The following is a 112,271-nucleotide window of genomic DNA, read 5'->3' as shown; positions in this document are numbered from 1 at the left end:
TGCTGCCGGACCTGGGCGTGGACGTGCCGGAGGCGAAGTCGCTGCGGCGCGACGGCCTGCTGGACGTGCGCGAGACCGGCGAGCTCGCCGCCGAGACCGCCGCGGCCGTCGCCGACGCCCTGAAGTACGAGGGCTCGGTCGGCGTCATCGCCACCCGCGACGTGCTGGACGCCGTCGGCGAGGTCCTGCCCGCGGACGAGCGCGTCACGCTCATGCCCGCCGACCTGGCCAAGGGCCTGGAGTACGACCACGTGATCGTGGCCGAGCCCGCCACGATCGTGGCCGCCGAGGCACGGGGGATGAACCGGCTCTACGTGGTCCTCACCCGCGCGGTGTCGCGGCTGACGATCGTGCACGCCGAGCCGCTCCCGCCGGCTCTCGTCACCGCGTCCCGGTAGTGTGGCCGAGCGTGGATGAGCCCGGACTGTTCGACCTGACCCCCACCGCCGCCGAGCCGGAGGCGGTCGACCCGCACGCGCCACTGGCCGTGCGGATGCGGCCGCGGACGGTGGACGAGCTGGTCGGGCAGGAGCATCTGCTGGTCGCGGGCGGGCCGCTGCGGCAGCTCGTCACCGGAGACGCCCCTCTGTCGTTGATCCTGTGGGGCCCGCCGGGTTCGGGGAAGACCACCATCGCGCATCTCGTCGCGCACTCCTCCTCCCGGCGCTTCGTGCCCCTGTCGGCGCTCTCGGCGGGTGTGAAGGAGGTCCGGGCGGTCATCAACGAGGCGAAGATGCGGCGCCGCTCGGGCGTCCAGACCGTGCTGTTCATCGACGAGGTGCACCGCTTCACCAAGACCCAGCAGGACTCGCTGCTTGCGGCGGTGGAGGACCGGACGGTGACGCTGCTGGCCGCCACCACCGAGAACCCCTACTTCTCGGTCGTGTCGCCGCTGCTGTCGCGCTGCGTCCTGCTGACCCTGGCGGCGCACGGCGAGGAGCACATCCGCGCGCTGGTGCGCCGGGCCGTCACCGACGAGCGCGGCCTGGGCGGCGAGGTCGAGCTGAGCGCCGAGGCCGAGGACCACCTGGTGCGCCTGGCCGCCGGTGACGCGCGCAAGGCCCTCACCGCCCTGGAGGCGGCGGCCGGCTCGGTGAAGGCGCTCGGCGAGCGCCTCATCAGCGTCGAGGCCGCCGAGAAGGCCGTCGACACCGCCGCGGTGCGCTACGACCGCGACGGCGACTCCCACTACGACGTGTCCTCGGCGCTCATCAAGAGCCTGCGCGGCTCCGACGTCGACGCCGCCCTGCACTACCTGGCGCGCATGATCGTGGCGGGGGAGGACCCGAGGTTCATCGCCCGCCGCCTGGTCATCTTCGCCAGCGAGGACATCGGCATGGCCGACCCGACGGCGCTGCTGTCGGCCTCGGCCGCCGCGCAGGCGGTGGCGTTCATCGGCATGCCCGAGGGCCGCCTGAACCTCGCCCAGGCGGTGGTGCACCTGGCCACCGCGCCCAAATCGAACGCGGTCATCAAGGCCATCGACGCCGCCATCACCGACGTCCGCGAGGGCAAGGTGGGCAACGTCCCGTCCCACCTGCGCGACGCCCACTACGGCGGCGCGAAGGACCTCGGGCACGGCAAGGGCTACCGCTACCCCCACGACGACCCGCGCGGCGTGGTCACCGCCGACTACGCGCCCGAACCGGTGCGGGGACGCACCTACTACGAGCCGTCCCGGCACGGTGCCGAGCGCGAGGTCGGCGAGCGGCTGGAGAAGATCCGGCGGATCGTGCGGGGCGGGACGTGAGCCCGGCCTCCCGGGAACTGCGCCGCGAGCACCGGCTGCGGCTGGCGACCTACGCGACGGCGGCCGTCCTAGCCATCGGGTTCGTGCCGATGCTGCTGCTGGCCCGCGAGGCCGGGGAGGACCCCGTCTTCGCCGACCTGGACGACCTCGCGCTGCCCGGCTGGGCGGCCACGTCCACCGCCGACGCGGCCACCGGCAACCGCTGGTGCGTGGGGGAGTGCCGCACCCGGGAACGCACCTGGACCTCGGCGCGGACCCTGCCCGAGACCCGCGACGCCTTCGCGGAGGCGCTGCGCGAGGAGGGCTGGGAGCCGCTGCTGCTGGAGGGCTGCCCGCCCGGCGTGGACGTCGTGGGCTCCTACGCGTGCTGGTCGCGCGACGAGTACGTCCTCGACCTGTGGATCCGGCCCGTTCCCTGTGACGTCACCGATCTGGCCGCCCGCGACAAGTGCTCCGGGGCGCTCGCCACGGCCGTCGTCCGCGACCGCGTGGCCGACCCGCGCCCCGTGGGCGGGTCCGGGCGTGAGGAGCGCGCGATGGGCGTACGCCGGTCGGGGCCGCCCACGTGACGGCGGGTAAGGTCAGGGCCGTTGTCCGTTTCGGACGGGCCACCATCCCAGACCTCACAACTCCACGCAAGGGGGACCTGTGGACGCCGGAGAGATCGCCGGTCTGATCGCCGCGGGCGCGCTCGTCGTGTTCGTGCTCGTGATGATCTTCGTCCTCATCAAGGCCGGCCGCCTGCTCGACGCGGCCACGCAGACCATCAAGGGCGTCGACTCCAAGATCGTCCCGATCCTGTCCAACGTGAACACCACGGTGGACAACGTGAACACCGCCCTCGTGCAGGTGCACTCCTCCCTCGACGGGGTGAACATCCAGCTGGAGCGCGTCGACACCATCACCGCGCACGCCCAGCAGGTCACGGCCAACGTGGCCAACCTCTCCACGATCGTCACCGCCGCCGCGTCCAACCCTCTCGTCAAGGTCGCCGCGTTCGGGTACGGCCTGCGCAAGACCATCGCCTCGCGCCGCGCCGCCGACGAGGACCGCGACGTGCGCGACGCCCTGCGTCAGCGCCGCGCGACCGAGAAGGCCGAGAAGAAGGCCGCGCGCGGCAAGCACGCGAAGGGATAGTCCATGGTCAAGCGGATCTTCTGGCTCGGGCTCGGCCTCGCCGCCGGAGCCATCGTCGTGCACCAGGTGGCGCGCCGGGCGCGCAAGCTCACCCCCGGGGGCATCGCCGACACCGCGCGTAAAAGCGCTGTCGGTGCCGCCGACGGCGCACGTAGCTTTATGGCCGAGGTCTTCGACACGATGCACGAGCGCGAGGCGGAGATCTACCAGGCCATGGCCGACGGCCAGCTCATCCCGTCCGATGACGACGAGGATGATTTCGACACACGAGAGGGTGGCACACGCCGATGAGAACCGCGGAGGTCAAGCGCCGGTTCCTGGCTCACTTCGAGAAGAACGGACACACGGTGGTGCCCAGCGCACCGCTTCCGGCGATCGAGGACCCCAACCTGCTGTTCATCAACGCGGGCATGGTCCAGTTCGTCCCGTACTTCCTCGGACAGTCCACCCCGCCCTGGAAGCGCGCAACGTCGGTGCAGAAGTGCATCCGCACCCCCGACATCGACGAGGTCGGCAAGACCAGCCGCCACGGCACGTTCTTCCAGATGAACGGGAACTTCTCCTTCGGCGACTACTTCAAGGAAGAGGCCATCCGCCTCGCCTGGGAGCTGGCCACCGGCAAGGTGGAGGACGGCGGCTTCGGCCTCGACGGGGATCGCATCTGGGCGACCGTCTACCACGACGACGACGAGGCCCAGGACATCTGGCACCGCGTCATCGGCATGCCCGTGGAGCGCATCGTGCGCCGCGGCAACGCCGACAACTTCTGGTCCATGGGCATCCCCGGACCCGCCGGCCCGTGCTCGGAGCTCTACTACGACCGCGGCCCCTCCTACGGCCCCTCGGGCGGCCCGGAGGTCGACGAGGACCGGTACCTGGAGTTCTGGAACAACGTCTTCATGCAGTACGAGCTGTCGGCGTTCCGGACCAAGGACGACTTCGACATCTCCGGTGAGCTGCCGGCCAAGAACATCGACACCGGCATGGGCCTGGAGCGGATGGCCTCCATCCTCCAGAACGTCGACAACCTCTACGAGATCGACGAGGTCAAGCCGATCCTGGACAAGGCCGTCGAGCTGACCGGCGTCCGCTACGGCGTGTCCACCTCGCAGGTGGCCTCCGAGTCGCACCCGAACGACGTGCGCCTGCGCGTCATCGCCGACCACGTCCGCACCGGCCTGATGCTCATCGGCGACGGCGTGACCCCCTCCAACGAGGGCCGCGGCTACGTCCTGCGCCGCATCCTGCGCCGCGCGGTGCGCTCCATCCGCCTCCTGGGCTTCGAGGAGCCGGCGTTCCCGCACCTGTTCCCGATCGCGCGCGACTGCATGTCGCCGTCGTACCCGGAGCTGGAGGCCGACTTCGAGCGGATCAGCCAGTACGCGTACGGCGAGGAGGAGGCCTTCCTCTCCACCATCAAGACGGGCACCTCGATCCTCGACCTCGCGGTCAAGGAGACCAAGGACGAGGGCGGGTCCGTCCTGCCCGGCAAGCGCGCCTTCGAGCTGCACGACACCTACGGCTTCCCCATCGACCTCACCCTGGAGATGGCCGCCGAGCAGGGCCTCGCCGTCGACGAGCCCGGCTTCCGCGCGCTCATGGCCGAGCAGCGCGCCCGCGCGAAGGCCGACGCCGCCGCGCGCAAGACCGCCCACGCCGACCTGACGGTGTACCGGACCCTCCTCGACGGCAACGGGCCCACCGACTGGGTCGCCTACGAGACCCTGGACGCCGAGGCCACCGTCATCGGCATCCTCTCCGGCGGCGCGCGGGTCACCTCCGCCGCCGAGGGCGAGATCGTCGAGCTGTTCCTGGACCGCACGCCGTTCTACGCCGAGTCCGGCGGCCAGCACGCCGACGCCGGGACCATCACCGGCCCCAACGCGGCCATCGAGGTCATCGACGTCCAGCGGCCGGTCAAGAAGCTCATCGCGCACAAGGTCCGGGTCACCTCCGGCGAGATCGCCGTCGGGCAGAAGGTCCACGCGGCCGTCGACCCCGAATGGCGCGTCGGCGCCCGCCAGGCGCACTCCGGGACGCACGTCCTGCACGCCGCGCTGCGCGAGGTCCTCGGCCCCTCGGCCCTCCAGTCGGGTTCCTTCAACCGGCCCGGCTACCTGCGCCTGGACTTCTCCTGGCGCAAGGGCCTCACCGGCCAGACCCGCGCCGACGTCGAGCAGGCCGCCAACACCGCCATCCGCCGCGACTTCCCCGTCGCCGTGCGGTACATGCCCCTCGCGGAGGCCCGCGAGTTCGGCGCCCTGGCGCTGTTCGGCGAGACCTACGACGAGACCGTCCGCGTCGTCGAGATCGGCGGCGAGTGGTCCCGTGAGCTCTGCGGTGGCACGCACGTCGCGCACGCCGCGCAGATCGGCTCCCTGGCCGTGACCGCCGAGTCCTCGGTCGGTTCCGGGCAGCGCCGCATCGAGGCCGTCACCGGCATCGAGGCCTTCCAGTACCTCGCCCGCGAACGCGACCTCGTGACGCGCCTCAGCGAGGAGCTGGGCGCGCCCCGCGGCGAGCTCGCCGACCGCGTCGGCGCCCTCGTGCGCCGCCTCAAGGACGCCGAGCGGGTCAACGCGCAGCTGTCCGAGAAGCTCATGGGCGCCGAGGCCGCCGAGCTCGTGGCCAGCGCGGCCGACCTGGCCGGTGTCGGGTACGTCTCGCTGCTCGACCCCGAGCAGGACCCGCGCAAGCTCGCGATCTCCATCCGCGACCGCTTCGGCGCGCGTCCCGGCGTGGTCGCCGTGGCCGCCACCAAGGGCGGCAAGGCGTCCCTCGTGGTCGCGGTCAACGACGCGGCCCGCGCCAAGGGCGTCACCGCCAAGGACCTGGTGAAGTTCGCCTTCGGCGGGCGCGGCGGCGGTGGCGACGACGTCGCCCAGGGCGGCGGCGTCCCGGCGGCCGAGGCGAAGAACCTGCTCGGCGCGGTCGGCGAGGAGACCGGCCGCGTCGCCACCGGCGGCTGAGCGGCGCTCAGGCTTAGGCGCGCATTAAAGATCGATCCGACCGGCGGTCCCCTTGGGGGCCGCCGGTTACCATCTGCACGTGACCGAGATCGAGCCCCCGACCCCCGCCCCGGAGTTCCGGCGCGGGCGCAGGCTGTCGGTGGACGTGGGCAAGGTCCGGGTCGGGGTCGCCATGAGCGACCCCGATTGCGTGCTCGCCTCACCCGTGGAGACCGTTCCGCGTGATCTGAGCACGAAGAAGGGCGTTCCCGCCGATATCGCCACGATCGCCGCTCTGGTGGACGAACATGACGTGGTGGAGATCATCGTGGGACTGCCCGTGACGCTCGCCGGCGAGGAGAGCCACGCGGCGCGGGACGCCCGTCACTTCGCGCGACTCCTTGGCCGATCGGTGGAGTCCGTTCCCGTCCGTATGGTCGATGAGCGGCTCACCACCGCGGTGGCAAGCCGTAGGCTTGCGGAGCGGGGTGTCAAAGGGCACCGCCGCAAGGCCGTCGTGGACCAGGCGGCGGCCGTGGAGATCCTCCAGCTGTACCTGGAGCGGATGCGCCGGACCTGACGGCCCACACCGCACTGTTTCCTGGCAACGACGAAATCTGGGGAGAGCGACGTGTCCGTGCTTGACGACTTCGCGCGCACGGGAGAGGGCGGCCCCGGCCGTCCCAAGAGCCATCGCCGCAAGCGCAAGAGCAAGACGGGGATCACGCTCGTCCTCGTCCTGGTGCTGTTCGCGGGGCTTGCCGGGGGCGGCTACTGGGCGTACAACAAGATCCAGGACTCGCTGGCCGCGCCCGACTTCCAGGGCACCGGGACCACCGAGGTGGAGGTGACGGTGCCCGACGGGGCGACCATCGCCGAGATCGCCAACATCCTGTTCAACCAGGGCGTCGTCAAGAGCGCCGCCGCCTTCGTGCAGGCCGCCCAGGACAACCCCGAGTCGCGCGGCCTCCAGGCCGGCACCTACAAGCTCCGCAAGGAGATGTCGGGGAAGGCCGCGCTCGACCTGATGCTCTCCCCGGCCGGCAAGGACAACGACGGCACGCTCGTGCCGCCCGGCCGCGCCATGTGGGACGTCTACGACATCCTGGCCAAGAAGACCGGGATCGCCGCCGAGGACTTCAAGAAGCTCGGCGAGGACCCCGTCGCCCTCGGCGTGCCCGAGGAGTGGTTCAAGCGCACCGACGGCAAGGAGATCGTCAAGAGCGTCGAGGGCTTCCTGTACCCCGACACCTACCAGTTCCCCAAGGACGCCACCGCCGAGGTGATCCTCAAGCAGATGGTCAAGCAGTTCCTCACCGTCACCGACAAGATGGACTTCGTCGGCAACGTCAAGGAGCACATGGGCGGCCTGTCGCCCTACGAGGTGCTGATCATCGCGTCCCTGTCGCAGGCCGAGGCCGGTGTCGCCGAGGACATGCCGAAGATCGCCCGCGTCGCCTACAACCGGGTCAAGGAGATCTCCGACAAGGAGTTCGTGACCGGCTACCTCGAATACGACGTCACCTGGAACTACGGCGAGCAGATGGCCGGGCGCGAGGCGAAGAAGTCGGGCGACATGAGCCTCGACGAGCTGAAGAACCCGCGCAACAAGTGGTCCACGCACGCCTTCAAGGGCCTGCCGCCGACCCCCATCAACAGCCCCGGCGAGACCGCCCTCAAGGGCGCGATGAACCCGCCCCCGGGCGCGTGGCTGTACTTCGTGGCCATCGACAAGGAAGGCCACTCGGCCTTCGCCGACACCAAGGCCGAGCACGACCGCAACGTCGAGAAGGCAAAGCAAAACGGAGTCCTGTGACATGACCGACGAGCACCGCGCCGCCGTCCTCGGCTCGCCCGTGACGCACTCGCTGTCCCCGGTGATCCACAACGCGGGGTACGCCGCCGCCGGGCTCACCGGGTGGAGCTACGGACGCCACGACGTCACCGAGGAGGCCCTGCCGGGCTTCCTCGGCGGCCTCGGCGAGTCCTGGGCCGGGCTGTCGCTGACCATGCCGCTCAAGGAGGCCGGCCTGGACGTCGCCGACGAGGCGTCCCCGGCGGCCCTCGCGATCGGCGCGGCCAACACCCTCGTCCTGCGCGACGGGCGCCGCTTCGCCGAGAACACCGACGCGCCCGGCATCGTCGACGCGCTGCTCGACTCCGGCATGGAGAAGGCGAACACGGTGGCGATCCTCGGCGCCGGCGGCACCGCCCGCGCCGCGCTGGCCGCCGCCGTCGACCTCGGCGCCGCCGAGATCATCGCCTACGCGCGGCGGCCGGAGGCGCTCGCCGAGCTGGAGGGCGTCGCCGAACGGCTCGGCGCGAACCGCTTCACCGGGGCGTCGTGGACGCAGGCGCCCGCCTGCTCGGCCGCCGACCTGGTCATCTCCACCGTGCCCAAGGGCGTCGCCGACGACCTGACGGTCTCCTGGGGCGCGGGCACGACCCTGTTCGACGTGCTCTACGACCCGTGGCCGACGCCGCTGGCGCGCGGCGCGCAGGAGGCCGGGTGCCTCGTGGTGGACGGGCTGGCGCTGCTGCTGGCGCAGGCCGTCCGGCAGTTCGAGCTGTTCACCGGCGTCGGCGCGCCGGTGGAGGCGATGCGGACGGCACTGCGCGCGGCGGCGTACGGGCGCTAGGAGATGGAGTGCGCGGCGGCGTACGGGCGCTAGCGGTGTACCGGAGTCAGCCTCGCCGCAGCTCGCGGCGGGTGGCGTAGGGCCGGTAGCCCAGGCGCGTGTTGACCGCGATCATCGGCGCGTTGTCGGCGTCGTTGTACGTGGCGACCAGCGTGACGCCCTTGGCGGCGGCCGCGCGCAGGCTCGCCGCCTTCACCAGCCCGGCGAGCCCGCGTCCGCGGTGGTCGGCGCGGGTGGCGGCGAGGCTGTTGAAGCCGCGCGTCCCGGAGATGTTGATCATCGTCAGCGCGATCGGCTCGCCGTCCTCGAAGACCACCAGCGAGCAGTCGAGGTCCAGGACCCCGGCGTTGGTCGCGCGGGCGCGCCAGTCGGCGAACGACAGGTCCCGGTACTCCACCACCGAGGGCAGGTCGGTCAGCCGGTGCAGCGCGTAGGCGCCGCGCATGGCCGCCGGGTCGGCGAGGGGGACGAGCGCCAGGCTGGCGGGGACGGCCGGCTCGGCGACCTCGCGCGGGTCGACGGCCGACACGCGCGTCTCGGCGGCGACGGCGAACCCCCGGCGCCCGGCGAAGGCCACGCCCGCGTCGTGGTCGGTGGCCGCGTGCACGACGGCCGCCCCGGCGCCGTCCAGGTGCGCCGCCAGCCGCGCCCACAGCGCCGCGCCGTACCCGCGCCCCCGGTGCCCGGGGGCGACGATGACGTTGGCGGTGGACGCGCCGGGCGCCAGGAACCGGTCGGTGGCCGCCGTCCCGACCCCGATGACCTCCCCGCCGGCCTCGGCCAGCAGCGTCAGCCGCCGGTCCCCGGGCGCGCTCCGCGCGTCGATCCGGTCGATGAGGTCCGCCGAGGCCATCGTGTACGGCGTGGCGGCGCGGGCGAGGGCCAGGCGCGCGGGGGTGTCGCCGGGCACCGGCGTGCGGATGAGCATCAGGACTCCCGGACCATGATCGTGATCTCGGTGTGCAGGCGGTACCCGAGCGACTCGTTGGCCGCGATGATGGCGGTGTTCTTCGCGCCGTTCCAGGTGAGGGCGCGGGTCATGCCCTTCTTCGCCCCGGCGGTCAGCGCGGCGACCTTCACCGCGCGCGCCAGGCTGCGGCGGCGGTGGCCGGGACGGGTGCCCGTGCGGGTGGTGAGCATCCGGTCTTCGGTGACCGCGGTGAGCGTCATCGCCACCGGCAGGTCGCCGTCGTAGGCGACGAAGCACAGCTCGGGATCCAGCGGGATGACACCGTCGCGCCGGGCCAGCCACTCCTCGAAGGGCTTCGCCGCGTACGGCAGCGTGAGCGGGAGATCGGGGCCGAAGGCCAGGTCGAGCTCGTGGAAGGCGCGCAGGTCGGGCAGCTCGCTGCCGGCGCGCAGCGTGATCCCGTCCGGCGCCGGTTCGCCGGACGCCTCGCGCGGATCGAAGGTCGCGACGCGCGTGACGCCGTGGGCGGCGAATCCGCGCCGCTCGGCGAAGGACCGCGAGGTCTCCTCGAAGACCGAGGCCGTCACGTGCCGGGCGCCGATCGCGGCCAGGTGCGCCTCGGCCCGCGCGTACAGCCCGGCGCCGATGCCCGCGCCGCGATGCTCCGGCAGGACCATGACGTTGACGCTCCCGGCACCGCGGGCGGGGTCGTCGAGGTCGGCGCCGCAGGTGGCGACGAGACGGCCGTCCACCTCGGCGGCCAGGCGCAGCCGGTGCGGGTCCGGCTCGGCCGGATCCGTGCCCATGATGGCGGGGGTGGCGACGGAGAAGGGCACGCACGCGCGGTGGAGGGCGACGCGGGCGTCGATGTCTTCGGGCACTACGGGGCGGATGAGCATGGGGCCAGTGTGCCCCGGTGACGCACGTGTTCTGGAATGTCGTACCTGTCCGCTATTCATGCGACATGGACATTTTCGCCGCCGCGCCGCCCGCGCTCGCCGTCGGGTTCGCCCCGCTCCTCGCCCGCGTCGTCGTCTCCCGCACCGGGCTGCCGTGCCCGGCCGTCCCGCTCGCGCTCTGCTCGGCCGGGTTCGCCGCGATCGCGGCCTGGACGGCGGCGGCGCCCGTCGTGCTCCTCGCCGCGCTGGCCGCGCCGCTGGTGCTCACCGACGTCCTGGCGCGGCGGCTGCCCGATCCGCTCACGCTGCCCGCCTACCCGGCGGTGCTCGCCGGGCTGGCCGCGACCGGGCCGCCGGACGCGGTGTGGCGCGCGGTGGCCGCCGCCGTCGTGGCCCTGGCCGGGCTGGGGTCCGTCCACCTGCTCGCGCCCGCCGCGCTCGGGCCCGGGGACGTCAAGCTCGCCGGGCTGCTCGCGCTGCCCCTGGGCGCGGTGTCGTGGGCCGCCGTGTGGGCCGCCACCGTGCTCGTTCTCACCGCCGGGGGCCTCGCGGCCGGATGGGCGCTGGCGCGCGGCCGCCGCGAGGTCCCCTACGGCCCGGTTCTGCTGGTGGGGGCGCTGATGACGTTGCTGCGCTGAGGCGTCCCGACGGCTGGGACGGGCCGCTCACCTGCCGAACGGGCGGGGCCGCGCCCGTGCGAGACTTGCGGACGTGTTGCGTTGGATGACCGCCGGAGAATCGCACGGACCGGCCCTCGTGGCCATCATCGACGGCCTGCCGGCCGGCGTGGAGGTGACCACCGCCGACGTCACGGCCGAACTGGCCAGACGACGGCTCGGCTACGGTCGCGGTGCGCGCATGAAGTTCGAGCGCGATGAGGTCGAGTTCATCGGCGGCCTCCGCCACGGCCGCACCCTCGGGTCCCCGGTCGCCATCCGGGTGGGCAACTCCGAGTGGCCCAAGTGGGAGACCGTCATGTCCCCCGACCCGGTGGACGCCGAACTCCTCGACGCGCAGGCCCGCAACAAGCCGCTCACCCGGCCCCGGCCCGGGCACGCCGACCTCGCGGGCATGCAGAAGTACGCCCACGACGACGCCCGGCCGATCCTGGAGCGCGCCAGCGCCCGCGAGACCGCCGCGCGCGTCGCCATCGGCGCCGTCGCCAAGGCCTTCTGCAAGCAGGCCCTCGGCATCGACGTCCTCTCCCACGTGGTCGCCCTCGGCGACGTGGCCGCCAAGCCCGGCGTCCTCCCCGTCCCCGGCGACGAGGCCCAGATCGACGCCGACCCGCTGCGCTGCCTCGACCCCGAGGCCTCCGCGCGGATGGTCGCCGCCGTCGACGCCGCCAAGCAGGACGCCGACACCCTCGGCGGTGTCGTGGAGGTCCTCGCCTACGGCGCGCCCCCCGGGCTCGGCTCGCACGTCCAGTGGGACCGCAAGCTCGACGCGCGCCTGGCCGCCGCCCTGATGTCCATCCAGGCCATCAAGGGCGTCGAGATCGGCGACGCCTTCACCCAGGCCCGCTCGCGCGGCTCGGTCGCCCACGACGAGATCGTGGCCACCGACGACGGCGTCCGCCGCCTCACCGACCGCGCCGGCGGACTCGAAGGCGGCATCACCACCGGCGAGCCCCTGCGGGTGCGCGCCGCGATGAAGCCGATCTCCTCGCTCACCCGGCCGCTGTCCACCGTGGACGTCGCCACCGGCGAGGCCGCCGCCGCCATCGCCCAGCGCTCCGACGTCGTCGCCGTCTCGGCCGCCGCCGTGGTCGCCGAGGCCATGGTCGCGTTCGTGCTCGCCGAGGCCGCGCTGGAGAAGTTCGGCGGCGACTCCGTCGGCGAGACCTCCCGCAACCTCGCCGCCTACCTCGACAACCTGCTGATCCGGTGAAGCCCGTCGCCGTCTTCGTCGGGCCCCCCGGGTCCGGCAAGAGCACCGTCGGCGCCGCCCTCGCCGAGCGCCTCGGGCTGCCCTTCCGCGACACCGACGCCGACATCGCCGCGCTGGCCGGGAAACCGATCCCGGAGATCTTCATCGACCACGGCGAGGAGCACTTCCGCGCCCTGGAGCGCGAGGCCGTCGCCGCCGCCCTCGGCGGGCACCACGGCGTCGTCTCCCTCGGCGGGGGCGCGGTCCTGGCCGCCGAGACGCGCGAGCTCCTGCGCGGCCACCGGGTGGTGTTCCTCAACGTCGGCCTGTCCGAGGCCGTCAAGCGCGTCGGCCTCGGCGGAGGCCGCCCGCTGCTGGAGATGAACCCCCGCGCGACCCTGAAGCTCCTCATGGACCAGCGGCTGCCCCTCTACGAGGAGGTCGCCGCCTTCGCCGTCGACACCGACGAGCGGGAACCCGCGCTGATCGTCGACGAGCTGATGGCCCGGCTCGGGGGCGTCCCCGTGTTCGTGCCCGTCGGCGGCGCCGCCGAGTACGACGCGGTCGTCGGCCACGGGCTCGCCCGGGGCGTCACGCCCTACCTGAAGGGCGCCGCGAAGGCCGCGATCCTGCACGCCGCCCCGATGTCGGAGGCGGCCGCCGAGCTCGCCGCGATCGTCGCCGAGGCGGGCGCGCGTCCCTACCTCATCGAGGTCCCCGACGCCGAGGCCGGCAAGACCGTCGCGGTCGCCGAGGCCTGCTGGGAGCGCCTGGGCGCGGCTGGGTTCACCCGCACCGACGTCGTCCTGGGCATCGGCGGCGGGGCCGTCACCGACCTCGCCGGGTACGTCGCGGCCTGCTGGCTGCGGGGAGTGCGGGTCGTGCAGATCCCGACCTCGCTGCTGGGCATGGTCGACGCCGCCGTCGGCGGCAAGACCGGCGTCAACACCTCCGCCGGGAAGAACCTCGTCGGCGCCTTCCACCCCCCGGCCGCCGTCCTGTGCGACCTGGGCTTCCTGGCGACCCTGCCCGCCGCCGACCTGGCCGCCGGGCTCGCCGAGGTCGTCAAGTGCGGCTTCATCGCCGACGCCGAGATCCTGCGCCGGGTGGAGAGCGACCCGAAGGCCGCCCTCGACCCGGAGTCGGTGCTGCTGGCCGACATCGCCACCCGCGCCATCCGCGTCAAGGCCGAGGTCGTCACCGAGGACCTGCGGGAGACCGGCCGCCGGGCCTTCCTCAACTACGGCCACACCTTCGCCCACGCGATCGAGAAGATCGAGGACTACCGCTGGCGCCACGGCGACGCGGTGGCCGTGGGCATGATGTACGCCGCGCACCTGGGCCGCCTCACGGGCCGGGTGGACGTCGTCGACCGCACCCGCGCGGTCCTCACCTCGCTCGGCCTGCCGGTGTCCTACCCGGGCGGGCGCTGGGACGAGCTGCTGGGCGCGATGCGGGTGGACAAGAAGTCCGTCGGCGCGACCATGCGCTTCGTGCTGCTGGAGGACATCGGCCGCCCCGCCCTGGTCTCCGACGTGACCGAAGAGCAGATGCGCGCCGCGTACGCCGCCGTCGAAGGGTGAGCACGTGACCGTCCGCGTCATCAACGGGCCCAACCTGAACCGCCTGGGCACCCGTGAGCCGCACATCTACGGCTCCACCACCTACGCCGACCTGGTGAAGCTCTGCGAGCGCGCCGGCGAGGAGCTCGGCCTGGAGGTCGAGGTCTGGCAGAGCAACGCCGAGCACGAGATCCTCGACCGGCTGCACCAGGCCGCCGAGGCGGGGGACCCCGTCGTTTTGAACGCCGGGGCCTACACCCATACCTCGATCGCCATCGGCGACGCTTGCGCGATGCTGACCGCGCCGCTGATCGAGGTGCACATCTCCAACGTGCACAAGCGCGAGCCCTTCCGGCACCACTCTTACATCTCCGCCCACGCCTCGGCGGTCATCGTGGGCGCGGGGGTGGACGGGTACCGCCTCGCGCTGTCCCACATCGCCGTCGCCCACCCGGACGCGCGCTAGCCGTCACGCCGCCGCCTCCTCACGCGTGCGGGAGGCGAGGGCGACGGTCAGCACCGTCCCCAGCGCCAGTACCGCGCATCCGGCGGCGATGAGCCCGACCGTGGGCCACGGCACGGCGATCGCGGCGTCCCCGGTGAGGCCGCGCAGGGCCAGCCACTGCCCGCCCAGCGACACCGCGCCCGCCACGGCGGCCAGCACGCAGCCGGTGAGGACCACCAGGCCCGTCTCGGCGGCCAGGTACGCCAGCACGTGCGCGCGCCCGGCCCCGGCCAGGCGCAGCAGCCGCAGCTCGGCGTGGCGCTCGCGGGTGGCCATGGCGAGGGTGCCGACCAGGAACAGTCCCGTGTAGAGCAGCGCCAGGCCCACGACGAGGCCGATGGCGACCAGCCGGACCTCGGAGGTGGCGCCGGTGAGGGCGCGCTCGCGCCACTCGGCCCGGGTCAGCAGTCGCGCGCCGGTGTTCGCCACCGCGGCGCGGACGGCGTCGGCGGAGGGGGCGTCCACGAGGACCTCGGCGATGGGCGCGCCGGGGGCGTGGACGGCGGTGACGTAGGCGCCGTTGCCGCCCGCGCCCTCGCGGATGACGGCCACGACCCGCAGGTCCACGGGGGAGCCGTCGGCGCGGTGGACGCGCACGGTCTCCCCGACCCGGCGTCCCCACTCGGTGTCGACGACGATGCCGGTGTCGTCGAGCGCGGCCGGGTCGCCGTCGACCAGCGGCAGCGACAGCAGGCCGGTGGGGTCCCCGTCGATGGCCCGCGCCTGCCGCCGCAGCAGGACGGTGTCCTCCTCCAGGTCGTAGACGCTGGTCTCGCGCACCGTCAGGGTCCGCGCGCCGGGCACCGCGGCGAGCGCGGCGGCCACGTCCGGGGCCACGGCGGGCGCGTCGCCGGGCAGGGCGGCGAAGTCCGCGGCGACCCGGTCGGCGCGTTCGGCGGCGCGGGCCTCGTCCACGGTCCCGGTCGCGCCCATCAGGCACACCGCGAGGCCGACGGTGAGGACGACGGGCGCGGCGGTGGCGGCGGTGCGGGCGGGCGCGCCGAGGGCCGAGGCGCGGGCCAGCATCCCCGTCGCGCCGCGCAGGCGCGTCAGCGGCCAGGTGACCAGCCGCGCGATCGGCGGCACGATGAGCGGCGCCAGCGCGGCCAGGGCGATGAGCAGCAGCATCGCCAGGGGCGTGTACTGCTTGCGTTTGAGGAGTTCGGCGGGCGCGGTGGCGAGCGGCTCGGCGGTCATCCACACCGCGCCCGCCAGGGCGGCCAGCCCGGCCAGCAGCCGGACGGGGGTGATGCCGCGCTTCTCGGTCTCGGCTTCGCGCAGCGCCTCGGCGGGACGCACCCGGCCCGCGCGGCGCGCCGCCGTCCACGCCCCGGTGAGGGCGACGAGGACGCCGGTGGCGAAGGCGATGAGGGCGGGGGCGGTGGAGCCGCCGACGGTGAACCAGTCCGGCGCGAGCCCGGCCCCGCGCAGCCGCGCGGCGAGCTCCGGCGCCCCGGCGTCGCCGAGGACGCATCCGGCCGCCGAGCCCAGCACGCCCAGCAGCAGCGCCTCGGTGAGGACCACGCGGCGCACCTGCCGCGGCGTGGCCCCGGCGGCGCGCAGCAGCGCGAACTCGCCGCGCCTGCGCGCCACCGCGAAGGCGAAGGTGGAGGCGACCACGAAGACCGAGACGAACGCGGCGACGCCACCGGCGGTGCCGGTGAGCGCGTTGACGCTGATGAGCGCCTCCTCGTCGCGCGCGGTGGCGGGGTCCAGGACGCGGCGCGCGTCACCGGTCAGCACGCGCGTGCCGGGCACGGTGACGGGCGCGGCGGCGAGGGCGACGTCCACGCGCGGGGACAGCCGGGCGGCCTCGGCGGGGGTGAAGAAGACCGTCGGCTCGCCGCCGACGGGCGCGGCGGTACCGGCCACCAGGTACTCCCCGGCGGTCCCGTCGGGGCCGTAGAGGGTGATCCGGGCGCCCGCCGCGGTGCCGGGCGCGGCCAGCAGGACCTCGCCGTCGGCGGCGGGCGCGCGCCCGGTGAGGGGAGCGGCGCCCGACGCCCCGGCGGTGGCCAGGGACCGGCCGGTGAGCGGCCCGCCGAGGCCACCGGCGGGGAAGACGTGGTCGAGGGTGAGCGGACCGGCCTGCGCCAGGGCGTCCAGCTGCGCCGGGGACAGCCCGGGGGAGTCGGCCAGGTCCCGCGCGGCCGATCCGCCGGGGACGGGGACGCTCAGCTCGCCGGTCGCGACGACCACGACGGGCGCCTCGGCGTAGCGGGACGGCGCGCGGCCCGGGGCGGAGAGCGTCCCGGCGAGGACCTGGCCCATGGCGGTGATCAGCGCGACGCCGAGGGCCAGGGCGAGGAACGTCGTGGTGACGGTGATCCAGCGGGCGCGAAGACCCCGCCACGCCATCGGGAACAGGGCCCTCATGCCAGGACCTTCGGGCGCAGCGAGGCCAGGGCGGCGGCGACGCGTTCGGGGGTGGGCGCGTGGTCCTCTCCGGCGGCGCGGCCGTCGGCGATGAACACGACCCGGTCGGCGTAGGAGGCGGCGACGGGGTCGTGGGTGACCATGATGATGGTCTGCCCGCCGTCGGCGAGGCCGCGCATCAGCCGCAGGACCATGGCCCCGCTCTCGGTGTCGAGGGCGCCGGTGGGCTCGTCGGCGAACAGCACGTCGGGCCGGGTGACCAGGGCGCGCGCGATCGCCACGCGCTGTCGCTGCCCGCCCGACAGCTCGCCGGGGCGGTGCCCGCCGCGTCCCTCCAGGCCGACCTCGGCCAGGGCCTCGCGCAGCTCGGCGCGCGTCACACGGCGACCGGCGAGCCGCAGGGGCAGGGCCACGTTCTGCTCGGCGGTCAGCGCCGGCAGCAGGTTCACCGACTGGAACACGAAACCGATCCGCTCGCGGCGCAGCGCCGTCAGCCGCCGCTCGGGCAGGCCGGTCAGCTCGACCGGGTTCCCGCCGTCCAGGACCACCGAGCCCGCGTCGGGCCGGTCCAGGCCCGCCGCGCACTGAAGCAAAGTGGACTTGCCCGAGCCGGAGGGGCCCATCACGGCGGTGAAGGTGCCCGCGCGGAAGGCGAGCGAGACCCCGTCCAGGGCGGTCACGGCGTTCTGGCCCGACCCGTAGGCCCGGCGCAGGCCGGACAACACGACTGCGTTCGACATGCCCACCAGCACACCCCGGATCGCCGCGCGGCGCACTGGCCCTGCATGGAGGCCGGGGGTAGAGGAACCTCTACCCCCGGCCTCCATCCCGCTCCCGTGCCGCGCGCCCGCCGCCCGCGTACCGTCGTGGGATGCACGCCGAGACCGCCTGGCGGGCACTGACCTCCCACCGGTTCCTGTGGAGCCGCTGGCCGTGGACGTGCGCCGCCTACCTCGTCACGGGCGCCGCCGCCGGGCTGGCCGTCCTCCTGCTGGCCACCGCGCTCCTCGCGGTCGGGGCGGCCCTGACGATCGTGCTCATCGGCGTCCCGTTCCTCATCGCGCTGGCCCTGCTCGGCCTGCCCGTGGGCGTGCTGGAACGCGCCCGGATGCGCCTGGCCGACACCCGCCGCGCCCCGGTCCCGCACCGGCAGCCGCCGCACCCGGGCCTGGCGTCGTGGGCGCGCACGCGCCTGGCCGAGCGCGGCACTTGGCGCGCCCTGGGCTACGTCGCGCTGTTCGCCACCGTCCTGTGGCCGGCCGACCTGTTCGTGCTGGTCTGCGCCCTCGTCGTGCCCGGCTCGCTGATCCTGGCGCCGCTGCTGCTGGCCGCCTCCGAGGACGGCGAGGTGCGCCTGGTGAAGCTCGTGCTCATCGGCAGCCCCGGCGCCGCCTGGGCCGTCGTCCCCATCGGCGTGGCGATGCTGGTCCTGGGCCTGCACCTCGTCGCCCTCTACGCCACCCCGCGCGCCACCGTCGCCCGCGTCCTGCTCGCCGGGCCCGGCGGCGACGCCCTCACCGCCGTCACCCGCTCCCGCGCCCGCCTCGTCGACGCCTTCGACGCCGAGCGCCGCCGCATCGAACGCGACCTCCACGACGGGGCCCAGCAGCGCCTGGTCGCCCTCGGCGTCACCATCGGCCTCGCCCGCATCAGCGACGGGGAGGAACGCGACACCCTCATGGCGAAGGCGCAGGGCGAGGCCGCGGCGGCCCTCGCCGAGATCCGCGAGCTCATCCACGGCATCCACCCCCGCGTCCTCACCGAGCGGGGACTGGCCGCCGCGCTCGCCGAGGCCGTGGACCACCTGGCGATCCCCGTGTCCGTCACCGCCGACCTGCCACGCCTGCCACCGGCGGTGGAGACCGCCGCCTACTTCGCCGCCTGCGAGGCCCTCGCCAACGTCGCCCGGCACAGCGGCGCCGACGACGCCACGCTGGAGGCGGCGGTGAGCCGTGGGAGGCTGCGGGTGGAGATCACCGACAACGGGCGCGGCGGGGCCGATCCCTCGCGCGGCACCGGCCTCACCGGCCTCGCCGACCGCGTCGCCGTCGTCGACGGTTCCCTGAGCCTGTCCAGCCCGCCCGGCGGGCCCACCCGAGTAGTCGTGGAGATCCCATGCCCGCCGACCGGCCCGCCCGCGTAGTCCTCGCCGAGGACGGCGTCCTCATCCGCGAGGGCGTCGTGGGGCTCCTCACCCGCTTCGGGCACGAGGTCGTCGCCGCCGTCGGCGACGTCCGGGGCCTGCGCGACGCGGTCTCGGCCTACGCGCCCGACCTCGTCGTCACCGACGTGCGGATGCCGCCCACGTTCGGCGACGAGGGCCTGGTGGCGGCCATCGGGCTGCGCGCGGCCGACCCGGGGCTGGCGGTGCTGGTCCTCAGCCAGTACATCGAGGTCACCTACGCCGGTGAGCTCATCGACTCCGAGGGCGCCGGTTTCGGCTACCTGCTCAAGGACCGCGTCGCCGCGATCGGCGAGTTCCGCGACGCCGTCGAGCGCGTCCTGGCCGGGGGGACCGTCATCGACCCGCTCGTCGTGCAGCGGCTCGTCCGCCGCAACCGGGACCCGCTGGGCGCGCTGAGCGCGCGCGAGCGGGAGGTGCTGGGGCTGATGGCGGAGGGCCGCTCCAACGCCGCCGCCGCGCGCGAGCTGTCGGTCTCCGAGGCGGCCGTGGCCAAGCACGTCACCGGGATCTTCACCAAGCTCGGCCTCACCGCCACCGAGGACGACAACCGGCGGGTCCTGGCGGTCCTGCGGTACCTGCGCGGCAACCGCTGACACGCTCCCACCATTGACAGACCCGGCGGCTACCGTGTCGCGGTGGATCTCATCGCCGCCCGCCTCACCGCGCAGGCCCTCTCCGCGCCCCTGCCCACCGCGCTCGGCGCCGTCCGGCGCATGCTCGCCGTCCAGGCGCAGGGCGCGTGGATTCCCCGGCACATCCTCCGCCCGCGCCTGACGCCCGGCACCCCCGGCGACACCACCGGGACGCTGCGGACGTGGCTGATGCGCGGCACGATCCACCTCACCGCCACCGAGGACATCGGCTGGCTCACCCGCCTGTTCGGCCCCTACTTCCTCGACCGGCAGGCGGGCCGCCGCCTGGAGCTGGGGCTGACCCCTGAGCTGCTGGCGCGGGTCCGCCCGCTGCTGGCCGCCGCGCTGCCCGCCACCCGCGAGGAGCTCCAGGCCATCGCCGCGGCCAACGGCGTCCCCGAGGGCCAGGCCCGCGCCTACGTGCTGACCGCGCTGTGCCAGAGCGGCGACGCCTGCCTGGACCCCGACGGGGAGACCTACCGGGAGATCCCCGCCGGTCACGAGCCTGCGGACCCCCTGCGCGAGCTCGGCGAGCGCTATCTCGCCGGGCACGGGCCCGCCACCGCCGCCGACCTCGCCGCCTGGTCGGGACTGCCGCTCGGCACCGCCCGCAAGGCCCTGGCGCACGCCGCCGAGCCGGACATCGAGCCCGCGCCCGTCCCGGAGCTGCTGCTCCTGGGGCACTTCGACTCCTGGCTGCTGGCCTACAAGGACCGCTCCTTCACCCTCGACGCCGCCCACGCCAAGGACGTGCGGCGCGGCGGCGGGATCGTGCGCCCGCTGATCCTGGTGCGCGGCCGGGTCGCCGGGACCTGGAGCCACGTCACCCGCCGGGGCTCGCTGCTCGTGGAGACCGAGGCCTGGGACCGGCTGCCGTACCCCGCGCTGGAGGCCGAGGCCGCCGCGCTGGGCGCGTTCCACGGGCTCCAGGGCGAAGTGGTCACGTGAGGGTGAGCTCGCCCGGCCCGATCCCGAGGTGCTCGCGCAGCGCGGCCTCGCCCTCGGGCGTCACCCGCAACGCGCGCGTGCCGGTGACCGGGACGACCCAGCCGCGCTCGGCGGCCACGGTCCGCAGGTAGGCCGCCGCGGTGCCCGCCAGGTGCGGCAGCCGCTCGGTCCAGTCCAGGCACTCCCGCAGCAGCGGGCGGCGGGCGGTGGCCATGGCGTCCAGGTCGGCGCCCAGCGCGGCGAACCACTCCTCGCCCGCGCCGGTCAGCACCGGGGGACGCCCGGCGGTGTGATCGACGCGGCCGGTGCGGACCAGCGCCGAGGTCACCGCCACCCCCAGCCGCCCGGCCAGGTGGTCGTAGCAGGTGCGGGCCACGGCCAGGGCCCGGCGGCGGTTGGCGGTGCGCAGCGAGGTCACCGGTGGCAGCGGCCGGTCCAGCCGCGAGCTGAGGGTCTCCACCAGCTCGGCGACCTCCGAGCCCGCCACCCGCACGTACCGGTGGCGGCCCTGCGCGGTGTGCGCCACCAGGCCCGCCTCGGTGAGCCTGGCCAGGTGCCCGCTCATCGTGGACGGCGCCACGCCCGTCAGTCGGGCCAGCTCGCCCGGCGTCCACGCGCGCCCGTCCAGCAGCGCCAGCAGGACCGCCGCGCGCGTCCGGTCGGCCAGCGCCTGGGCCAGTTCGGCGAGCCCGCCCGCCTGTGGATCGATCATGGGGCCATCCTCCGGCACTGACGCTTCGGTCACCACCGAAGGGAATCGCGTTGCCCGGCCCACCCGCGTCCGTGCAGGATGGGGGCATGGCCCAAGATCCGTTCACCGACGCGCGGGACGCCGTCACCGCCCACTTCCCCCAGGCCCGCTGGGCGCTGCTCACCGGCAGCGTCACCACGGACGCGCGCACGCCCGGATCCGACCTCGACATCGTCGTCCGCCTCCCCGACGGCGATCCCGCCGCCGGGCGCTCGTCGCTGCGCTGGCGCGGCTGGCCGGTGGAGTTCTTCGCCAACGACGAGGCCGGCCACCGCCACTACCTCGGCCTCGAACCGGCCGCGCGGCGCCCGGTCATGCACCGCATGATCGCCCGCGGCGTGCCCGTCCACGGCGACGGCGACCCCGAGCTGGCCGCCTGGCGCGCGGAGTGCGCCGCCTTCCTCGCCGCCGGTCCCGGCGCGCCGGAGCCGGCCGCCCTGGACCGGGAGCGCTACATGCTCACCGACCTCATCGACGACCTGGAGCACGCCCGCGACGAAGGCGAGCGCGTCACCATCGCCGCCCAGCTGTGGCTGGCCGCGGCGAACCTGGCGCTGCTGGCCGCCGGGCACTGGACCGGCACCGGCAAATGGCTCCTGCGCGAGCTGCGCGACCTGGACCCGGCCCTCGCCGCGCGGTGGACCGAGGCCCGCCACGCGCCCGCCGGCTTCGCCCGGGAGGTCCTGGACGGCGCCGGGGGCGCGCTCTTCGACGGCTACTCGGCCGCCTCGGCCAGCTCGTCCTCAAGGTAGCGGTCCCGGGCGATGTAGGCGCCGGTGACCAGCGCGACCAGGGCGGCGGCGATCAGCAGCGCGAACGGCGCCGCCCACCCGTCGGTGACCTGGTAGAGCACGCCCACCAGCAGCGGGCCGGTGCCCGCGATCAGGTACCCGCCCGACTGCGCGAAGGCCGACAGCGCGGCGGTGCCCTGCGGCGAGCGGGTCCGCAGCCCGAACAGGGTCAGCACCAGCGGGAACGTGCCCATCGCGACGCCCGTCACGACCAGCGCCGCCCACTGCAGCGCGCCCCGGCCGAGCACCAGGCCCGGCAGGCCGACCAGGTACAGCCCCACCAGCGTGAACAGCACCGGGCGCTGGTCGCGCAGCTTCGCCGCCACCGACGGCACGATCATCGACACCGGGATGCTGATCGCGGTGAACACCGCCAGCATCAGCCCGGCCTGCGAGGCGGTGCGCCCGGTGTCGCGGAACAGCTGCGCCAGCCACCCGAACATCACGTAGGCGATCATCGACTGCATCCCGAAGAAGATCACCATCATCACCGCCAGGCGGCTGCGCCACACCCGCTTGACCGGCGCGGCGGCCTCGGCGCGGTCCTCGGCGTCCCGCGCCGGGTCGCGCCACAGCGCCCACGGGACGACCGCCAGCAGCGCCGGGACCACCCACACGCCCATCGCCAGCCGCCAGTTGCCGTCGAAAGCGTGCTCCAGCGGAACGGTGAACGCGGCGGTGATCATGGTGCCGACCGCCAGGGCCGTCGAGTATGCCGTCGTCATCGGGCCCACCCGGTCGGGGAAGTGCCGCTTCACCACCGCCGGGATGGCCACGTTGCCCACCGCGCCGCCCGCCAGGGCCAGCGCGGAGAAGACCAGGAACAGCGGCACCGAGTGCGAGAAGGCGCGCGCGACCAGGCCCAGCGACATCGTCAGCAGCGCGATGATCAGCAGGCGGCGCTCGCCCAGGCGGCGGCCGAGGGCGGGGGTGAGCCCGCCGAGCCCGGCGAAGGCCAGCACGGGGAGCGTGGTGAGGACCCCGGCGAGCACGTTGTTCATGCCCAGGCCGGAGCGGATCTCGTCGAGCAGCGGGCCGACGCTGGTGACCGCCGTGCGGAGGTTCATCGCGGTCAGCAGGACACCGGCCACGAGCAGCCAGGAGAAGCCCACGGCGCGGGCGGCGCGGGTGGCGGACGGGCTCGGCTGGGTCACCGTCGTGGTCATCCGGCACTCCTCACAGGGCGGCTACCATAATCAGCAGGTCATCGAATCATGGGATGAATTCGGGGCCTGTCAAGATTAAACCCCGAAGCCACTCACGGGCATCCCCCCGCCCATGTGAGCTAGGACAAACAGAAGGGGACGCCATGGCCCTGCAAGCCGCGCGACGCTCCGCCCTCGTCGACCAGGTCATCGGCCAGCTGCGCGCCCAGATCGCCGCCGGCGAGTGGGCCGTCGGCGAGCGCATCCCCACCGAACCCGAACTCGTCGCCCTCCTCGGCGTCGGCCGCAACACCGTCCGCGAAGGCGTCCGCGCCCTCGCCCACGCCGGGCTGCTGGAGATCCGCCAGGGCGCCGGGACCTTCGTGCGCGGCTCCAGCGAACTGTCCGGCGCGGTGCGCCGCCGCGTCGCCGACTGCGACGTCCGCGAGGCCCTGGAGGTCCGGCGCGGACTGGAGGTCGAGGCCGTGCGGCAGGCCGCCGTACGCCGCACCGAGGAGGACCTGGCCGCCATCCGCGACGCCCTGGCCCGCCGCGAGGACGCCTGGGCCGCCGGCAACGCCCCCGGCTTCGTCGACGCCGACGTGCGCCTCCACCAGCACATCGTGGCCGCCGCCCACAACAAGCTGCTCCACGAGCTCTACCTCGACCTCGGCGACGCCCTCCGGCAGGCCCTGACCAGCGACATGGGCGACGTGCTGTGCGAGGAGAACTACATCGACCACCGGCCCCTGGTCGAGGCCGTCATCGCCCGCGATCCCGCCGCCGCCGTCCGCGAGGCCCTGAACTACCTCGACGAGCCGTTCACCGACTGACCCGGCAGATAGGCGGGCAGATCCGCCTGGACCAGGAACCCGCCGCCCTTGACCGGGCCCGCCCGCAGCGTCCCGCCGACCAGCTCGGCGCGCTGCCGCAGCCCCAGCAGGCCGCTGCCCGAACCGCTGGCGCCCAGGACGCCCGCCGCGCGCGAACCGGCGGTGTTGCGCACCGACAGCAGCACCCGCTCGCCCTCGTAGACCACCCGCACGGTGGTCTCGGCGCCGTCGGCGTGCTTGCGGACGTTGGTCAGCGCCTCCCGCACGATCCGGTACACCGTGCGACCGATCACCGGCGAGGCCTCCGGGCGCTCGCCCTCCTCGACCACCTCGACGGGGAAGCCGATCCCGGCCGACTCCCCGGCCAGCAGCGACAGCTCGTCCAGGCCGGGCGGCTCGTCGCCGGAGGCGGGCTCTCCCCGCAGCAGCCCCACCAGCTCGCGCATCTCGCCGAGCGCCTCGCGCCCGGCGGTGGTCAGCGCGGCGGCGGCCTCGCGGGTCCGCTCGTCGGTGGTGGAGCGGCGCAGCGCCTCGGCGTGCAGCACCATCAGCACCACCCGGTGGCTGACGACGTCGTGGACCTCCCCGGCCAGCCGCGTGCGCTCCTCGGCGAGGGCGGCCTCGGCCAGCAGGTGCCGCTCGCGCTCGGCGGCCTCGGCGCGTTCGGCGAGGGAGGCGATGAGCCGCCGCTGCGCGCGGCGGCGGGCGGCGATCGAGGCGGGCAGCGCGACGAACAGCAGCGCGCCCATGATCGTGGCCGCGTGGCCCTCCCACGGGCGGGTGAGCAGGACCAGCAGGAACAGGTCGATCGTCCACGCCTGCCACGGCTTCGCCGCGTAGAGGACCACCGAGTAGGCGGCGATGGGGGTGGCGAGGCTGATCCACACGTCGTCGGGTCGGCCGGAGACGTCGAGCAGCCAGCCGGGCGCGAGGTACACCGACACGGTGATCGCGGCGGTGGCCGCGCTGACGATGACGGCGACCGTGACCGGGCGGCCGCGGCGCCACAGCAGCGTCCAGATGACCGCCAGGTGGAACAGGGCCGCCGTCCACGTCGCCGCCGACAGCCAGTCGACGTCGGGGGACAGGGCGGTGAACGCGACCGCGGCGAGGGTGAGCAGCCCGAGGGAGACCAGATCGAAGATCCGGTCCTTCCTGCTCACCCACGTCGGACGCACGTCTGGACGGTACCCGGGCCGCGCACCGGTGGTCAGGGCAGCACCTTTCGCATCGCCACGCGCGGGGCGACGCGAATGGGCGCCTCGGCGGCCCACTGGGCGCGCATGCCGGGCCCCCACTCCCGCTCCGGCCACACCCGCCAGCCGCGGGCGGCGTAGTAGGGCGCGTTGAACGGGACGTCGCGGAACGTGGTGAGCGTTACCGCCGGGGAGCCCGCCTCGCGCGCGTGGGCGCACACCGCGTCCAGCAGCGCGGTGCCGACACCGCGTCGCCCGTGCCCGGCGTGGACGGAGATCTCCTCCAGGTGGGCGCACCCGTCCAGCACGGTCAGCGCGGCGAAGCCCACCGGCGGGCGGCCCGCGGCCAGGACCACCGCCGCGTGGGCGAGGGTGCCGGTGGCGTCGTCGTCGGGCAGCTCTATCCCGGCCCCGGCGAACAGCGTCTGGGCGGAGGCCGCCACGGCGGCCAGCTCACCGAACAGCTCCGGCCCGGCCCGGTGGATCTCGATGCTCGTCACAGCGTGATCCTCGCCCTTACCGCGCGTCCGGCGCATCCCGGTATCGGGAGCGTCGGTACTATTGCCAACCGGCCTGTAGCTTCACAACTGAAACCGTCCCCCCGCGCGGCCGCGCGAGGACGCCAAGAGCAGAAAGAGACAGACGCGAGCATGGCAACCACGAACGACCTCAAGAACGGCCTCGTGCTCAACCTCGACGGCGACCTGTGGACCGTCGTCAAGTTCCAGCACGTCAAGCCCGGCAAGGGCGGGGCGTTCGTGCGGACCACCCTCAAGAACGTGCTGTCCGGCAAGGTCGTCGACAAGACGTTCAACGCGGGCGTGAAGGTCGAGACCGCGACCGTCGACAAGCGGACCTACCAGTTCCTCTACGTCGACGGCGACGACTACATCTTCATGGACACCGACACCTACGACCAGATCCCGGTCGGCAAGGGCACCGTCGGCGAGGGCTCGAAGTACCTGCTCCCCGAGATGGAGGCCGTCGTCGGCGTCCACGAGGGCTCCCCGCTCTACGTCGAGCTGCCCACCTCGGTCATCCTTGAGGTCACCTACACCGAGCCGGGCCTCCAGGGCGACCGCTCCTCGGCCGGCACCAAGCCCGCCACCGTCGAGACCGGCGCCGAGGTGCAGGTCCCGCTGTTCATCACCACCGGCGAGAAGATCAAGGTCGACACCCGTGACGGCTCCTACCTCGGTCGCTCCTAAGTTGACCGGCGACAACGCCAAGTCCCTCGGCGCCTTCCCGGCCCGCCGCAAGGCGCGCAAGCGCGCGGTGGACGTCCTCTACGAGGCCGAGCAGCGCGGACTGCCCTTCGTCGAGGTCCTGGCCACCCGCCAGTCGCTGGCCGACCAGTACGGCGACATGCCCTCGATCCCGGAGTACACCGTGACCCTGGTGGAGGGCATCGCGACCTTCCTCAAGGAGATCGACTTCGAGATCGCCGGGGCCGCCCACGGCTGGACGCTGCAGCGCATGCCGGCCGTCGACCGCAACATCCTGCGCGTGGCCGTCTACGAGCTGCGCCACCAGGTCGACGTGGACGTGCCGGTGATCATCTCCGAGGCCGTCAAGCTCGCCGAGACCCTCTGCTCCGACGATTCGCCCGCCTTCGTCAACGGCGTGCTGAACAACATCGCGAGCGGCGGCGCCTGACCGACCGTAGTCATGAAAGAAGGGGCCCGCACTCGCGGGCCCCTTCTTTTTCATGTCGCCCGTTCGGGGGATATGGCGAAGGCGAGGACCGAAGGTCCCCGCCCCATGTACGTCATTCGCCGTGGCGCTTACGCGTCCCGGTTGAGGAACTCGTGCGGGTCGCTGATGAGGACGCCCAGCTCCGTGAGCCGCTCGACGAGGCCCGAGGGGGTCGTGTCGTAGACGATCGCGAGGGCGGAGAGGTCGTCGGCGCGGATGGAGAGCATCCGGCCGTTGTAGTCGCCGCGCTGCTGCTGGATGGCGCGGGCGTAGCGGGCGATCGGGGCGACCTCGTCGGCCGGGTGCTCGTAGAGCGCCTCAAGGTCGAGGATGATCTTCCCGGCGGGCTCGAACTTCATCGGAGTGCCCTCGGGGAGGAGCTCCGAGACCGGCACCCGGTAGAACGCGGCGAGCTCGGCGAGACGGGCGACGGTGACCGCGCGGTCGCCGCGCTCGTACGAGCCGATCACGACCGCCTTCCACTTGCCGGCCGACTTCTCCTCGACGCCCTGGAGCGAAAGGCCCTGCTGCTGCCGGATCTGACGGAGGCGGTTGCCGAGACTCTTGGCGTACTCAGACGGCATTGACTAGGACTCCAGTCTTTTGTTGTCAGGTTGGGGGAAACCAGTTTTCACTACGGAGAGTGAGGTTAGGCGGGTGGGGTGAGCTGCGTCAAGTGGCCCAGGTCTCGTAATCCGGCCACAACCCGTTGTCACCGCGCTGATAGGGTCGTCGGCGATCACCTTTAACGGACCGTCCAGTGAGGCGGGGAAGGAGGTCGGCATGGTCGAGCGTGCCCATAACACGCCGGGACCATCCCGAGAGCTGCTCTCAGACGCCGATATCGGTCGCGTGGTCGACCGCATCGCGCATCAGATACTCGAAAAGACCCGCGGCGCCCGCGACGTGACGCTGCTGGGCATTCCCACCAGGGGTGTTCCCCTCGCCGTCCGGCTCGCCGAGCGCATCCGCTCCTTCGAGGGCGTCGAAGTTCCGCACGGCGCTCTGGACGTCACCCTCTACCGCGACGACCTGCGGCTGCGCGGCGCGCGCCCGCTGGGCCCGACGTCGGTCCCCGCCGGGGGCATCGACGGCCGCCGGGTCATCCTCGTCGATGACGTTCTGTATTCGGGACGCACCGTGCGGGCCGCGCTGAACGCGCTCTACGACATCGGCCGCCCGCTGCAGGTGCAGCTGGCCGTCCTCGTCGACCGCGGCCACCGCGAGCTGCCCATCCGCGCCGACTACGTCGGCAAGAACATCCCCACCGCGCACAGCGAGAAGGTCTCGGTGCTGCTGCGGGAGACCGACGAGCGCGACGCGGTCGTCCTGCACGGAGGTGACCTGTGATCCGCCACCTGCTCTCCGCGGCCGACCTGGACCGCGACACCGCGACGCTGCTGCTCGACACCGCCCGCCAGTTGGGGCAGGCCCTCACCGGCCGCGAGGTGAAGAAGCTGCCGACCCTGCGCGGCCGGACCGTGGTGAACCTCTTCTACGAGGACTCCACCCGCACCCGCGTCTCCTTCGAGACCGCCGCCAAGCGCCTGTCGGCCGACGTGGTCAACTTCTCCGCGAAGGGCTCCAGCGTGTCCAAGGGCGAGAGCCTGAAGGACACCGCCTGGACCCTCCAGGCGATGGGCGCCGACGCCGTCGTCATCCGCCACCCCGCCTCCGGCGCCTCGCACCGGCTCGCCGGGTGGGTCGACGGGAGCGTCCTGAACGCCGGCGACGGCACCCACGAGCACCCCACGCAGGCGCTGCTGGACGCCTACACGATGCGCGAGCGGATGGGCCGCCTCGACGGCCTGCGCGTCACCATCGTCGGCGACGTCCTGCACAGCCGCGTGGCCCGCTCCAACGTCCTGCTGCTGCGCACGCTGGGCGCCGACGTCACCCTCGTGGCGCCGCCGACGCTGCTGCCTGTCGGCGTGGAGACCTGGCCCGCCCGGATCTCCTACGATTTCGACGCGATTCTGCCCAAAACCGACGTCGTCATGATGCTGCGGGTGCAGCGTGAACGCATGACCGACTCCTTCTTCCCGTCGGTGCGCGAGTACTCGCGGCGTTACGGCCTGGACCTGCGCCGTGCGGCGCTGCTGCCCGACGACGCGCTGGTCATGCACCCGGGCCCGATGGTCCGGGGCATGGAGATCGCGCCCGAGGTCGCCGACTCGGCGCGCTCGGCGATCGTCGAGCAGGTCGCCAATGGAGTACTGGTTCGGATGGCGGCGCTGTACCTGCTGCTGTCGGGTGAGAAGGGCGCGGAGTGAACGTGAATTCCTGGCTGATCCAGAACGCCTCGATCGTCGGCCGCGAGACCGCCGACATCGCCATCGAGAACGGCGTCGTCACCGAGGTCGGCACCGGCCTCACCGCCCCCGAGGGCGCGCGGGTCCTGGACGCCACGGGCCTCATCGCCCTGCCCGGCCTGGTCGACCTGCACACCCACCTGCGCGAACCGGGCCGCGAGGACGCCGAGACGGTGGAGTCCGGCAGCCGCGCCGCCGCCCTCGGCGGCTACACCGCCGTGTGCGCCATGGCCAACACCTCGCCGGTCGCCGACACCGCCGGTGTCGTGGAGCAGGTGTGGCGGCTGGGCCGCGACGCCGGGCTCGTCGACGTGCAGCCCATCGGCGCCGTCACCGTCGGCCTCAAGGGCGAGCACATGGCCGAGCTGGGCGCGATGGCGGATTCGGCGGCGAACGTGCGGATCTTCTCCGACGACGGCTTCTGCGTGGCCGACCCGAAGATGATGCGCCGGGCCCTGGAGTACGTGAAGGCCTTCGACGGCGTCATCGCCCAGCACGCCGAGGAGCCCGCGCTCACCGCGGGCGCCCAGATGCACGAGGGCGAGTTCTCCTCGCAGCTGGGCCTGGCGGGCTGGCCGGCGGTGGCCGAGGAGGCCATCATCGCCCGCGACTGCCTGCTCACCGGGCACGTCGGCTCGCGCCTGCACGTCTGCCACGTCTCCACCGCCGGTTCGGTGGAGATCCTGCGGTGGGCCAAGAGCAAGGGCTGGCGGGTCACCGCCGAGGTCTGCCCGCACCACCTGCTGCTCACCGACGAGCGCGCCACCACCTACGACCCGGTCAACAAGGTGAACCCGCCCCTGCGGACCGACACCGACATCGAGGCCCTGCGCGCCGGCCTGGCCGAGGGCGTCATCGACGTCGTCGCCACCGACCACGCCCCCCACAGCAGCGAGGACAAGGACTGCGAGTGGGCCGCGGCCCGCCCCGGGATGCTCGGGTTGCAGACCGCCCTCTCGATCGTCGTGAAGACGATGGTCGAGCCGGGCCTGCTGGACTGGGACGGCGTCGCCGAGCGCATGTCGCGCCGCCCCGCCCGCATCGCCGGGCTCGACGGGCACGGGCTCGACCCGGCCCCGGGCGTCCCCGCCAACCTCACCCTGATCGACCCCGCGGCGTCCTGGACGGTCGTCCCGAACGAGCTGGCCAGCCTCAGCCGCAACACCCCGTACGCCCAGATGACGTTCCCCGCGACGGTGCGGGCGACCTTCCTCCGCGGCGAAGCCACCGTCCTGGAAGGGAAGGCGCAGAAATGACCAAGCGAGCCCCGGCGATCCTCGTGCTGGAGGACGGCCGCGTCTTCCACGGCGAGGCCTACGGCGCCGTGGGGGAGACCCTCGGCGAGGCGGTGTTCTCCACCGGCATGACCGGCTACCAGGAGACCCTCACCGACCCCTCCTACCACCGCCAGATCGTGGCCATGACGTCCCCGCACATCGGCAACACCGGCGTCAACGACGAGGACGACGAGTCGGCCCGCGTCTGGGTCGCCGGATTTGTCGTGCGCCAGCCCTCGCGCATCGCCTCCAACTGGCGGGCGAAGCGGTCCCTTGAGGACGAACTGGCCACCCAGGGCGTGGTCGGCATCTGCGGCGTGGACACCCGCGCCCTCACCCGCCACCTGCGCGAGCGCGGCTCCATGCGCGCCGGGATCTCCAGTGTGGACACCAACCCGCAGCGGCTGCTGGCGAAGGTCCTGGCCTCCCCGCCGATGGCGGGCGCCAACCTCATCGCCGACGTCACCACCCGCGAGCCCTACACCGTCGCGGCCGCCTCCGGCGACCCGGTGCTGACCGTGGCCGCCATCGACTACGGCATCAAGCGGAACACCCCGCGCCGGATGGCCGAGCGCGGCATCGAGACCCGCGTCCTGCCCGCCTCCTCCACCGTCGACGAGGTCCTGGCCCAGAAGCCCGACGCGGTGTTCCTGTCCAACGGCCCCGGCGACCCCGCCACCGCCGACCTGAGCCTCATCAAGGGCCTCCTGGAGTCGGGCACCCCGATCTTCGGGATCTGCTTCGGCAACCAGCTCCTGGGCCGCGCCCTGGGCCTGGACACCTTCAAGCTGCGCTACGGGCACCGCGGCATCAACCAGCCGGTCCTGGACAAGGCCACCGGCAAGGTCGAGGTCACCGCCCACAACCACGGCTTCGCCGTCAAGGCCCCCGCCGCCCCGAGCGTCGAGACGCCCTACGGCACCGCCGAGGTGAGCCACGTCTGCCTCAACGACGACGTCGTCGAAGGGCTGCGCCTGACCCGCGACGGGAAGACGATCGCCTTCTCCGTCCAGTACCACCCGGAAGCGGCGGCCGGTCCGCACGACGCGGACTACCTGTTCGACCGGCTCGTCACCCTGGCCGAAGGAGCCCGCTGATGCCAAAGCGCACCGACATCAAGCACGTACTCGTCATCGGGTCCGGCCCGATCGTCATCGGGCAGGCCGCCGAGTTCGACTACTCCGGCACCCAGGCCTGCCGCGTGCTGCGCGAGGAGGGCCTGCGGGTCAGCCTCGTCAACTCCAACCCGGCCACGATCATGACCGACCCGGAGCTGGCCGACGCCACCTACGTCGAGCCGATCACCCCCGACTTCGTCGAGCAGGTCATCGCCAAGGAACGCCCCGACGCGATCCTGGCCACCCTCGGCGGGCAGACCGCCCTCAACACCGCCGTCGCCCTCCACGAGTCGGGCGTCCTGGCCAAGTACAACGTGGAGCTCATCGGCGCCGACATCGACGCCATCCGCCGCGGCGAGGACCGGCAGGAGTTCAAGGAGGTCGTCCGCCGCGCCGGGGGCGAGGTCCCGCGCAGCGCGGTGTGCCACTCCATGGACGAGGTCCGCGCCACCGTCGCCGAGCTCGGCCTGCCCGTCGTCATCCGCCCCAGCTTCACCATGGGCGGCCTCGGCTCCGGCATGGCCCACACCGACGCCGACCTGGAGCGCATCGCCGGGACCGGCCTCGCCGAGAGCCCCGTCACCGAGGTCCTCATCGAGGAGAGCGTGCTGGGCTGGAAGGAGTACGAGCTGGAGCTCATGCGCGACCGCAACGACAACGTCGTGGTCGTCTGCTCCATCGAGAACATCGACGCCATGGGCGTCCACACCGGCGACTCGGTCACCGTGGCGCCCTCGATGACCCTCACCGACCGCGAGTACCAGGTCATGCGCGACCTCGGCATCGCCGTCCTGCGCGAGGTCGGCGTCGACACCGGCGGCTGCAACATCCAGTTCGCCATCGACCCCGCCGACGGCCGCATCGTCGTCATCGAGATGAACCCGCGCGTGTCGCGGTCCTCGGCGCTGGCCTCCAAGGCCACCGGCTTCCCGATCGCCAAGATCGCCGCGAAGCTGGCCATCGGCTACACCCTCGACGAGATCCCCAACGACATCACCCGCGCCACCCCGGCCGCCTTCGAGCCGACCCTCGACTACATCGTGGTCAAGGTCCCGCGCTTCGCCTTCGAGAAGTTCCCCGGCGCCGACCCGCTGCTGACCACCACCATGAAGTCCGTCGGCGAGGCCATGGCCCTCGGCCGCACCTTCGGCGAGGCCCTCCAGAAGGCCATGCGCTCCGCCGAGACCGGCACCCCCGGCTTCTGGACCAAACCCGACCCCGACGGCGCCACCCGCGACAACACCGTCGCCGCCCTGCGCGTCCCGCACGACGGGCGGCTCTACACCGCCGAGCGCGCGCTGCGCCTGGGTGCGAGCGTCGCCGAGGTCTGCGAGGCCTCCGGCATCGACCCGTGGTTCATCGAGGAGATCGCCGCGCTGCTGGAACTGCGCGACGAGATCGCCTCCGCGGCCGTCCTGGACGAGGCCCTCCTGCGCCGCGCCAAGCGCGCCGGGTTCTCCGACACCCAGCTGGCCGCCCTGCGCCCGGAGTTCGCCGGCGAGGACGGCGTCCGCCGCCTGCGCCACCGCCTCGGCCTGCGCCCGGTCTACAAGACCGTCGACACCTGCGCCGCCGAGTTCGCCGCCAGCACCCCCTACCACTACTCCGCCTACGAGGACGAGTCCGAAGTCGCCCCCAGCGACCGCCCCAAGGTCCTCATCCTCGGCTCCGGGCCCAACCGCATCGGCCAGGGCATCGAGTTCGACTACTCCTGCGTCCACGCGGTCATGGCGCTGCGCGAAGCCGGGTACGAGACCGTCATGGTCAACTGCAACCCCGAGACGGTCTCCACCGACTACGACACCGCCGACCGCCTCTACTTCGAGCCCCTCACCTTCGAGGACGTCCTCGAAGTCGTGCACGCCGAACAGGAGAGCGGCGAGGCCGGCGGCGGACCCGGCGTCATCGGCGTCGTCGTCCAGCTCGGCGGCCAGACGCCCCTCGGCCTCGCCCAGCGCCTCAAGGACGCCGGGGTCCCCGTGGTCGGCACCAGCCCCGAGTCGATCCACCTCGCCGAGGACCGCGGCGCCTTCGGCCGCCTCCTCACCGACAACGGCCTGCCCGCCCCCAAGTACGGCACCGCCACGTCCTACCCCGAGGCCAAGGCCATCGCCGACGAGATCGGCTACCCCGTCCTCGTCCGCCCCTCCTACGTCCTCGGCGGCCGGGGCATGGAGATCGTCTACGACGACGACGCCCTCAAGGCCTACATCAACCGCGCCACCAGCATCTCCCCGGAGCACCCGGTCCTCGTCGACCGGTTCCTGGACGACGCCGTCGAAATCGACGTCGACGCCCTCTGCGACGGCGAGAACGTCTTCCTCGGCGGCGTCATGGAGCACATCGAGGAGGCCGGCATCCACTCCGGCGACTCCTCCTGCGCGCTCCCGCCGATCACCCTCGGCGCCTCCGTCCTGGCCGCCATCCGCACCCACACCGAGGCGCTCGCCCACGGCATCGGCGTGCGCGGCCTGCTGAACGTGCAGTACGCCCTCAAGGACGACACCCTGTACGTCCTGGAGGCCAACCCGCGCGCCAGCCGCACCGTCCCGTTCGTCTCCAAGGCCACCGGCGTCCAGGTCGCCAAGGCCGCCGCGCGCATCATGCTCGGCGCCACGATCCCCGAACTGCGCGAGGAGGGCCTCCTGCCCCCGCACGGCGACGGCGGCGACATGCCCCCGCGCGCGCCGATCTCGGTCAAGGAGGCGGTCCTGCCCTTCAAGCGGTTCCGCACCATCGACGGCAAGGGCGTCGACGCGCTCCTCGGGCCGGAGATGAAGTCCACCGGCGAGGTCATGGGCATCGACACCGCCTTCGGGCACGCCTTCGCCAAGGCGCAGGCCGCCACCTACGGCAACGTGCCCACCGGCGGCAGCGTCTTCGTCTCGGTCGCCGACCGCGACAAGCGCGCGGTGGTCTTCCCCGTCAAACGCCTCGTCGACCTCGGCTTCACCGTCTACGCCACCACCGGCACCGGTGAGGTCCTCCGCCGCCACGGCATCGACTTCAACCTCGTCCGCCGGCACTCCGACAAGAGCAACACCGAGCTGCCCGACGCCGTGGAGCTCATCACCTCCGGGCAGCTGTCCATGGTGATCAGCACGCCCACCAACTCCGCCGGGCCCCGCACCGACGGCTACGAGATCCGCTCCGCCGCCGTCACCTCCGACATCCCCTGCGTCACCACGATCCAGGGCGCCTCGGCGGCCGTCATGGGCATCGAGGCCGTCATCCGCGGCGACCTCGCCGTCCGCCCGCTCCAGGACCTGCACGCGGCCCTGCGTGCCGACCGCGAGGAGGCCGCGCGTGCTCTACGAACGGCTGGTTAGGCCGCTGCTGTTCAAGTTCGGCGGCGCCGACCCCGAGGACGCCCACGAGCGCACCATGCGCGCCCTCGGGATCGTCTCCCGCAGCCCCCGGCTGCGGGAGGCCGTCCTCGGCTTCAACGCCCGCGCCTGCCCCACCACCGTCTTCGGCGTGAAGTTCCCCAACCCCGTCGGCCTGGCCGCCGGGATGGACAAGGACGGCCGGGCCCTGGCGGCCTGGCCCGCCCTCGGCTTCGGCTTCGTCGAGGTCGGCACCGTCACCTGGCGGCCCCAGCCGGGCAACCCCCGGCCCCGCCTCTACCGCCTCCCCGAGAGCCGCGCCCTCATCAACCGCATGGGCTTCAACAACCGCGGCGCGGTGGCCCTGGCGGCGCGGCTCGCCGACGGCGCGCGGCCGGGCGTCCCGCTCGGCATCAGCCTCGGCAAGTCGAAGGTGACGCCGCTGGAGGAGGCCGTGGGCGACTACCTGGCCTCCCTGCGGGTCCTCTACGAGTTCGGTGACTACTTCGCGGTCAACGTCTCCAGCCCCAACACCCCCGGCCTGCGCGGCCTCCAGGACGCCGGGCAGCTGCGGACCCTCCTGGGCGCCCTGCGCGAGGAGACCGAGCGCCTGGCGGCCACCACACCGGGCGGGAACGGCCGTCCCAAGCCGGTCCTGGTCAAGATCGCCCCCGACCTCGACGACAAGGCCGTCGCCGACGTCATCGAGGTCTGCGGCGAGACCGGCGTGGCCGGGCTCATCGCCACCAACACCACCCTGTCGCGCGACGGGGTCGCCGAGAGCGACCGGCCGCGCTCGGTGGAACCGGGCGGGCTCTCCGGGCGTCCACTCGGTGCCAGGGCCCGCCAGGTGGTGGCCTTCGCCCACCGCGAGAGCGGCGGGCGGCTGCCCATCATCGGCGTCGGCGGCATCGACACCCCCGACGACGCCGCCCGCATGTTCGACGCGGGCGCGAGCCTGGTGCAGCTCTACACCGGCTTTATCTACAGTGGACCATCCCTTCCCCGCCGGATCGCGCTGGCCGCGCGCGGCGCCGCCAGCCGACCCGGCACACCCACAGGAGACGATCACCGTGCCTGACGAGAAGACCTTCGGCGCGAAGGCCCACAAGGCCCTGGCCAAGCGCGGGCCCCTCTGCGTGGGCGTCGACCCCCACGCGGGCCTGCTGCGCCACTGGGGCCTCAACGACGACGTCGCGGGCCTGGAGCGCTTCTCCCGGACCATGGTCGAGGCCGTGGCCGGGACCGCGGCCTTCGTGAAGCCGCAGTCGGCCTTCTTCGAGCGCTTCGGCTCCAAGGGCATCGCGGTGCTGGAGAAGGTCATCGCCGACACGCGCGCGGCCGGCGCGCTGCTGCTGCTGGACGCCAAGCGCGGCGACATCGGCTCCACCATGGCCGCCTACGCCGACGCCTACCTCGACCCGGCCAGCCCGCTGTCGGTGGACGCCGTCACCGCCAGCCCGTACCTCGGCTTCGGCTCGCTCACGCCCCTGTTCGATCTGGCGCAGGCGCACAACCGCGGCGTGTTCGTTCTCGTGCTGACCTCCAACCCCGAGGGCGCCTCGGTGCAGCGGGCGAAGCTCAAGGACGGCCGCACCGTGGCTCAGTCCCTTGTGGACGATATCGCGGCGCTGAACGACGACGCCGAGCCCCTGGGCTCGATCGGAGCCGTCATCGGGGCCACCATCAAGGGCGCGCCGGCCGAGACCACGGGCTCCTTCGCGGCTGTGCGAGAGCACACACACGGCATCACACACGCGTCGCCGCAGAGTGACTCCGCTCACGATTTGGTGAAATTGAATGGCCCGATCCTGGTGCCCGGCATGGGAGCGCAGGGTGGAAGGCCGGGTGACCTCAAGCGTGTCCTCGGTCGCGCCGCGGCGGCGGCAATTCCATCCTATTCCCGCGAAATCGCCCGGCAGGGACCGAGTCCGGCGGCCATCAAGGAGGCCGTCGCCCGCACGCTGGAGGAATGCCGGACGGCCCTCCGCCGGTGAAACCAGGCCGTTCACCGGTCACCGATGGGGCACCCCGGATTGCGGGAACCCCCTTGTGCCCGCTAGGTTTCCCCGCGCTGGGTAAACAACCTGCCCGGTCCGGGGCTCGCGGGGGCTCGCCCCCCACCCGCTCCGGATGTCTAGTCAACCCAAGGAGACCTCGTGCCGCTCCCGTCGCTTAGCCCCGAGCAGCGCGCAGCCGCGCTGGAGAAGGCCGCCGCCGCCCGCAAGGCTCGTGCGGAGCTGAAGGAACAGCTCAAGCAGGGCACCACGACCCTGTCCGAAGTTTTCGGCAAGATCGAGGACGACATCGTCGGCAAGATGAAGGTGTCCGCCGTCCTTGAGGCGCTCCCCGGTATCGGCAAGGTCCGGGCCGCGCAGCTGATGGAGAAGCTCAAGATCGCCGAGTCCCGCCGCCTCCGCGGCCTGGGCGAGCACCAGCGCCGTGCGCTTCTTGCCGAGTTCGGTCAAGCCGAAGCTTAGGCATCCGGTAGAAACGATCCGTGAGCTTTGACGAACACCGCCCGATGGCGGCACGCCTGACGGTCCTGTCGGGACCGTCAGGCGTCGGCAAGGGCAGCGTGAAAGCCCTTATCCGGGAGCGGTATCCGTGGGTGTGGCATTCCGTGAGCGCCACAACCCGGAAACCGCGTCCCGGAGAGGTCGACGGCGTCCATTACCACTTCTACGAGCGGTCCCGCTTCGAGGAAGGCATCGCCTCCGGCGAGTTCCTCGAATGGGCCAACTACGCCGGCAACCTGTACGGCACCCCGCGCGGGCCGGTGGACCGGCAACTCGCGTCCGGGCTTCCCGTGGTGCTGGAGGTCGACCTCCAGGGCGCGCGGCAGATCCGGATCTCGATGCCGGAGGCCCAGCTGGTCTTCCTCGCCCCGCCGAGCTGGGACGAGCTGGTGCGCCGGCTCACCGGCCGGGGCACCGAGGACCAGGAGACGATCGCCCGCCGGCTCAAGGCGGCCGAGGAGGAGCTGGCCGCCGAGGCCGAGTTCGACCGGACGATCGTGAACGTATCGGTCGAGCAGGCCACGGCCGAGTTGGTAAGCTTGCTCGGTTCGCCGACCAGGGCTCCCGTGACCAACGGGAACCACGTCGGCTGAGAGCCGCCCCGCCGGCCCGCGAGGGTCCCGGCGAGGACGGCCGCTCACCGGCGGCGGTTCGACGCGACGACGCTTCGAAGGCGGCATCGCCCTCCCACTGGGTACGCTCGTGGACGGCGGTGTCGTTTTCGCGCCGTCGGCCGCGTTCGCTCGTCGGCTGTTTTACCCACACTGCTCTGCGCCCGCCGTCACGGCGGCGCCGCAGCGAGACCCGAGGCTGATCACACGTGTCTGGAACTGTTGCGAACCCCATCGGCATCACCAACCCGCCGATCGACGACCTGCTGGAGAAGACCCCGTCGAAGTACCAGCTGGTGATCTTCGCCGCCAAGCGCGCCCGGCAGATCAACGCCTACTACAGCCAGCTCGGCGAGGGCCTGCTGGAGTACGTCGGCCCGCTGGTCGAGACCACCCCGCAGGAGAAGGCCCTCTCGATCGCGCTGCGCGAGATCGACCAGGACCTGCTCATCACCGAGCGCACCGACGGCGCCGAATAACGGCGCTCCCGAGTGTCGTCGCCGGGCGCGGGGAGCGCGCCGCTGAATGTCGTCCTCGGCGTGGGCGGCGGCATCGCCGCCTACAAGGCCTGTGAGCTGCTGAGGCTGTTCACCGAGTCGGGGCACCGCGTGCGCGTGGTGCCCACGGCGGCGGCCCTCAAGTTCGTCGGGGCCCCCACCTGGGAGGCCCTGTCCGGGCAGCCGGTGTCCACCGAGGTGTGGGAGCACGTGCACGAGGTCCCGCACGTGCGCATCGGCAAGTCCGCCGACCTCGTCGTCATCGCCCCCGCCACCGCCAACGTGCTGGCGAAGGCGGCCGCGGGCATCGCCGACGACCTGCTCACCAACACGCTGCTCACCGCGCGCTGCCCGGTGGTCTTCGCCCCGGCGATGCACACCGAGATGTGGCAGCACCCGGCGACCGTGGACAACGTCGCCACACTGCGCCGCCGCGGCGCCATCGTGCTCGACCCGGCCGTGGGCCGCCTCACCGGCGCCGACACCGGCCCGGGCCGCCTGCCCGACCCCTCGGCGATCTTCGCCGCCGCCACGCGCGTCCTGCGCCGCGGCCCCGGAGCCGCCGACCTGACCGGCGTCCGCGTCCTGGTGACCGCCGGGGGTACCCGCGAGGCCATCGACCCGGTGCGCTTCATCGGCAACCGCTCCTCCGGCAAGCAGGGCTACGCCATCGCCCGCGCGGCCGTGGCGCGCGGCGCGTCGGTGACGCTCGTCGCGGCCAACACCGCGCTGCCGGACCCCGCCGGGGTGACCCTGGAGCGGGTGGAGTCGACCGCGCAGCTGCGCGAGGCCGTCCTGCGGCACGCCGCCGGAGCCGACATCGTCGTCATGGCCGCCGCCCCGGCCGACTTCCGCCCGGCCGCCTACGCCGACCAGAAGATCAAGAAGGCCGCGGGCGAGCCCGTCCCGGTCATCACCCTGGCCGAGAACCCCGACATCGCCGCCGAACTGGGCGCGGCCAAGCGTCCCGGGCAGATCCTGGTGACCTTCGCCGCCGAGACCGCCACCGGAGCGACCGCGCTGGAGTACGCGCGTGGGAAGATGACGCGCAAGCGCGCCGACCTGAGCGTCCTCAACGAAGTGGGCGGGGGCCGCGGCTTCGGGACCGATGACAACACCGTCACGATCCTCGACGCGGCCGGCGGAGTCCGGAACCTGGAGCGCGCGGCCAAAGAGGACGTCGCCGACGCCCTCCTCGACGCGGCCCGCGGGCTGACCGTCCACTGAGCCCACTCGCGTGTTACGCAGAGTTAAACGGGTGGTGGCGGTGGGTTCCGGAGAACGCGCGGCACTAGACTTTGAACCGGACAGAACGTCAGCAGCCTAAGGAGCGCCGTGGCACGCCTTTTCACCTCTGAGTCGGTCACCGAGGGCCACCCGGACAAGATCGCCGACCAGATCAGCGACGGGGTGCTCGACGCGCTCCTCGACCGGGATCCCACCAGCCGAGTGGCGGTCGAGACGCTCATCACGACCGGCCAGGTCCACGTCGCCGGCGAGGTCACCACCGACGCCTACGCCGACATCCCCACCATCGTGCGCGAGACGATCCTGCGGATCGGCTACGACTCCTCGAAGAAGGGCTTCGACGGCGCGTCCTGCGGCGTGAGCGTGTCCATCGGCTCCCAGTCGGCCGACATCGCCCAGGGCGTGGACAAGGCCGTCGAGCTGCGCGACGGCGGCTCCGGCGACGACCTCGACTTCCAGGGCGCCGGCGACCAGGGCATGATGTTCGGCTTCGCCTGCCGCGAGACCCCCGAGCTGATGCCGCTGCCGATCGCGCTGGCGCACCGGCTGTCGCGCCGCCTGACCCAGGTCCGCAAGGACGGCACCGTCCCGTACCTGCGCCCCGACGGCAAGACCCAGGTCACCATCGCCTATGAGGGCCACCGTCCCGTCCGCCTGGACACCGTGGTCGTGTCCAGCCAGCACGCGCCCGACATCTCCCTCGAATCCCTGATGACGCCGGACATCGCCGAGCACGTCATCGCCAAGGAGATCGAGAGCCTGGAGCTCGACCACGCCGACTACAAGCTCCTGGTCAACCCGACCGGCCGCTTCGAGATCGGCGGCCCGATGGGCGACGCGGGCCTCACCGGCCGCAAGATCATCGTGGACACCTACGGTGGCTACGCCCGCCACGGCGGCGGCGCCTTCTCCGGGAAGGACCCGTCCAAGGTGGACCGCTCCGCCGCGTACGCGATGCGCTGGGTGGCCAAGAACGTGGTGGCCGCCGGTCTCGCCGAGCGCTGCGAGACGCAGGTCGCCTACGCCATCGGCAAGGCGCACCCGGTCAGCCTCTACATCGACACCTTCGGCACCGAGACCGTCGACCCGGCCAAGATCGAGGAGGCCGTGCGGGCCGTGTTCGACCTGCGCCCCGCCGCGATCATCCGCGACCTGAACCTGCTGCGCCCGATCTACTCGGCGACGGCGGCCTACGGCCACTTCGGCCGCGAGCTGCCGGAGTTCACCTGGGAGGCCACCGACCGCGCCGACGCGCTGCGGTCGTTCGTGGGCGCCTGACGCGTACGAGAGACACGAGCTTGAGGGAACGGCCCGCGCTTCGGCGCGGGCCGTTTTCGCTGCCGGACGGGGGATGCGCGGCCGGCCGTTCCGGGCGGACGCGGACGGTCACGCGGCCCCCGCGCACGCGGGTGCCGTGGGCCCAGCCGTGCCCGATCGTGGTGGGGAGCGGGTTCTCCCCGCGCAGGCCGGACGAGCGGCCCCGGGCCGAGTCCCGCCGGCGCGGGCCGGGGAGCCGTACTTCCGGTTCGCCGTCAGCGGCTCACCGCACCATCCCCGGCCACCGTGCGCGATAACCCCTTGTTCCCCCGCACCCCCTCTGGTGTGATCAGCCCATGCCCGCACCTCATGGTTTCCACTACGAGTCCCACATGAACGGGACCGTCCACATCTCCCACCGGGGCCGCCAGGTCACCGTCCTGCGCGGCTCGCGCGCGCAGGAGTTCCTCGCCGAGGTCGAAGGGGGCGACGACCAGGAGGTCATGGCCCGCTGGACCGGCAACTACAAGCACGGCAACGAGCGGACCGCCCGCAACCACCCGCGCAACCGCTAGATCCCTCGGCGGCGTCCGTCCCGTCGTACCCGTCGGGTAGAAATGCACCGTGGATCAGGTGACCGGCGGGACCCTCGTGGCGCGTGTGTGCGTCGACAGTCCGCTGCCGCACCTGGACCGCCTCTTCGACTACCGCGTGCCGCCCGAACTGGCCGGGCACGTCGCCGTCGGCTGCCGGGTGAAGGTGCGCTTCTCGGGGCAGTCGCTCACCGGCTTCATCATCGAGCTGGCCACCGGAACCGACTTCGGGGGACGCCTGGCCGACCTGGCCAAGGTGGTCTCGCCCGAGCCCGTCCTGACCGGCGAGATCCGCGAGCTCTCGCGCGCGGTGGCCGACCGCTACGCCGGCAACCTCGCCGACGTGTTGCGCCTGGCCGTGCCGCCACGGCAGGCGCGCGTGGAGGCCGAGCCGCCGCGCGAACCCGCCGGGGCCATCGCCGCCCCCTCGGCCGAGGGCTGGCGCGAGTACGAGCCCGGCGACGCCTTCCTCACCTCCCTCGCGCACGGCCACGCGCCGCGCGCGGTGTGGGGCGCCATGCCGGGTGAGGACTGGCCGCGCCGCCTCGCCGAGGCCGCCGCCGCGACCGCCGCCGGTGAGCGGGGATCGGTCCTCGTGGTGCCCGACCAGCGCGACCTCGACCGCCTGGACGCCGCGCTCACCGAGGTCCTCGGCCCCGACCGGCACGTCGTCCTCTCCGCCGCGATGGGACCGTCGAAGCGCTACCGGGCGTTCCTGGCCGCCGCGCGCGGCGCCGTCCGCGTGGTCGCCGGTACGCGCGCGGCGATGTTCGCGCCCGTGGCCGACCTGGGCCTGGTGGCGATGTGGGACGCCGGGGACGACTCGCACGCCGAGCCCCGCGCGCCCTACCCGCACGCCCGCACGGTCCTGCTCACACGCGCGCAGCAGTCGGGGACGGCCGTCCTGCTCGGCGGTTTCACCCGCACCACCGACGACCAGCTCCTGCTCGACACCGGCTGGGCGCGCGAGCTGGCCGCCCCCCGCGAGCGGCTGCGCGAGCGCGCGCCGCACATCGTGCCCGTCGGCGACGACGACCAGCTCGCCAAGGACCCGCAGGCCGCCGCCGCGCGCCTGCCCACGGTGACCTGGACGGCGGCGAAGGAGGCCCTGGCCGCCGGGCTGCCGGTGCTCGTCCAGACGCCCCGGCGCGGCTACATCCCCGTCGTCTCCTGCCAGCGCTGCCGCGCCCGCGCGCGCTGCCCGCACTGCGCCGGGCCGCTGTCGCTGCCCTCCGCCAAGGCCGATCCGGTGTGCCGCTGGTGCGGCCGGTCCGCCCACGACTACTCGTGCCCCTCCTGCGGAGGGCACCGGCTGCGCGCGGCCGTCATCGGCGCCGCGCGCACCGCCGACGAGCTGGGCCGGGCGTTCCCGGAGGTCCCGGTGCGCACCTCCGGCGGCGACCGCGTGCTGGACGCCGTCCCGGCCGGTCCCGCGCTGGTGGTGGCCACGCCCGGCGCCGAGCCGGTCGCCGAGGAGGGCTACGGCGCGGTGCTGCTGCTGGACGCCTGGGCCCTGCTGACCCGCGCCGACCTGCGCGCGGGGGAGGAGACCCTGCGCCGCTGGATGACCGCCGCCGCGCTGGCCCGGCCCGCGCGTGACGGCGGCCGGGTCGTGGTGGTCGCCGATGGGGGTCTCGCCGTCGTCCAGGCGCTGCTGCGCTGGGACGCCGGCTGGTTCGCCGCGCGCGAGCTGGCCGAGCGGGCGTCCCTGCGCTTCCCGCCGATCGCGCGGATGGCCTCGCTGACCGGCCCGCCCGAAGCCCTGGCCGACCTGTTGCGCTATGCCGAGCTGCCGCCCGGCACCGAGGAGCTGGGCCCGGTGCCCGTCGACGAGCGGACCGAGCGGCTGCTGCTGCGCGCGCCGCGCACGAAAGGGGCCGAGCTGGCCTCGGCCCTGCACGGCGCGGCGGGGGTCCGCAGCGCGCGCAAGGCCGTCGACCCGGTGCGCGTGCAGGTGGACCCCGCCGAGCTGCTCTAGTCGGCGTCCTTGCGCGGTATGAGGATGCCGATGAAGAAGCTGACGATCGAGACGATGATCGCGCCCCAGAAGGCCGCCCAGAACCCGTTCACGTGGAACGGCAGGTTTATCTTGTCGGCCAGCCAGCCGGTCAGCCAGAACATCAAGGCGTTCACCACCAGCGCGAACAGGCCCAGGGTCAGCACGTAGAAGGCGCAGCCGAACAGCTGCACGATCGGTTTGATGAGCGCGTTGACCAGGCCGAAGATGAGGGCCACCAGGAGCAGCACGAGGAAGTTGTTGAACCCGCTGCTGCCGGTGACCTCGATGCCGTCCACCATGACCGTCGACAGCCACAGCGCGCCGGCGGTGAGCAGGAGCTGGACGATGAATCCCATGCGATTCTCCTTCCCGGCCCACGACGCGGGCGCAGGAACAGCCTAGGCCTGCGAATGCCGCTTTTCGCCCATGATCGGATGAACCGAGAGATACTCACCTCGCTCGGCGCCGGGTTTTCCCCGTTCGGCGGACTCGCACCGTGCCGCCCGCCAGACTGTGCCCATGACCACATATCGTCATCAACCGGACGATCCGTACCGTGCCGACGCGCCCGCGCAGAGCCGCGTCAACGGGGGACGGCTGTGGAGCGGCGGCGTCGCGGCCGCTCTCGTGGCCGCCGGTATCGCCATGGTCGGGTTCCTGGTCGTCAAGGGCCTGCTGAAGCTGCCCATCCTCGGCGTCGACGTGGACGGCGCGGTCACCCAGCCCGGCCTGTTCACCTACGGGATCATCGCGTTCCTGTGCGCGCTGCTGGCCACCGGCGTCATGCACCTGCTCCTGCTGGCCACGCCGAAGCCGTTCATGTTCTTCGGCTGGATCATCGCGCTGGCGACCATCCTCGGCATGCTCGTGCCGCTGCTGGCCGTCGCCGACATCCAGACCGGCGCGGCCACCGCCGCGGTCAACCTCGTCATCGGCGTGTCCATCGGCATCCTGGTGGGCATCTCGGCCACCGCCAGCCTGCGCCGCCCCGACACGGCCGGCTACCAGCCGCCGGACCAGTACAACCCGGCGACGGGCCGTTAGGCGCGAGTTGGGCGTCTACCGGCTCATGCCCGCGCCCGGCACGGCGCCCTACGCCCGCCGTCTCGACCGGCGCCGCCTGTGGACGGGCGGCGCGTGGACGGCGCTGGCCTGCGCGGTGGTCGCGGCGGCGGCGTTCCTGACCGTCCGGGAGATCCTGGACCTGCCGATCCTCGGCGTCATCGTCTACGGCGGCGTCATCGAGCCGCACCTGTTCGTCTACGCCCTGGGCGGGGTGGCCGCCGCGTTCGCCGCCACGGCCCTCATGCTGCTGCTCCTGCGCGGCAGCGCCCGCCCGTTCCCGTACTTCCGGTGGATCGTCGGCCTGTGCCTGGCCCTGGTGGCGATGATGCCGGTCTTCGCCGCCGGTGACGCCGCCACCGGCCTGGCCACCGCCGCCGCGAACGTCATCGTGGGTCTCACCGCCTGGGCCGGGGTGGTCCTGGCGGCCCGCGCGGCGGTCCGGGAATGACGAAGGCCCGGCCGCGCGAGGCGACCGGGCCGGTGGAGCGTGGGGCTCAGGCCCCGGTGTCGACGTCGGCGGCGACCGGAACCGCGGCCGCCTTGGCCGGGCGGGCGACCTTGCGGCGCATCCGCTTGTCGATCAGCGAGACCACCTTGGACAGCGCGTAGGCGACCACGAAGTACATCGTGGCGGCCACCAGCAGCACCTGCAGGAACGAGTTCGGGTAGGACCCGGCCGTCTGGTAGCTCATCTTCAGCAGCTCCGGGTACGTCACGATGTACCCGAGGGCGGTGTCCTTCAGCAGGACCACCAGCTGCGCCAGCACCGCCGGGAGCATGTTCCGGAACGCCTGCGGGAAGATGATCAGCCGCGTCACCTGGCCGTGCGTGAGGCCGATGGCGTGACCGGCGGCGGCCTGACCGGCGGGGAGCGCGTTGACGCCCGACCGCAGGATCTCGGCCAGCACCGCGCCGTTGTACACCGCCAGGCCCACCACCACGTACCAGAGCCCGTTGATGTCGGTGCCCAGGTGGTTCAAGACGGTGAACGGGATCCAGATCAGCAGCAGCACCGGCATCGCCCGGAAGAACTGCACGTACACGCTGGCCAGGAACCGCACGGCCTTGAAACGCGAGACACGGCCGAAGCCGACCAGCGCGCCCAGGACGACGGCGCCGACGCAGCCGATCCCGGCGGCCTCCAGGGTGTTCAGCAGACCCGGGATGTAGGTGTTCTCCACGATGAGCTGGTCGAGGGCGTCGACCCAGCGCTGCTGGTCGAAGAAGCCCTCGCCGTTCAGGGTGACCGCCGCCCAGGCCAGCGCGCCCAGGACGACCAGCGCGCTGAGCGCCGAGTAGAGGGCGACCTTGCGGCGCCCCTTCGGCCCGAGCGCGTCGAAGAGGACCGTGCTGTGTTGGTTGCTCATGTCAGGTCTTCTCCGCTACCGCGCGAACGCCGCGCGCTTCTCGGCCCGGTGGATGAACCAGCTCGTGGGCAGGTTGATGATCAGGTAGCAGGCGCAGATCCCCACGACGACGACCCACACGGGGGCCTTGTCCTGGTTGATCATGTCCTCGGTCTTGGCCGAGAGCTCCTGGAAGCCCAGGATCAGCGTCAGAGCGGTGTTCTTCACCAGGGCGGTGTAGAGCGTGCCGACCGGCGGGACGACGGTCCGGAACGCCTGCGGCAGGATCACGTGGCGCAGCGACTGCCCGAAGGTCAGCCCGATCGACCGGGCGGCCTCGGCCTGGCCCAGCGAGATCGAGTTGATGCCGGCCCGCAGGGTCTCGCCGACGAAGGCCGAGGTGTACAGGCTGAGCACGATCAGCGCCCACTGCCAGGAGTACTCGAAGCTGACGCCGACCTTCGGCAGGCCGAAGTAGAAGACGACCAGGACGACCAGGAGGGGCGTGTTCCGGAAGATCGCGGTGTAGACCTGCGCCGCCCACCGGGCCGGGGGAGCGGGACTGACGTGCATCATCGCCAGGATCGCGCCGAGCACGAGGGCCACCGCGAAGGACGCCAGCGACATCCACAGGGTGTTCCAGAATCCCTCGGCGAAAAGTTGGAAGACCTCGTTGCTCAAGGTGTCTGTCTCCTAAGGAACGAATGGTGCCCGCCCCGGGGGCTCGGGACGGGCACCATCGGCATGACTCAGTACCGGACGACCGGCGGCGGGGTCGGGGTCTTGGCGCCGGCCTTGCCGAGCGTGCCCTCGAAGGACTTCACCCAGTCGCCGTTGGCGTAGGCCTCTTCCAGCATGTCGTTGATGAAGTCGCGCAGCTCCTTGTCACCGTGCTTGGAGGCGATGCCGTACGGCTCCTCGGTGAAGACCTTGTCGGCGACCCGGAACACGCCCGGGCTCTTCGACATGAAGCCGCGCAGGATCGGCTCGTCGGTCACCAGCGCCTCGTAGGACTTGTTCTCCACGGCCTGGCGGCAGGCGGAGTAGTCCGCGAGGGGCTGCGAGACGTCGGCCTTCGGGTTGAGCTTCTGCAGGTTGGTCAGCGAGTTGGAGCCGACGGCGACGCAGACCTTCTTGCCGTTGAGGTCTTCGAGCGTGTTCAGCTCCTTGCGGTCCGCCAGGGTCAGGATGCCCATGCCCGTGATGTAGTACGGGCCGGCGAAGTCGACCTTCTCCTTGCGGGGCTCGTTGATCGTGTAGGTCGCGGCCAGGGCGTCGACCTTGCCGGAGGCCAGGAACTCCTCGCGGTTCTTGGAGATGGTCTCCACGTACCGCAGCTGGCCGTTCTCACCCTCGGTGAAGTTCGGGCCGAAGATCCGCTGGGCGAGCAGACGGCCGAAGTTGGCGTCGAAACCCTCGATCTTGCCGGAGGCGGGGTTGCGCTCGCCGGTGGTGGGCTGGTCGAACTTCGAGCCGAAGAGCAGGTAGCCGCGCTCCTTGATCTTCTGGACGGCGGCGGGCAGCGTGGTGGCCTGCTTCATCTGGAAGACGACGGTGTTGGCCGGGTCCCCGGCCTGCTTCTGGTCATCGCTCGCCTTGCCCTGACAGGCGGTGGCCAGCAGGGCGACCGCGGCGAGGCCGACGAGGGCCAGTTTGCGGTGCATGCGCATGGTGCTGTGGGTTCCTTCCCTGTGGTTTCCCGCGATCCGTTGGCGGAGGCGGGTCAGTGCGACATCACTTTCGAAAGGAAGTCGCGGGCGCGCTCGCTCTCCGGCTCGCTGAAGAACTTCTCGGGCGGCGCGATTTCGACGATCTGGCCGTCGGCCATGAATACGACGCGGTTGGCGGCGCGGCGGGCGAAGCCCATCTCGTGGGTCACCACGATCATGGTCATGCCCTCGCGCGCGAGGTCGATCATGACGTCGAGGACCTCGTTGATCATCTCGGGGTCGAGGGCCGAGGTCGGCTCGTCGAACATGATGACCTTGGGCTCCATGGCCAGGGCGCGGGCGATGGCCACGCGCTGCTGCTGGCCGCCGGAGAGCTGCGCGGGGAGCGCGTCGGCCTTGTCGGCGAGGCCGACGCGGTCGAGGAGGGCGCGGGCCTTGGCCTCGGCGTCCTTGCGGCCCAGGCGGCGCACTTTCATCGGCCCGAGGGTGATGTTCTCCAGGACCGTCATGTGCGCGAAGAGGTTGAAGTGCTGGAACACCATGCCGACCTCGGAGCGCAGCCGGGCGAGCTCGCGGCCCTCGGCGGGCAGGACCGAGCCGTCGATGGTGATCTCGCCGGTCCCGATGGTCTCCAGCCGGTTGATGGTGCGGCAGAGCGTGGACTTGCCGGATCCGGAGGGCCCGATGATGACGATGACCTCGCCGGACTGCACTTCGAGGTCGATGTCCTTCAGGACGTGGTTGTCGCCGAAGTGCTTGTTCACTCCGGACAACCGGACTAGCGGCGTACCCGCCGTGGTCTGCGCTGCCATGCGTGCACCCTAAGGGTTGAGGCCCCGATTGCCTATTCGGGGACCGTTTCGTGACCAACCCGTTGTATGACGGGGATCTGGTCGCTACCTCTATGAGTCGGATCTATGCCCATTGGCGTGGGGGCGGAAGGGCTTAGCACCACTCGGCCGGAGTACCGGCGGGTAGAGGCTATCGGTAGGGCGGGGGCGCGCAAAAGAGGGAGGGGCGGATCTTTACCAGATCCGCCCCCGATCCGTAGCTCGGCTACACGGCGATGATCAGTCGGTGAATCCCCTGAAGAAGTTCACCAACTCATGGAAGGACTGGTGGGGACGCCTTCGGTGTACCGCCGGGAGGTCAGCCCGTGAACCCCTTGAAGATGTTGGTGAACTCGTAGAGGGACTGGCTGATTCCGCTGCACGTGGGCGAGACGCCGCCGTTGGGGCAGCCGCCGTTGTCGCGCCCGGCCGACCAGAATCCGATGAATCCGATGTGGCTGGACTGCGCCCACGACAGCAGCGCGCGGGCGTGCGACTGGGTCGTGGTCATGCCGGTGTCGTTGCGCCCGATCATGGGCGTGACGCCCAGTTGCGCCTTGATCTGGGCGTCGCTCTTGCCGGGCCAGATCGTCTTCATCTGCGCGATGGTGGCGTTGGCGGCCGAGATCATCGCCTGGCCCCAGTCGCCGCTGTAGCCGAAGTTCATCAGCATCGGGTTGACGATGGGGGACAGGCCCTTGGCGGCGGCGTCCTGGAGGATCTGCACCGAGTACGGGTCCATGCCGTAGTCGCTGCCCTGGATGCGCATGGTGTAGCTGACGGTGGTGCCGCGGGTGTCGACGAGCCGCTTGAGCGCGGTGTTGACCATGGCCTGCGGGATGGACGCCTCCACGTCCACGTCGAGGTGGTTGGCGCCGGTGGCGGTGAGGACCTTGACGTAGGCGTTGTACAGGGCGTCGGCGGAGCCGCAGGTGTTCTCCAGGTAGGGGCCCATCGCGCCGCCGGAGGCGATGACGACGTCACCGCCCATCGCGCGCAGGGCGTTGACCTGGTCGATGATGCGCGGCTCGTTGAGGGGGATCGTGCCGCCCCACTGCGGGTCGCAGCCCAGGGAGGAGCCGAGGATGAACGCGAGAGTGAAGTACTTCTGCCCGGTGGCCTGCGCGACCTGCGTCAGCGTCGGGCTGGCCATGGTGATGTCGATGTAGGGCGCGACCTTGATGCTCCCGGTCGGCGGGATCGGGTCGTCGTTGTTGGTCCGGCCGCTGACGGCGGCGCTGTAGGCGGAGTAGTTGCCCGTGGGGTCCTTGGCGCGGACCTTGAAGGAGTAGGCGGTGTTCGCCGTCAGGCCGGTGACGACGGTCGAGGTGCCGCTGACGGCGACGGGCGTCCCGTTGTCACGGGAGACCTCGTAGCCGGCGACCGTGCCGGAGTTGTCGGTGGAGGCCTGCCAGGACACCGTCAGGCTGCTCTTGGTCGGCGAGCCGACGGTGAGGCCGCCGGGGACGGTCGGGGGAGTGGTGTCCGGGCCGGGCGGGGTGCCGCCGCCGTCGCAGGACCCGCCGTTGAGGGTGCAGGACGACGGGACGCCGGTGCCCGCCGAGACCCACCCGAAGCTCGCCGAGGCGCCGGGCGCGAGGTTGCCGTTGTACTCGCGGTTGACGGCGGTGTACTTGCCGGAGCCGTTGTTGGTGACCAGGGCGTCCCAGTAGGAGCCGAGGGTGGTCCCGGACGGCAGGGTGAACACCACGGTCCAGCCGTTCAGGGCGGTGGTGCCGGTGTTGGTGACCGTGTAGCGGCCGGTGTAGCCCGAGCCCCAGGCGTTGTCCTGGCTGAAGACGGCCTTGCCGGCCGCGGCGGCCTGCGCGGGGGCGGCGGTGAAGACCGCCAGTAAGACGGCGGAGAGAAGGAGGAGCGCGGCGTGCCGGCCGGCCCTGCGGAGATCGATCGTCATGACAGGTCCTAGGGGAGAGGAGCTGTTAATTGAGTTGTCAGTAACGTAAGACCTTCCCCGGGTTGACACAAGGGAATGGTCAAGAAACCGTTCGGTGATCTGCCCTCTCATGGCCGGGGTCCCGTGCCGCGCGCGCGTCCGGGTTCGGGCCGGTCCGTCGCGGGACGCCGTAGCGTCCGGCGCCCGTGGACGCCGCCGGACGTGCCCACCGAAACGTGCGCGCCGGTGGGCCGAACCGGGACGCCATCCCCATCCTCCGGCTCAGTACCACTGCAATGTCACCCCTGGTGGCACACTCGCGTGGTGACCCCCTTCCGCCGGGCCGCTCCCGGCATCGCCATGGCCGTCGCCATCACCGCCGTCTCCTCCTCCGCGCCCATGGTCGTCCTCGCCCACGAGGGCCACGTCCCACCCCTGGCCGTGGCGTTCTGGCGCAACGCCATCGCCGTCGCCCTCCTCATACCGGCCGCGCTGCTGTGGCGGCGCGCCGAGATCCGCCGCCTCGGCCGCGCCGGATGGCGGCGCTGCCTGGTGTCCGGCGTCGCCCTCGCCGTGCACTTCGGCACCTGGATCCCCTCGGCCGTGCTCACCGACGTCGCCACGGCCACCGCGCTGGTCTCCACGACGCCCCTGTGGACCGGGCTCATCGCGGTCCTCCAGGGCAGGCGCCCGCCCAGGACGACGTGGATCGGCGTCGGCGCGGCCGTCGCGGGCGCCGCCCTGGCCACCGGCGCGGGCGTGACGGTGTCGGCCACGGCCGTGCTCGGCGACGTCCTCGCGCTCATCGGCGGTCTCGCCGGGGCCGTGTACGTGATGGCCGGGTCGCGGGCCCGGGAGGAGATGTCGACGGTCACCTACACCGCCGTGGTCTACTCGATCGCCGCCCTCGGCCTCCTCGCGGTGTGCCTGGCCACCGGGACGCCCCTGTGGGGTTACGCGGCCGCCGGGTGGCTGGCGATCGCCGCGCAGACCGCCGGGCCGCAGCTGCTGGGCCACTCCCTGGTCAACTTCGCCCTCCACCGCCTCGACCCGACCCTGGTGAGCCTGCTGCTGCTCTTGGAGGTGCCCGGTGCGGCGGTCCTGGGCGCGGTGTGGCTGGGGCAGACCCCGCCGGTCGCCGCCTGGCCCGGCATCGCCCTCCTGCTCGCCGGTGTCGCGGTGGCCCTCGCGGGCCAGCGCGCGGTAAGGAGCACCACCCCGGCCCACTCTCCGAACGGGCGCGTCCCCTCCTCGTAGACTCATGGGTCGACGGGAATCGAACGCGAAGGGGCACAGGGCGTGACTGTTCAGGAGATCAGGCTGTTCGGGGACCCGGTGCTGCGCACCCCCGCCGACCCCGTGGTGGACTTCGACAAGCAGCTGCGCAAGCTGGTCAAGAACCTCATCGACACCATGCTCGACGAGGGCGGCGCCGGGCTGGCCGCGCCGCAGATCGGCGTGGGCCTGCGCGTGTTCTCCTTCGACGTCGACGACGTCGTGGGGCACCTGGTGAACCCGGTCCTGGAGTTCCCCGACGAGGAGGAGCAGGACGGTCCCGAGGGCTGCCTGTCGATCCCCGGCCTCTACTACGACACCGTCCGCCGCCAGAACGTCATCGCCAAGGGCCACAACGAGTTCGGCGACCCCATGCAGATCGTCGGCACCGGGCTGATGTCCCGCTGCATCCAGCACGAGACCGACCACCTCGACGGCGTCCTCTTCCTCGACCGCCTCGACCCCGAGACGCGCAAGAAGGCGATGAAGGACATCCGCGCCGCCGACTGGTACGACGACGGCATCCAGATCAAGGTCAGCCCGCACGACTCGCGCGGGCGCTTCATCTGACCCACCGACCCTTGGGGGACGCACACATGAGACTGGTCTTCGCCGGCACGCCGGAGGTAGCCATCCCGGCGCTGGACGCCATCGAGAGCAGCGGGCACGAGCTCCTGGCCGTGCTGACCCGGCCCGACGCCCGCACCGGGCGCGGCCGCAAGGTCTCCCGCTCGCCGGTCGCCGAATGGGCCGACGACCGCAACATCGAGGTCCTGCAGCCGGCGAAGCCCCGGGAACCGGAGTTCCTGGCCCGCCTGGCCGCGCTGGCCCCCGACTGCGTCCCCGTGGTCGCCTACGGCGCGCTCGTCCCGCGCGCGGCGCTGGACATCCCCGCGCGCGGCTGGGTGAACCTGCACTTCTCGCTGCTGCCCGCCTGGCGCGGCGCCGCCCCCGTCCAGCACGCCGTCCTGCACGGCGACCAGATCACCGGGGCCTGCGTCTTCCAGCTGGAGGAGGGCCTGGACACCGGGCCCGTCTACGGCTCGGTCACCGAGGCCATCGCCCCCTTCGACACCTCCGGGGACCTCCTGGAGCGGCTGTCGAAGACCGGCGCGGGCCTGCTCGTCACCGTCCTGGACGCCATCGAGTCGGGCGCCGCGCGCGCCGCCGCGCAGCCCGCCGACGGCGTCAGCCTCGCCCCGAAGATCACCGTCGAGGACGCCCAGGTCCGCTGGAGCGACCCGGCCTTCGCCGTCGACCGCCGCGTCCGCGCGGTCACCCCCGCCCCCGGCGCGTGGACCCTCCGCGACGGGCAGCGCGTCAAGCTCGGGCCCGTCGTCCCCGACCCCGACGGGCCGCCGCTGGCGCCCGGCGAGGTCGCGGTGGGCCGCAAGGCCGTCCACGTCGGCACCGCCACCATGCCCGTGCGCCTGGGCACCGTCCAGCCGCCGGGGAAGAAGGCCATGCCCGCCGACGCCTGGCTGCGCGGCAACCCCCTCCACGACGGCGAGCGCCTCCAGTGACCGGCCGCCGCTCGGTGAGCGACGACCCCCGCTCCATCGCCTACGACGTCCTGACGGCGGTCTCCCGCGACGACGCCTACGCCAACCTGGTGCTGCCGAAACTCCTGCGCGAGCGCGGGGTGAGCGGACGCGACGCCGCCTTCGCCACCGAGCTCGCCTACGGCGCCTCCCGCGCCCGGGGCACCCTCGACGCGATCATCGCCTCGGTCGCCGGGCGGCCCGTGACGGGCCTCGACCAGCCGGTCGCCGACGTCCTGCGCCTGGGCGCCTACCAGGTGCTCTACACGCGCGTCCCCGCCCACGCCGCTGTCGGGACGGCGGTGTCGCTGGTCCGCCGCGCGGCCGGGCACCGGCCCGCCGGGTTCGTCAACGCGGTGATGCGCAAGATCGCCGCCCGGCCCCTCGACGCGTGGCTGCACAAGCTCACCCCCGCCGACGAGGTGGGCGCGCTCGCGCTGAAGTACGCCCATCCGGAGTGGATCGTCTCGGCCTTCCGGGACGCCTTGGGAGGCGACAAGGAGCTGCCCGCGCTGCTGGCCGCCGACAACACCGCCCCGGCGGTGCACCTGTGCGCCCGGCCCGGCCTGATCGGCCGCGACGAGCTGGCCGCGGCGACCGGCGGCAGGCCCGGCGCGCTCTCGCCCTACGCGGTGATCCTGCCCGGCGGCGCCCCCGGCGACGTGGCGGCCGTGGCCGGCGGGCGCGCGCACGTCCAGGACGAGGGCAGCCAGGTGGTGGCTCTGCGCCTGGCCGAAGCGCCGCTGGACGGACCCGACGCCCGCTGGCTGGACCTGTGCGCCGGCCCCGGCGGGAAGGCCGCGCTGCTGGGCTCGCTCGCGGCGCTCCGCGACGCGCGCCTGGACGCCGTGGAGGTCAGCGCGCACCGCGCGCGCCTGGTCGAGAAGGCCGTCGCCGGGCTGCCGGTCACCGTCCACGAGGCCGACGGCCGGACCTTCGGCGCCGACGGGACCTACGACCGCGTCCTCGTCGACGCCCCCTGCACCGGCCTGGGCGCCCTGCGCCGCCGCCCGGAGGCGCGCTGGCGGCGCGAGCCCTCCGACGTCCCCGAGCTGGCCGCGCTCCAGCGGAGCCTGCTGGCCTCGGCCGTCCGCCTCACCCGCCCCGGCGGGCTGATCGGCTACGTGACCTGCTCGCCGCACCTGGACGAGACCCGCGCGATCGCCGAGGCCGCCGAGGGCGTGGAGGCGGCGGAGGCACCGGTCCAGCTGTGGCCGCACCGCGACGGCACCGACGCGATGTACCTGGCGCTCCTGCGGCGAGTGGCATGACCTTAGAGAGAGGCGAGGACTTCGCCGACTTGGCCACCTACGTCACCGGCTACCGCGCCGGGGGATACGACGTGGCGACGGTCGTCGCCGCCGTCTGCGGCTGCGGCGGCCGGGCCTTCGCGATCGGCGTCGACGACGAGGCCGGGGCCGCCGAGCGGCTCTGCGCCGCCTGCGGCGAGGCGGCCTTCATCGCCGACTCCGCCGACTACTGGGAGGAGGCCGTCCCGGAGCAGTGCGCCTGCCCCTGCGGCGGTGAGCTCTTCGAGGTCGGCGTCGGCTTCGCCGGGACCGGCGACGGCACCGGCGATGTGCGCTGGGTGAGCGTGGGCCTGCGCTGTCTCGCCGACGGCGTCCTGGGCGTCTACACCGACTGGAAGATCGACTACCGCCCCTCGGCGGGGCTCATCGGGATGGTATGACCGGGCCGCACGAGCACGGCGGCCCGGCCGGGCCCCATCAGCCTCTCATCTCCGCCGATTTCCCGCTCGCCATGTGCTCGGCGGCGAGGTAGCCGAAGGTCATCGCCGGTCCGAGGGTGGCCCCCGGGCCCGGGTAGGTCTCGCCCATCACCGCCGCCGAGCTGTTCCCCGCCGCGTACAGGCCCGCGATCGCCGAACCGTCGGGCCGCAGCACCCGCGCGTGCCCGTCGATGACCAGCCCGCCCTTGGTGCCGATGTCGCCCGGCAGCACCGGGACGGCGTAGAACGGGCCCTTCTCCAGCGGCGACAGGTTCGGGTTGGGCAGCGTCGGGTCCCCGTAGTAGCGGTCGTAGGCGCTGTCGCCGCGCCCGAAGTCCAGGTCGCGGCCGGTGCGGGCGTAGCCGTTGAAGCGCTTCACCGTCGCCTCCAGCGACGCCACCGGCACGCCCATCGCCGCCGCGAGCTCGCCGACGGTACGGCCGGTCTTCAGGAAGCCGTTCTCCCGCCACCGCTTCGGGAAGCCCTGGCCGGGGAACAGGCCGGTGAAGATGTAGCGGCGCTTGGCGCGCGCGGTCAGCACGATCCACGCCCGCGGCGAGCCCGTGGCGTACATCCGGTCCACCAGGTCGTGGTACGGGAGGGCCTCGTTGGCGAAGCGCTCACCGCGCTCGTTCACGATCACCATCTCGGGGATGCCCCGGTCGGCGACCAGGAAGAACGGGCGCTCGCCGGGCGGGACGACCGAGGGCGCGCCCCAGACCTTGTCCATCAGGTCGAGCGCGGCGCCGTGGGCGAGGCCGGCCTTGATGACGTCGCCGGTCTGGCCCTCGGAGGCCGAGGTCCAGGCGGTGGACGTGGGGTGCGGCAGGTAGGTCTCGCGCATGGCCTGGTCGTGGGAGAAGCCCCCGGCGGCCAGGACGACGCCGAGGCGCGCGGTGACGGTCTCCTCGCGGCCGCCGCGCCGGACGCGGACGCCGGTGACGCGCCCGTCCTCGGCGACCAGGTCGACGAACGGCGCCGACAGCCACACCTCGCCGCCGGCCTCCTTGAGGCTGAGCCGCAGCCGCGCGGTGAGGGCCTCACCCAGGGACAGGTACTTGGAGCGGGTGAGCAGGCCCTTGATCGCGCGCAGGCCCACCTTGAGGGAGGTGAGGCGGCCCTTCCAAGTCCGGCCGATCATGTTGAGGTGGTGGAACTCCGCCGAGGTGATCGTCATGCCGTAGGTGGGCAGGCCCGCCCGGCGCATGAGCTCGAAGTCGGGGCCGAGCCTCGTGCCGTCGAAGACGACCGGCTCGACCGAGCGTCCCTCGGGCCGCCCGCCCGGGCGCTCGGGGTAGTAGTCGCTGTAGCCGGGGGACCAGTGGAACCGCACGTGCCGGGTGTGGTCGCGCAAGTAGCGCACCATCTCGGGGCCGTGCCGCAGGTAGGCGTCCTTGAGGGCGCCGGGGACGCGGTCGCCGACGGTGGCGTCCAGGTAGGCGCGGGCGTTGTCCACGGTGTCGCGCAGGCCCTCGGCCTCCAGCCACACGTTGTTCGGGACCCAGATCGCGCCGCCGGACAACGCGGTGGAGCCGCCGTAGCGGTCGGTCTTCTCGATGACGAGCGCGGACAGGCCGCGCAGGCGGGCGGTCAGCGCGGCGGTGAGGCCCGCCGCGCCCGAGCCGACGACCACGACGTCGTAGGTGCCGGTCATCACGATTCCTTAAGCGAGTCTTCGATGTCTCAGTATGAGACAGCAGTGTCTCGTCTACGATAGCTCGCGTGACCGGAACCGACAGAGGCGCCAGCGACCGCACCCGCACGGCCATCCTGCGGGCCGCCGCCTCCGCCCTGCGCGGCGGCGACGCCGGGATGGGCGAGATCGCCCGCGTCGCCGGCGTCGGCCGCGCGACCCTCTACCGGCACTTCCCCAACCGCGAGGGACTCCTCGTCGAACTCGGCGCCTACGCCGCCGCCGAGAGCCTGCGCGCGCTGCGCGAGGCGTCCCTGGACGCCGTCGACGTCCCCACCGCCGTCGCCCGCGCCGCCCGCGCGCTGCTCACCGTCGGCCGCGCCTACTGGGTGCACTCCACCCACCTCCCCGAACGCCGCGCCGACGAGCAGGAGGTCGGCCGCCGCGTCGCCGCCCTCGTCGAACGCGGCCGCGCCGAGGGCGCCCTGCGCGCCGACATCCCCGCCCCCCAGCTCGCCGCCCTCTTCGGCTCCCTCGTCATCGGCGCCCTCACCCAGGACGAGCTCCTCGCCCTGGACGTGGAGGACGCCGCCGAGGCGATCACCCGGATCTTCCTCGACGGCGCCCGCGCCTGACTACCAGCCCAGCTCGCCCTGCTCCTCCACGAACGCGCCCGTCGGGCCGCCCTCGTCCAGCAGCGCCATCCGGATCGCCGCCCGCGAGCCCTCCTCGGCCGTCCGGTGCCCCGAGTTGCCGTTCAGATCGGTGGCGCAGTACCCCGGGTTCACCGCGTTCACCAGGACCGGGGTGTCCCGGAAGTACTTCGCGTAGCCCACCGTGATCATGTTCAGCGCGGCCTTCGACGACGGGTACCCGACGCCGGAGAACTCCCAGAACGGGCCCTCCCGGTCCAGCTGCTTCTCGAAGGACCCCAGCTCGCTCGACACGTTCACCACGCGCGCCGCCGGGGCCGCCCGCAGCAGCGGGATCATCGCCTTCGTCACCGCCACCACCCCGAACACGTTCACCTCGTAGACCTCCCGCAGGGCCGCCACCGGCGTCTCCGCCGCGATCCACGACTCCTTCGGCGAGAGGATCCCCGCGTTGTTCACCAGGACGTCCAGCCGCCCGAACTCCGCCTCCACCACCTTCACGGCCGCCTCGACGCTCTCCTCATCGGTCACGTCCAGCCGCAGGAACCGCGCGTCCAGGCCCGCCTCCCGCAACTCCGCCGCCGCCTTCTCGCCCCGCTCCGGCGACCGCGCGCCGACGAGGACCGTCAGCCCCGCCGCGCCCAGGCCGCGGGCGATCTCGAAACCGATCCCCTTGTTCGCGCCGGTCACCAGCGCGATCCGCTTCTCCGTCATGCCACCACCGTGACCCCGAACCGGCGCCGCGAACAGAGACCCGTCCATGGTGGTACCGCCGGTACCTCCCGGGAACGGTTCCCGCGCGTCAGGATGGAGGCATGGACCGCCCCGCCCTCGCCGAGTACCTGCGCGCCCGCCGCGCCCGCGTCAAACCCGCCACCGTCGGCCTGCCCGACGCCGGGCGCCGCCGCACCCCGGGCCTGCGCCGCCAGGAGGTCGCGCAGCTGGCCGGGATGTCCATCGAGTACTACATCCGCCTCGAACAGGCCCGCGGCCCGCGCCCCTCCCGGCAGATCCTCTCCGCCCTCAGCCGCGCCCTCATGCTCACCATGGACGAGCGCGCGCACCTGTTCCACCTCGCCGGGGAGACCGTCGGCCCGCAGAGCTCACCCGACTCCGACGTGCCCGTCGGCGTCCGCCACCTCCTGCGGTCCCTCGTGGACATCCCCGCCTACGTGGTCAACGCCCGCTACGACGTGGTGGCCTGGAACGCGCTCGCCGAGCTGTTCCTCGGCGCCGTGGCCACCTACCCCCTGGAGCGCCGCAACGTCGTGCGGTGGGTGTTCGCCGGGGTCCGGCCCGACTTCGACGCGAACCCCGCCCACCTGGACTTCGCCCGCTCCACGGTGGCCGACCTGCGCGCCGCCCACGGCCGCTACCCCGACGACCCCGGCCTGCGCGACCTCGTCCAGGAGCTCCTGCGCACCAGCCCCGAGTTCGCCGGGATGTGGGCCGAGCACGAGGTCGAGGTCCGCCGCCACCTCGTCAAGAAGGTCACCCACCCCGAGCTGGGCGTCCTGGAGATGGAGTGCCAGACCCTCCACGTCCCCGACCGCGACCAGCGGGTCATCATGTACATCGCCGAACCCGGCTCGCCCACGCACGAGACCTTCCGGCGCCTGGCGCGCGAGATGGCCATCGACGGAGCTTGATCGAAAGAGGTTGATGCCACAGCGGTGCGGTGGGTGCGCCTGACTACACTGTGCCAGTGGACAAGACCGCTACGGTGATCGCGCCCAGCCTCCTCTCCGCCGACTTCGCCCGCCTCGCCGAGGACATGGACAAGGTCGCCGCGGACGTCGACTGGCTGCACGTGGACGTCATGGACAACCACTTCGTGCCGAACCTGACCCTCGGCCCGCCGGTCGTGAAGTCCATCAAGGCCGCCACGAACGTGCCCCTCGACTGCCACCTCATGATCGAGGACCCCGACCGCTGGGCCGTCGGGTACGCCGAGCTCGGCGCGTACAACGTGACCTTCCACGCCGAGGCCGCCGCCGACCCGGTCGCCATCGCCAAGGACCTGCGCGCCGCCGGGAGCAAGGCCGGTCTCGCCATCGACCGCGACACCCCCGTCGAGGACTACCTCGACATCCTCCCCGCCTTCGACACCGTGCTGATCATGACGATCAAGGCCGGTTTCGGTGGGCAGGCCTTCATCCCCGGCCTGCTCGACAAAGTCCGCGCCGTGCGCCGCCACATCGACTCCGGGCACCTCGACATCCGCCTCGAAGTCGACGGCGGCATCGCCATGGACACCATCGAGGCCGCCGCCGAGGCCGGCGCCGACGCCTTCGTCGCCGGGACCGCCGTCTACGGCGCGGCCGACCCGGCCGCCGCCTGCCGTAAGCTGCGCGCCCTCGCCGAGGGCGCGAGAAGCCGGGGCTTAACATCGGCCGCCACAGCGACCGGGGCGGTGCCGGGATGACCAGTCCCGAGGAGAGCAACCGCGGACTCGTCCTCGTCGTCGACGACGACGCCGACATCGCGCGCTTCGTCGCCCTGAACCTGCGCCTGGAGGGCTTCGAGGTCGTCACGGCCGCCGACGGCTACCAGGCGCTGGCGCACCTGGCCCGCCGCCGCCCCGACATGGTCCTGCTCGACGTCATGATGCCCATGGTGGACGGCGTCGAGCTGACCCGGCAGCTGCGCAGCGACCCCATGACCGCCAGCCTGCCGATCATCCTGCTGACCGCCAAGAACCTCTCCGCCGACAAGATCGTCGGCCTCACCACCGGCGCCGACGACTACATCGTCAAACCCTTCGACACCCAGGAACTGGTCGCCCGCGTCCACTCCGTCCTGCGCCGCCACCGCGAGATCCGCGAACTGTCGCCGCTGACCGGCCTGCCCGGCAACGCGCGCATCACCCGCGAGGTCACCGGCTGGATGCGCAGCGGCAACGAGTTCGCCCTCTGCTACGTCGACGCCAACCACTTCAAGAGCGTCAACGACGCCTACGGCTTCGTGCGCGGCGACGAGTTCATCACCACCATCGCCAGCTCTCTCCACCGCGGCGTGGTGGGCGCCGGCCCGCCCCTGGCCTTCCTCGGGCACGTCGGCGGCGACGACTTCATCATCCTGTGCGTCCCCGAGCAGGTCCAGGCCATCACCCAGCGCGCGATCATGGACTTCGAGGAGCGAGCGGTCTCCCTCTACGACGACCGCGACCGCGAGCGCGGCTACGTCGAGGTCACCGACCGCGCCGGAAACCCCGTCCAGGCGGGTTTCGTGACACTCTCGATCGGGGTGGCGATCTCGTCCCACCGCGACTACACCGACCCCCGCGAGATCGTCGAGGTCGCCACCGAGATGAAGAGCGTGGCGAAGAAGCACTCCGGCTCGTACGTGGCCGTCGACCGCCGGCGGACGCTGACCTGAGCGACGCGCCGGGTGGGGTTTTGGGCGCGTGGTTTAGCGCCTGTCCCGCAGGTCTTCGCGGGGCTGCGACGAGCCGACGGCACGTCGGCAAACCCGGTGGCCCTCGCCGCACCGCTCTCCCGGCCACGGACAACACCGGTACGAGGCCGTAAGACCGCCTTGCGAGAACCACAGAGCTTCAAAACGCGGCCGACACCGTGTTCTCGCACCCACAAGACCCACAGGGCACGCCCCGGGCACCGAGCTGTTCCCCGCCGCTTCGGCCCCGCCGAGCCCCATGGGGGTGGCGCGATCATGCCCCGGAATCCCGTGCCCACACCCTGCGACCTCATCGGCGGCCGCACACCCGGCCGGGGATCACCTCGCGGATGCCGCCCGGCGGGTGCGGTACGCCGCGGCCGCACAGGCGTCCCGGCGCGGCCGGGGGAGAGGTACCGGTGCGCCTCGCGGTGTGCTCGCGCCGGTACGCCCCGGGTCGTCGCCCGCGGTACACGGACCGGCTCGCGGCCCCTCGGCGCGCTGCGCGGCGGTACTACTTTCGTGGGCGCGCCCCGGCCCGTCGCCCCCGTCGCCTCCCCGGGTGCATGGCCCGGGCCTCCTCGGCGCGCTTCGCGGTGGTGCGCCCTTGGCCGGCACGCCCCGGCCCGGCTCAGCCCGGCTCGATCCACCCGGCGCGCCTCCTGGCGGGGGCGCTGGCCCCACGCCCCGGATCCGCTGGCCCCGGCTCAGCCCTCTCCACCGGCCTCGCGCCCGCGAGATCGCTGCCCAACCGGGCCGCCTCACCCCCGGCTCAGCCCTCTCCACGTACCTCGCGCCCCGGCCGAGCCCGTGCCTCAGCCGACCCCGTCCCCTCAACCCACCCTGCGCCGGTGCGCCTTCTGGCGGCAGGCCGCTCCACAAAACCGCGCCGGGCGGCCCGTCCGCGAGGGCGTGAGCGCCGTCCCGCACACCTCGCACACCGGGGTTTCGTGACGCGGCTCCACTGATTCGTCACGCAACTCGGGTTTCGTAACGGCCTCGGCGGGGCGCAGCGCGTCGGCGATCAGCGCCGACAGCCGCCCCGGCCGGTTCGCGGTGATCCGCGCCGACTCCACCGTGGCCGCGCTGGCGATCAGTGCGTGCGCGTCCCACGCGTCCACGTCCGCCCGCACGGCCCCCGCCTCCTGCGCCGCCCCCAGCAGCCGCGCCAGCACCGCCAGGTAGCCGTCGAAGAGCTCGCCGGACACCGTCCCGCGGTGCCCGGTCAGCGCGTGGAACGCGTCGCACAGCACCCGGTTCAGCGCCGCGCGGCGGGCGGCGTCGGCGAAGAAGGCGAAGAAGCGCTCACCGGGGTCGCCATCGGCGTCGGCCAGCGCGGTCCCGAAGCCCACGATCTCGCCGGTCCGGCGCTCCAGGACCGCCTCCACCAGGCGCTCCTTGCTCGGGAAGTGCCGGTAGACGGTGCCCGCGCCCACCCCCGCGCGGCGGGCGATCTCGCCGAGCGGCACGTCCACGCCCTCGGAGGCGAACACCTCGACGGCGGTCTCCAGGACGCGGGCCCGGTTGCGGCGGGCGTCGGCGCGCAGGCCCTCCTCGGCGTGCTCGTCGGGGGAGACGGCGGTCACATCTTCTCCGGTTTCTCTGGACGAACAAACGGGTTGGTGATTCCGTATCGTTCAAGCGGGTCGGCCGACCCGATTCTATCGAAGGGAACCCCCATGTCCCACCCCGTGCTCGTCACCGGCGCCACCGGCCAGCAGGGCGGCGCCCTCGCCCGGCGCCTGCTCGCCGACGGCGTGCCCGTCCGCGCCCTCACCCGCGACACCACCGCGCCCGCCGCCCGCGAGCTCGCCGCGCTGGGCGCCGAGGTCGTGCCCGGCGCGATCGACGACCCGGCCGCCCTCAAGGCCGCCGCCACCGGCGCGTCCGGCGTGTTCTCGGTGCAGCCCGTCGCCGGTTACAGCGCCGCCGCCGACTTCGACGAGACTGCGGCGGGCAAGTCCCTCGTGGACGCCGCCGTCGCCGCCGGGGCCGGGCACCTCGTGTACGCCTCGGCCAACTCCGCCGAGGTCGACTTCGGCATCCCGCACATGGGCAACAAGCGCGTCATCGAGGAGTACGTGGCCGCCTCGGGGCTGTCCCACACGATCCTGCGGCCCACGTCGTTCATGGAGAACTTCCTCGACGCCCGCTTCGGGCTGCGCGGGGACGCCCTGGCGATGGCGCTGCTGCCGGAGGTCCCGATGCAGCTGATCGCGCTCGACGACATCGCCGCGGTGGCCGCCGCCGCGTTCGCCGACCCGGCCGGGTACGACGGGCGCGTGTTCGAGCTGGCCGGCGACGTCCTCACCGGGCCGGGCATCGCCGCGGCGATCGCGGGTGCGGTCGGGCGCGAGGTCGCCTACACCCCGATCCCTCTGGAAGAGCTGCGCAAGCATGGGGAGAACGCGGTGCGCGGCTTCGAGGCCCTCAACAGCGGGCGGGCGACGCGCGCCGACATCGGCGCGCTGCGGGCGGAGTTCCCCGCGCTGCTGGACTTCGGCGCGTGGCTGGCGTCCGGCGGCGCGGAGAAGCTGCGCGCGGCGATGTGAGGAGGGGCGGCCCGCGCAGGCCGCCCCTCCCGCTCAGTCGAGGGTCTTGAGGGTGACGGCGGCGTCCAGCGCCGCGATCGTCGCGCCCCAGCCCTTGTCCTCGGCCGAGTCGGGCAGCCCGACCCGGTCGCGGGCCTGATCGAGGTCGTCCACGGTGAGGACGCCGTGCGCGACGGGCGTGCCCTCGTCCAGCGCGACCCGGGTCAGCCCGTCGGTCACCGAACGGCACACGTAGTCGAAGTGCGCGGTCTCCCCGCGGATCACCACGCCCAGCGCCACCACCGCGTCGCAGCGGCGCGCCAGGGCCTGCGCGATCACGGGGATCTCCACCGAGCCCTCGACGTGGGTGACCAGGACGTCCTCGACCTTGGCCGCCTCGGCGGCGGCGAGCGCGCGGGCCAGCATCTGCCCGGTCAGCTCGCCGTGCCAGCGGGTGGCCACGATCCCCAGGCGCAGCCCGCGCCCGTCGACGGTGGTGAGCGCGGGCGCTCCGGAACCTGCCATGTACGTCAGTCCTTTCAGGAGGCCGCGACGGCCAGCTCGTCGAAGAGGTGGCCCATCCGGTCGCGCTTGGCGCGCAGGTAGGCGATGTTCTCGGGGTGGGCGTGGGCCGGCAGTGCGACCCGGCCGAGGACGGTCAGGCCGTGGCCCTCGATCCCGGCCCGCTTGTCGGGGTTGTTGGTGAGCAGCCGTATCGAGGACAGGCCCAGGTCGGCCAGGATCTCGGCGCCGATGCGGTAGTCGCGGGCGTCGGCGGGCAGGCCCAGGTCGAGGTTGGCGTCGACGGTGTCGCGCCCGGCGTCCTGGAGCTCGTAGGCCCGCAGCTTCTGCAGCAGGCCGATGCCGCGTCCCTCGTGGCCGCGCATGTACAGGACCACGCCGCGGCCCTCGGCGGCGACGGCGCGCATGGCCGCCTTGAACTGCGGGCCGCAGTCGCAGCGCAGCGAGCCGAAGGCGTCCCCGGTCAGGCACTCGGAGTGGACGCGCACCAGCACGTCCTCCCCGTCGCCGAGGTCGCCGTGCACGAGCGCGACGTGCTCGGAGCCGTCGGACGCGGAGTAGCCGACGGCGCGGAACAGGCCGTGCTCGGTGGGCAGCCGCGTGTCGGCGACCCGCTCGACGGTGCGCTCGGTGCGGCGGCGGTACTCCACCAGGTCGGCGATGCTGACCAGCGGCAGCCCGTGCTCGGCGGCGAAGGCCCGCAGGTCCGGCAGCCGCATCATCGTGCCGTCGTCGTTGACCAGTTCGCACAGGACGCCCGCCTCGCGCAGGCCCGCCAGCCGCACCAGGTCGTTGGTGGCCTCGGTGTGGCCGGTGCGGCGCAGGACCCCGCCGTCCACGGCCCGCAACGGCACGACGTGCCCGGGCCGCGTGAACGACGCCGGCGTCGAGGCCGGATCGGCCAGCAGGTTCAGGGTGTGCGCGCGGTCCCTGGCGGAGATGCCGGTGCTCTCCCGGTCGGCGGCGTCGACGGCGACCGCGTAGGCGGTGCCGCGCGAGTCCTCGTTCACGTGGTACTGCGGGGGGATCGCCAGCCGGTCCAGTTCGGCGCCGGGCAGCGTCGCGCAGATGTAGCCGGAGGTGTAGCGGACCATGAAGGCCAGCAGCTCCGGCGTGGCCTTCTCGGCGGCGAAGATGAGGTCGCCCTCGTTCTCGCGGTCCTCGTCGTCCACGACGATGACCGCGCGGCCCTCGGCGATGGCGGCGATGGCGTCCTCGATCGGGTCCAGCCCGACGCGCGCGTGCTCGTTCATGCCGCGCTCCCGTGGGCGAGCAGCTTCTCGACGTGCTTGGCGATGACGTCGGTCTCCAGGTGCACCGGGTCCCCGGGCCCCTTCGAGCCGAGCGTGGTCAGCGCGAGCGTGGTCGGGATGAGGCCGACGGTGAAGACGTCCCCGTCGACCGACGCGACGGTGAGCGACACCCCGTCGACGGTGATCGAGCCCTTCTCGACCACGTAGCGCGCCAGGCCGGGCGCGAGCCGGATGTGCACGGTCTCCCAGTTGCCGCCGGGCTCGCGTCTGAGGATCTCGCCGACCCCGTCGACGTGCCCTTGCACGAGATGACCGCCGAGACGCGTCTGCAGCGTCGCCGCGCGTTCCAGATTGACCGGGTCGCCCGGCCGGATCCCGCCCAGGGCGGTCCGGTCGTAGGTCTCACCCATCACGTCGACGCCGAAGACGTCGCCGTCGACATCGGTGACGGTGAGGCAGACGCCGTTGACGGCGATCGAGTCGCCGTGCTTCGCGTCGGAGGCGACCGTACGGCCCCGGATCGCCAGGCGCGCGGGTTCGACGGCCACGATCTCGCCGAGTTCCTCGACGATGCCAGTGAACATGTGTCCTCCACCTGAGAATCGGGCACACGTACAGGCGGGGGAATCACCGCAGACACCGGGTACGGCCATATCGTCGAAGGGCCGCCGCGAATACGCGACGGCACGACACCGACCGGTGCCGCGCGCGCCAACTACCATCCGGACTTTCACCGTCGGTCCTGGATTCTCACCAGGTCCACCGGTCACTGGATGTGATCGGGTCGCGGACTTCGAGGCCGTCATAGGACACCTCGTCACCGCCGGTTCGGAATTACACCGACCCCGCCAGCGCGCATGCTGGTCAGCTTCGAGTTTTGCACGGTGAGGAACGTCGATGGGGGAGGGGTGAGGAGGGTCACCGGGGGAGGGGTGATAATGGTCAGTTATGTAGGCATGCGAGACGGAGTGGCGGGTGCCGGGCCGTGTGGTGTGGAGCGCGTTGGTGGGGACGGGCGTGGGAGCGGCTGGTCGGGCGGGTCGTGGGGGCTGGCCGCGCGGGCTCGCGCGGCCATGGATGCGCGGTTCCGTGGCCGGTGGCCGGTGGTTCGTGGAGCACCGGCCGGTCGCCGCCGCGCGTCCGCCGCCGACTCGGCGCACACGTCCCGGGCGCGCACCGCCGTCCCCGCCCGACCCCCGAACGTGACCCGTCCCACGTCCCGCCACGCGGAACGCTCGCGCACCTCACCCCCGTGTCCGACTAGGCTCTCCCCCCGTGAAGACCTTCGACCAGCTCTACGCCGAGCTGTCGCGCATCGCCGAGACGAGGCCCGCCGGTTCCGGCACCGTGGCCGCGCTCGACGCGGGCGTGCACGCGATCGGCAAGAAACTCGTCGAGGAGGCCGCCGAGTCGTGGATGGCCGCCGAACACGAGGGCAAGGAACGGACCGCCGAGGAGATCTCCCAGCTCCTCTACCACGCGCAGGTCCTCATGGTCGCCAGTGGACTGTCCCTTGAGGACGTGTACCGACATCTGTGACGCCGCCCCCGTCACATCGGTGCACGTTCCCAAGGAGTCCATCCCGTGCTTCGCGTAGCCCTCCCGAACAAGGGTTCCCTTTCCCAGTCCGCCACGACCATGTTGCAAGAGGCCGGTTACCGGCAGCGTCGCGCCGAGCGCGACCTCACCTGCGTCGACGCCGACAACGACATCGAGTTCTTCTACCTGCGTCCCCGCGACATCGCCACCTACGTCGGATCGGGCGATCTCGACCTCGGCATCACCGGACGCGACCTGCTCATCGACTCCGGCGCGCCCGCCGAGGAGGTCCTCGCCCTCGGCTTCGGCGGCTCGACCTTCCGCTACGCCGCGCCCGTCGGGGGCATCTCCCACATCGACGACCTCGACGGCCGCCGCGTCGCGACCTCCTACCCGGGACTGGTCGCGCGGCACCTCGCCGGGCACGGCGTGACCGCCGAGGTCATCCGCCTCGACGGGGCCGTGGAGAACGCCGTCGGACTCGGTGTCGCCGACGCCGTCGCCGACGTTGTGTCGACCGGCGCGACCCTGCGCCAGGCCGGTCTGGAACCCTTCGGCGAACCGCTGCTGGAGTCGCAGGCCGTCCTCATCCGCCGCCAGGGCGCCGACTCACCGGCCGCCGCGGACGGGCTCGTGCGCCGGGTCCGGGGCGTCCTCGTCGCGCGCGAGTACGTGATGCTGGCCTACGACGTCCGCGTCGAACTCGTGGAGGCCGCCTCGGCGCTGACCCCCGGCATCGAGTCGCCGACCGTGTCGCCGCTGCACCGCGAGGGCTGGGTCGCCGTGCAGGCCATGACCCCCGCCCGCCACGTGCAGCGGATCATGGACGAGCTGTACGCCCTGGGCGCCCGGGGCATCCTCGTCACCCGGATCCACGCGTGCCGGATCTGACCCCCTTATCCACGGCCCCCGCTCCGGCCCGGAGCGGGGGCCTTCGCCTTTCTCCCGGAAGATCCCCACCCCATGGACACCGTCACCACCCCCCGGAAGTCCACCCCCGCCCTCGCCGCGATCGGCTTCGCCGTCATCGCGGGCGTCGCCGGAGCGGCCCAGTCCGCGGTCAACGCCACCCTCGGGCAACGCGTCGGCTCGCCCCTCTCGGCGGCCCTGATCAGCAACCTCTGCGGCGGACTGCTCCTCGCCGTCATCATCACCGCCGTCCCCGAGGTCCGCCGCGGCATCGGCCGCATCCGCCGCTCGCCCCAGCCCTGGTGGATCTACTGCGGCGGCGTCTTCGGCGCCCTCTTCCTGTTCACCGGAGCCCTCACCGTCCCCCTCATCGGCGTCGCCCTCTTCACCGTCGGCCAGGTCTGCGGCCAGACCGGCGGCGGCCTCCTCGCCGACCGGACCGGCCTCGGCCCCGCCGGCCGCCGCCCCGTGACCGCCTTCCGCGTCCTGGGGACCCTCCTGGCCATCACCGCCGTCATCGTCGCCGGCGTCGGCCGCGGCTTCGACGGCGACGCCGCCTGGTGGCTGCTGCCCCTCGTCGCCGTCATGGGCGTCGGCCTCGCCGTCCAGGGCGCGGTCAACGGACGCCTCACCCTCACCGCCGGGCAGCCCTTCGCCACCAGCGTGGTCAACTTCCTCGCCGGGACCAGCGCCATCCTCGTCGTGTTCATCCCCCTCCGCCTCGCCGGGACCATCCCCTGGAACGGCCTCCCGAGCGAACCCTGGCTCTACGTCGGCGGCCTCATGGGCCCCTTCGTGGTGGTCTGCTCGGTGCTGGCCATCAACTCCGTCGGCGTCCTGCGCGCCGGACTCGGCGTCCTCGCCGGCCAGCTCACCGGCGCCCTCGCCCTCGACCTCGCCCGCACCGGAGCCGCGCCCTCACCGTGGATCCTGGCGGGCGTGGCGATCACGGCGGGGGCGGTGTGGGTGTCGGGACGCACGAAGCGCGTCGTGGGGGAGGGGTAGCCTCACGCGGCCCGAACGACCGCCCGCCCTTTGGAGTCACCGTGCCCGACCCGGCCGCCCCTCGCGCCGTCGACCCTCGTGTCGCCACGTGGTTCCCCGAGCTGATGCCCTCGGCGCGAGAGGCCACCCGGCTGCACCCCCGTCGCGCGCGGCCGGGCGTCCACGACAGCTCCATCGGCAGGCCCGCGCTGTGGCCGTCGTGGGACGAGTGGCCGGAGTGCCCGTGGTCGTCGCACGGGTTCTACCGGGGCACGGAGTACCCGATCGACGCCGCCGCTGTGGTGCCCGCACGGGCACGAGCCCTTCGACCGTCCGGAGCCGCTGGTCGTGTGGTGGGACTCGGCGAGCTTCGAGGAGGCCCTGGAGGTGCGGCCCGAGGGACACGACGGCCGCTACGTGCCCGAGCCCTGCGCGATCACGCCCGACGAGTCCTCGACCTGCCGGGCTGGACCGAGCTCGACGACGAGGCGACCGGTCTGAGCTTCAACGGCGGCTTCTACATCTTCGAGTGCCGGCGCTGCCCCGACCGGCCCTACACCCACTACGGCGACGCGTGAGGACGTGGCCGCCGCACGGGAGCGGCGGCCACGGGTCACTAGTGCTCGTCCTTCGCGTACTGGTCGCGCTTGAACGACTCCCGCACCACGCCGCCGGTCAGGACGCACCAGGTGTTCGCGTCGATCTTGCCGTTCGACGGGAGGCCGTGGAGGCGCTGGAGGTCCTGGAGGGCCTTCATGGTCGTGTGGTCGTAGGCGCCGGTGGCGGTGACGTCGGCGTAGCCCTTGCTGTTCAGCATGAACTGGGCCGCCTCGACCGCGAGGCCGCTGTCGTGCTTGCCGACGAAGGGCGCGAGGGTCTCCCAGGTGGCGGGGGTGAGGGTGGCGTCGATGTCGACGGGGACGTTGTTGCGCAGCTGCCAGTCCTGGACGGCGGCCACCGTGGCGGCGTCGAAGACGGCCGAGGGGGTGACGGAGTAGCCCTGGGCCTTGAGGAGGTACTGGGCGACCTTGACGGTGGGTCCGCCGACGAAGCGCCAGGTGTCGGGCCAGCGGCGCTCGGGGATGTCGCAGAGGTCGGTGCCGAGTTCACGGGCGACGCGGCGGCGCAGCATGGGGAACTGGCGGTAGAAGGCGGCGCCGGGGCAGAGGGTGCCGCGGAAGTCCCAGTGGCCGAAGATGTCCGAGGCGCTCAGGTGGTACTGGTCGGCGATGGCCACGCAGAGCTTGGTGAGGCTGGCGATGAGGGCCTCGGGCGGGGTCTCGTCGACGTAGGTGCCCTCGTTCTCGATGCCGATGGCGCGGCCGTTCTCGCCGGGACAGTGCGCGGCGATCATCTGCTTGTCGGCGCGGTCCAGGGCGTCGAGGCTGCCGTGGCGGCCCTCCATGACGTAGCCGCCGCGGCTGACGGTGAAGTGCTGGCCGGTGTCGGACCAGCCGTTCTTGTCCATGTGCAGGTTCTGGCAGTCCTTCGCCAGCTTGATCCCCTGCTCGCGGGAGTAGTCGGTGACGTTGGGGAACGCCATGTGGTGGACGATGATCTTGTTCGTGGCGATCGCGCTGTGCGACAAGGGGCCGGCCGGCGGGCGGCCGCCCCAGGAGTCGCAGTCGATGATCCACGGGAACCTGCCGCTGGGGGCGGCCTGGGCCGCGCCGGGCAGGGCGAGCCCACCGCCGACGGCGGCTACCGCGCCGGTGGCGACCGACGCCTTCAGGAGAGTGCGGCGGGTGAGATCACGGGGGGACATGGTGTTCCTTTCCGAGAGGTGGCGGAGAAAAACTTCTCTCCGTCGGAAGTTCTGGAAGGATATTTGCAACATCGGCTTCTGTACATCCCCCCGGACGGGCCGGGAGACGCCCGCCGAGCACCGCGTATCGTGATCCACCGTGGCAGTACTGGACGAGAGCACCCTCGCCGACCCCGTGGCCCTGACCCGGGCGCTGGTGGACATCGCGTCGGTCTCCGAGGACGAGGCCGAGATCACCGACGCCATCGTGGCCGCCCTGAGCGGCCGCCCCCACCTGACCGTGCAGCGCGACGGCAACGTCGTATTCGCGCGCACCGACCTGGGACGGGAACGGCGGGTCATGCTCGCCGGGCACACCGACACCGTCCCGCACCACGCCAACTTCCCCTCCCGCACCGAGGGCGACGTCATGTGGGGCTGCGGCACCTCGGACATGAAGTCCGGGACGGCCATCGCGTTGCACCTGGCGGCCACGCTCACCAACCCGCGCCACGACCTCTCCTTCGCGTTCTACGACTGCGAGGAGATCGAGGCCGAGAAGAACGGCCTCAACCGCGTCGCGGCCACCCACCCCGAGTGGCTGGAGGCGGACTTCGCGTTCCTGCTCGAACCCACCTACGCCGCCGTCGAGGCCGGCTGCCAGGGGACGATGCGGGTGGACGTGCGCACCACCGGGGTCCGCGCCCACGCCGCGCGCAGCTGGCTGGGCCGCAACGCCATCCACGACGCCGCCGAGGTGCTCAACCGGCTCGCCCGCTACGAGGCGCGCCGGGTCACCATCGACGGGTGTGAGTACCGCGAGGGCCTCAACGCGATGTTCATCTCCGGCGGGGTCGCCGGGAACGTCGTGCCCGACGAGTGCGTGGTCCAGATCAACTTCCGCTTCGCCCCCGACCGCGACATCGCCGGTGCCGAGGCGCACCTGCGCGAGGTCTTCGGCGGCCTGGACGTCACCGTCGTCGACGCCGCGCCGGGCGCGCTGCCGGGCCTGGACGCGCCGGCCGCCAAGGACTTCCTGGCCGCGGTGGGACGCCCGGCGGCCGCCAAGCTCGGCTGGACCGACGTCGCGCGCTTCGCCGCGCTGGGCGTCCCGGCCGTCAACTACGGCCCCGGTGACCCCAATCTCGCCCACAAGCAGGACGAGCGCGTGGAGATCCCCAAGATCATCGAGTGCGCCGCCGTGCTGCGCGACTACCTCTCCCTGGAGGCGTGAATGGCCGTGCGCGAGACTGTGAGCGTGGAACCCCTCGTCATCCGGCCCCGCAAGGCGCGCGTCGCGTGCTGGATCGCCGCCGTGGCGGTCGCGCTGGTCTTCACCGGCCTGGCCTTCACCCTCACCGGCGAGACCGACGGCGGCGGGCAGTTCGAGCCCGTCGACCAGATCGCCATGGTGGGCCTGGGCCTGCTGGGCGCGGCGGTGATCCTGCTGTTCACCCGGCCGCTGATCCGCGCCGACGAGAACGGCGTGCACGTCCGCAACGTCATCGGCTCCTACGACCTGCCCTGGCAGGTCGTGCGGGCGGTGCGCTTCAACCGCGGCGCCTCGTGGGCGAGCCTGGAGCTCCAGGACGACGACGAGGTCTCCCTCATGGCGATCCAGGCCGTGGACAAGGAGAACGCCGTCGCCGCCGTCCGCTCGCTGCGGGCGATGCTGGCCGCCGTCAACGACGCCGACTGACCTGCTACTCTTAACCGTCGACCACATCGCCGCATTCGCGTGCCCCTCACATGGGGCCGAGCACGAACGTCGGGATGTCGCAAGCGGAGCCCCGCTCCCACCCGAGCCGCCGGAATAGGCAGCCGGGTCCGGTCGTTCGTACGGGCGTCGTGTGCGTTCCGTACGGGCATCGCCGTGCCTCTTGGTACGGCTACCGGTCGAGTGGGCCCTCATCGCCGTCAGGCGAGCGGGGCCTCATCTCGTTGTTGGGCCCTGTCTTGCGGACGGTCACGACCAAACGTGTTCGCAAGCGATTCAAGGAGGCCCCATCAGCGACGCGCGCGTGAACGAGCAGATCCGGGCGAGGGAAGTCCGGCTCGTCGGCCCGCAGGGTGAGCAGGTAGGCATCGTCTCCCTGGACCAGGCCCTGCAGCTGGCCGCCGACGTCGACCTGGATCTGGTCGAGGTTGCGCCCATGGCACGCCCCCCGGTGTGCAAGCTCATGGACTACGGCAAGTTCAAGTACGAGGCCGCGCTCAAGGCGCGCGAGGCTCGGCGCAACCAGCAGCAGACCGTCATCAAAGAGATGAAGCTCCGGCTCAAGATCGATACGCACGACTACGAGACCAAAAAGGGTCACGTCCTGCGTTTCCTCAAGGCCGGTGACAAGGTCAAGGTGACGATCATGTTCCGTGGCCGCGAGCAGAGCCGCCCCGAGATGGGCAAGCGTCTGCTGGAGCGGCTGGCGGGTGACGTGGAGGAGTTCGGCGTCGTGGAATCGATGCCGCGCCTCGACGGCCGCAACATGATCATGGTCATGGCGCCGCACCGGGTCAAGCAGGCCCCTGCCGCCAAGGCCGACGCCGAGGTCATCGAAGAGGCCCCGGCCGCGGCCGAGTAACAAGTTCCCCGAGGAGTAACGGCACCATGCCGAAGATGAAGAGCCACAGCGGTATCCGCAAGCGCGTCAAGGTCACCGGCGGCGGCAAGGTCGTGCGCCAGCAGACCGGCCGTCGCCACCGCATGGAGGGCAAGTCCAGCCGCGTCACCCGCCGCCTTGAGGGCACCGTGGTGATCGCCAAGGCCGACGAGAAGCGCGTCAACAAGCTGCTCGGTCGCTGACCACACCGCAGCGCTAAGTCAGCGTTCGAAGCGAGACCGTCCGGTCGGTGAAGCCGGACGGTCGTGATGAGGAGATACACCCGTGGCACGTGTCAAGCGGGCAGTGAACGCCCAGAAGAAGCGCCGTACTACGCTGGAAGCGGCCAGCGGCTACCGCGGCCAGCGTTCGCGCCTGTACCGCAAGGCGAAGGAGCAGCTGCTCCACTCGCTCACCTACGCTTACCGCGACCGCCGTGCGCGCAAGGGCGAGTTCCGTCGCCTCTGGATCACGCGCATCAACGCCGCGGCCCGCCTGAACAACATGACCTACAACCGGTTCATGCAGGGCCTGGCCGCCGCGGGCGTCGAGGTGGACCGCAAGGTGCTGGCCGACCTGGCCGTCACCGACGCCGGCGCCTTCGCCGCGCTCGTCGAGGTCGCGCGCAAGGCCCTTCCGGCCGCCGCGTAACCCGATGCGAGACCTTTCACCCGGGGTGGTTCCGTACACGGTGCGGACCCCCCGGGTTGTTGCTGCCCGGAAGCTGCTGCGCCGCCGCAACCGCGACGCCCGCCGGGAGTTCCTGGCCGAGGGCCCGCAGGCGGTGCGCGAGGCGCTGCGCCTGGACGGTGTGGTGAGCGAGCTGTTCGGGACGCCCGCCGCGCTGGAGCGCCACCCCGACCTGGTCGCGGCCTCGCCGAGGTACTCGGCGGTCGACGACGCGGCCCTGGCCGCGCTGTGCGACACCGTGACGCCGCAGGGCCTGGTCGCGGTGTGCGCCTACATCGACGTCCCGCTCCCCGCGGCGCCGAAGCTGTCGGTGACGCTGGCGGGCATCGCCGACCCCGGTAACGCCGGGACGATCCTGCGCACCGCCGACGCGGCCGGTGCCGGGGCGGTGGTGTTCCCCGACGACACCGTCGATCCGTACAACGGGAAGTGCGTGCGCTCGGCCGCCGGGAGCCTGTTCCACGTGCCGGTGGTGCGCGGTGGCGAGCCGGGGGCGATCCTGGCGGGGCTGCGGGGGCAGGGCATCCGCGTCCTGGCCGCCGACGCCTACGGCGACACCGATCTGCACGCGCTGGCCGACGAGGGCGGCCTGGCGGGCCCGGTGACGTGGCTGTTCGGTTCGGAGGCGCACGGTTTGTCGCCTGAGCTGGCGGCGGAGGCCGATCTGCGGGTGAAGATCCCGATCTACGGTTCGGCGGAGAGCCTGAACCTGGCTGCGGCGGCGGCGATCTGCCTGTACACGACGGCCCGCGCGCAGCGCTGAGTGATGTGAAAGGGCCGCCACCCACCCGGGTGGCGGCCCTTTGGCGTGCCCGTCAGGCGGTGACCAGGTAGGCGCCGGTGACGGTCTGGACGACGGTGGTGCCGTGGTCGTCGGTGCCGCTCAGGCGCAGGTGCATGAACACGGGGATCCCGCCGGTGACGGTGGGGTTGGGGACCGTCGCGCGCCAGCCGGGGCCTTCGGCGGTCAGCGGGACGGTGGTCCAGGTGGCGCCGCCGTCGGCGGAGACCTCGGCGGTGGCGGTGGACATGGGGGTGTCGGCGCCGATGACCAGGGCGGTCGTGGTGGTGCCGACGGTGGCGGTGGTGCGGAAGGCCGTCAGCGGCAGGTTCCGCCTGCCGTGGGTGCGGGCGGTGTCGAAGGTCCAGGACGCGGTGACCGCGCCGGAGTGGAACCAGCGGCGCCGCTGGGCGGTGACGGTGAGGGTGTAGCGGCCGGAGGCGTCGGGGAGGGTGGCCTCCAGGGCGGGGGAGACCGCGGTGAACGCGCTCGTGGCGAGCGCGGTGCCGTCCTGGGACAGGGTCATGGTGCCCGTGACGCCGGGGTCTTCGCTGAGGTGGCCGGGGACGGCGTCGGTGAACAGGTTGCGGGGTTCGTAGTGCAGCAGGTTCCCCTCGCGCCAGGCGTCGCCGGGCCGGGGCGCGGGGCCCAGGACGGGGGCGAACCACGTCTCGTCGTAGCGCTTCCCCACGGGGTAGGAGTGGTCGACGTCGGCGATGACGTGGGCGTCGCCGCCGGAGTTGTACTGGACGATGTAGCGGTATTCGTCCACGCCCTCGGGGTAGTCGATCCAGTGGTCGACGGCGCCGGTGGTGATGAAGGAGCGGTAGGCCCAGGCGACGGGGTCGCCGGGGATGAGCGGCCCGGAGTAGATCATCGCGCCGGGGCGGCCCTGCGGGGTGACGGTGGTGGCCACGTGGGCCATGGCCGCGGTCGTCCCGTGGTAGGCGGCGTCGGCGGGCACCTCTCCCTCACGGGCGACGACGGTGTCGGCGCGCCAGGTGGAGAAGGTGCCGTAGAGGTTGCTCTTGGCCTTGCCGAACACGAAGTGGGTGAAGTAGGAGACGTCGGGGTCGGTGTAGGGCATCACGTACATGGGCACCTGGCCCTGGAAGGTGGTGGAGTTGCCCGCGGTGACGCCGTCGCGTCCGGTCAGGACGGTGGTCGTGGTGCGCGCCAGGAGCGCCGAGCCGGGCACGTCGACGTCGCCGTGGACCGAGGCGGCGGTGCGGGTGTCGATGACGACGGGGGCCATCCCGGCGCGGACGGTCACCGGGACCACCACGGGGGTGATGGCGTCGAGGGTCTTTCCGTCGATGACGACGGTGTCGATGACGTTGGCGACCAACGCGTACTTCCCGGCGGCCAGCCGCAGGGTGCCGGTCCCGGTGGCGCCGGTGAGCAGGAAGTCGTGGTCGCCGGTGGACAGGTCGGTCACCTGGGCCACGAGGCCGGTCTGGGGGGTGCCGTCGTGGCGGATGAAGGTGACGGGGACGTCGGCGGCCTCGGGTTCGACGTAGGCGCCCACGAGCGTGGTGACCTCGCCGAGGTACCGGTGGCCCTTCTTGGCGTGCACGGTGCCGGTGATGAGCCCGGAGTAGACCCCGTCGCGGACGCGGCGCCCGCCCACGGTCACCTCGACGGCGGCCTCGCCGTGGGCGGGCACCCACACCGCGCGGTCGGTGTCGATGAGGCGCCGCACGGGCTCGCCCTCGCGGGTCCAGGCGCCGGAGGACAGGGTGACGCGCACGGTCTCGTCGGTGTCGTTGCGGTAGGTGACGGTGGTGGTGGCGCGGTCGGGCCCGCCGTACTTCAGGAGGGTGTTGAGGGTGCCGGGGACGGCGGTGACGCCCAGGCGGGTGGCGCGGCCGGCGTCGATGCGCCCGGCGCCCTGCTGGAAGGCGGTGTAGCCCTCGATGTGCTCGGCGGTGCCGATGAGCGCGGCCTTCAGGCGCGGCCCGGTCCACTCGCGGTGCCGCTGCTTGAGAAGGGCCGCGGCGCCCGCGACGTGCGGGGTGGCCATGGACGTGCCGTCCAGCGCGGTGTAGTTGGCGTCGAGCGGCACGCCGATGCTGGTGCCCTTGGCGCGGGCGGCGACGATGCCGACGCCGGGGGCGGTGACGTCGGGTTTGACGCCGAAGTCGCCGACGCGGGGGCCGGTGCTGGAGAAGGGGGCGAGGCGGTCGTCGTGGTCGACGGCGCCGACGGTGAGGGCGGCCTCGGCGCTGCCGGGGCTGCCGATGGTGCGCGATCCGGCCTCGCCGTCGTTGCCGGCGGCGATGACGAACAGCGCGCCGGTGGTGGCCGACAGTTCGTTGACCGCGCGTTCGAGGGGGTCGATGCCCTGGGTGTCGCTGCCGCCGAGGCTCATGTTGATCACGTCGGTGCACATGGTGACCGCCGCCCACTCCATCCCGGCCAGGATCCACGACTCGGCCTTGCCGTTGTCACCGAGGACCTTGCCGTTCAGCAGTGTCGCGCCGGGCGCGACTCCGGCGTACCTGCCGCCGGAGGCCGCGCCGGATCCGGCGATGGTGGAGGCCACGTGGATGCCGTGGCCGACCTTGTCGCCGTCGGTGGGGGAGTCGGTGAAGTTCTTCGCGGCGGCGATCTTCCCGGCCAGGTCGGGGTGGGTGGCGTCGATCCCGGAGTCCAGGACGGCCACGGTGACCCCGGTGCCGGTCAGGCCGCGCTCGTGGGCCTCGTCGGCGCCGATCTGTGGGACGCTGCGGTCGAGCAGCGCCTCGCGGGGCGCGTCCAGCCAGAGGGTGGTGATGCCGCCGCCGTCGGCGAGGCCGGCCCACAGGGCGGGCGCGTCGTCCTTGGCGACGGTCGCGGCGTCCATGCCCAGGGCCGGGAACGCCGCCGTGCGGGCCGCACCGGTGAGGCTCGGTGCGGAGGCGGTGGCGCGTTCGGTGACCACGGGGATGTCGTCGCGGTGGGCGTCGGCGTAGCCGGCGGCCAGCAGGCCGGTGATGTCGAACAGGCGCGGGTCGAGGCGCCCGGAGGCCAGCCCGGCGCGCGCGTCGGACGGGATGAGCGAGACGTGCCCGGCGGCGTCGCGGGTCTGGCCGTAGGAGACGTCGCGCCCGTCGGCGGGGCGCACCACCGCGCGGGGCTCGCCGTCGTCGCCGGTGATGAGGGAGACGGCGTCGCCGGTGATGAGGGTGACCGAGGTGCCCGGCGGGGCGGCGTCGGTCACGATCGGGGCGTCGCCGTCCTCGGCCAGGGCGGGCGGGGACACCGCCGTGAGGGTCGCCGCGGTCAGCCCGAGGGCCAGGGCCGCGGCGGTCAGGGTTCCGCGCGTGCGCACAGTGGACACGCCATCTCCGCCCGCTGCTCCAAAGGGGGCGGAAGGCGCGGATCGAGCCGCGCGGGGGCGGGGGTGGGCTCGCTTCACCGGAGACCGGGGCGCGGGCTGTCGGGGGGCATGGACCCTGCGGCTGGAGAGCGGTTTCCAGAGGGCGGACGTCCCATCGGCCGGACGGGTAAGCCGCTCGCGGCCGGCGCGGGGGCCTCGCTAGACTGGGCACGTGCTCACCCGCCTCACCACGCCCCGCCCCGGTCGCGCCGACCGGTGGCGCGCGACGCCGTGGTTTAGCGGGCCCGCCGGTGGCGGGCCGGCGCGGCGGTAAGCCCTTTCGCGCGAGCTCATCTCTCACACCGGCGGGCAGGCGGCTCCGCCGCGCGTCCTAGACTTCCCCGACGGGTGTCTCCTAGAGAGTGAGCCATGACGTACCGCAATGATCCCTACGACCCCAAGCAGGTCGCGCTTCTGGATCCCGAGGCCCTGTCGCGGGCCGTCGCCGAGGCCGAGAAGGCCTTCGCCGAAACCCGCGACCTGGACGACCTCGCCGCCGTGAAGCACCTCCACCTCGGCGACCGCGCCCCGGTGTCCCTGGCCCGCCGCGAGATCGGCGCGCTGCCCCCGGCGGCCAAGGCCGACGCGGGCAAGAACGTCAACCAGGCCCGCGTGGCCGTGCAGGCCGCCTTCGACGCCCGCCGCGAGGCCCTGGAGGCCGAGCGCGCCGCCCGCGTCCTGCGCGAGGAGGCCGTCGACGTCACGCTCCCGGCCGGCCGGCGCCCGCAGGGCGCGCGGCACCCGCTGACGCTGCTGTCGGAGCAGGTCGAGGACCTCTTCCTCGGCATGGGCTACGAGATCGCCGAAGGGCCCGAGGTCGAGTCGGCCTGGTACAACTTCGACGCCCTCAACATGGGCCCCGACCACCCGGCCCGGCAGATGATGGACACCTTCTACCTGGAGACCGCCAAGCGCCAGGTGTCGAAGGACCTCGTCCTGCGCACCCACACCTCCCCGGTGCAGATCCGCACCATGCTGACCAAGAAGCCGCCGATCTACGTCGTCTGCCCCGGGCGCGTGTACCGCACCGACGAGCTGGACGCCACCCACACCCCGGTGTTCATGCAGGTCGAGGGCCTGGTCATCGACAAGGGCATCACCATGTCCCACATGCGCGGCGTGCTGGAGCACTTCGCCCGGGTCATGATCGGCGAGGACATCGTCACCCGCCTGCGCCCCTCCTACTTCCCCTTCACCGAGCCCAGCGCCGAACTGGACCTGTGGTGGCCGCTGCACCGCGACGGCCCGCGCTGGATCGAGTGGGGCGGCTGCGGCATGGTCAACCCCCGCGTCCTGCGCGCCTGCGGCGTCGACCCCGACGAGTACACCGGCTTCGCCTTCGGGATGGGCATCGAGCGCACCCTGATGCTGCGCTCCGGCGTCACCGACATGCGGCACATGGTCGAAGGCGACGTGCGCTTCGCCCGCGCCTACGGAACGGAGGTCTGATGCTCGTCTCGCGATCGTGGCTGCGTGAATACGTCGCCATCCCCGAGGGCGCCACCGCCCTCGACATCGACACCGCCTTCGTCCGCGCCGGACTGGAGATCGAGGCGGTCACCGACCTGAGCGAGGCCGTCACCGGCCCCCTCGTCGTCGGCCGCGTGGTCTCCATCGAAGAACTCACCGAGTTCAAGAAGCCCATCCGGCACTGCCACGTCGAGGTCGGCGAGGCCGAGCCGCGCAGCATCATCTGCGGCGCGCGCAACTTCGCCGAAGGCGACCTGGTCGTCGTCGCGCTGCCCGGCACGGTCCTGCCCGGCGGGTTCGCCATCGCCTCCCGCAAGACCTACGGGCGCCTGTCGGACGGCATGATCTGCTCCGCCCGCGAACTGGGCGTATCCGACGAGCACGACGGCATCATCGTTCTGCCCGCCGGCACCCCCGAGGCCCCCGGGACCGACGCGCGCTCCATCGTCGGACTCGACGACGTGATCTTCGAGATCAACGTGACGCCCGACCGCGGATACTGCTTCTCCGTGCGCGGCCTGGCCCGCGAGCTCGCCCAGTCCCTCGGCGTGGCCTTCACCGACCCCGCCGAGCTGACCGCGCCCGCGATCCGCACCGCCGAGGGCCCGCACCCGCTGCGCGTGGACGACACCACCGGCTGCCCGCGCTTCGCGCTGCGCGCCGTCCACGGCGTCGACCCCGCCAAGCCCTCGCCGGAGTGGATGAAGCGCCGCCTGGCCCAGTCCGGTATGCGCTCCATCTCCCTGGCCGTGGACGTCACCAACTACCTCATGCTCGAACTCGGGCAGCCCCTGCACGCCTTCGACCGCTCGGCCCTGCGCGGCGGCCTGGTCGTGCGGCGCGCCGAGGCGGGGGAGAAGCTCACCACCCTCGACGACGTCCAGCGCGTCCTGGAGCCCGAGGACATCGTCATCGCCGACGACACCGGCGTGATCTCCCTCGCCGGGGTCATGGGCGGCCAGACCAGCGAGGTCGCCCCGGACACCACCGAGGTGATGTTCGAGGCCGCCAGCTGGGAGCCGGTGTCCATCGCCCGCACCTCCCGCCGCCACAAACTGGTCAGCGAGGCCGGCAAGCGCTTCGAGCGCGGCGTCGACCCCGCCCTGTGCGCGGTGGCCGTCAACCGCGCCGCCGAGCTGATGGTGGAGTACGGCGGCGCGGTCATGGGCGACCACGTCACCGACCTCGACCACCGCGTCCCGGCCGCCCCGGCGACCCTCCCCATCGGCCTGGCCGCGCGCCTGGCGGGCGTGGACTACACCCCCGAGGAGGTCGTGGCCGCGCTGGAGACCGTCGGCTGCCGCGTCACCGCCGACGGGGAGACCCTCACCGTCACCCCGCCCTCGTGGCGGCCCGACCTGACCGACCCGGCCGACTACGCCGAGGAGGTCATCCGCGTCCTGGGCGTCGAGCGCATCGTCGGCCACCTGCCGCGCGCGACCCCCGGGCGGGGCCTCACCGCGCGCCAGCGCCGCCGCCGGACGGTGGGCCGCGCGCTCGCCGACGCCGGGTACGTCGAGACGCCCTGCTACCCGTTCGTCGCGCCGGAGGTCCACGACGCGTTCGGGCTGGACGCCGCCGACCCGCGCCGCCGGGCCCTGCGCATCGCCAACCCGATCTCGGCGGCCGAACCGGAGCTGCGCACCTCGCTGCTGCCGCCGCTGCTGGCCGCCCTCAAGCGCAACATCGGGCGCGGGCACAAGGACCTGGCCCTCTACGAGGTCGGGCAGGTCTTCCTGCCCAAGGCCACCGAGGTGCCGGTGCCGGACCTGCCGGTCGCGCACCGTCCCTCCGACGAGGAGCTGGCCGCGGTCGCCGAGGCGATGCCCGACCAGCCCCGCCACGTCGCGGCGGTTCTGGCCGGCAGCGCCGACCTGGCCGGATGGTGGGGCGCCGGGCGCGCCGCCGACTGGTCGGACGCGGTGGAGGCCGCGCGCGTGGTCGCTCGCGCGTCCGGCGTCGAGCTGGACGTCGCGCAGGGCGAGCACGCGCCCTGGCACCCGGGCCGCTGCGCCGAGCTGCGCGCCGGTGACGTCGTCGTCGGGCACGCCGGTGAGCTGCACCCGGCGGTGTGCGAGGCGCTGGAGCTGCCGCGCCGCACCTGCGCCATGGAGCTGAACCTGGACCTGCTGCCCTATGCGGGCAAGGTCGCCGCGCCCTCGGTGTCGACGTACCCGCCCGCGCGCATCGACGTGGCCGTCGTGGTGGACGCCGCCACGCCGTCGGCGGCGGTCGCCTCGGCGCTGGCCCAGGGAGCGGGTGAGCTGCTGGAGGACATCGAGCTGTTCGACGTCTACCAGGGCGAGCGGCTGGGCGAGGGACGCAAGTCGCTGGCCTACCGGCTGACCTTCCGCGCCCTGGACCGCACGCTGACCGCCGAGGAGGCGGTCGGTTACCGCGATGCCGCGGTCGCCGCGGCGGCCTCGGTCGGGGCCACGCTGCGCGACGTGTGAGGCGCTGACGAAGAAGGGTGGACCCCGGCCGGGGTCCACCCTTCTTCGCGTTGTCGATCATCGCCGGGTGGCCGGTGTTCACTCCCCGCTCGCCCGGGGCGCCTACCGTGGTGCTCAGGCGTGCAGGATGTCCTCCTGGGCCCGGCGCAGCTCCACCGAGGGCTCCAGGCCCAGTTCGCGGCGCAGGACCTGGCGGGCCGAGCCGTAGGCGGCCAGGGCGCCGGCGCGGTCGCCCATCTCGGCCAGCGAGCGCATGAGCAGCAGCCAGGCGTTTTCGCGCAGGGGCTGCTCGGCCAGCAGCATCCGCAGGTGGGGGATGGCGGTGTGGGTGCGTTCGGCCAGGCGCAGGCAGACCGCGGCGTACTTCTCGACGGTGGCCGCGCGCTGCTCGTCGAGGGCGTCCAGGGCCAGCCGGAGCGGGCCGTGCGCGGTTAAACCGTCGGCGGCGGGGCCGCGCCAGACGTCCAGGGCCAGGCGCAGCTGTTCCTGCGCGACGGCCAGGCGCCCGGCGGCCAGGGCGGTGTCGGCGGTGATGACGGCGTCGGAGAAGACCTCCACGTCGGATTCGCCGGTGTCGACCCGCAGGAGGTAGGAGCCGCGGGGGGACTCCAGGCGGGGCATGCCGATCCCGGCGAGGGCCGCGCGCAGCTGGGAGGCGTAGGTCCGCACGTTGGCCTGGGCGGAGTCGGGTGGCTCCTTCTCCCAGAGCGTGGAGACGACGTTGCCGAGGGCGACGCGGCGGTTGGCGTTGCGCAGGAGCAGGGCCAGCAGGACGGCCCGCTTGCCGCGGTCGAAGACGACGCTCTCGCCGCCGGGACCCGTGACTTCTATTGGTCCGAGGAGCCGAAAACGAAGCGTCATCGCTGCCTCCCCAGGCCACCATTGATCAAGTTAACTGCGTCAATCTAACCGCGCGTCCGAGACGCGTCAATGCCTTCGGACGGAGACGGCACTACCTTCCGGAGGCGAGCGGGATCCCTTCGGCCGCAGGCGAAGCGTCCGTTCGACGGATGCGCTGCATATGCGCTCGTCTATGCAGGCGTGGCATAGCGTCTGCGTGTACGGAGTTGATCTTCAGATGATGGAGAACGGGATGCGCGGGCCCGCCGGCCGTCCACCGGCCCCGTTCGCCGTGCACCGGCCGGTCGCCGCGGCCCGGAAGGCCCCACGGCCTCCGGTGGCCGGTGAAGCCGCAGGTCGCGACCGGCCTTGTGGCGGAGAGCGCTTTGCGCTTTACTGCACCTCACCGACCTGAGTGGACACCCGACCGAAGGAAACCCCTATGCCCTTTCTGATCGCCGCCGTGGTCCTGGTGGGCGCCATCGCCACCTTGAACCTGCTGCTCACCGTCGGCGTCATCCGCCGGTTGCGGGAGCACACCGAGCAGCTGGCGAACTTCAGCTCCGGACCGCAGATGGGCCCCAACGAGGGTGACCCGATCGGCGAGTTCACCACCACCGCCATCGACGACACCCTGGTCAGCGCCGACACCATCGCCGGTTTCAGCCTCGTCTCGGTCATGAGCCCCGGCTGCGGGCCGTGCGAGGAGAAGCTGCCGAAGCTGGTGGCGATGCTGGAGAACGGCGAGCTGCAGAAGAAGAAGGTCCTGGCCGTCATCGCCGGTTCCGAAGAGGACTCCGTCCCGATGATCACCGCGCTGCAGGATCTGGCCGTGGTCGTGCGCGAGGAGCCGGTCAGTGGCCCGGTGCAGTCGGCGGTGGGCGTGCGCGCCTTCCCGACCATGTTCACCGCCGCCGACGGCAAGGTCGCCGCGGTCGTCCGTGACCTGTCCGAGGTCAAGAAGCTGGCGGCCGCGCGCTAAATACTCATCCGGTCGCCGGACGCGCGGAGACAGGCGCGCCCGCACCGGTCACCTCCCCGCAACCCCCGTTCACCCTTTGGTGGGCGGGGGTTTCTCGTGTGCCCGTGAACGGCGTCACGCCGATACCGCGTTGAGCGCGTGAATGGATTGAGATACAGTACTGCGCATACTCATTCACGACGCGAGGAGCAGGACCATGGGCACGCGTGTGGCGATCGCCGGAGCCAGCGGTTACGCCGGGGGCGAACTGCTCCGCCTGCTCGTCGCGCACCCGGAGTTCGAGCTGGGCGCCGTCACCGCCCACAGCCAGGCCGGTGCCCCGGTGACCTCCGTCCACCCGCACCTGGCGACCCTCGCCGGGCGCAACTTCGACGCCGCCACCCCCGCCGCCCTCGGCGACGCCGACCTCGTCTTCCTGGCGCTGCCGCACGGGGAGTCGGCCGCCGTCGCGGCGTCGCTGCCCGCCCACGTCAAGGTCGTCGACCTCGGCGCCGACCACCGGCTCACCGACGCCGCCGCCTGGACGGCCTACTACGGCGGCGAGCACGCCGGGGCCTGGACCTACGGCCTGCCCGAGCTGCCCGGCCAGCGCGAGAAGATCGCCGCCGCCACCCACGTGGCCGCCACCGGCTGCTACGTCGTGGCCAGCACCCTGGCGCTGCGGCCGCTGATCGACGCCGGGCTCGCCGACCCCGCCGACGTGGTGATCGTGGCCGCCTCGGGCACCTCCGGCGCCGGGCGCACCGCCAAGGCCCACCTGATGGGCAGCGAGGTCATGGGGGACGTGTCGGCCTACAAGGTCGGCGCCCACCAGCACACCCCCGAGATCAAGCAGGCCACCGGCGCGACGTCCCTGTGCTTCACTCCCGTGCTGGCGCCACTGCCACGGGGAATCCTGTCCACGGTGACCGCCCGACCGCTCCGGCCGGGCCTCTCTTCCGATGAGGTCCGGCAGGCGCTACAGGCGGCCTACGCCGACGAGCCCTTCGTGCACGTGCTGCCCGAGGGACGGTGGCCGCGCACCGCGTCCACCTTCGGCACCAACTCCGCCCACCTGCAGGCGACCGTCGACCTGGACGCCGGGCGGATCACCGCCGTGGCCGCCATCGACAACCTCGGCAAGGGCGCGGCCGGACAGGCCGTGCAGTGCGCCAACCTCATGCTCGGCCTGCCGGAGACCACCGGCCTCGCCATCAACGGAGTAGCACCGTGACCGTCACCACCCCCGGGGGCTTCCGCGCCTCCGGCCTCGCCGCAGGCATCAAGGCCTCCGGCAAGAAGGACCTCGCCCTCGTCGTCAACGACGGCCCGTCCCAGGTCGCCGCCGGCGTCCTGACCGCCAACCGCGTCCACGCCGCCCCCGTCAAATGGACCCGCCAGGTCCTGTCCGACGGGACGCTGAAGGCCGTCGTCCTCAACTCCGGCGGCGCCAACGCCTGCACCGGGCCCGCCGGGTTCCAGGACACCCACGCCACCGCCGAGAAGGTCGCCGGGGTCCTGGGCATCGGCGCCGCCGAGGTCGCGGTGTGCTCCACCGGCCTCATCGGCGAGCTCCTGCCGATGCCGAAGATCCTCGCCGGGATCGACGGCTGCGCCGCGGCCCTGTCCGCCGACGGTGGCGCCGACGCCGCCGAGGCGATCATGACCACCGACACCCTGGCGAAGAACACCGTCCAGACCGGCGCCGGGTACCTCATCGGCGGCATGGCCAAGGGCGCCGGGATGCTCGCGCCCGGCCTGGCCACCATGCTGGTGGTCCTGACCACCGACGCCGACGTCGACCACCCCACCGCCCAGGCCGCGCTGGCCCGCGCCTGCCGCCTGACCTTCGACCGCCTCGACTCCGACGGCGCGATGTCGACCAACGACACCGTCCTGCTGCTGGCCTCGGGCGCCTCGGGGGTCAGCCCGGACCCGGCGGAGTTCGCCGCGCTGCTCACCGCCGCCTGCCACGACCTCTCCCAGCAGCTCCTCGGCGACGCCGAGGGCGCCACAAAGGAGGTCGCCATCGAAGTCCGCAACGCCGCCACCGAGGACGACGCGGTCACCGTCGGGCGCTCCATCGCCCGCAACAACCTCGTCAAGACCGCCCTGTTCGGCAACGACCCCAACTGGGGCCGCATCCTGGCCGCGGTGGGCACCACCGACGCCGTCTTCGACGCCGACGAGCTCGACGTCGCCGTCAACGGCGTGTGGATCTGCCTCAAGGGCGCCGCCGCGGCCGACCGCTCCGCCGTCGACCTCAAGGGCCGCGACGTGTCCATCACCGTCGACCTGCACGCCGGCAACGCCACCGCCACGATCTGGACCAACGACCTCTCGCACGCCTACGTGCACGAGAACTCGGCGTACTCCTCATGAGCGCCGTCGACGACGCCATGTCCAAGGCGCACACGCTGATCGAGGCCCTGCCCTGGCTGACCCGCTTCCACGGCAAGACCGTCGTGGTCAAGTACGGCGGCCACGCCATGATCGACCCCGCGCTGCGGGCGTCCTTCGCCGCCGACATGGTCTTCCTGCGCTACGCCGGGCTCAAACCCGTCGTCGTGCACGGCGGCGGGCCCCAGATCTCCAAGATGCTCGACCGCCTCGGCATCGCCAGCGAGTTCAAGGGCGGCCTGCGCGTGACCACCGCCGAGTCCATCGACGTGGTCCGCATGGTCCTGGTCGGCCAGGTCGGCCGCGAACTCGTCGGCCTCATCAACGAGCACGGCCCCTTCGCCGTCGGCATGTCCGGCGAGGACGCCCGCCTCCTCGTCGCCGAGCGCCGCCCCGCCTACATCGACGGCAAGGCCGTCGACATCGGCCAGGTCGGCGACGTCGCCAAGGTCAACACCGCCGCCATCACCGACCTCATCGAGGCCGGGCGGATCCCGGTGATCTCCACCGTCGCCCCCGACGCCGACGGCGTCCTGCACAACCTGAACGCCGACACCGCCGCCGCCGCGCTGGCCACCGCCCTCGACGCGCAGAAACTGGTCGTCCTCACCGACGTCGCCGGGCTCTACCGCGACTGGCCGGACACCAACAGCCTCATCCGGCAGCTCACCGCCGACGAGCTCGCCGAGCTGCTGCCCGGCCTGTCGGCCGGCATGGTCCCCAAGATGGAGGCCTGCCTGCGCGCCGTCAAGGGCGGCGTCCCCCAGGCCCACGTCATCGACGGGCGCCTGCCCCACTCGCTCCTCCTCGAAATCTTCACCTCCGAAGGGACCGGCACGATGGTGGTGCCCGCATGAGCCTCCAGCAGCGGTACGAAGCCGCTTTCATGCCCAACTACGGCGTTCCCCCGCTGGCCCTGATCTCCGGGACCGGCCTCCGGGTCACCGGCGCCGACGGCCGCTCCTACCTCGACTTCATCGGCGGCATCGCCGTCAGCAGCCTCGGCCACGCCCACCCCGCGCTCGTCGAGGCGGTCAGCGCGCAGGTCGCCGCCATCGCCCACACCTCCAACCTGTTCCTGAACGAACCCGAGATCCTGCTCGCCGAGAAGCTGCTGTCCCTGGTGGACGCCCCCGCCCGGGTGTTCCTGGCCAACAGCGGCACCGAGGCCAACGAGTGCGCGCTGAAGCTGGCCATCAAGTACGGCAAGACCCACGGGCGGCCCTACATCGTGGCCATGGAGAACGGCTTCCACGGACGCACCCTGGGCGCGCTGTCGCTGACCGGCAAAGCCGCCATCCGCGACCAGTTCGGGCCCTTCCCCATCGACGTGCGCTTCGTGCCCTTCGGTGACGCCGACGCCCTCAAGGCCGCCGTCACGAGCGAGTGCGCCGCGGTGTTCGTCGAACCCACCCAGGGCGAGGCCGGGGTCGTCTCCCCGCCCGCCGGGTACCTCACCGCCGCCCGCGAGATCTGCGACGCCACCGGCACCCTCCTCGTCCTCGACGAGATCCAGTCGGCCATCGGCCGCACCGGCGCCTGGTTCGCCCACCAGCACGAAGGCGTCGTCCCCGACGTCCTCACCCTCGCCAAGGGACTCGGCGGCGGCCTGCCCATCGGCGCCTGCCTCGCCTTCGGCGAGCACGGCGCGATCTTCGCCAAGGGCGACCACGGCTCCACCTTCGGCGGCAACCCCGTCAGCGCCGCCGCCGCCCTGGCGGTGCTCACCACCATCGAGAAGGACGGCCTGCTGGCCAACGCCGCCGAGGTGGGGGAGTACCTCACCGCCTCCATCGAGGCCCTCGCCCACCCCGCCGTGGCCGGAGTCCGCGGGCGGGGCCTGTGGAAGGCGATCGTCCTCCACGCCGAGGACGCCGCCGCCCTCGAAGCCGCCCTGCGCGAGCGCGGCGTCCTGGCCAACGCGCTGCGCCCCGACGCCGTGCGCCTGGCGCCGCCGCTGGTCACCACCCGCGACGACGTCGACGCCTTCACCACCGCCCTGACCGGGGCCCTGACCGCCTGTTACCCCCCAGGAGGACGACCGTGACCCTGAGGCACTTCCTCAGAGACGACGACATCACCGCCGCCGAGCAGCGCCAGGTCCTGGCGCTGGCGGCGCTGCTGAAGCGGGACCGGCGAGCGCACCAGCCGCTCGCCGGGCCCCGCTCGGTCGCGGTGGTCTTCGAGAAGCAGTCCACCCGCACCCGGCTGTCCTTCGACGTCGGCATCGCCGAACTCGGCGGCCACCCCGTCACCATCGACGCGCAGGGCAGCCACCTGTCGCGGGGCGAGACCGTCGCCGACACCGCCCGCGTCCTCTCCCGGTACGTCGACGCGATCGTGATCCGCACCTACGGCGACGACCGCATCCGCGAACTCGCCGCGGCCGCCTCGGTCCCGGTGGTCAACGCGCTCACCGACGGCTTCCACCCCTGCCAGCTCCTCGCCGACCTGCTCACCGTCGACGAGCACCTGGGCGGCGCGGCCGGGAAGATCCTCACCTACGTCGGCGACGGCGCCAACAACATGGCCCACTCCTACCTCCTGGCCGGCGCCCTCGCCGGGGCGCACGTCCGCGTCGCCGCCCCCGAGGGCTACCACCCCGACCCCGCCATCGTCGCCGACGCCGAGGCCCTGGCCGCCACCACCGGCGGCAGCGTCTCCATCGGCGTCGACCCCCACGGCGCCGCCGAGGGCGCGCACGTCCTCACCACCGACGCGTGGGTGTCGATGGGGCAGGGCGACGCCGAGATCCGCGAGAAGGACCTCACGCCCTATCGCATCGACGCCGCGCTGCTGGCCGGCACCGACCCCGGCTCCATCGTCCTGCACTGCCTGCCCGCCCACCGCGGCGAGGAGATCACCGACGAGGTCATGGACGGCCCCCGCTCGGCGGTCTTCGACCAGGCCGAGAACCGCCTGCACGCGCAGAAGGCGCTGCTGACGTGGCTGCTGGACCCCACCGTGCGGGCGAACCCGTGACCGGCCCGCTGACCAAGTCCGCCCGGCAGGCGCGCGTCATCGAGATCATCCGCGCCCAGCCGGTCCGCTCCCAGGCCGAACTCGCCGACGTGCTGGCCGCCGAGGGCATCGCCGCCACCCAGGCGACCCTCTCGCGCGACCTGGAGGAGCTGGGCGCGGTCAAGGTCCGCGGCACCGACAAGCTCCCGGCCTCCTACGTCATCCCCGACGACGGCGCGCCCCCGCTGCGCCCCAACGCCACCCCGCCGGACCGGCTCGTCCGGCTCCTGCGCGAACTCCTCACCGGCGCCGACCACTCCGGCAACCTCGCGGTGTTGCGAACACCGCCCGGAGCCGCCCAGTTCCTCGCCTCCGCGCTGGACCGCTCCGGGCTCGCCGACATCGTCGGGACCATCGCCGGCGACGACACCATCCTCGTCGTCGCCCGCGACGGACTCGGCGGCCCGGATCGCACCCCGGGCGCCGAACTCGCCGACCGGCTCCTCTCCTGGGCCGGCAAAGACCACTGATCGCACACATTCCAAGGAGCACGACATGACCGAGCGCGTAGTCCTCGCCTACTCCGGGGGCCTGGATACCTCCGTGGCCATCCCGTACCTCGCCGAGCAGACCGGCGGCGAGGTCATCGCCGTGGCCATCGACGTCGGCCAGGACGGCGAGGACCTCGACGTCATCAAGCAGCGCGCCCTCGACTGCGGCGCCACCGCCGCCGAGGTCGTCGACGCCCGCGACGAGTTCGCCGCCGAGTACTGCATCCCCGCGATGCGCGCCAACGCCCTCTACATGGACCGCTACCCGCTGGTGTCGGCCCTCTCCCGGCCGCTCATCGTGAAGTACCTCGTGCAGGCCGCCGCCAAGCACGGCGCCACGATCGTGTCCCACGGCTGCACCGGCAAGGGCAACGACCAGGTCCGCTTCGAGGTCGGCCTGGCCGCGCTCGCCCCGCACCTGAAGGTCATCGCGCCCGCCCGCGACTTCGCCTGGACCCGCGACAAGGCCATCGCCTACGCCGAGTCCAAGGGCCTGCCGATCGACGTGTCCAACAAGTCCCCGTACTCCATCGACCAGAACCTGTGGGGCCGCGCGGTGGAGACCGGGTTCCTGGAGGACATCTGGAACGCCCCCATCGAGGACATCTACGCCTACACCCAGAACCCCGACTCGGGCCTGGACCCCGACGAGGTCACCATCACCTTCGAGGCCGGAGTCCCCGTCGCCCTCGACGGCGAGACCAAGACCCCCTTCGAGATCATCACCGAGCTGAACTCCCGCGCCGGAGCGCAGGGCGTCGGCCGCCTCGACATGGTCGAAGACCGCCTGGTCGGCATCAAGAGCCGCGAGATCTACGAGGCGCCCGCCGCCATCGCGCTCATCGCCGCCCACCAGGAGCTGGAGAACGTCACCGTCGAGCGCGACCTGGCCCGCTTCAAGCGGTCCATCGACCAGCGCTGGGGCGAGCTGGTCTACGACGGCCTGTGGTTCTCCCCCCTGAAGAACGCCCTGGAGTCGTTCATCGACGACGCGCAGCGCCACGTCACCGGCGAGGTCCGCATGGTCCTGCACGGCGGGCGCGCCACCGTCACCGGCCGCCGCTCCGAGGCGTCCCTGTACGACTTCGGCCTGGCCACCTACGACGAGGGCGACCAGTTCGACCAGTCCCTCGCGCGCGGCTTCGTGGAGCTGTGGGGCCTGCCCAGCAAGCTCGCCTCGGCCCGCGACGAGCGGATCAAGGGCACCTCATGAGCCAGCGCCTGTGGGGGGGCCGCTTCTCCGGCGGCCCCGCCGACGCGCTCGCCCAGCTGTCGGCGAGCGTCCACTACGACATGCGGCTGGTCCCCTACGACATCGCCGCCTCCCGCGCCCACGCGCGGGTGCTGGAACGCGCCGGGCTGCTCACCGGCGACGAGCGCGAGCGGATCATCGCCGCCCTCGACGACCTGGAGCGGGCCGTGGCCGCCGGTGAGTTCACCGCGACCATCGCCGACGAGGACGTCCACACCGCCCTCGAACGCGGCCTGGTGGAGCGCCTGGGCGCCCTCGGCGGCAAACTGCGCGCCGGGCGCTCCCGCAACGACCAGATCGCCACCGACCTGCGGCTCTACACCCGCGCCCACGCCCGGGACCTGGCCGCCGACCTGCTCGACCTGTGCGAGGCCCTCACCGCCCAGGCCGAGCTGCACCGGGGCACGCCCGCGCCGGGCATGACGCACACCCAGCACGGGCAGCCCATCACCTTCGGGCACCAGCTGCTGGCGCACGTGCAGGGCTTCCTGCGCGACCTGGACCGGCTCTCCGACTGGGACGAGCGCACCTCGGTCTCCCCACTGGGCGCCGGGGCCCTGGCGGGCTCCTCGCTGAAGCTGGACCCGGTCGCGGTGGCCGAGGAGCTCGGTTTCAAGGAGGCGGCGGCCAACTCCATCGACGCCGTCTCCGACCGCGACTTCGCCGCCGAGCTGCTGTTCGTCACCGCGATGATCGGCATCCACCTCTCCCGCCTGGGCGAGGAGATCATCCTGTGGACGACCACCGAGTTCGGGTGGGTGGAGCTCGACGACGCCTTCGCCACCGGGTCGTCGATCATGCCGCAGAAGAAGAACTCCGACATCGCCGAGCTCGCGCGCGGCAAGTCCGGGCGGCTCATCGGCAACCTCACCGGCCTCCTGGCCACCCTGAAGGCCCTCCCGTTCTCCTACAACCGGGACCTCCAGGAGGACAAGGAGCCGGTCTTCGACAGCCTGGACAACCTCGCGCTGGTCCTGCCGGCCGTCACCGGCATGGTCGCCACGATGCGCGTCCACGCCGACGTCCTGGCCGCCGCCGCGCCGCTCGGGTTCAGCCTGGCCACCGAGATCGCCGACTGGCTGGTGCGCAAGGGCGTGCCCTTCCGCGACGCCCACGAGATCACCGGCGCCGTCGTCCAGTACTGCGGCAAGGAGGGCGTGGAACTCCACGAGGTCCCCGACGACGCCCTGGCCGCCATCAGCGAGCACCTGGACCCCTCGGTCCGCTCGGTGCTCACCGTCGAGGGCGCGCTGGCCGGGCGCACCACCCCCGGCTCGACCGGGCCCGGCCCGGTCGCCGACCAGCTCGCCGCCGTCACCACGCGGCTCGCGTCGTGGCGGGAGTGGGCGGAGGCCTAGCCGAAAGGGCGTCCCGGGACCTCTCCGGGACGCCCTTTCCCTTTCAGATCGTCTTGCAGCCGTTCACGGTCAGCCGGATCGAGTACAGCGCGGCCGTGGACGTGATGAACAGGATGTTCCGCTGTCGGCCCCCGAAGCACAGGTTCGAGGTGGCCGGCTCGGGCATCCTCAGCTTGCCGATGAGCGTGCCGTCCGGGTCGTGGACGAGGAGGCCCTCGGCGGCCGCCACCCACACGCGCCCGTCGGTGTCCACGCGCACCCCGTCGGGGTTGCCGCGCTCGACATCGGCGAAGACCTCCCCGCCGGTGAGCCGCCCGCCGTCCACACCGAACACCCGGACGTGCTTGCGGCGGCTGTCGTTGATGTAGAGCAGGCTCTCGTCGGGGGAGAAGGCCAGTCCGTTCGGGCGCAGGAAGTCGTCGGCCACCACGCTCAGCCCACCGTCGGGGGCGATCCGGTAGACGTACCAGCCGTCCTGCTCCTGCTCCGCCTTGTGGCCCTGGTAGTCGGACAGGATCCCGTACGGCGGATCGGTGAACCAGACGGCGCCGTCGGAGGACACCACCACGTCGTTCGGGCTGTTGAGGCGCCCGCCCCGCCAGGAATCGGCCAGCACCGTGGTCGAGCCGTCGTGCTCGGTGCGGACCACCGAGCGCTCGCCCTGGAGGCACGTGATGACGCGTCCCTCGCGGTCGACGGTGCGGCCGTTGGCGTAGCCCGCCCCGTGCTCGAAGACGCCGACCTCGCCGGTGGTCTCGTCCCAGCGCATCACCCGGTCGTTCGGGATGTCGCTGAAGAGCACGTACCGCCCGGCCGGGACGTAGGCGGGGCCTTCCGTCCAGCGGCCGCCGGTCCACAGGCGCTCCAGGTAGTCGTCCCCGGCGATCGCGGAGAAGCGCTCGTCGAGGACTTCGAACTCCGCGGGGATCAGCTCGGACATCTTCGCCTCCATGTGTGAATGACCTTCGGGTGTAATCTAAGATCGCCGTACACAGTTCGGCAATGAGACTCTCACAACAGATGGAGTACGGCATGGATGACATCGACCGGCGCCTGATCGCCGAACTCCAGCGCGACGCCTCGGCCTCCTACGCCACCCTCGCCGCCGCCGTCGGCCTGTCCACCGCCTCCGCCCATGACCGCGTCCGCAAGCTCAAGGAGCGCGGGATCATCCGCCGCACCACCGTCGAGGTCGACCCGGCCGCCCTCGGGCGCGGCGTGCTGTCCTACGTGCTCATCGACGCCAACGCGTGGATGGGCGACGCCTCCACCGGTGACGCGCTGGCCGCGCTGCCCGAGGTCGAGGAGGCCCACATCATCGCCGGCGCCGGGACGCTGCTGGTCAAGGTCCGCACCGCCACCACCCAGGACCTCCAGGGCGTGCTGCGGCGGCTCTACGAGGTCCCCGGCGTCGCCTCCACGCAGAGCATCGTGGTCCTGGAGACCTTTTTCGAGCGGCCCGTATCGCCCACGGCGTAACTCGTTGCCCCCGCCCGCCGCGCGGTGTGAGGCTGCGGAGATGAAGATCCTCGTGCTCGGCGGAACCCGCTACCTCTCCCACGCCACCGCCGCCCTGGCGGTCTCCCGTGGCCACGACGTCACCGTCGCCGCGCGCGGCGAGAGCGGCGAGCCCCCGTCCGGGACGGAATTCGTCCGCGTCGACCGCGCCACCCCCGAAGGCGTGGCCGCCCTGCGCGGCCGCGACTTCGACGCCGTCATCGACGTCGCCCGCGTGCCCCTGCACATCGCCACCGTCCTGGACGCCCTCGGCGAGATCGGCCACTACGGCTTCGTGTCCACCGTGAGCGTCTACACCGAGCACGCCGCCCTCGGCGGCACCCCCGCCACCACCGCGATCGCCGAACCCACCGCGCCCGACTCCGGCGACCTGTCCATGGAGCTGTACGGGCCGTCCAAGGTCGCCTGCGAGAACCTCCTGCGCGAGCGCTTCGGCGAGGACGCCCTCATCGTCCGCGCCGGGCTCATCGTCGGCCCCGCCGACCCCGGCGACCGCTTCGGCTACTGGCCCTGGCGCATCGCCCGCGGCGGCGAGGTCCTGGCGCCCGGGACGCCGGAGGAGCCCGTGCAGTGGATCGACGTCCTCGACCTGGCCGAGTGGCTCGTGCGCGCCGCCGAGGAGCGCACCGGCGGCACCCACGACGGGATGTGCCCGCCGGTGTCGCGCGGAGAGTTCCTCACCGGCATCGCCGCCGCCCTCGGCGCCGACGTCACCTTCACCTGGGTCCCGAACGCGTTCCTGGAGGCCCAGGAGGTCGGCCAGTGGATGGGCCCGGAATCACTGCCCCTGTGGTCGGCCGACCCCGGCTTCACCGGGTTCATGGCCCGCGACACCTCCGCCTCGGTGGACGCCGGGATGCGCATCCGGCCCCTCGCCGAGACCACCCGCCGCTGGATCGACTGGAACGACGGCTCACCGGCGGGCCGGGCCGGGCTGTCCCCCGAGCGCGAGGCCGCCGTCCTGGCCGCCTGGCACGCGTCCGCCTAGAGTGAACAACCCTCGACACGCCGCCGGGCGCGGGTGAGGATCCACCCCATGCGCCTACTCGTACTCGGCGGCACCGTCTACCTCTCCCGGGCGGTGGCCGAACTCGCCGCCGCCCGCGGGCACGACGTCACCGTCGCCACCCGCGGCCGCAACGGCGAACCGCCGTCCGGCACCGAGCACGTCATCGCCGACCGCGCCACCGTGGACGGCCTGTCCGCCCTGCGCGGCCGCGCGTTCGACGCCGTCGTCGACGTCGCCTGGATCCCCGCCCACGTCAAGAACGCCATCGAGGTCCTCGGCGAGGGCGCCGGGCACTGGACGCACGTGTCCAGCTGCTCCGCCTACAGCGACGACGCCACCCCCGGCCAGACCCCCGCCACCGGCCCCACCCACGACCCCGCCCCATACGACGCCGACGAGGTCGACGCCGAGCGATTCGGGCCCTACAAGGTCGCCTGCGAGAACCAGGTCCGCGAGCGCTTCGGCGACCGCGCCCTGGTGATCCGCCCCGGCCTCATCATCGGCCCCGGCGACCGCATCGACCGGGTCGGCCACTGGTTCCGCCGCATCGCCGAGGGCGGCGAGATCCTCGCCCCCGGCGCGCCGGAGGAGACCGTGCAGTGGATCGATGTCCGCGACCTCGCCGCGTGGATCGTCGACGCCGCCGAGAAGCGCCTGGCGGGCGTCTTCGACGCCATCTGCCCGCCGGTCACCCGCGGGGAGTGGCTGTCGTCCATCGCCGCCGCCTACGGCGTGGAGGCCACCTTCACCTGGGTGTCCCGCGAACTCCTCGACGAGCACGGCGTGCAGCCATGGATGGGCGAGGAGTCCCTCGGCCTGTGGCTCCCGCTGCCCGAGTACGCCGGATTCATGAAGCGCGACGTGACCGCCTCCCTCGCCGCCGGGATGACCAACCGCCCCATCGGCGACACCGCCCTCGCCTGGCGCGAGTGGGACACACCCGGCCACCCGCTGCGCGCGGGCGTGTCGAGGCAGAAGGAGGCGGAGGTCCTGGCCGCGCACCACGCGCGGGAGTAGGGCGTGCCGGTGGACCTCACCGGTGAGCCGCGGCGGCCGGTGCGCCGGTGACGTGTCACCCGGCGCACGCATCGGGCCGGGGGCGGACGCCGGCGCGTGTGTGGACGTCCGCCCCGCCGGGCACGAGGACGGCGCGCGGCCGCCGGTGATCGACCCGCGCGACCCGTCCGGCGGCGCCGTCGAGGCGGTGGTCTCGCCGTGGCGCACGCCCGTCGGCGTCGCGCTCGCCCTGGCCGTGGCCGAACTGGGTGGGGCCGCGTTCGGCGCCGGGATCGGCCTCCACCCGTGGCCGATCCCGCGCGCGTCATCGCCCTCACCCGCCTCCCACCCGGCGGGGGCGGCCTCGCCGGCCGCTGTGAGCGATACCTGCGCGCCCGTCCCACTGTGGGCGGGTGGCCTCCGCGACATCGGTGACATCCCCGATGCGCGGGGCCGCCCGAACCGTCACCATTGATCACGTGAAGACGATCCTGAACCTCATCTGGCTGGTCCTGGCCGGCTTCTGGCTCGCGCTCGGCTACTTCCTCGCCGGGCTCATCTGCTTCGTCCTCATCGTCACGATCCCCTTCGGCATCGCCAGCTGGCGCATCGCCGGCTACGCGCTGTGGCCCTTCGGGCGGACCGTGGTCCGCGACCCGCGCGCCGGGGTGATGTCGGGCATCGGGAACGTCATCTGGTTCATCTTCGCCGGGCTGTGGCTGGCCATCGGGCACGTCATCACCGGCATCGGCCTGTGCGTCACCATCATCGGGATCCCGCTGGGCATCGCCAACTTCAAGCTGATCCCGGTCTCGCTCTTCCCGCTGGGCGCGCGCGTGGTCGACTCCGACCGCGCCTTCGCGTGAGCGGGCCCGTCGCGGTCGTCCTCTTCGACCGCACGCCCATGTTCGAAGACGCGGTGCCGATCCGCGTCTTCGGCGCCCTCACCACCGTGCGCGTCGCCGCCCATCACGGCGGGCCTTCGGTGACGACCTCCGACGGGCTCGTGGTGTCCACGCCCGCGACGCTGGACGAGGTCCGCGAGGCCGGCCTGGTGATCCTGCCGTCCTATCCCGCGCCGCCCGCCGACGCGCCGGACCCGCGCGTCCTGGACGCCCTGCGCGCCGCCCACGACGCGGGGGCCACCGTCGTCGGCCTGTGCCTGGGCGCGTTCGTGCTGGCCGCCGCCGGGCTCCTGGACGGCCGCCGCGCCACCACCCACTGGGCCCACGCCGACCTGCTGGCGCGCAAGTACCCGGGCGTCGACGTGCGTCCCGACGAGCTGTACGTCGACGAGGGCCGCGTGCTCACCTCCGCGGGCAGCGCCGCCGGGCTCGACGCGTGCCTGCATCTCGTCCGCCGCCTGCGCGGGGCCGCCGAGGCCAACCGCGTCGCGCGCACCCTGGTCGTGGCGCCGCACCGCGACGGCGGGCAGGCGCAGTACGTGGAGCATCCCGTGCCGCGTCCCCGGCACGGCGACCCGATCGGCGACGTGATGGCGCACCTGCTGGCCGACCTGGCCGCCGAGCACCACGTGGACGATCTGGCCGCCCGCGCCCGCATGAGCCGCCGCTCCTTCGACCGGCACTTCCGGCAGGCCACCGGGACCACGCCCGCGCAGTGGCTGCGGCACCAGCGGCTCCTGGCGGCGCAGCGGCTGCTGGAGGAGACCGGGCTGCCGGTGGAGGCGGTGGCCCGCCGCTGCGGCTACCCGTCGGCGGCGGCGCTGCGCCCGCACTTCGCGGGGGTCTTCGGGGTGTCCCCGGCCTCCTACCGCCGGACCTTCCGCGTCCCGGCTGGCTGAGAACCGTCGCTGGATGGCCGGGATCCCCCTCGTCCCAGACGATCCGGGCGATGATCATTGAGCGCATGACCGAGGCTTTGATCGTCATCGACGTGCAGAACGAGTACACCGCCGAGGGCAACCTGCCCATCGCGTACCCCGACTTCGGCGTGGCGGTGGGCAACATCGCCGCCATGATGGACGCCGCCGCCGAGCGCGGCGTGAAGGTCGTCGTGGTCCAGCACGACGCCCCGGCCACCGCGCCGGTCTTCGTGCCCGGCACCCGCAACTGGGAGCTGCACCCCGAGATCGGCGGGCGCTCCCGCGACCACCTGCTGCACAAGGCGTTCCCGTCGTCTTTCGCGGGCACCGACCTGCTGGACTACCTGCGCGCCAACGACGTCGACACGGTGACCCTGGTCGGTTTCATGACCCAGAACTGCGTCCTGCACACCGCCTTCGACGCCGTCGTGCACGGCCTGGCCGCCCGCGTGGTCTCCGACGCCACCGGCGCGCCCGGGCTGGCCAACGAGCAGGGGAAGGCGAGCGCGCGGGAGATCCACGAGACCCTGATGACGGTGTTCCACTCGAACGTGGCGGCGGTGGGTACCACCGCGGAGTGGCTGGCGGGGGAGGGGTTCGCCAAGTCGAACCTGATCGTGAGCACCAAGGCCGCGCGCTGATGGCGTGCCGCCCGGCGCGGGTGCGCGGGGTCGTGCTCATCAGCCCGCCGTCGGTGCGGGCGAGCTGGATCTGCCGCCGCGTCCTGGAGTAGTGAAAGGGCCGGGCGCCCCCGAAGGGACGCCCGGCCTGACAGTTCGTTCACTCGGCGCGTCTCATGCCGCGTGCCGGGAGCTCACCCCTTCACGCAGACGATCTGCTTGAGTCGCGCCACCACCTCGACCAGGTCCGACTGAAGCGCCATGACCTCATCGATGTCCTTGTAGGCGGACGGGATCTCGTCGACCACTCCGCCGTCCTTGCGGCATTCCACGCCAGCCGTCTGCGCCGCGAGGTCCTCGGCGGTGAACAGCTTGCGGGCCTTGTTGCGGCTCATCTTCCGGCCCGCGCCGTGCGAGGCGGACTCGAAGGAGTCCTTGTTCCCCAGGCCGCGGACGATGAAGGAGCTGGCGCCCATCGAGCCGGGAATGATGCCGTGGTCGCCCTCGCCGGCGCGGATGGCGCCCTTGCGGGTGACCAGGACGTCCTGCCCGTCGTGGACCTCTTCCGACACGTAGTTGTGGTGGCAGGAGATCTCCGGCTGGAAGGTGGCCTTGGGGAACTTCTTGACCACGACCTCCCGCAGCAGGGCCATCATGACCGCCCGGTTGCGCTTGGCGTAGTCCTGCGCCCAGTACAGGTCGTTGCGGTAGGCGTCCATGCTGGGCGCCCCGGACAGGAAGACGGCCAGGTCGGGGTCGGGCAGGTCGGTGTTGTGGGGGAGTTCCTTGGCCCGCGAGATGTGGAACTCGGCGAGTTCCTTGCCGACGTTGCGGGATCCGGAGTGCAGCATCAGCCACACGCGGTCGGCGCCGTCGAGGCAGACCTCGATGAAGTGGTTCCCGCCGCCGAGGGTGCCCAGCTGCTGCATCGCGCGGCCCTTGCGGCCCCGGGCGATGGGCTTGGCGAGGTCCTCGAAGTCCTGCCAGAACTCGTACCAGCCGCGCATGCCGGTCTTGAGGTGGTCGGTGTCGACCGACCGCTTGTGCATGTTGAAGCCGACCGGGATGGCCGCCTCGATGGCGCTGCGCAGCCGCGACAGGTCGTCGGGCAGGTCGCTCGCGGTCAGGGATGTCAGCTGCGCGGTCATGCCGCAGCCGATGTCGACGCCGACGGCGGCCGGGGACACCGCGCCGCGCATGGCGATCACGGACCCCACGGTCGCGCCCATGCCGTAGTGGACGTCGGGCATCACGGCGACGCCGTGGACCCACGGGAGGGCCGCGATGTTGCGCAGCTGGGCGAGGGCCTGCTCCTCGACCGTGGCCGGGTCGGCCCACAGCCGAACCGGCGCGGTCTCTCCCGGCAGTTTGTGAAATGGCATCGCGTGAACCTCCCTTGTGGTCGAACATGCGTCCGCGTCACCGGTCAGAAGTGTGCGGTGCGGGCCGCGGCGCGCGCCAGTCTTTTACAGCTCGCCGGTGTAGGCCAGGTGGACGCGGCGCAGCAGCCCGGCCAGCACGGCCTGCTCGTCGGGGGTGAGGACGTCGAGGATCTTCTGCTGCGCCTCGACGCCGGCGCGGACGGCGGCCTCGACGGCGGTACGCCCGGCGTCGGTGAGCCGGACGCGCAGGGCGCGGCGGTCGTCGGGGTCGGGCAGCCGCTCGATGAGACCGGCCTTCTCCAGCTTGTCCAGGCGCCCGGTCAGCCCGCCGGAGGTGAGCATGAGCGTGCCGCTGATCTGCTTGGGGGAGAGGGTGTAGGGCTCGCCGGAGCGGCGCAGGCTGGCCAGGACGTCGAATTCGGCGCGGCCGATGCCGTGGCGGGCGTATATGGGGTCGATGAGGCGGGCGGTGTGCTGGGAGACGCGGTGGACGCGCCCGAAGACCTCCATGGCGCGCAGGCCCATGTCGGGCAGTTCGCGCGCCCACTGGCCGGTGATGCGGTCCACGGCGTCGGTCTCGTCTGTCATGTCTCCTCCAGTGTGTCCCGGGCCACCACAGAATAGCTTGACTTCAAGTAGCTTAGCGCTAAGCTACTTAGCAACGGAACTACTTGAGTCCAAGTTAATCAGATTCAAGCGAGTCCGGGCACCAGACCTCCGCACCGCCCCCTAGGACGTGACATGAACGCCTCCGCCCGAGCCGTCGCGCTCACCGCGATCGCCCCCATCACCTGGGGCACCACCTACGCCGTCACGACCGAGCTCCTCCCGCCCGGGCGTCCCCTCCTCACCGCCCTCCTGCGCGCCCTGCCCGCCGGGCTGCTGCTCCTGGCCATGGGACGCCAGCTGCCCACCGGCAAGTGGTGGTGGCGCGCGGCGACCCTGGGCATGCTGAACATCGGCGTCTTCTTCGCCCTGCTGTTCGTGGCCGCCTACCGCCTCCCCGGCGGTGTCGCCGCCGTCGTCGGCGCGGCCGGTCCCCTCGTCGTCATCGGCCTCTCGGCGCTGCTGCTGAACCAGAAGGTGCGGCTGCGCCCGGTCCTGCTCGGCATCGCCGGTGTGGCGGGCGTGGCGATGGTGGTCCTGACCGCGACCGCCAAGCTCGACGCGATCGGCGTCGCCGCGGGCCTGGGCGGCACCATCGCGATGTCGGCCGGGACGGTGCTCGCCAAGCGCTGGGGCCCGCCCCCCGGGGTCCGGCTCACCTCCTTCGCCGGGTGGCAGCTGACCGTGGGCGGCCTGTTCCTCCTCCCGATCGCGTTCATCGTCGAGGGCGCGCTGCCCACCTTCACCGCCACCAACGTCGCCGGGTACCTGTACCTGTCGCTGGTCAACACCGCCCTCGGCTACTTCCTCTGGTTCCGGGGCGTGCGGACGCTGTCGCCGGTGCCGCTGACCTTCCTCGGCCTGCTCTCGCCGCTGACCGCCACCACCGTCGGCTGGATCGTCGTCGGCCAGGCCCTCAGCCCCCTCCAGATCGCCGGGATGGCCGTCGCCTTCGGCTCGATGCTGCTGGGCCAGCTCGGCGCCCGGGCCAAGACCACAGCCGCCTCTCAGGAACCCGTTCGTACCCTTACCCGGGTCTGAGCCCCCCGAACGGATGGACGACATGGCCGCCGTAGACGAAGCAGCCCCCAGGACCACCCGGTTCGGCCGCCCCCGCGGCGAGGTGACCGGCGCGACATGGAAGGCCCTGTGGGCCTACATCCGCCCGCACCGCGCGGTCATCGCCGTCGCGGGCGTCCTGGGCCTCATCGGCAGCCTCGCCGGACTCGTCCAGCCCCTCGCGGCGAAATGGCTCGTGGACGACCTCGGCAGCGGAGCGAGCCTGACCGGCTCGCTCCTCCTGCTGTCGGGGATGGTCGTCACCGGCGCCCTCATCAACGCCGTCTCCGACTACGTCCTGGAACGCACCGCCGAGTCGGTGATCCTCTCCGCCCGCCGCAAGCTCGTCGGCCGCCTGCTGCGCCTGCGCGTCCCGGCCGTGGAGAACGCCGAGCCCGGCGATCTGATGTCGCGCGTCACCTCCGACACCACCCTCCTGCGGCAGGTCAGCACCCAGGCCGTGGTCGCCGGGGTCACCTCCGCCATCACGTTCGTGGCGACCGTGGTGATGATGTCGTTCATGGACCTCGTCCTGCTCGGCGTCACCATCGCCGTGCTGGGCGTGATCGGCGCCGTGGTCAGCGTGGTCATGCCCCGCATCTCCCGCGCCACCAAGGAGTCCCAGGCCGCCGTCGGCCGCATCGGCGCCGCCCTGGAGCGCATGCTCGGCGCGTTCCGCACGGTGAAGGCCTCCGGCGCCGAGGCCCGCGAGGAGGAGCGCATCCAGGAGACCGCCACCGAGGCCTGGCGCGCCGGGATCAAGGCCGCGCGCTGGCAGTCCATCGTCGGCGCCACCGCCGGGCTGGCCGTGCAGGTGTCGTTCCTGGCCGTCCTCGGCATCGGCGGCGCCCGCGTCGCCTCCGATCAGATGAGCATCGCCTCGCTCATCGCGTTCCTGCTGTACCTGTTCTACCTGATCCCCTCGATCGCCGGGATCGTCCGCGCGGTGAGCCAGCTCCAGGTCGGCGCCGCCGCGATCTCCCGCATCGGTGAGGTCGACGCCATGGACGTCGAAGAGGTCGCCGCCGACCACGCCCCCGTCGCCCACGCCGCCGGGAGCGTCACCTTCGAGGGCGTCCGCTTCCGCTACCGCCCCGAGCTGCCCGACGTCCACAACTCGGTGACCTTCACCGTCCCCCCGAACGGCATGACCGCCTTCGTCGGCCCCTCCGGCGCCGGCAAGACCACCGTCTTCTCGCTCATCGAGCGCTTCTACGAGCCCACCGCCGGACGCGTCCTCCTCGACGGCCGCGACGTGCGCGACTGGCCCATCGCCGACCTGCGCGCCGCGATCGGCTACGTCGAGCAGGACGCCCCGGTCCTGTCGGGCACCCTCCGCGACAACCTCACCTTCGGCGCCCCCGCCGCCACCGACGACGCCATCGCCGAGGTCCTGCGCCGCACCCGCCTCGACGCCCTCGTCGAGCGCCTCCCCGAAGGCCTCGCCACCGTCGTCGGCCACCGCGGCAGCAAGCTCTCCGGCGGCGAGCGCCAGCGCGTCGCCGTCGCCCGCGCGCTGCTGCGCAAACCACGGCTCCTGCTGCTCGACGAGGCGACCTCGCAGCTCGACGCGGTCAACGAGGCCGCCCTGCGCGACACCGTCGCCGAGGCGGCGCGCGAGACGACCGTCCTCGTCGTCGCGCACCGCCTGTCGACGGTCACCATGGCCGACCGGATCGTGGTCATGGACGCCGGTGAGGTCCGCGCGGTGGGCACCCACGCCGAACTCGTCGAGTCCGACCCGCTCTACGCCGAGCTCGCCGCGACCCAGTTCCTGGCCACGGCCTAGGCCTCGCGGTCGGCCGAGCGCGTCTCGACGCCGATCGGCGGCAGCGGACGGTAGGGCGCTTCGAGGGCGTCGATCTCCTCGCCGGACAGCTTCAGCCCGACGGCGGCGACGGCGTCCTCGATGTGCCCGAGCCGGGTGGCGCCCACGATCGGGGCGGTCACGCGCGGCTGGTGCAGCATCCAGGCGAGGGCGACCTGCGCCTGCGGGACGCCCCGCGCGGCGGCCACGGCGGTGACGGCGTCCACGACCGGCCGCATGTCGACCTTGCCGTAGCGCAGCTCCAGGCCGAAGTCACCGGCGGTGCGGGCGGTGGAGCCCGAGCCCGAGGGCCGCGCGAGCAGGCCGCGGGCGAGGGGGCTCCACGGGATGACCGCCACGCCCTGGTCGGCGCACAGCGGCAGCATCTCGCGCTCCTCCTCGCGGTAGGCGAGGTTGTAGTGGTTCTGCATCGAGACGAACTTGGCGAAGCCGCGCCGCTCGGCGGCGTGCTGGAGTTTGGCGAACTCCCACGCGGCCATCGACGAGGCGCCGATGTGGCGGGCCCGGCCCGAGCGGACCACGTCGTTCAGGGTCTCCATCAGCTCCTCGGCGGGCACCGAGTGGTCGAGGCGGTGGATCTGGAACAGGTCGACCTGATCGGTGCCCAGGCGCTTCAGGGAGGCGTCGATGGAGTCGAAGACGTGCTTGCGGGACAGCCCGCCGTCCCCGGGCCGCTCCGACATCGGCAGGCCGACTTTGGTGGCCAGCACGTAGTCGGAGCGCCGCGCGAACAGCTTCGCCAGCAGCCGCCCGGTGACGACCTCGCTGCCGCCGCGGGAGTACACGTTGGCGGTGTCGAAGAAGTTCACGCCCGCCTCGACGGCCGCCCGCACCAGCGGCTCGGCCTCGTCCTCGCGCAGCGCCCACGCCTGCCGGGCCGGATCGCCGAAGGACATCATGCCCAGGCACAGGCGGGAGACGGGGATTCCGGTGGGTCCGAGTCGTTTGTAGTCCATGCGGGCAGTTCTACCTCCGCGCCACCGCCGCGCGAAGCGATGTGGGCGGAGTCACCGGCTCAGACCGTGGCCTCGCCGGTGACCACGTCGCGCGCCAGGTCCGACAGCCGCCGGTTCGCCGAGCGCGCCGCCCGCCGCAGCAGCTCGAAGCTGCCGTCCATGTCCAGGTCGTGACGTTCGGCGATGACGCCCTTGGCCTGCTCGATGGCCACCCGGCTGGTCAGCGCGGTCTGCAGTTGCGCGGCGATCTCCTCCTGCCGCTGGATGGTGCGGGCCTGCACGATGCCGATCGTGGCCACGTCCCCCAGCGCGCGGGCCAGCCGCAGCGTCACCGGATCGAGGGGACCCGGGCGCGTGCCGAACAGGCCCAGGGCGCCGATGACGGTGTCCCGCAACCGCATCGGCAGCGCCTCCACCGAGGCGAAACCGGCGGCGGTGGCCGCCGTGGCGAACCGCGGCCAGCGGCCGGTCTCGGCGGCGAGGTCGGGGACGGCGATGGGCCGTCCGGTGTGGAACGACTCCGGGCACGGGCCCTCGTCGTGCTGGAGCTGGAGCAGCTCCAGCAGCCGCGTGCGCTCACTGGAGGCCGCCACGACCCGCAGTGCTCCCCGCTGGTCGGTCAGCAGCAGCCCGGCGGCGGCCACGCCGAGCACGTCGGCGCATTTCACGGCGACCTGATGGAGGAAGTCCACCACGTCGAAGTCGGCGGTCAGCGTGTCGGCGAACTCCACGAAAGTCTCGGCGATCGTCGTCTGATTCATCGGCATTCACCCGTGGTCCGGGACCATCTCATCCAGCTCCTCACCGCCCATCATGCCCTTGATCGCCGTCGAAACGAAGCCTGCGGGCCACCACGTCTGCGGCGACCTCACCGAGGTGGCGTCCGTGGGCGAAGGCGTGCGCGCGCAGGGCCGCGTAGGCGGCGGCCGCGCCGACGCCCAGCTGGACCACGACCATCCCCGTCGCCTGGTGGACGTGCGCCTGGTGCGGGTCGGAGTCGGGGTGGGTGGCGTCGACACCGTCGAGCAGCAGCGCCGTGGCCGCGTCGGCGTAGTCGAGGGCCTCCGCCAGCCGCGCGCCCAGCCCACCGGCCTCGGCCCGGTACAGATCCAGGACGCCCAGCCGGATCACCCCCACCTGCAACGGCAGCGCGAACAGCGCCTTGGCGCCACTGCCCAGCGCCGCCGGAGTGAACACCGGCCACCGCAGCGCGCAATGGTGCTCGCCGAGATCGGCGACCAGTGTGGACCCGCCGCCCTCCAGGGCGTCGACGCCCGGTCCCTCGCCGTAGGTGATCTGCCATTCCTCCAGCTCGGCGGCCACGGTGTCACTGGCGTGGAGCACGTCACGGGCGTCGGTCCCGGCGGCCACGGTGACCGCGGCGCCGTCGACGCCGACGGCGCCCAGCGCCGCCCGGCACACCAGCGCCATCGTGAAGGGGCGTCCCTCGGCCAGGTGCGCGATGCGCGCCCACACTCCCTCGGCCGCAATTCCCTCACCTGACGGGTCGAGACTCACCGGGAGCTCCGGTGGCCCGACGCCCCACACGGTCCAGGTGCCCCAGCGCCAGCCGGTAGCAGCCGAACAGGCTCGTCTCGTGGTACGGCAGTCCCCGCTCGTCCAGATGCCGGCGCACCAGCGGCCGCGCGTGCCGCAGCGCCACCCGCGGCATGTTCGGGAACAGGTGGTGCTCGATCTGGAAGTTCAGGCCCCCCAGCAGCACCTCGTTGAACCGGCTGCCGGTGACATTGCGGGTGGTGAGCACCTGGCGCGGCAGGAAACCGAGCTTCTGGCCGCGCCCGGTCATCGGCATCCCCTTGTGCCCCGGCGCGAACGCGCACCCCAGGTACACCCCGAACAGGCCCTGCTGCACCGCCACGAACGCCAGCGCCTTCAGCGGCGACATCACCGCCAGCAACACCAGCACGGCGATGACGACGTGCGCGGCCAGCAGCGCGATCTCCAGCCACCGCCTGCGGTAGCCCGGCCCGAAGACCGCCTTGACTCCGGCGACGTGCAGCGCGAGGCCCTCCAGCAGCAGCATCGGGAAGAACGCCCAGGCCTGGTAGCGCGCCAGCAGCCGCCCGGCCCGTCCCCGCGCCCTCGCCTGCGCGGCGGTGAACGCGATCGACTCGCCCGACACGTCCGGGTCCCGCTCCACGTCATTGGGGTCGGCGTGGTGCCTGCGGTGCTTGTCGATCCACCACCCGTAGGCCAGCCCGATGCCCAGATTGCCGAACAGCAGCCCCGCGGCGTCATTGGCCCGCCTGCCCGCGAAGACCTGCCGGTGCCCCGCGTCGTGCCCCAGGAACCCCAGCTGCGCGAAGACCACCGCGAAGAGCGGCGCCAGCGCCAGCTGCCACCACGAGTCCCCGATCACGGCCATCAGCGCCACCCCACCGGCGAGCGAACCGACGATCACGGCGATGAGTGCGAAGTAATAGAACGGACGCCGCCGCAGCAACCCGAGCTCGCGCACCCGCGCGCGCAGCTCGGCGTACCCATGGTCGTCGACGGTGGCGATGGGGGAGAGGGTGATCTCGGGGGTCACGAACCGGCCCTTCGGGAGGGGGTTGCGCCACCGGGGTCCGGGGTGACCTTATGTGCCCAGCCTACGCCAGATGCCCGCCTTCGCCGTCCCATACACCGATCGGGACCTCATCACCGGCGCCCTCCGCCTCCGGCGGGATCACCAGCAGGTCCAGCTGCCCACCCCGGTCGGTGGTCACGATCGCCAGCGACGCGTCGAGCGAGGCGAACCACCCCACCCGCACCGGCAGCCCACCGACCACCAGCCGCCGGAAGTCCCCCACCCACACCGACCGGCTCAGCATCACCGTCGTCACCGGCCCCATCCGCCCCCGCACGAAGACCACCAGCCCCGGCAGCTCCGCCAGCGCGTCGAAGGACCGCGGCCACCAGACCCCGTCGGTGGCCGACGTCGTCCGAAGTGGAGTGAGCACGAGCCTGGGGGGAGCAGGGGAGTCACCGGCGACCAGAATGCGCCCGAGAGCGTCTTGAACGGACATGACGACCGCCTTCCCGGCGGTTCGGTTTCACCGTCACCCGACGGCATCTTGAGCCTACGCCCCGTGGCGAGGGCCGCCGGGACGAGCGCCATCGGGTCCGGCACGGCCACCTGAAAACACGGCCTACCCCCACCCCCGAACGGCCCCCCGCCCCACTGCACCCGCCCCTCCACGGCCGCACACTTGCCTTCCCAGCAGCCAGGAGGACCACCCGTGCAGCACGACATCGACACCGCCGCCGCCAGCCTCGACGCATCCCTCATCGCCCTGCGCCGCGACATCCACGCCCACCCCGAACTCGCCGGGCACGAGGCGCGCACCGCCGCGCTCGTCGCCGCCCGGATGCGCGCCGCCGGGCTCGCCGTCACCACCGGCGTCGGCGGGCACGGCGTCATCGCCGTCCTCGAAGGCGCCCGGCCCGGCCGGACCATCGCCTACCGCGCCGACATGGACGCCGTCCCCCCGCACGCCCAGTCCGGCGGCGGCACCGAACCCGCGCACCTGTGCGGCCACGACGTGCATACCACCGTCGGCGTAGGCGTCGCCGAAGTCCTCGCCGGACTCCGCGACCGCCTCGCCGGGCGCCACGTCTTCCTCTTCCAGCCCGCCGAGGAGGACCTCACCGGCGCCCGCGCCATGCTCGCCGAGGACGCCCTGGACGGCGTCGACGAGATCCACGCCCTCCACTGCGGCCCCATGCCCGCCGGGACGATCACCGTCACCCCCGGCAACGGCCTCCCCGGCCTCGACACCTGCGTCATCACCACCGCCTCACCCGGGGACGCCGCGCAGCTCGCCACCGACATCGCCGAACTCGGCACCGTCACACCACCGCGGTCCCCCGGCGAACTCGAAGGCCTCATCACCGACCTCACGACACCCGGCGGACGCCTGTCCACCTTCGTCTACATGCGCGCCTCCGCCGTGGGCGACACCGTCCACGCCGCCTGGCGCACCTGGCCCGAGGACCGCGCCGAAACCGTCCGCGCAGACGTCACCGCCCTCGCCGACGACACCGGCGTCGTCTTCACCGCCGAGCCCTTCCCCGCCCTCGTCTGCCCCGAACCCGACGCCCTCGCCCTCGCCCGGCACCTGCGCGCCACCGGCGTCCCCGTCGGCGTCGCACACGCCGCGACCCCCTTCAGCGGCGAGGACTTCGCCCTGTTCCTGCGCCGCGTCCCCGGCACCTACAGCTACCTCGGCGTCCGCCGTCCCGGCGCGCCACTGGTCACCGGCTTCCCCCACGACACCGCCTTCGACCCCGACGAGACCGCCATCGGGACGGGCGTGCGCGCCATGGCCGGCTGGCTCGCCGCCCGCGCCGCCGGGTGAGCTCACAACCGCGCCAGGAACTCCCGCTGTGCCGCCACCATCCGCGCCGCGGCCTCCTCCGGCGAGAACCACGCCACCCGGTCCACCTCCGGGAACTCCCGCTCCACACCCGAACCCGGCGGCCACACCATCGCGAAGGTCCCCGGCGTGATCGACGACGGATCCAGCTCACCCTCGATCGCGAAGGCGCGCACCACCTTGCCCGCCTTCTGCGTCACCTCGCCCAGGTCCCGCACCGGCCCCTCCGGGACCGGCACGCCCAGCTCCTCCACCCACTCCCGGCGCGCGGCGTCCCACGGCTCCTCGCCCCCGGCGAGCTCGCCCTTCGGGATCGTCCACGCACCGGCGTCCTTGCGGGCCCAGAAGGGACCGCCCATGTGCGCCAGCAGGACCTCGCCCCGCCGGTGCAGCAGGATTCCGGCGCTTCTCATACCGCCAGTGTGTCGGAGTTCCCGAAGACCCGGGCCACGTCGGCGGCGAACCGCGCCGTGGCGGACTCCACGGCGGGGGAGACCCCGTGCAGCGTCAGGAACCCGTGGATCATGCCCTCCTCACGGCGCAGGACCACCGGGACGCCCGCCTCGCCCAGCCGCGCGGCGAACTCCTCGCCCTCGTCGCGCAGCGGATCGTGCTCGGCGGTCACCACCACCGCCGGCGGCAGGCCCGCGAGCCCGGCGAACAGCGGGCTGACCCGCGGGTCGGCGCGCGTCGCCGGGTCCGGCACCCACTGCTCGGCGCCCCACATCACCGCGTCGGTCGTCAGGCCCCAGCCCTCGGCCTTCTCCCGGGTACTCGGCCGCGAGAAGGTCAGGTCGGTGTTCGGATAGGCCATCACCAGCGCCGACGGCAGCGGACCACCCCCGTCCCGCAGCACGATCGACGCCAGCGCCGCCAGGTGCCCACCCGCGCTGTCCCCGCCGATACCCGGACGCGCGTCCAGCCGCGTCGCCCACCCGAACACCGCCACCGCGTCCTCCACCGCCGCCGGGAACGGATGCTCCGGCGCCAGCCGGTAGTCCACCGCCAGCACCGACACCCCTGCGTCCCGCGCCAGCGCCCGGCACGCCCGGTCGTGCGTCTCCAGCGAACCGATCGACCACATCCCGCCGTGCAGGTACACCAGCACCCGCGACGCGCCGGCGGACGGCCGGTACAGCCGCGCCGCCACACCCCCGGCGTCCACGTCGCGCACCTCGAACAACTCCGGCTCACGCGGACGGACCACCGCGGCGGCACCCGCGCGCACATCGGCCGCGCCCCGCTCCCGGAACGTCGGCCCGCCCTGCGCACCCGCCTCGGCGACGAAGGCGGCCAGGGCGTCATCGGCGAAAGCATGCGACATGGCCGCGATCATTCCACCCGGCACACTGGAGACGTGAATCCGGACCTGCGCGACCGCCTGCTCACCATGGCCGCCGAGGACCTGCGCGTCCGCGACCACTTGGCCGCCACCGGCGAGCTCTACGACGGCTACCACCCCGACATGGCCGCCGTCCACGACCGCAACGCCCGCGAACTCACCGCCATCATGGACGCCCACGGCTGGCCCGGACCCGAACTCGCCGGAACCGACGGCGCCGAGGCCGCCTGGCTCATCACCCAGCACGCCATCGGCGCACCCGCCCTCCAGCACCGCGTCCTCGCCGAAGCCGACCTCACCCCGCGGCAACGTGCCTACACACACGACCGCGTCCAATTCTTCGAACGACGACCCCAGACCTACGGCACCCAGCTCGACTGGACCGACGACGGCGTCATGGCCCCCTGGACCATCGCCGACCCCGAAAACGTCCACCGCCTGCGCGCCGAAATCGGCCTCCCCCCACTCGTGGAGACCCTCGACGCCGGACCACCACCCGCCGACCTCCACACCCACCGCGCCCACGCCCGCTACTGGGCCCGCGGCGCCGGATGGAACACCCCGCCCATCGCCGAAACCCTCGACGAGCACACCACCATCGCCGCCGCCATGCTCCTCGGCTGCACCGTCACCGCCAACGGCGTCACCATCCGCCTCACCGAAGTCGAGGCCTACGCCGGAGTCGGCGAAGACCCCGGCTCACACACCCACCGCGGACCCACACCCCGCACCGCCCCCATGTTCGGGCCCTCCGGACACACCTACGTGTACTTCACCTACGGCGTCCACTGGTGCCTCAACATCACCGCCCGCCCCACCGGACACGCCTCCGGCGTCCTCCTCCGCGCCGGAGAGGTCATCGACGGCATCGACACCGCCCGCGCCCGCCGCCCCCGCTCCACCGACCGCGACCTCGCCCGCGGACCCGCCCGCCTCGCCCGCGCCCTCGACATCACCGGCGCCGACACCGGCACACCCGCCCTCGACGGCACCGGACCCGTCCACCTCCGCGACCCCGCCACCCCGCCCACCGCGCTCGCCAACGGCCCCCGCACCGGCATCTCCGGCACCGCCGCCGCCACACCCTGGCGCTTCTGGATCCCCGGCGAACCCACCGTCAGCCCATACCGGGCGCACACGCCCAGAAACCGTTCGCGCGCCACCCCACGCCATAGGCCAGAATCAACGGCGTGAACATCCTTGACGACCTGCGCTGGCGCGGACTGATCCACGACTCGACCGACCCCGAGGCCCTCCACGAGCACTTCGAGGGAACCGTCACCTTCTATGTCGGCTTCGACCCCACCGCGCCGAGCCTCCACGTCGGGCACCTCACCCAGGTCATCACCGCGCGCAGGCTCCAGCTCGCCGGACACCGGCCCATCCTCCTCGTCGGCGGCGCCACCGGCCAGATCGGCGACCCCCGCGAGACCACCGAGCGCACCCTCAACGCGCCCGAGACCGTCGCCGGATGGACCGAGAAGATCCGCGCCCAGGTCGCGCCCTTCGTCACCTACGAAGGCGACAACGCCGCCACCGTCGTCAGCAACCTCGACTGGACCGCCCAGACCTCCGCCATCGACTTCCTCCGCGACGTCGGCAAGCACTTCCCCGTCAACCGCATGCTCGCCCGCGACGTCGTCAAGGCCCGCCTGGAGAGCGGCATCTCCTTCACCGAGTTCGCCTACCAGCTCCTCCAGGCCAACGACTTCTACGAACTCGGCCAAAGGCACGCCTGCACACTCCAGTTCGGCGGCTCCGACCAGTGGGGCAACATCACCGCCGGCGTCGACTACATCCGCCGCCGCGGAGGAGGCCACGCCCACGCCTTCTCCACCCCCCTCGTCACCCGCGCCGACGGCACCAAGATCGGCAAGTCCGAAGGCGGCGCCACCTGGCTCGACCCCGAGCTCACCAGCCCCTACGCCTTCTACCAGTACTGGTTCAACACCGAAGACGACCTCATCGGCATGTACCTGCGCCGCTTCTCCTTCAAGAGCCACGCCGAGATCGAGGCCCTCGAAAAGGAGACCGCCGAACGCCCCGCCGCCCGCGCCGCCCAGCGCGCGCTCGCCGAGGAGCTCACCACCCTCGTCCACGGCGCCGACAACACCGCCCAGGCCATCGCCGCCGCACAGGCCCTCTTCGGCCGTGCCGAACTCACCGGCCTCAACAAGGCGACCCTGCGCGCGGCGCTCGCCGAGGCGGGACTCGTGACGGCCGCCGCCGAAGCGCCGATCACCGCTCTGCTGAAGGACACCGGGCTCGCCAAGAGCGTCTCGGACGCCCGCCGCGCGATCGCCGAGGGCGGCGCGTACCTCAACAACGAGCGCGTGACCGACGCCGAGGCGACCCTGTCGCCGGGCGCGCTGCTGCACGGGAAGTACGCCGTCCTGCGCCGGGGCAAGCGCACGATCGCCGGCGTCGAAGTGCCGGACGAGGTACAGTGACCAGGTAGAACGTCGTCCCGGGGGACGGCCGGAAGCCCCCGGCGACGGGGGTGACGCGGAACAACCGACCCCCGGTTTGACGCTCTCTGGAACGCCGGGTAATGTTTATCGAGTCAGCGGGGCACCGGACAGAAACGGACCAGCGAAGCCGAGAGGCCGCAGGGACGTGGAACGGCCCGCAGACCGCCCGACCGAGTGTCAGGACCACCTTAGTGGGTCTGCTACGGTCAACCCCCCTGGATCGACTCAGTAGATGAGTCCTTGTGCGCTCCAGGTCCGGTTCGACACGAACCAGGGACTGGAGAGCGTAAGCGTGGGGCGGAACGGTTCGAAGAACCGCCGGAAGCGGCGGGGGTGCGAAACGGGCCGGAAAACGGGTCTGGTAAGGTTCTCGGAGCAAGAGCGAGAACAAAGCGAGACAAGATAGACAAAGTGAATATACCCGCCAGTCGGGATCTGGTCCAGAGTGACTTGGTTCTTGGTGTGGGTGTGTTGTTTGAGAACTCAACAGGGTGTTTTTGGTCAGTTTGTGCAGGGCTCTTGCACACTGGCATGTCGGCCGGGTTTCCCGGTTGGTGTGTGGT

At 72.8% G+C, this 112,271-nt stretch carries 113 protein-coding genes, 2 pseudogenes and 1 riboswitch (1 of these 116 running past the window's edge); of the genes and pseudogenes, 81 read left to right on the top strand and 34 right to left on the bottom strand.

Translation table 11 applies throughout. From position 1 onward, the window contains the following. From QSK10_RS00570 to QSK10_RS00530, 9 genes are all read left to right on the top strand, one after another. Window positions 1–398, top strand: partial view of a HelD family protein gene (locus QSK10_RS00570; protein WP_285660548.1) — the 3' end only. The gene continues 1,582 nt to the left of window position 1, outside the view; only the last 398 of its 1,980 coding nucleotides appear in the window; its start codon lies off the left edge, out of view; it ends in the stop codon at window positions 396–398. Window positions 399–409: 11 nt separating this feature from the next. Next, complete coding sequence (locus QSK10_RS00565) at window positions 410–1,750, top strand: replication-associated recombination protein A (protein ID WP_432705283.1); 1,341 nt, start codon at window positions 410–412, stop codon at window positions 1,748–1,750. Then, window positions 1,747–2,319, top strand: coding sequence for a hypothetical protein (locus tag QSK10_RS00560; protein WP_285660546.1), 573 nt, complete (start codon window positions 1,747–1,749; stop codon window positions 2,317–2,319). Before QSK10_RS00565 ends, QSK10_RS00560 begins: the two co-directional genes overlap by 4 nt. Before the next feature lie 79 nt (window positions 2,320–2,398). Then, window positions 2,399–2,887, top strand: coding sequence for a DUF948 domain-containing protein (locus QSK10_RS00555; RefSeq protein ID WP_285660545.1), 489 nt, complete (start codon window positions 2,399–2,401; stop codon window positions 2,885–2,887). Between the two features lie 3 nt (window positions 2,888–2,890). Beyond that, window positions 2,891–3,178 carry a hypothetical protein gene (locus tag QSK10_RS00550; RefSeq protein WP_285660544.1) on the top strand — a complete coding sequence of 96 codons (288 nt, stop codon included), beginning with the start codon at window positions 2,891–2,893 and terminating at the stop codon, window positions 3,176–3,178. Beyond that, window positions 3,175–5,856 (top strand): alanine--tRNA ligase, encoded by a 2,682-nt coding sequence (gene alaS / locus QSK10_RS00545; protein WP_285660543.1) that lies wholly within the window; start codon window positions 3,175–3,177, stop codon window positions 5,854–5,856. The genes QSK10_RS00550 and alaS overlap by 4 nt, the downstream gene beginning before the upstream one ends. 79 nt (window positions 5,857–5,935) lie before the next feature. Next, on the top strand, window positions 5,936–6,415 hold the full coding sequence (ruvX, locus tag QSK10_RS00540; protein WP_285660542.1) for a Holliday junction resolvase RuvX: 480 nt from the start codon (window positions 5,936–5,938) through the stop codon (window positions 6,413–6,415). A 51-nt stretch (window positions 6,416–6,466) separates the two neighbouring features. Beyond that, window positions 6,467–7,651 carry an endolytic transglycosylase MltG gene (gene mltG, locus QSK10_RS00535; protein WP_285660541.1) on the top strand — a complete coding sequence of 395 codons (1,185 nt, stop codon included), beginning with the start codon at window positions 6,467–6,469 and terminating at the stop codon, window positions 7,649–7,651. A 1-nt stretch (window position 7,652) separates the two neighbouring features. Continuing rightward, the gene (locus QSK10_RS00530; protein ID WP_285660540.1) at window positions 7,653–8,474 is read left to right on the top strand and encodes a shikimate dehydrogenase; all 822 of its coding nucleotides are present in this window, start codon (window positions 7,653–7,655) and stop codon (window positions 8,472–8,474) included. A gap of 46 nt (window positions 8,475–8,520) precedes the next feature. Here the strand turns inward: QSK10_RS00530 and QSK10_RS00525 are convergent, their stop codons facing one another. Further along, complete coding sequence (locus tag QSK10_RS00525; protein WP_285660539.1) at window positions 8,521–9,402, bottom strand: GNAT family N-acetyltransferase; 882 nt, start codon at window positions 9,400–9,402, stop codon at window positions 8,521–8,523. Continuing rightward, window positions 9,402–10,283, bottom strand: coding sequence for a GNAT family N-acetyltransferase (locus QSK10_RS00520; protein WP_285660538.1), 882 nt, complete (start codon window positions 10,281–10,283; stop codon window positions 9,402–9,404). Before QSK10_RS00520 ends, QSK10_RS00525 begins: the two co-directional genes overlap by 1 nt. Window positions 10,284–10,348: 65 nt before the next feature. Here QSK10_RS00520 and QSK10_RS00515 point away from each other — a divergent pair, with 65 nt between their 5' ends. The 5 genes and pseudogenes from QSK10_RS00515 to aroQ all read left to right on the top strand — a co-directional run bounded on the left by QSK10_RS00515 (window position 10,349) and on the right by aroQ (window position 14,180). Then, a complete protein-coding gene (locus QSK10_RS00515; protein ID WP_285660537.1) occupies window positions 10,349–10,921 on the top strand; it encodes a prepilin peptidase in 573 nt (190 codons plus the stop codon). A 73-nt stretch (window positions 10,922–10,994) separates the two neighbouring features. After that, complete coding sequence (aroC, locus tag QSK10_RS00510; protein ID WP_285660536.1) at window positions 10,995–12,173, top strand: chorismate synthase; 1,179 nt, start codon at window positions 10,995–10,997, stop codon at window positions 12,171–12,173. Then, a pseudogene (locus tag QSK10_RS00505) lies at window positions 12,170–12,670 on the top strand (shikimate kinase); the annotation flags it as partial. The gene aroC and the pseudogene QSK10_RS00505, both read left to right, overlap by 4 nt. Then, a complete protein-coding gene (gene aroB, locus QSK10_RS00500) occupies window positions 12,653–13,735 on the top strand; it encodes a 3-dehydroquinate synthase (protein WP_285662882.1) in 1,083 nt (360 codons plus the stop codon). The pseudogene QSK10_RS00505 and the gene aroB, both read left to right, overlap by 18 nt. A 4-nt stretch (window positions 13,736–13,739) precedes the next feature. Beyond that, the gene (gene aroQ / locus QSK10_RS00495; RefSeq protein WP_285660535.1) at window positions 13,740–14,180 is read left to right on the top strand and encodes a type II 3-dehydroquinate dehydratase; all 441 of its coding nucleotides are present in this window, start codon (window positions 13,740–13,742) and stop codon (window positions 14,178–14,180) included. 3 nt (window positions 14,181–14,183) lie between these two features. Here aroQ and QSK10_RS00490 read toward each other — a convergent pair whose 3' ends face one another. Beyond that, entirely contained in the window at window positions 14,184–16,595 is a 2,412-nt protein-coding gene (locus QSK10_RS00490; protein ID WP_285660534.1) for an ABC transporter permease, read from the bottom strand. Continuing rightward, on the bottom strand, window positions 16,592–17,335 hold the full coding sequence (locus QSK10_RS00485) for an ABC transporter ATP-binding protein (protein WP_285660533.1): 744 nt from the start codon (window positions 17,333–17,335) through the stop codon (window positions 16,592–16,594). Before QSK10_RS00485 ends, QSK10_RS00490 begins: the two co-directional genes overlap by 4 nt. A gap of 131 nt (window positions 17,336–17,466) precedes the next feature. Here QSK10_RS00485 and QSK10_RS00480 point away from each other — a divergent pair, with 131 nt between their 5' ends. From QSK10_RS00480 to QSK10_RS00470, 3 genes are read left to right on the top strand one after another with little or no spacing between them, the layout of a single operon-like run. Further along, window positions 17,467–18,738 (top strand): sensor histidine kinase, encoded by a 1,272-nt coding sequence (locus tag QSK10_RS00480; RefSeq protein WP_285660532.1) that lies wholly within the window; start codon window positions 17,467–17,469, stop codon window positions 18,736–18,738. After that, window positions 18,711–19,373, top strand: a complete 663-nt coding sequence (locus QSK10_RS00475; protein ID WP_285660531.1) for a response regulator transcription factor — start codon at window positions 18,711–18,713, stop codon at window positions 19,371–19,373. Before QSK10_RS00480 ends, QSK10_RS00475 begins: the two co-directional genes overlap by 28 nt. A gap of 42 nt (window positions 19,374–19,415) precedes the next feature. Further along, complete coding sequence (locus QSK10_RS00470) at window positions 19,416–20,360, top strand: DNA glycosylase AlkZ-like family protein (protein WP_285660530.1); 945 nt, start codon at window positions 19,416–19,418, stop codon at window positions 20,358–20,360. Here the strand turns inward: QSK10_RS00470 and QSK10_RS00465 are convergent. Next, a complete protein-coding gene (locus QSK10_RS00465; RefSeq protein WP_285660529.1) occupies window positions 20,353–21,072 on the bottom strand; it encodes an ArsR/SmtB family transcription factor in 720 nt (239 codons plus the stop codon). The genes QSK10_RS00470 and QSK10_RS00465 overlap by 8 nt on opposite strands. Before the next feature lie 86 nt (window positions 21,073–21,158). Between QSK10_RS00465 and QSK10_RS00460 the strand changes: the two genes are divergently transcribed. Then, window positions 21,159–21,863, top strand: coding sequence for a nucleotidyltransferase domain-containing protein (locus QSK10_RS00460; RefSeq protein WP_285660528.1), 705 nt, complete (start codon window positions 21,159–21,161; stop codon window positions 21,861–21,863). On the opposite strand, the gene QSK10_RS00455 is transcribed toward QSK10_RS00460, so the two are convergent. After that, window positions 21,827–23,068 (bottom strand): CynX/NimT family MFS transporter, encoded by a 1,242-nt coding sequence (locus tag QSK10_RS00455; protein WP_285660527.1) that lies wholly within the window; start codon window positions 23,066–23,068, stop codon window positions 21,827–21,829. The genes QSK10_RS00460 and QSK10_RS00455 overlap by 37 nt on opposite strands. 143 nt (window positions 23,069–23,211) lie before the next feature. On the opposite strand from QSK10_RS00455, the gene QSK10_RS00450 reads away from it, so the two are divergent. After that, window positions 23,212–23,880, top strand: coding sequence for a FadR/GntR family transcriptional regulator (locus tag QSK10_RS00450; protein WP_285660526.1), 669 nt, complete (start codon window positions 23,212–23,214; stop codon window positions 23,878–23,880). Here QSK10_RS00450 and QSK10_RS00445 read toward each other — a convergent pair. Together QSK10_RS00445 and QSK10_RS00440 are read right to left on the bottom strand one after the other, a co-directional pair. Continuing rightward, window positions 23,853–25,058, bottom strand: a complete 1,206-nt coding sequence (locus tag QSK10_RS00445) for a sensor histidine kinase (protein ID WP_285660525.1) — start codon at window positions 25,056–25,058, stop codon at window positions 23,853–23,855. The genes QSK10_RS00450 and QSK10_RS00445 overlap by 28 nt on opposite strands. 32 nt (window positions 25,059–25,090) lie before the next feature. Then, window positions 25,091–25,576, bottom strand: a complete 486-nt coding sequence (locus tag QSK10_RS00440; protein WP_285660524.1) for a GNAT family N-acetyltransferase — start codon at window positions 25,574–25,576, stop codon at window positions 25,091–25,093. A gap of 150 nt (window positions 25,577–25,726) precedes the next feature. Here QSK10_RS00440 and efp point away from each other — a divergent pair, with 150 nt between their 5' ends. Together efp and nusB are read left to right on the top strand one after the other, a co-directional pair. Further along, the gene (gene efp / locus QSK10_RS00435; RefSeq protein ID WP_285660523.1) at window positions 25,727–26,284 is read left to right on the top strand and encodes an elongation factor P; all 558 of its coding nucleotides are present in this window, start codon (window positions 25,727–25,729) and stop codon (window positions 26,282–26,284) included. A 1-nt stretch (window position 26,285) separates the two neighbouring features. Next, window positions 26,286–26,732: a transcription antitermination factor NusB gene (gene nusB / locus QSK10_RS00430; protein ID WP_285660522.1), complete on the top strand. Its 447-nt coding sequence runs from the start codon at window positions 26,286–26,288 to the stop codon at window positions 26,730–26,732. 128 nt (window positions 26,733–26,860) lie between these two features. Here the strand turns inward: nusB and bldD are convergent, their stop codons facing one another. Continuing rightward, on the bottom strand, window positions 26,861–27,355 hold the full coding sequence (bldD, locus tag QSK10_RS00425; RefSeq protein WP_285660521.1) for a transcriptional regulator BldD: 495 nt from the start codon (window positions 27,353–27,355) through the stop codon (window positions 26,861–26,863). A 199-nt stretch (window positions 27,356–27,554) separates the two neighbouring features. On the opposite strand from bldD, the gene pyrR reads away from it, so the two are divergent. The 14 genes from pyrR (at window position 27,555) to QSK10_RS00355 (ending at window position 43,507) form a co-directional block, all read left to right on the top strand. Then, window positions 27,555–28,121: a bifunctional pyr operon transcriptional regulator/uracil phosphoribosyltransferase PyrR gene (gene pyrR, locus QSK10_RS00420; RefSeq protein WP_285660520.1), complete on the top strand. Its 567-nt coding sequence runs from the start codon at window positions 27,555–27,557 to the stop codon at window positions 28,119–28,121. Continuing rightward, window positions 28,118–29,044, top strand: coding sequence for an aspartate carbamoyltransferase catalytic subunit (locus QSK10_RS00415; RefSeq protein ID WP_285660519.1), 927 nt, complete (start codon window positions 28,118–28,120; stop codon window positions 29,042–29,044). Before pyrR ends, QSK10_RS00415 begins: the two co-directional genes overlap by 4 nt. Window positions 29,045–29,046: 2 nt before the next feature. Beyond that, window positions 29,047–30,339, top strand: a complete 1,293-nt coding sequence (locus QSK10_RS00410) for a dihydroorotase (RefSeq protein ID WP_285660518.1) — start codon at window positions 29,047–29,049, stop codon at window positions 30,337–30,339. Next, the gene (gene carA, locus QSK10_RS00405; protein WP_285660517.1) at window positions 30,336–31,457 is read left to right on the top strand and encodes a glutamine-hydrolyzing carbamoyl-phosphate synthase small subunit; all 1,122 of its coding nucleotides are present in this window, start codon (window positions 30,336–30,338) and stop codon (window positions 31,455–31,457) included. The genes QSK10_RS00410 and carA overlap by 4 nt, the downstream gene beginning before the upstream one ends. Next, window positions 31,457–34,807, top strand: a complete 3,351-nt coding sequence (gene carB / locus QSK10_RS00400) for a carbamoyl-phosphate synthase large subunit (RefSeq protein WP_285660516.1) — start codon at window positions 31,457–31,459, stop codon at window positions 34,805–34,807. The genes carA and carB overlap by 1 nt, the downstream gene beginning before the upstream one ends. Next, a complete protein-coding gene (locus QSK10_RS00395; protein WP_285660515.1) occupies window positions 34,785–35,885 on the top strand; it encodes a quinone-dependent dihydroorotate dehydrogenase in 1,101 nt (366 codons plus the stop codon). The genes carB and QSK10_RS00395 overlap by 23 nt, the downstream gene beginning before the upstream one ends. After that, the gene (pyrF, locus tag QSK10_RS00390) at window positions 35,878–36,801 is read left to right on the top strand and encodes an orotidine-5'-phosphate decarboxylase (protein ID WP_285660514.1); all 924 of its coding nucleotides are present in this window, start codon (window positions 35,878–35,880) and stop codon (window positions 36,799–36,801) included. The genes QSK10_RS00395 and pyrF overlap by 8 nt, the downstream gene beginning before the upstream one ends. 162 nt (window positions 36,802–36,963) lie before the next feature. Then, window positions 36,964–37,284, top strand: coding sequence for an integration host factor, actinobacterial type (gene mihF, locus QSK10_RS00385; protein WP_285660513.1), 321 nt, complete (start codon window positions 36,964–36,966; stop codon window positions 37,282–37,284). 44 nt (window positions 37,285–37,328) lie between these two features. Further along, complete coding sequence (gmk, locus tag QSK10_RS00380; RefSeq protein WP_285660512.1) at window positions 37,329–37,916, top strand: guanylate kinase; 588 nt, start codon at window positions 37,329–37,331, stop codon at window positions 37,914–37,916. 227 nt (window positions 37,917–38,143) lie between these two features. After that, entirely contained in the window at window positions 38,144–38,413 is a 270-nt protein-coding gene (gene rpoZ / locus QSK10_RS00375; protein WP_285660511.1) for a DNA-directed RNA polymerase subunit omega, read from the top strand. A gap of 12 nt (window positions 38,414–38,425) precedes the next feature. Continuing rightward, a complete protein-coding gene (coaBC, locus tag QSK10_RS00370; protein ID WP_285660510.1) occupies window positions 38,426–39,658 on the top strand; it encodes a bifunctional phosphopantothenoylcysteine decarboxylase/phosphopantothenate--cysteine ligase CoaBC in 1,233 nt (410 codons plus the stop codon). A gap of 108 nt (window positions 39,659–39,766) precedes the next feature. After that, window positions 39,767–40,957 carry a methionine adenosyltransferase gene (metK, locus tag QSK10_RS00365; protein WP_285660509.1) on the top strand — a complete coding sequence of 397 codons (1,191 nt, stop codon included), beginning with the start codon at window positions 39,767–39,769 and terminating at the stop codon, window positions 40,955–40,957. Window positions 40,958–41,292: 335 nt separating this feature from the next. Continuing rightward, window positions 41,293–41,511, top strand: coding sequence for a hypothetical protein (locus QSK10_RS00360; RefSeq protein ID WP_285660508.1), 219 nt, complete (start codon window positions 41,293–41,295; stop codon window positions 41,509–41,511). A gap of 49 nt (window positions 41,512–41,560) precedes the next feature. After that, complete coding sequence (locus tag QSK10_RS00355) at window positions 41,561–43,507, top strand: primosomal protein N' (protein ID WP_285660507.1); 1,947 nt, start codon at window positions 41,561–41,563, stop codon at window positions 43,505–43,507. On the opposite strand, the gene QSK10_RS00350 is transcribed toward QSK10_RS00355, so the two are convergent. Then, entirely contained in the window at window positions 43,504–43,884 is a 381-nt protein-coding gene (locus tag QSK10_RS00350; RefSeq protein ID WP_285660506.1) for a phage holin family protein, read from the bottom strand. The two genes, QSK10_RS00355 and QSK10_RS00350, sit on opposite strands and share 4 nt — an antisense overlap. A 163-nt stretch (window positions 43,885–44,047) precedes the next feature. Between QSK10_RS00350 and QSK10_RS00345 the strand changes: the two genes are divergently transcribed. Continuing rightward, on the top strand, window positions 44,048–44,572 hold the full coding sequence (locus QSK10_RS00345; protein WP_285660505.1) for a DUF6069 family protein: 525 nt from the start codon (window positions 44,048–44,050) through the stop codon (window positions 44,570–44,572). A 7-nt stretch (window positions 44,573–44,579) separates the two neighbouring features. Then, window positions 44,580–45,041: a hypothetical protein gene (locus QSK10_RS00340; RefSeq protein WP_285660504.1), complete on the top strand. Its 462-nt coding sequence runs from the start codon at window positions 44,580–44,582 to the stop codon at window positions 45,039–45,041. Between the two features lie 46 nt (window positions 45,042–45,087). On the opposite strand, the gene QSK10_RS00335 is transcribed toward QSK10_RS00340, so the two are convergent. The 5 genes from QSK10_RS00335 to QSK10_RS00315 form a co-directional block, all read right to left on the bottom strand. After that, window positions 45,088–45,960, bottom strand: coding sequence for an amino acid ABC transporter permease (locus tag QSK10_RS00335; RefSeq protein ID WP_285660503.1), 873 nt, complete (start codon window positions 45,958–45,960; stop codon window positions 45,088–45,090). A 15-nt stretch (window positions 45,961–45,975) separates the two neighbouring features. Then, the gene (locus tag QSK10_RS00330; RefSeq protein WP_285660502.1) at window positions 45,976–46,620 is read right to left on the bottom strand and encodes an amino acid ABC transporter permease; all 645 of its coding nucleotides are present in this window, start codon (window positions 46,618–46,620) and stop codon (window positions 45,976–45,978) included. A 68-nt stretch (window positions 46,621–46,688) separates the two neighbouring features. Next, on the bottom strand, window positions 46,689–47,609 hold the full coding sequence (locus QSK10_RS00325) for a glutamate ABC transporter substrate-binding protein (protein ID WP_285660501.1): 921 nt from the start codon (window positions 47,607–47,609) through the stop codon (window positions 46,689–46,691). A 53-nt stretch (window positions 47,610–47,662) separates the two neighbouring features. Next, window positions 47,663–48,421, bottom strand: coding sequence for an amino acid ABC transporter ATP-binding protein (locus QSK10_RS00320; RefSeq protein WP_285660500.1), 759 nt, complete (start codon window positions 48,419–48,421; stop codon window positions 47,663–47,665). 337 nt (window positions 48,422–48,758) lie between these two features. Next, a complete protein-coding gene (locus QSK10_RS00315; RefSeq protein ID WP_285660499.1) occupies window positions 48,759–50,354 on the bottom strand; it encodes a cellulose binding domain-containing protein in 1,596 nt (531 codons plus the stop codon). A 339-nt stretch (window positions 50,355–50,693) separates the two neighbouring features. Here QSK10_RS00315 and QSK10_RS00310 point away from each other — a divergent pair, with 339 nt between their 5' ends. From QSK10_RS00310 to QSK10_RS00290, 5 genes are read left to right on the top strand one after another with little or no spacing between them, the layout of a single operon-like run. Then, window positions 50,694–51,590, top strand: a complete 897-nt coding sequence (locus QSK10_RS00310) for a DMT family transporter (protein ID WP_285662881.1) — start codon at window positions 50,694–50,696, stop codon at window positions 51,588–51,590. Between the two features lie 42 nt (window positions 51,591–51,632). Beyond that, window positions 51,633–52,178, top strand: a complete 546-nt coding sequence (gene def / locus QSK10_RS00305; RefSeq protein WP_285660498.1) for a peptide deformylase — start codon at window positions 51,633–51,635, stop codon at window positions 52,176–52,178. 26 nt (window positions 52,179–52,204) lie between these two features. Beyond that, a complete protein-coding gene (fmt, locus tag QSK10_RS00300) occupies window positions 52,205–53,131 on the top strand; it encodes a methionyl-tRNA formyltransferase (protein ID WP_285660497.1) in 927 nt (308 codons plus the stop codon). Further along, complete coding sequence (locus QSK10_RS00295) at window positions 53,128–54,420, top strand: RsmB/NOP family class I SAM-dependent RNA methyltransferase (protein WP_285660496.1); 1,293 nt, start codon at window positions 53,128–53,130, stop codon at window positions 54,418–54,420. The genes fmt and QSK10_RS00295 overlap by 4 nt, the downstream gene beginning before the upstream one ends. Then, the gene (locus QSK10_RS00290; protein ID WP_285660495.1) at window positions 54,417–54,839 is read left to right on the top strand and encodes a hypothetical protein; all 423 of its coding nucleotides are present in this window, start codon (window positions 54,417–54,419) and stop codon (window positions 54,837–54,839) included. Before QSK10_RS00295 ends, QSK10_RS00290 begins: the two co-directional genes overlap by 4 nt. 37 nt (window positions 54,840–54,876) lie before the next feature. Here the strand turns inward: QSK10_RS00290 and QSK10_RS00285 are convergent, their stop codons facing one another. Further along, window positions 54,877–56,532 (bottom strand): FAD-dependent oxidoreductase, encoded by a 1,656-nt coding sequence (locus tag QSK10_RS00285; protein WP_285660494.1) that lies wholly within the window; start codon window positions 56,530–56,532, stop codon window positions 54,877–54,879. A gap of 68 nt (window positions 56,533–56,600) precedes the next feature. On the opposite strand from QSK10_RS00285, the gene QSK10_RS00280 reads away from it, so the two are divergent. Then, on the top strand, window positions 56,601–57,146 hold the full coding sequence (locus tag QSK10_RS00280; RefSeq protein ID WP_285660493.1) for a TetR/AcrR family transcriptional regulator: 546 nt from the start codon (window positions 56,601–56,603) through the stop codon (window positions 57,144–57,146). Here QSK10_RS00280 and QSK10_RS00275 read toward each other — a convergent pair whose 3' ends face one another. Further along, window positions 57,147–57,878 (bottom strand): SDR family oxidoreductase, encoded by a 732-nt coding sequence (locus QSK10_RS00275; RefSeq protein WP_285660492.1) that lies wholly within the window; start codon window positions 57,876–57,878, stop codon window positions 57,147–57,149. A 101-nt stretch (window positions 57,879–57,979) separates the two neighbouring features. On the opposite strand from QSK10_RS00275, the gene QSK10_RS00270 reads away from it, so the two are divergent. The 3 genes from QSK10_RS00270 to QSK10_RS00260 are packed head-to-tail and all read left to right on the top strand — an operon-like array spanning window position 57,980 to window position 60,542. Further along, window positions 57,980–58,813, top strand: coding sequence for a helix-turn-helix transcriptional regulator (locus tag QSK10_RS00270; RefSeq protein WP_285660491.1), 834 nt, complete (start codon window positions 57,980–57,982; stop codon window positions 58,811–58,813). Between the two features lie 56 nt (window positions 58,814–58,869). After that, a complete protein-coding gene (rpe, locus tag QSK10_RS00265) occupies window positions 58,870–59,589 on the top strand; it encodes a ribulose-phosphate 3-epimerase (RefSeq protein WP_285660490.1) in 720 nt (239 codons plus the stop codon). Further along, window positions 59,586–60,542 (top strand): response regulator, encoded by a 957-nt coding sequence (locus QSK10_RS00260; RefSeq protein ID WP_285660489.1) that lies wholly within the window; start codon window positions 59,586–59,588, stop codon window positions 60,540–60,542. Before rpe ends, QSK10_RS00260 begins: the two co-directional genes overlap by 4 nt. 851 nt (window positions 60,543–61,393) lie before the next feature. On the opposite strand, the gene QSK10_RS00255 is transcribed toward QSK10_RS00260, so the two are convergent. After that, entirely contained in the window at window positions 61,394–62,146 is a 753-nt protein-coding gene (locus QSK10_RS00255; protein WP_285660488.1) for a TetR/AcrR family transcriptional regulator, read from the bottom strand. A 93-nt stretch (window positions 62,147–62,239) separates the two neighbouring features. On the opposite strand from QSK10_RS00255, the gene QSK10_RS00250 reads away from it, so the two are divergent. Next, window positions 62,240–63,112 carry an NmrA family NAD(P)-binding protein gene (locus tag QSK10_RS00250; RefSeq protein WP_285660487.1) on the top strand — a complete coding sequence of 291 codons (873 nt, stop codon included), beginning with the start codon at window positions 62,240–62,242 and terminating at the stop codon, window positions 63,110–63,112. A 33-nt stretch (window positions 63,113–63,145) separates the two neighbouring features. Here QSK10_RS00250 and ribH read toward each other — a convergent pair whose 3' ends face one another. The 3 genes from ribH to QSK10_RS00235 are packed head-to-tail and all read right to left on the bottom strand — an operon-like array spanning window position 63,146 to window position 65,450. Then, complete coding sequence (gene ribH / locus QSK10_RS00245; RefSeq protein ID WP_285660486.1) at window positions 63,146–63,616, bottom strand: 6,7-dimethyl-8-ribityllumazine synthase; 471 nt, start codon at window positions 63,614–63,616, stop codon at window positions 63,146–63,148. 14 nt (window positions 63,617–63,630) lie between these two features. After that, on the bottom strand, window positions 63,631–64,866 hold the full coding sequence (locus tag QSK10_RS00240) for a bifunctional 3,4-dihydroxy-2-butanone-4-phosphate synthase/GTP cyclohydrolase II (RefSeq protein ID WP_285660485.1): 1,236 nt from the start codon (window positions 64,864–64,866) through the stop codon (window positions 63,631–63,633). Then, window positions 64,863–65,450, bottom strand: a complete 588-nt coding sequence (locus QSK10_RS00235) for a riboflavin synthase (RefSeq protein ID WP_285660484.1) — start codon at window positions 65,448–65,450, stop codon at window positions 64,863–64,865. Before QSK10_RS00235 ends, QSK10_RS00240 begins: the two co-directional genes overlap by 4 nt. A 122-nt stretch (window positions 65,451–65,572) precedes the next feature. Further along, window positions 65,573–65,723, bottom strand: a riboswitch (FMN riboswitch). Between the two features lie 418 nt (window positions 65,724–66,141). On the opposite strand from QSK10_RS00235, the gene QSK10_RS00230 reads away from it, so the two are divergent. The 4 genes from QSK10_RS00230 to QSK10_RS00215 all read left to right on the top strand — a co-directional run bounded on the left by QSK10_RS00230 (window position 66,142) and on the right by QSK10_RS00215 (window position 68,876). Next, entirely contained in the window at window positions 66,142–66,405 is a 264-nt protein-coding gene (locus tag QSK10_RS00230; RefSeq protein ID WP_285660483.1) for a phosphoribosyl-ATP diphosphatase, read from the top strand. Window positions 66,406–66,450: 45 nt separating this feature from the next. After that, entirely contained in the window at window positions 66,451–67,296 is an 846-nt protein-coding gene (gene hisG, locus QSK10_RS00225) for an ATP phosphoribosyltransferase (protein ID WP_285660482.1), read from the top strand. 72 nt (window positions 67,297–67,368) lie between these two features. Beyond that, on the top strand, window positions 67,369–68,319 hold the full coding sequence (locus QSK10_RS00220; RefSeq protein ID WP_285660481.1) for a DMT family transporter: 951 nt from the start codon (window positions 67,369–67,371) through the stop codon (window positions 68,317–68,319). Between the two features lie 41 nt (window positions 68,320–68,360). After that, window positions 68,361–68,876 carry a hypothetical protein gene (locus QSK10_RS00215; protein ID WP_285660480.1) on the top strand — a complete coding sequence of 172 codons (516 nt, stop codon included), beginning with the start codon at window positions 68,361–68,363 and terminating at the stop codon, window positions 68,874–68,876. Window positions 68,877–68,914: 38 nt separating this feature from the next. Here the strand turns inward: QSK10_RS00215 and QSK10_RS00210 are convergent, their stop codons facing one another. Further along, window positions 68,915–70,063: a peptidoglycan-binding protein gene (locus tag QSK10_RS00210; protein WP_285660479.1), complete on the bottom strand. Its 1,149-nt coding sequence runs from the start codon at window positions 70,061–70,063 to the stop codon at window positions 68,915–68,917. A gap of 139 nt (window positions 70,064–70,202) precedes the next feature. On the opposite strand from QSK10_RS00210, the gene dapE reads away from it, so the two are divergent. The 6 genes from dapE to QSK10_RS00180 all read left to right on the top strand — a co-directional run bounded on the left by dapE (window position 70,203) and on the right by QSK10_RS00180 (window position 74,092). Continuing rightward, entirely contained in the window at window positions 70,203–71,276 is a 1,074-nt protein-coding gene (gene dapE, locus QSK10_RS00205; RefSeq protein WP_285660478.1) for a succinyl-diaminopimelate desuccinylase, read from the top strand. Next, on the top strand, window positions 71,277–71,741 hold the full coding sequence (locus QSK10_RS00200; protein ID WP_285660477.1) for a PH domain-containing protein: 465 nt from the start codon (window positions 71,277–71,279) through the stop codon (window positions 71,739–71,741). It abuts the gene before it with no gap. A gap of 322 nt (window positions 71,742–72,063) precedes the next feature. After that, entirely contained in the window at window positions 72,064–72,621 is a 558-nt protein-coding gene (gene infC, locus QSK10_RS00195) for a translation initiation factor IF-3 (RefSeq protein WP_349497663.1), read from the top strand. Between the two features lie 26 nt (window positions 72,622–72,647). Continuing rightward, a complete protein-coding gene (gene rpmI / locus QSK10_RS00190) occupies window positions 72,648–72,842 on the top strand; it encodes a 50S ribosomal protein L35 (protein ID WP_285660476.1) in 195 nt (64 codons plus the stop codon). An 82-nt stretch (window positions 72,843–72,924) separates the two neighbouring features. Further along, a complete protein-coding gene (rplT, locus tag QSK10_RS00185; protein WP_285660475.1) occupies window positions 72,925–73,290 on the top strand; it encodes a 50S ribosomal protein L20 in 366 nt (121 codons plus the stop codon). A 4-nt stretch (window positions 73,291–73,294) separates the two neighbouring features. Next, window positions 73,295–74,092 (top strand): TrmH family RNA methyltransferase, encoded by a 798-nt coding sequence (locus QSK10_RS00180; protein ID WP_285660474.1) that lies wholly within the window; start codon window positions 73,295–73,297, stop codon window positions 74,090–74,092. Window positions 74,093–74,144: 52 nt separating this feature from the next. On the opposite strand, the gene QSK10_RS00175 is transcribed toward QSK10_RS00180, so the two are convergent. Next, window positions 74,145–77,432 carry a S8 family serine peptidase gene (locus QSK10_RS00175; protein ID WP_285660473.1) on the bottom strand — a complete coding sequence of 1,096 codons (3,288 nt, stop codon included), beginning with the start codon at window positions 77,430–77,432 and terminating at the stop codon, window positions 74,145–74,147. Window positions 77,433–77,840: 408 nt separating this feature from the next. Between QSK10_RS00175 and pheS the strand changes: the two genes are divergently transcribed. Together pheS and pheT are read left to right on the top strand one after the other, a co-directional pair. Then, window positions 77,841–78,920, top strand: a complete 1,080-nt coding sequence (gene pheS, locus QSK10_RS00170) for a phenylalanine--tRNA ligase subunit alpha (RefSeq protein WP_285660472.1) — start codon at window positions 77,841–77,843, stop codon at window positions 78,918–78,920. Beyond that, window positions 78,920–81,394, top strand: a complete 2,475-nt coding sequence (pheT, locus tag QSK10_RS00165; RefSeq protein WP_285660471.1) for a phenylalanine--tRNA ligase subunit beta — start codon at window positions 78,920–78,922, stop codon at window positions 81,392–81,394. The genes pheS and pheT overlap by 1 nt, the downstream gene beginning before the upstream one ends. Before the next feature lie 114 nt (window positions 81,395–81,508). Here the strand turns inward: pheT and QSK10_RS00160 are convergent, their stop codons facing one another. Beyond that, window positions 81,509–82,255, bottom strand: coding sequence for an AfsR/SARP family transcriptional regulator (locus QSK10_RS00160; protein ID WP_285660470.1), 747 nt, complete (start codon window positions 82,253–82,255; stop codon window positions 81,509–81,511). 421 nt (window positions 82,256–82,676) lie between these two features. Here QSK10_RS00160 and QSK10_RS00155 point away from each other — a divergent pair, with 421 nt between their 5' ends. The 9 genes from QSK10_RS00155 to argH all read left to right on the top strand — a co-directional run bounded on the left by QSK10_RS00155 (window position 82,677) and on the right by argH (window position 91,717). Continuing rightward, window positions 82,677–83,216 carry a TlpA family protein disulfide reductase gene (locus QSK10_RS00155; RefSeq protein ID WP_285660469.1) on the top strand — a complete coding sequence of 180 codons (540 nt, stop codon included), beginning with the start codon at window positions 82,677–82,679 and terminating at the stop codon, window positions 83,214–83,216. Window positions 83,217–83,412: 196 nt separating this feature from the next. Continuing rightward, window positions 83,413–84,429: an N-acetyl-gamma-glutamyl-phosphate reductase gene (gene argC / locus QSK10_RS00150; protein ID WP_285660468.1), complete on the top strand. Its 1,017-nt coding sequence runs from the start codon at window positions 83,413–83,415 to the stop codon at window positions 84,427–84,429. Beyond that, window positions 84,426–85,577: a bifunctional glutamate N-acetyltransferase/amino-acid acetyltransferase ArgJ gene (gene argJ / locus QSK10_RS00145; RefSeq protein ID WP_285660467.1), complete on the top strand. Its 1,152-nt coding sequence runs from the start codon at window positions 84,426–84,428 to the stop codon at window positions 85,575–85,577. The genes argC and argJ overlap by 4 nt, the downstream gene beginning before the upstream one ends. Then, entirely contained in the window at window positions 85,574–86,452 is an 879-nt protein-coding gene (gene argB, locus QSK10_RS00140; RefSeq protein WP_285660466.1) for an acetylglutamate kinase, read from the top strand. The genes argJ and argB overlap by 4 nt, the downstream gene beginning before the upstream one ends. Beyond that, on the top strand, window positions 86,449–87,642 hold the full coding sequence (locus QSK10_RS00135) for an acetylornithine transaminase (RefSeq protein WP_285660465.1): 1,194 nt from the start codon (window positions 86,449–86,451) through the stop codon (window positions 87,640–87,642). Before argB ends, QSK10_RS00135 begins: the two co-directional genes overlap by 4 nt. After that, complete coding sequence (gene argF / locus QSK10_RS00130) at window positions 87,639–88,577, top strand: ornithine carbamoyltransferase (protein WP_285660464.1); 939 nt, start codon at window positions 87,639–87,641, stop codon at window positions 88,575–88,577. The genes QSK10_RS00135 and argF overlap by 4 nt, the downstream gene beginning before the upstream one ends. Beyond that, complete coding sequence (locus QSK10_RS00125) at window positions 88,574–89,086, top strand: arginine repressor (protein WP_285660463.1); 513 nt, start codon at window positions 88,574–88,576, stop codon at window positions 89,084–89,086. Before argF ends, QSK10_RS00125 begins: the two co-directional genes overlap by 4 nt. A 25-nt stretch (window positions 89,087–89,111) precedes the next feature. Beyond that, window positions 89,112–90,320 carry an argininosuccinate synthase gene (locus tag QSK10_RS00120; protein WP_285660462.1) on the top strand — a complete coding sequence of 403 codons (1,209 nt, stop codon included), beginning with the start codon at window positions 89,112–89,114 and terminating at the stop codon, window positions 90,318–90,320. Next, the gene (argH, locus tag QSK10_RS00115) at window positions 90,317–91,717 is read left to right on the top strand and encodes an argininosuccinate lyase (RefSeq protein ID WP_285660461.1); all 1,401 of its coding nucleotides are present in this window, start codon (window positions 90,317–90,319) and stop codon (window positions 91,715–91,717) included. The genes QSK10_RS00120 and argH overlap by 4 nt, the downstream gene beginning before the upstream one ends. A 43-nt stretch (window positions 91,718–91,760) precedes the next feature. On the opposite strand, the gene QSK10_RS00110 is transcribed toward argH, so the two are convergent. Then, on the bottom strand, window positions 91,761–92,657 hold the full coding sequence (locus tag QSK10_RS00110) for an SMP-30/gluconolactonase/LRE family protein (RefSeq protein ID WP_285660460.1): 897 nt from the start codon (window positions 92,655–92,657) through the stop codon (window positions 91,761–91,763). Window positions 92,658–92,749: 92 nt separating this feature from the next. Between QSK10_RS00110 and QSK10_RS00105 the strand changes: the two genes are divergently transcribed. From QSK10_RS00105 to QSK10_RS00075, 7 genes are all read left to right on the top strand, one after another. Further along, the gene (locus QSK10_RS00105) at window positions 92,750–93,196 is read left to right on the top strand and encodes an Lrp/AsnC family transcriptional regulator (RefSeq protein WP_285660459.1); all 447 of its coding nucleotides are present in this window, start codon (window positions 92,750–92,752) and stop codon (window positions 93,194–93,196) included. A 40-nt stretch (window positions 93,197–93,236) separates the two neighbouring features. Continuing rightward, window positions 93,237–94,223 (top strand): NAD-dependent epimerase/dehydratase family protein, encoded by a 987-nt coding sequence (locus QSK10_RS00100; RefSeq protein ID WP_285660458.1) that lies wholly within the window; start codon window positions 93,237–93,239, stop codon window positions 94,221–94,223. Between the two features lie 48 nt (window positions 94,224–94,271). Next, window positions 94,272–95,261 (top strand): NAD-dependent epimerase/dehydratase family protein, encoded by a 990-nt coding sequence (locus QSK10_RS00095; protein ID WP_285660457.1) that lies wholly within the window; start codon window positions 94,272–94,274, stop codon window positions 95,259–95,261. A gap of 52 nt (window positions 95,262–95,313) precedes the next feature. Continuing rightward, the gene (locus tag QSK10_RS00090) at window positions 95,314–95,715 is read left to right on the top strand and encodes a hypothetical protein (protein WP_285660456.1); all 402 of its coding nucleotides are present in this window, start codon (window positions 95,314–95,316) and stop codon (window positions 95,713–95,715) included. Continuing rightward, window positions 95,684–96,106, top strand: a complete 423-nt coding sequence (locus QSK10_RS00085; protein ID WP_432705310.1) for a YccF domain-containing protein — start codon at window positions 95,684–95,686, stop codon at window positions 96,104–96,106. The genes QSK10_RS00090 and QSK10_RS00085 overlap by 32 nt, the downstream gene beginning before the upstream one ends. Beyond that, the gene (locus tag QSK10_RS00080) at window positions 96,103–97,044 is read left to right on the top strand and encodes a GlxA family transcriptional regulator (RefSeq protein ID WP_285660454.1); all 942 of its coding nucleotides are present in this window, start codon (window positions 96,103–96,105) and stop codon (window positions 97,042–97,044) included. The genes QSK10_RS00085 and QSK10_RS00080 overlap by 4 nt, the downstream gene beginning before the upstream one ends. Window positions 97,045–97,109: 65 nt before the next feature. Further along, a complete protein-coding gene (locus QSK10_RS00075) occupies window positions 97,110–97,706 on the top strand; it encodes an isochorismatase family protein (RefSeq protein ID WP_285660453.1) in 597 nt (198 codons plus the stop codon). Window positions 97,707–97,879: 173 nt separating this feature from the next. Here the strand turns inward: QSK10_RS00075 and QSK10_RS00070 are convergent, their stop codons facing one another. Continuing rightward, on the bottom strand, window positions 97,880–99,067 hold the full coding sequence (locus QSK10_RS00070; protein ID WP_285660452.1) for an RtcB family protein: 1,188 nt from the start codon (window positions 99,065–99,067) through the stop codon (window positions 97,880–97,882). Window positions 99,068–99,151: 84 nt separating this feature from the next. Then, window positions 99,152–99,655, bottom strand: coding sequence for a MarR family winged helix-turn-helix transcriptional regulator (locus tag QSK10_RS00065; RefSeq protein ID WP_285660451.1), 504 nt, complete (start codon window positions 99,653–99,655; stop codon window positions 99,152–99,154). Window positions 99,656–99,808: 153 nt separating this feature from the next. Between QSK10_RS00065 and QSK10_RS00060 the strand changes: the two genes are divergently transcribed. Continuing rightward, entirely contained in the window at window positions 99,809–100,714 is a 906-nt protein-coding gene (locus tag QSK10_RS00060; RefSeq protein WP_285660450.1) for an EamA family transporter, read from the top strand. Between the two features lie 22 nt (window positions 100,715–100,736). Beyond that, window positions 100,737–102,521, top strand: coding sequence for an ABC transporter ATP-binding protein (locus QSK10_RS00055; RefSeq protein WP_285660449.1), 1,785 nt, complete (start codon window positions 100,737–100,739; stop codon window positions 102,519–102,521). Here QSK10_RS00055 and QSK10_RS00050 read toward each other — a convergent pair. From QSK10_RS00050 to QSK10_RS00030, 5 genes are all read right to left on the bottom strand, one after another. Next, window positions 102,518–103,516 carry an aldo/keto reductase gene (locus QSK10_RS00050; RefSeq protein ID WP_285660448.1) on the bottom strand — a complete coding sequence of 333 codons (999 nt, stop codon included), beginning with the start codon at window positions 103,514–103,516 and terminating at the stop codon, window positions 102,518–102,520. The two genes, QSK10_RS00055 and QSK10_RS00050, sit on opposite strands and share 4 nt — an antisense overlap. 59 nt (window positions 103,517–103,575) lie before the next feature. After that, window positions 103,576–104,277, bottom strand: coding sequence for a GAF and ANTAR domain-containing protein (locus tag QSK10_RS00045; RefSeq protein ID WP_285660447.1), 702 nt, complete (start codon window positions 104,275–104,277; stop codon window positions 103,576–103,578). Window positions 104,278–104,317: 40 nt separating this feature from the next. Beyond that, complete coding sequence (locus QSK10_RS00040; protein ID WP_285660446.1) at window positions 104,318–105,034, bottom strand: ANTAR domain-containing protein; 717 nt, start codon at window positions 105,032–105,034, stop codon at window positions 104,318–104,320. Beyond that, the gene (locus QSK10_RS00035) at window positions 105,012–106,067 is read right to left on the bottom strand and encodes a fatty acid desaturase family protein (protein ID WP_285660445.1); all 1,056 of its coding nucleotides are present in this window, start codon (window positions 106,065–106,067) and stop codon (window positions 105,012–105,014) included. Before QSK10_RS00035 ends, QSK10_RS00040 begins: the two co-directional genes overlap by 23 nt. Before the next feature lie 61 nt (window positions 106,068–106,128). Continuing rightward, window positions 106,129–106,545, bottom strand: a complete 417-nt coding sequence (locus QSK10_RS00030) for a DUF5994 family protein (RefSeq protein WP_285660444.1) — start codon at window positions 106,543–106,545, stop codon at window positions 106,129–106,131. 213 nt (window positions 106,546–106,758) lie between these two features. Between QSK10_RS00030 and QSK10_RS00025 the strand changes: the two genes are divergently transcribed. After that, the gene (locus QSK10_RS00025; protein ID WP_285660443.1) at window positions 106,759–107,877 is read left to right on the top strand and encodes a M20 metallopeptidase family protein; all 1,119 of its coding nucleotides are present in this window, start codon (window positions 106,759–106,761) and stop codon (window positions 107,875–107,877) included. Between the two features lie 2 nt (window positions 107,878–107,879). Here the strand turns inward: QSK10_RS00025 and QSK10_RS00020 are convergent, their stop codons facing one another. Continuing rightward, window positions 107,880–108,308 carry an NUDIX hydrolase gene (locus tag QSK10_RS00020; RefSeq protein WP_285660442.1) on the bottom strand — a complete coding sequence of 143 codons (429 nt, stop codon included), beginning with the start codon at window positions 108,306–108,308 and terminating at the stop codon, window positions 107,880–107,882. Then, on the bottom strand, window positions 108,305–109,219 hold the full coding sequence (locus QSK10_RS00015; RefSeq protein WP_285660441.1) for an alpha/beta hydrolase: 915 nt from the start codon (window positions 109,217–109,219) through the stop codon (window positions 108,305–108,307). The genes QSK10_RS00020 and QSK10_RS00015 overlap by 4 nt, the downstream gene beginning before the upstream one ends. Here QSK10_RS00015 and QSK10_RS34185 point away from each other — a divergent pair. The 3 genes and pseudogenes from QSK10_RS34185 to tyrS all read left to right on the top strand — a co-directional run. Beyond that, window positions 109,211–109,702, top strand: a pseudogene (locus QSK10_RS34185) (DUF6624 domain-containing protein); the annotation flags it as partial. The gene QSK10_RS00015 and the pseudogene QSK10_RS34185 sit on opposite strands and share 9 nt — an antisense overlap. A gap of 102 nt (window positions 109,703–109,804) precedes the next feature. Beyond that, entirely contained in the window at window positions 109,805–110,431 is a 627-nt protein-coding gene (locus QSK10_RS00010; RefSeq protein WP_285662880.1) for a DNA-3-methyladenine glycosylase, read from the top strand. Then, window positions 110,428–111,687 carry a tyrosine--tRNA ligase gene (gene tyrS / locus QSK10_RS00005; RefSeq protein ID WP_285660439.1) on the top strand — a complete coding sequence of 420 codons (1,260 nt, stop codon included), beginning with the start codon at window positions 110,428–110,430 and terminating at the stop codon, window positions 111,685–111,687. Before QSK10_RS00010 ends, tyrS begins: the two co-directional genes overlap by 4 nt. Window positions 111,688–112,271 lie beyond the last annotated feature (584 nt).

The organism is Actinorhabdospora filicis, assembly GCF_030269765.1.
GTDB classification, from domain to species: Bacteria; Actinomycetota; Actinomycetes; order Mycobacteriales; family Micromonosporaceae; genus Actinorhabdospora; species Actinorhabdospora filicis.
Note: the sequence above shows the minus strand (reverse complement) of the source record. Positions and strands in the feature narration are given on the sequence as shown.

Coding starts and splice junctions, on each gene's coding strand:
- QSK10_RS00550 (WP_285660544.1), top strand. CDS start 2,891: ATGGTCAAGCGGATCTTCTGGCTCGGGCTCGGCCTCGCCGCCGGAGCC.
- alaS (WP_285660543.1), top strand. CDS start 3,175: ATGAGAACCGCGGAGGTCAAGCGCCGGTTCCTGGCTCACTTCGAGAAG.
- QSK10_RS00530 (WP_285660540.1), top strand. CDS start 7,653: ATGACCGACGAGCACCGCGCCGCCGTCCTCGGCTCGCCCGTGACGCAC.
- QSK10_RS00525 (WP_285660539.1), bottom strand. CDS start 9,402: ATGCTCATCCGCACGCCGGTGCCCGGCGACACCCCCGCGCGCCTGGCC.
- QSK10_RS00520 (WP_285660538.1), bottom strand. CDS start 10,283: ATGCTCATCCGCCCCGTAGTGCCCGAAGACATCGACGCCCGCGTCGCC.
- QSK10_RS00515 (WP_285660537.1), top strand. CDS start 10,349: ATGGACATTTTCGCCGCCGCGCCGCCCGCGCTCGCCGTCGGGTTCGCC.
- aroB (WP_285662882.1), top strand. CDS start 12,653: ATGGCCCGGCTCGGGGGCGTCCCCGTGTTCGTGCCCGTCGGCGGCGCC.
- QSK10_RS00490 (WP_285660534.1), bottom strand. CDS start 16,595: ATGAGGGCCCTGTTCCCGATGGCGTGGCGGGGTCTTCGCGCCCGCTGG.
- QSK10_RS00485 (WP_285660533.1), bottom strand. CDS start 17,335: ATGTCGAACGCAGTCGTGTTGTCCGGCCTGCGCCGGGCCTACGGGTCG.
- QSK10_RS00480 (WP_285660532.1), top strand. CDS start 17,467: ATGCACGCCGAGACCGCCTGGCGGGCACTGACCTCCCACCGGTTCCTG.
- QSK10_RS00475 (WP_285660531.1), top strand. CDS start 18,711: ATGCCCGCCGACCGGCCCGCCCGCGTAGTCCTCGCCGAGGACGGCGTC.
- QSK10_RS00465 (WP_285660529.1), bottom strand. CDS start 21,072: ATGATCGATCCACAGGCGGGCGGGCTCGCCGAACTGGCCCAGGCGCTG.
- QSK10_RS00460 (WP_285660528.1), top strand. CDS start 21,159: ATGGCCCAAGATCCGTTCACCGACGCGCGGGACGCCGTCACCGCCCAC.
- QSK10_RS00455 (WP_285660527.1), bottom strand. CDS start 23,068: ATGACCACGACGGTGACCCAGCCGAGCCCGTCCGCCACCCGCGCCGCC.
- QSK10_RS00450 (WP_285660526.1), top strand. CDS start 23,212: ATGGCCCTGCAAGCCGCGCGACGCTCCGCCCTCGTCGACCAGGTCATC.
- efp (WP_285660523.1), top strand. CDS start 25,727: ATGGCAACCACGAACGACCTCAAGAACGGCCTCGTGCTCAACCTCGAC.
- bldD (WP_285660521.1), bottom strand. CDS start 27,355: ATGCCGTCTGAGTACGCCAAGAGTCTCGGCAACCGCCTCCGTCAGATC.
- pyrR (WP_285660520.1), top strand. CDS start 27,555: ATGGTCGAGCGTGCCCATAACACGCCGGGACCATCCCGAGAGCTGCTC.
- carA (WP_285660517.1), top strand. CDS start 30,336: ATGACCAAGCGAGCCCCGGCGATCCTCGTGCTGGAGGACGGCCGCGTC.
- carB (WP_285660516.1), top strand. CDS start 31,457: ATGCCAAAGCGCACCGACATCAAGCACGTACTCGTCATCGGGTCCGGC.
- gmk (WP_285660512.1), top strand. CDS start 37,329: ATGGCGGCACGCCTGACGGTCCTGTCGGGACCGTCAGGCGTCGGCAAG.
- QSK10_RS00360 (WP_285660508.1), top strand. CDS start 41,293: ATGCCCGCACCTCATGGTTTCCACTACGAGTCCCACATGAACGGGACC.
- QSK10_RS00350 (WP_285660506.1), bottom strand. CDS start 43,884: ATGGGATTCATCGTCCAGCTCCTGCTCACCGCCGGCGCGCTGTGGCTG.
- QSK10_RS00345 (WP_285660505.1), top strand. CDS start 44,048: ATGACCACATATCGTCATCAACCGGACGATCCGTACCGTGCCGACGCG.
- QSK10_RS00335 (WP_285660503.1), bottom strand. CDS start 45,960: ATGAGCAACCAACACAGCACGGTCCTCTTCGACGCGCTCGGGCCGAAG.
- QSK10_RS00325 (WP_285660501.1), bottom strand. CDS start 47,609: ATGCGCATGCACCGCAAACTGGCCCTCGTCGGCCTCGCCGCGGTCGCC.
- QSK10_RS00320 (WP_285660500.1), bottom strand. CDS start 48,421: ATGGCAGCGCAGACCACGGCGGGTACGCCGCTAGTCCGGTTGTCCGGA.
- QSK10_RS00315 (WP_285660499.1), bottom strand. CDS start 50,354: ATGACGATCGATCTCCGCAGGGCCGGCCGGCACGCCGCGCTCCTCCTT.
- QSK10_RS00310 (WP_285662881.1), top strand. CDS start 50,694: ATGGCCGTCGCCATCACCGCCGTCTCCTCCTCCGCGCCCATGGTCGTC.
- fmt (WP_285660497.1), top strand. CDS start 52,205: ATGAGACTGGTCTTCGCCGGCACGCCGGAGGTAGCCATCCCGGCGCTG.
- QSK10_RS00290 (WP_285660495.1), top strand. CDS start 54,417: ATGACCTTAGAGAGAGGCGAGGACTTCGCCGACTTGGCCACCTACGTC.
- QSK10_RS00285 (WP_285660494.1), bottom strand. CDS start 56,532: ATGACCGGCACCTACGACGTCGTGGTCGTCGGCTCGGGCGCGGCGGGC.
- QSK10_RS00275 (WP_285660492.1), bottom strand. CDS start 57,878: ATGACGGAGAAGCGGATCGCGCTGGTGACCGGCGCGAACAAGGGGATC.
- QSK10_RS00270 (WP_285660491.1), top strand. CDS start 57,980: ATGGACCGCCCCGCCCTCGCCGAGTACCTGCGCGCCCGCCGCGCCCGC.
- QSK10_RS00260 (WP_285660489.1), top strand. CDS start 59,586: ATGACCAGTCCCGAGGAGAGCAACCGCGGACTCGTCCTCGTCGTCGAC.
- QSK10_RS00250 (WP_285660487.1), top strand. CDS start 62,240: ATGTCCCACCCCGTGCTCGTCACCGGCGCCACCGGCCAGCAGGGCGGC.
- ribH (WP_285660486.1), bottom strand. CDS start 63,616: ATGGCAGGTTCCGGAGCGCCCGCGCTCACCACCGTCGACGGGCGCGGG.
- QSK10_RS00240 (WP_285660485.1), bottom strand. CDS start 64,866: ATGAACGAGCACGCGCGCGTCGGGCTGGACCCGATCGAGGACGCCATC.
- QSK10_RS00235 (WP_285660484.1), bottom strand. CDS start 65,450: ATGTTCACTGGCATCGTCGAGGAACTCGGCGAGATCGTGGCCGTCGAA.
- QSK10_RS00220 (WP_285660481.1), top strand. CDS start 67,369: ATGGACACCGTCACCACCCCCCGGAAGTCCACCCCCGCCCTCGCCGCG.
- QSK10_RS00210 (WP_285660479.1), bottom strand. CDS start 70,063: ATGTCCCCCCGTGATCTCACCCGCCGCACTCTCCTGAAGGCGTCGGTC.
- QSK10_RS00200 (WP_285660477.1), top strand. CDS start 71,277: ATGGCCGTGCGCGAGACTGTGAGCGTGGAACCCCTCGTCATCCGGCCC.
- rpmI (WP_285660476.1), top strand. CDS start 72,648: ATGCCGAAGATGAAGAGCCACAGCGGTATCCGCAAGCGCGTCAAGGTC.
- QSK10_RS00180 (WP_285660474.1), top strand. CDS start 73,295: ATGCGAGACCTTTCACCCGGGGTGGTTCCGTACACGGTGCGGACCCCC.
- pheS (WP_285660472.1), top strand. CDS start 77,841: ATGACGTACCGCAATGATCCCTACGACCCCAAGCAGGTCGCGCTTCTG.
- pheT (WP_285660471.1), top strand. CDS start 78,920: ATGCTCGTCTCGCGATCGTGGCTGCGTGAATACGTCGCCATCCCCGAG.
- QSK10_RS00160 (WP_285660470.1), bottom strand. CDS start 82,255: ATGACGCTTCGTTTTCGGCTCCTCGGACCAATAGAAGTCACGGGTCCC.
- QSK10_RS00155 (WP_285660469.1), top strand. CDS start 82,677: ATGCCCTTTCTGATCGCCGCCGTGGTCCTGGTGGGCGCCATCGCCACC.
- argC (WP_285660468.1), top strand. CDS start 83,413: ATGGGCACGCGTGTGGCGATCGCCGGAGCCAGCGGTTACGCCGGGGGC.
- argB (WP_285660466.1), top strand. CDS start 85,574: ATGAGCGCCGTCGACGACGCCATGTCCAAGGCGCACACGCTGATCGAG.
- QSK10_RS00135 (WP_285660465.1), top strand. CDS start 86,449: ATGAGCCTCCAGCAGCGGTACGAAGCCGCTTTCATGCCCAACTACGGC.
- QSK10_RS00120 (WP_285660462.1), top strand. CDS start 89,112: ATGACCGAGCGCGTAGTCCTCGCCTACTCCGGGGGCCTGGATACCTCC.
- argH (WP_285660461.1), top strand. CDS start 90,317: ATGAGCCAGCGCCTGTGGGGGGGCCGCTTCTCCGGCGGCCCCGCCGAC.
- QSK10_RS00110 (WP_285660460.1), bottom strand. CDS start 92,657: ATGTCCGAGCTGATCCCCGCGGAGTTCGAAGTCCTCGACGAGCGCTTC.
- QSK10_RS00105 (WP_285660459.1), top strand. CDS start 92,750: ATGGATGACATCGACCGGCGCCTGATCGCCGAACTCCAGCGCGACGCC.
- QSK10_RS00100 (WP_285660458.1), top strand. CDS start 93,237: ATGAAGATCCTCGTGCTCGGCGGAACCCGCTACCTCTCCCACGCCACC.
- QSK10_RS00095 (WP_285660457.1), top strand. CDS start 94,272: ATGCGCCTACTCGTACTCGGCGGCACCGTCTACCTCTCCCGGGCGGTG.
- QSK10_RS00085 (WP_432705310.1), top strand. CDS start 95,684: ATGCGCGGGGCCGCCCGAACCGTCACCATTGATCACGTGAAGACGATC.
- QSK10_RS00075 (WP_285660453.1), top strand. CDS start 97,110: ATGACCGAGGCTTTGATCGTCATCGACGTGCAGAACGAGTACACCGCC.
- QSK10_RS00070 (WP_285660452.1), bottom strand. CDS start 99,067: ATGCCATTTCACAAACTGCCGGGAGAGACCGCGCCGGTTCGGCTGTGG.
- QSK10_RS00065 (WP_285660451.1), bottom strand. CDS start 99,655: ATGACAGACGAGACCGACGCCGTGGACCGCATCACCGGCCAGTGGGCG.
- QSK10_RS00060 (WP_285660450.1), top strand. CDS start 99,809: ATGAACGCCTCCGCCCGAGCCGTCGCGCTCACCGCGATCGCCCCCATC.
- QSK10_RS00055 (WP_285660449.1), top strand. CDS start 100,737: ATGGCCGCCGTAGACGAAGCAGCCCCCAGGACCACCCGGTTCGGCCGC.
- QSK10_RS00050 (WP_285660448.1), bottom strand. CDS start 103,516: ATGGACTACAAACGACTCGGACCCACCGGAATCCCCGTCTCCCGCCTG.
- QSK10_RS00045 (WP_285660447.1), bottom strand. CDS start 104,277: ATGAATCAGACGACGATCGCCGAGACTTTCGTGGAGTTCGCCGACACG.
- QSK10_RS00030 (WP_285660444.1), bottom strand. CDS start 106,545: ATGTCCGTTCAAGACGCTCTCGGGCGCATTCTGGTCGCCGGTGACTCC.
- QSK10_RS00020 (WP_285660442.1), bottom strand. CDS start 108,308: ATGAGAAGCGCCGGAATCCTGCTGCACCGGCGGGGCGAGGTCCTGCTG.
- QSK10_RS00015 (WP_285660441.1), bottom strand. CDS start 109,219: ATGTCGCATGCTTTCGCCGATGACGCCCTGGCCGCCTTCGTCGCCGAG.